103 protein-coding genes and 1 riboswitch (2 of these 104 cut by a window edge) are annotated in these 114,505 nt (G+C 73.1%); of the genes, 66 read left to right on the forward strand and 37 right to left on the reverse strand.

Going from position 1 to position 114,505, the window contains the following annotated elements; genetic code table 11:
* Both HD595_RS43535 and HD595_RS43540 read right to left on the reverse strand, forming a co-directional pair.
* A protein-coding gene (locus HD595_RS43535) for a siderophore-interacting protein (RefSeq protein ID WP_253780166.1) crosses the window boundary here: on the reverse strand, positions 1-509 show its 5' portion. It extends 325 nt beyond the left edge of the window; only the first 509 of its 834 coding nucleotides appear in the window; the start codon lies at positions 507-509; its stop codon lies off the left edge, out of view.
* Between the two features lie 81 nt (positions 510-590).
* Complete coding sequence (locus HD595_RS43540) at positions 591-1,571, reverse strand: alpha/beta hydrolase fold domain-containing protein (RefSeq protein WP_253780168.1); 981 nt, start codon at positions 1,569-1,571, stop codon at positions 591-593.
* A gap of 128 nt (positions 1,572-1,699) precedes the next feature.
* Between HD595_RS43540 and HD595_RS43545 the strand changes: the two genes are divergently transcribed.
* From HD595_RS43545 to HD595_RS43555, 3 genes are read left to right on the forward strand one after another with little or no spacing between them, the layout of a single operon-like run.
* A complete protein-coding gene (locus HD595_RS43545; RefSeq protein ID WP_253780170.1) occupies positions 1,700-2,596 on the forward strand; it encodes an ABC transporter permease in 897 nt (298 codons plus the stop codon).
* A complete protein-coding gene (locus tag HD595_RS43550) occupies positions 2,589-3,377 on the forward strand; it encodes an ABC transporter permease (protein ID WP_253780172.1) in 789 nt (262 codons plus the stop codon). Before HD595_RS43545 ends, HD595_RS43550 begins: the two co-directional genes overlap by 8 nt.
* A 2-nt stretch (positions 3,378-3,379) precedes the next feature.
* On the forward strand, positions 3,380-4,150 hold the full coding sequence (locus HD595_RS43555; protein ID WP_253780174.1) for an ABC transporter ATP-binding protein: 771 nt from the start codon (positions 3,380-3,382) through the stop codon (positions 4,148-4,150).
* A gap of 65 nt (positions 4,151-4,215) precedes the next feature.
* Here the strand turns inward: HD595_RS43555 and HD595_RS43560 are convergent, their stop codons facing one another.
* Positions 4,216-4,677, reverse strand: coding sequence for a hypothetical protein (locus HD595_RS43560; protein WP_253780175.1), 462 nt, complete (start codon positions 4,675-4,677; stop codon positions 4,216-4,218).
* Positions 4,678-4,833: 156 nt separating this feature from the next.
* Here HD595_RS43560 and HD595_RS43565 point away from each other — a divergent pair, with 156 nt between their 5' ends.
* The 4 genes from HD595_RS43565 (at position 4,834) to HD595_RS43580 (ending at position 7,749) form a co-directional block, all read left to right on the forward strand.
* The gene (locus HD595_RS43565; RefSeq protein WP_253780176.1) at positions 4,834-5,760 is read left to right on the forward strand and encodes a rhamnogalacturonan acetylesterase; all 927 of its coding nucleotides are present in this window, start codon (positions 4,834-4,836) and stop codon (positions 5,758-5,760) included.
* 205 nt (positions 5,761-5,965) lie between these two features.
* Positions 5,966-6,583: an MFS transporter gene (locus HD595_RS43570; RefSeq protein WP_253780178.1), complete on the forward strand. Its 618-nt coding sequence runs from the start codon at positions 5,966-5,968 to the stop codon at positions 6,581-6,583.
* 49 nt (positions 6,584-6,632) lie between these two features.
* Entirely contained in the window at positions 6,633-7,379 is a 747-nt protein-coding gene (locus tag HD595_RS43575; protein ID WP_253780180.1) for a YcnI family copper-binding membrane protein, read from the forward strand.
* Positions 7,380-7,536: 157 nt separating this feature from the next.
* On the forward strand, positions 7,537-7,749 hold the full coding sequence (locus HD595_RS43580) for an EF-hand domain-containing protein (RefSeq protein WP_175598715.1): 213 nt from the start codon (positions 7,537-7,539) through the stop codon (positions 7,747-7,749).
* 188 nt (positions 7,750-7,937) lie between these two features.
* Here the strand turns inward: HD595_RS43580 and HD595_RS43585 are convergent, their stop codons facing one another.
* The 4 genes from HD595_RS43585 to HD595_RS43600 form a co-directional block, all read right to left on the reverse strand.
* The gene (locus HD595_RS43585) at positions 7,938-8,132 is read right to left on the reverse strand and encodes a CsbD family protein (RefSeq protein ID WP_253780182.1); all 195 of its coding nucleotides are present in this window, start codon (positions 8,130-8,132) and stop codon (positions 7,938-7,940) included.
* Between the two features lie 291 nt (positions 8,133-8,423).
* The gene (locus tag HD595_RS43590) at positions 8,424-9,524 is read right to left on the reverse strand and encodes an ABC transporter permease (protein WP_253780184.1); all 1,101 of its coding nucleotides are present in this window, start codon (positions 9,522-9,524) and stop codon (positions 8,424-8,426) included.
* Positions 9,511-10,497: an ABC transporter ATP-binding protein gene (locus HD595_RS43595; RefSeq protein ID WP_253780186.1), complete on the reverse strand. Its 987-nt coding sequence runs from the start codon at positions 10,495-10,497 to the stop codon at positions 9,511-9,513. Before HD595_RS43595 ends, HD595_RS43590 begins: the two co-directional genes overlap by 14 nt.
* The gene (locus HD595_RS43600; protein ID WP_253780188.1) at positions 10,494-11,744 is read right to left on the reverse strand and encodes a LolA family protein; all 1,251 of its coding nucleotides are present in this window, start codon (positions 11,742-11,744) and stop codon (positions 10,494-10,496) included. Before HD595_RS43600 ends, HD595_RS43595 begins: the two co-directional genes overlap by 4 nt.
* 140 nt (positions 11,745-11,884) lie before the next feature.
* On the opposite strand from HD595_RS43600, the gene HD595_RS43605 reads away from it, so the two are divergent.
* Both HD595_RS43605 and HD595_RS43610 read left to right on the forward strand, forming a co-directional pair.
* Positions 11,885-12,559: a response regulator transcription factor gene (locus HD595_RS43605; protein ID WP_253780190.1), complete on the forward strand. Its 675-nt coding sequence runs from the start codon at positions 11,885-11,887 to the stop codon at positions 12,557-12,559.
* The gene (locus tag HD595_RS43610) at positions 12,552-13,898 is read left to right on the forward strand and encodes a sensor histidine kinase (RefSeq protein WP_253780193.1); all 1,347 of its coding nucleotides are present in this window, start codon (positions 12,552-12,554) and stop codon (positions 13,896-13,898) included. Before HD595_RS43605 ends, HD595_RS43610 begins: the two co-directional genes overlap by 8 nt.
* On the opposite strand, the gene folP is transcribed toward HD595_RS43610, so the two are convergent.
* Both folP and HD595_RS43620 read right to left on the reverse strand, forming a co-directional pair.
* The gene (gene folP, locus HD595_RS43615) at positions 13,895-14,818 is read right to left on the reverse strand and encodes a dihydropteroate synthase (RefSeq protein WP_253780196.1); all 924 of its coding nucleotides are present in this window, start codon (positions 14,816-14,818) and stop codon (positions 13,895-13,897) included. The genes HD595_RS43610 and folP overlap by 4 nt on opposite strands.
* 460 nt (positions 14,819-15,278) lie before the next feature.
* Positions 15,279-16,148: a LysR family transcriptional regulator gene (locus HD595_RS43620; RefSeq protein ID WP_253780199.1), complete on the reverse strand. Its 870-nt coding sequence runs from the start codon at positions 16,146-16,148 to the stop codon at positions 15,279-15,281.
* 513 nt (positions 16,149-16,661) lie between these two features.
* Here HD595_RS43620 and HD595_RS43625 point away from each other — a divergent pair.
* On the forward strand, positions 16,662-17,930 hold the full coding sequence (locus HD595_RS43625; RefSeq protein WP_253780202.1) for a neutral zinc metallopeptidase: 1,269 nt from the start codon (positions 16,662-16,664) through the stop codon (positions 17,928-17,930).
* Between the two features lie 130 nt (positions 17,931-18,060).
* Positions 18,061-19,860, forward strand: coding sequence for an LCP family protein (locus HD595_RS43630; protein WP_253780204.1), 1,800 nt, complete (start codon positions 18,061-18,063; stop codon positions 19,858-19,860).
* Positions 19,861-19,903: 43 nt separating this feature from the next.
* Here HD595_RS43630 and HD595_RS43635 read toward each other — a convergent pair whose 3' ends face one another.
* Positions 19,904-21,934, reverse strand: coding sequence for a spermidine synthase (locus HD595_RS43635; RefSeq protein WP_253780206.1), 2,031 nt, complete (start codon positions 21,932-21,934; stop codon positions 19,904-19,906).
* Positions 21,935-22,257: 323 nt separating this feature from the next.
* Between HD595_RS43635 and HD595_RS43640 the strand changes: the two genes are divergently transcribed.
* Positions 22,258-23,610, forward strand: a complete 1,353-nt coding sequence (locus tag HD595_RS43640) for a S8 family peptidase (protein ID WP_253780208.1) — start codon at positions 22,258-22,260, stop codon at positions 23,608-23,610.
* A 24-nt stretch (positions 23,611-23,634) separates the two neighbouring features.
* Here HD595_RS43640 and HD595_RS43645 read toward each other — a convergent pair whose 3' ends face one another.
* Positions 23,635-24,372 (reverse strand): ABC transporter permease, encoded by a 738-nt coding sequence (locus HD595_RS43645; protein WP_253780210.1) that lies wholly within the window; start codon positions 24,370-24,372, stop codon positions 23,635-23,637.
* Positions 24,369-25,115 carry an ABC transporter ATP-binding protein gene (locus HD595_RS43650; protein ID WP_253780212.1) on the reverse strand — a complete coding sequence of 249 codons (747 nt, stop codon included), beginning with the start codon at positions 25,113-25,115 and terminating at the stop codon, positions 24,369-24,371. Before HD595_RS43650 ends, HD595_RS43645 begins: the two co-directional genes overlap by 4 nt.
* A gap of 61 nt (positions 25,116-25,176) precedes the next feature.
* Here HD595_RS43650 and HD595_RS43655 point away from each other — a divergent pair, with 61 nt between their 5' ends.
* Entirely contained in the window at positions 25,177-25,887 is a 711-nt protein-coding gene (locus tag HD595_RS43655; protein WP_253780215.1) for a TetR/AcrR family transcriptional regulator, read from the forward strand.
* On the opposite strand, the gene HD595_RS43660 is transcribed toward HD595_RS43655, so the two are convergent.
* Entirely contained in the window at positions 25,810-26,121 is a 312-nt protein-coding gene (locus HD595_RS43660) for a DUF4190 domain-containing protein (protein ID WP_253780217.1), read from the reverse strand. The genes HD595_RS43655 and HD595_RS43660 overlap by 78 nt on opposite strands.
* A gap of 102 nt (positions 26,122-26,223) precedes the next feature.
* On the opposite strand from HD595_RS43660, the gene HD595_RS43665 reads away from it, so the two are divergent.
* Both HD595_RS43665 and HD595_RS43670 read left to right on the forward strand, forming a co-directional pair.
* The gene (locus tag HD595_RS43665; RefSeq protein ID WP_253780219.1) at positions 26,224-26,700 is read left to right on the forward strand and encodes a nitroreductase family deazaflavin-dependent oxidoreductase; all 477 of its coding nucleotides are present in this window, start codon (positions 26,224-26,226) and stop codon (positions 26,698-26,700) included.
* Between the two features lie 77 nt (positions 26,701-26,777).
* On the forward strand, positions 26,778-27,650 hold the full coding sequence (locus tag HD595_RS43670) for an ion transporter (RefSeq protein ID WP_253780221.1): 873 nt from the start codon (positions 26,778-26,780) through the stop codon (positions 27,648-27,650).
* Here HD595_RS43670 and rpsD read toward each other — a convergent pair.
* The gene (rpsD, locus tag HD595_RS43675; RefSeq protein WP_253781463.1) at positions 27,638-28,252 is read right to left on the reverse strand and encodes a 30S ribosomal protein S4; all 615 of its coding nucleotides are present in this window, start codon (positions 28,250-28,252) and stop codon (positions 27,638-27,640) included. The genes HD595_RS43670 and rpsD overlap by 13 nt on opposite strands.
* 76 nt (positions 28,253-28,328) lie before the next feature.
* Here rpsD and HD595_RS43680 point away from each other — a divergent pair, with 76 nt between their 5' ends.
* The gene (locus HD595_RS43680) at positions 28,329-29,180 is read left to right on the forward strand and encodes a DUF2470 domain-containing protein (protein WP_253780223.1); all 852 of its coding nucleotides are present in this window, start codon (positions 28,329-28,331) and stop codon (positions 29,178-29,180) included.
* A gap of 109 nt (positions 29,181-29,289) precedes the next feature.
* On the forward strand, positions 29,290-29,850 hold the full coding sequence (locus tag HD595_RS43685) for a hypothetical protein (RefSeq protein WP_253780225.1): 561 nt from the start codon (positions 29,290-29,292) through the stop codon (positions 29,848-29,850).
* A 281-nt stretch (positions 29,851-30,131) separates the two neighbouring features.
* Here the strand turns inward: HD595_RS43685 and HD595_RS43690 are convergent, their stop codons facing one another.
* A complete protein-coding gene (locus HD595_RS43690; RefSeq protein WP_253780227.1) occupies positions 30,132-31,313 on the reverse strand; it encodes an ROK family transcriptional regulator in 1,182 nt (393 codons plus the stop codon).
* A gap of 148 nt (positions 31,314-31,461) precedes the next feature.
* Between HD595_RS43690 and zwf the strand changes: the two genes are divergently transcribed.
* The 6 genes from zwf to HD595_RS43720 all read left to right on the forward strand — a co-directional run bounded on the left by zwf (position 31,462) and on the right by HD595_RS43720 (position 39,451).
* A complete protein-coding gene (zwf, locus tag HD595_RS43695; RefSeq protein WP_301311419.1) occupies positions 31,462-32,973 on the forward strand; it encodes a glucose-6-phosphate dehydrogenase in 1,512 nt (503 codons plus the stop codon).
* Positions 32,970-33,131 (forward strand): hypothetical protein, encoded by a 162-nt coding sequence (locus tag HD595_RS43700; RefSeq protein WP_253780229.1) that lies wholly within the window; start codon positions 32,970-32,972, stop codon positions 33,129-33,131. The genes zwf and HD595_RS43700 overlap by 4 nt, the downstream gene beginning before the upstream one ends.
* Positions 33,128-35,068 carry a phosphogluconate dehydratase gene (gene edd / locus HD595_RS43705; protein ID WP_253780231.1) on the forward strand — a complete coding sequence of 647 codons (1,941 nt, stop codon included), beginning with the start codon at positions 33,128-33,130 and terminating at the stop codon, positions 35,066-35,068. The genes HD595_RS43700 and edd overlap by 4 nt, the downstream gene beginning before the upstream one ends.
* Positions 35,065-36,045: a glucokinase gene (gene glk, locus HD595_RS43710; RefSeq protein ID WP_253780234.1), complete on the forward strand. Its 981-nt coding sequence runs from the start codon at positions 35,065-35,067 to the stop codon at positions 36,043-36,045. Before edd ends, glk begins: the two co-directional genes overlap by 4 nt.
* A 276-nt stretch (positions 36,046-36,321) precedes the next feature.
* Positions 36,322-36,936, forward strand: coding sequence for a bifunctional 4-hydroxy-2-oxoglutarate aldolase/2-dehydro-3-deoxy-phosphogluconate aldolase (gene eda, locus HD595_RS43715; RefSeq protein WP_253780237.1), 615 nt, complete (start codon positions 36,322-36,324; stop codon positions 36,934-36,936).
* 169 nt (positions 36,937-37,105) lie between these two features.
* Positions 37,106-39,451, forward strand: a complete 2,346-nt coding sequence (locus HD595_RS43720) for a serine/threonine-protein kinase (RefSeq protein ID WP_253780245.1) — start codon at positions 37,106-37,108, stop codon at positions 39,449-39,451.
* 257 nt (positions 39,452-39,708) lie between these two features.
* On the opposite strand, the gene HD595_RS43725 is transcribed toward HD595_RS43720, so the two are convergent.
* A complete protein-coding gene (locus tag HD595_RS43725; protein ID WP_253780248.1) occupies positions 39,709-40,506 on the reverse strand; it encodes a maleylpyruvate isomerase family mycothiol-dependent enzyme in 798 nt (265 codons plus the stop codon).
* A 188-nt stretch (positions 40,507-40,694) separates the two neighbouring features.
* Here HD595_RS43725 and HD595_RS43730 point away from each other — a divergent pair, with 188 nt between their 5' ends.
* Positions 40,695-40,892 carry a hypothetical protein gene (locus tag HD595_RS43730; protein ID WP_253780250.1) on the forward strand — a complete coding sequence of 66 codons (198 nt, stop codon included), beginning with the start codon at positions 40,695-40,697 and terminating at the stop codon, positions 40,890-40,892.
* A 608-nt stretch (positions 40,893-41,500) separates the two neighbouring features.
* Positions 41,501-43,096, forward strand: coding sequence for a murein biosynthesis integral membrane protein MurJ (murJ, locus tag HD595_RS43735; protein ID WP_301309753.1), 1,596 nt, complete (start codon positions 41,501-41,503; stop codon positions 43,094-43,096).
* 38 nt (positions 43,097-43,134) lie between these two features.
* On the opposite strand, the gene HD595_RS43740 is transcribed toward murJ, so the two are convergent.
* Positions 43,135-44,070: an NADP-dependent oxidoreductase gene (locus HD595_RS43740; RefSeq protein WP_253780255.1), complete on the reverse strand. Its 936-nt coding sequence runs from the start codon at positions 44,068-44,070 to the stop codon at positions 43,135-43,137.
* Between the two features lie 132 nt (positions 44,071-44,202).
* On the opposite strand from HD595_RS43740, the gene HD595_RS43745 reads away from it, so the two are divergent.
* The 4 genes from HD595_RS43745 (at position 44,203) to HD595_RS43760 (ending at position 47,305) form a co-directional block, all read left to right on the forward strand.
* A complete protein-coding gene (locus tag HD595_RS43745) occupies positions 44,203-44,598 on the forward strand; it encodes a winged helix-turn-helix transcriptional regulator (RefSeq protein ID WP_253780257.1) in 396 nt (131 codons plus the stop codon).
* A 182-nt stretch (positions 44,599-44,780) separates the two neighbouring features.
* Positions 44,781-45,248 (forward strand): GbsR/MarR family transcriptional regulator, encoded by a 468-nt coding sequence (locus HD595_RS43750; protein WP_253780259.1) that lies wholly within the window; start codon positions 44,781-44,783, stop codon positions 45,246-45,248.
* 13 nt (positions 45,249-45,261) lie between these two features.
* Positions 45,262-46,071 carry a class I SAM-dependent methyltransferase gene (locus HD595_RS43755; protein ID WP_253780261.1) on the forward strand — a complete coding sequence of 270 codons (810 nt, stop codon included), beginning with the start codon at positions 45,262-45,264 and terminating at the stop codon, positions 46,069-46,071.
* A gap of 37 nt (positions 46,072-46,108) precedes the next feature.
* The gene (locus tag HD595_RS43760; RefSeq protein WP_253780263.1) at positions 46,109-47,305 is read left to right on the forward strand and encodes a cytochrome P450; all 1,197 of its coding nucleotides are present in this window, start codon (positions 46,109-46,111) and stop codon (positions 47,303-47,305) included.
* Between the two features lie 132 nt (positions 47,306-47,437).
* Here the strand turns inward: HD595_RS43760 and HD595_RS43765 are convergent, their stop codons facing one another.
* Positions 47,438-48,325, reverse strand: coding sequence for a carbohydrate kinase family protein (locus HD595_RS43765; protein WP_253780266.1), 888 nt, complete (start codon positions 48,323-48,325; stop codon positions 47,438-47,440).
* 38 nt (positions 48,326-48,363) lie between these two features.
* Positions 48,364-49,389, reverse strand: a complete 1,026-nt coding sequence (locus HD595_RS43770; RefSeq protein WP_253780269.1) for a LacI family DNA-binding transcriptional regulator — start codon at positions 49,387-49,389, stop codon at positions 48,364-48,366.
* 248 nt (positions 49,390-49,637) lie between these two features.
* On the opposite strand from HD595_RS43770, the gene HD595_RS43775 reads away from it, so the two are divergent.
* Genes HD595_RS43775 through HD595_RS43785 form a run of 3 tightly spaced genes read left to right on the forward strand, consistent with a single transcriptional unit; the run spans position 49,638 to position 53,168 of the window.
* Positions 49,638-50,918: an ABC transporter ATP-binding protein gene (locus HD595_RS43775; RefSeq protein ID WP_253780273.1), complete on the forward strand. Its 1,281-nt coding sequence runs from the start codon at positions 49,638-49,640 to the stop codon at positions 50,916-50,918.
* A 19-nt stretch (positions 50,919-50,937) separates the two neighbouring features.
* Positions 50,938-51,738: a cyclase family protein gene (locus HD595_RS43780; RefSeq protein ID WP_253780276.1), complete on the forward strand. Its 801-nt coding sequence runs from the start codon at positions 50,938-50,940 to the stop codon at positions 51,736-51,738.
* A 26-nt stretch (positions 51,739-51,764) separates the two neighbouring features.
* Entirely contained in the window at positions 51,765-53,168 is a 1,404-nt protein-coding gene (locus tag HD595_RS43785; protein ID WP_253780279.1) for an MmgE/PrpD family protein, read from the forward strand.
* Positions 53,169-53,174: 6 nt separating this feature from the next.
* On the opposite strand, the gene HD595_RS43790 is transcribed toward HD595_RS43785, so the two are convergent.
* The gene (locus HD595_RS43790) at positions 53,175-54,326 is read right to left on the reverse strand and encodes a hypothetical protein (RefSeq protein ID WP_253780282.1); all 1,152 of its coding nucleotides are present in this window, start codon (positions 54,324-54,326) and stop codon (positions 53,175-53,177) included.
* Positions 54,323-54,823: a hypothetical protein gene (locus HD595_RS43795; RefSeq protein ID WP_253780286.1), complete on the reverse strand. Its 501-nt coding sequence runs from the start codon at positions 54,821-54,823 to the stop codon at positions 54,323-54,325. The genes HD595_RS43790 and HD595_RS43795 overlap by 4 nt, the downstream gene beginning before the upstream one ends.
* Before the next feature lie 172 nt (positions 54,824-54,995).
* Between HD595_RS43795 and HD595_RS43800 the strand changes: the two genes are divergently transcribed.
* Positions 54,996-55,985: a sporulation protein gene (locus tag HD595_RS43800; RefSeq protein WP_253780288.1), complete on the forward strand. Its 990-nt coding sequence runs from the start codon at positions 54,996-54,998 to the stop codon at positions 55,983-55,985.
* Positions 55,986-56,204: 219 nt separating this feature from the next.
* Here the strand turns inward: HD595_RS43800 and HD595_RS43805 are convergent, their stop codons facing one another.
* Complete coding sequence (locus HD595_RS43805) at positions 56,205-57,422, reverse strand: hypothetical protein (protein WP_253780290.1); 1,218 nt, start codon at positions 57,420-57,422, stop codon at positions 56,205-56,207.
* Positions 57,423-57,477: 55 nt separating this feature from the next.
* Here HD595_RS43805 and HD595_RS43810 point away from each other — a divergent pair, with 55 nt between their 5' ends.
* Positions 57,478-57,993 (forward strand): hypothetical protein, encoded by a 516-nt coding sequence (locus HD595_RS43810; protein WP_253780292.1) that lies wholly within the window; start codon positions 57,478-57,480, stop codon positions 57,991-57,993.
* Between the two features lie 25 nt (positions 57,994-58,018).
* Here the strand turns inward: HD595_RS43810 and HD595_RS43815 are convergent, their stop codons facing one another.
* The 4 genes from HD595_RS43815 to HD595_RS43830 form a co-directional block, all read right to left on the reverse strand.
* On the reverse strand, positions 58,019-59,221 hold the full coding sequence (locus HD595_RS43815) for an acyltransferase family protein (protein WP_253780294.1): 1,203 nt from the start codon (positions 59,219-59,221) through the stop codon (positions 58,019-58,021).
* A 61-nt stretch (positions 59,222-59,282) separates the two neighbouring features.
* Positions 59,283-60,446 (reverse strand): acyl-CoA dehydrogenase family protein, encoded by a 1,164-nt coding sequence (locus HD595_RS43820; RefSeq protein ID WP_253780296.1) that lies wholly within the window; start codon positions 60,444-60,446, stop codon positions 59,283-59,285.
* A 141-nt stretch (positions 60,447-60,587) separates the two neighbouring features.
* Entirely contained in the window at positions 60,588-61,187 is a 600-nt protein-coding gene (locus HD595_RS43825; RefSeq protein WP_253780298.1) for an ACT domain-containing protein, read from the reverse strand.
* A gap of 179 nt (positions 61,188-61,366) precedes the next feature.
* Positions 61,367-64,486, reverse strand: coding sequence for a bifunctional cytochrome P450/NADPH--P450 reductase (locus HD595_RS43830; protein ID WP_253780301.1), 3,120 nt, complete (start codon positions 64,484-64,486; stop codon positions 61,367-61,369).
* Between the two features lie 88 nt (positions 64,487-64,574).
* On the opposite strand from HD595_RS43830, the gene HD595_RS43835 reads away from it, so the two are divergent.
* Positions 64,575-65,135 (forward strand): TetR/AcrR family transcriptional regulator, encoded by a 561-nt coding sequence (locus tag HD595_RS43835; RefSeq protein WP_253780304.1) that lies wholly within the window; start codon positions 64,575-64,577, stop codon positions 65,133-65,135.
* Positions 65,136-65,138: 3 nt separating this feature from the next.
* Here HD595_RS43835 and HD595_RS43840 read toward each other — a convergent pair whose 3' ends face one another.
* From HD595_RS43840 to HD595_RS43860, 5 genes are read right to left on the reverse strand one after another with little or no spacing between them, the layout of a single operon-like run.
* Positions 65,139-66,395, reverse strand: a complete 1,257-nt coding sequence (locus HD595_RS43840) for a right-handed parallel beta-helix repeat-containing protein (RefSeq protein ID WP_253780308.1) — start codon at positions 66,393-66,395, stop codon at positions 65,139-65,141.
* A gap of 54 nt (positions 66,396-66,449) precedes the next feature.
* On the reverse strand, positions 66,450-68,237 hold the full coding sequence (locus HD595_RS43845) for a glycoside hydrolase family 13 protein (protein WP_253780310.1): 1,788 nt from the start codon (positions 68,235-68,237) through the stop codon (positions 66,450-66,452).
* 5 nt (positions 68,238-68,242) lie between these two features.
* Positions 68,243-69,046, reverse strand: a complete 804-nt coding sequence (locus HD595_RS43850; protein ID WP_253781465.1) for a sugar ABC transporter permease — start codon at positions 69,044-69,046, stop codon at positions 68,243-68,245.
* Between the two features lie 32 nt (positions 69,047-69,078).
* Positions 69,079-70,647, reverse strand: a complete 1,569-nt coding sequence (locus HD595_RS43855; RefSeq protein ID WP_253780315.1) for an ABC transporter permease subunit — start codon at positions 70,645-70,647, stop codon at positions 69,079-69,081.
* A 4-nt stretch (positions 70,648-70,651) separates the two neighbouring features.
* Complete coding sequence (locus HD595_RS43860) at positions 70,652-71,938, reverse strand: sugar ABC transporter substrate-binding protein (RefSeq protein WP_253780318.1); 1,287 nt, start codon at positions 71,936-71,938, stop codon at positions 70,652-70,654.
* Between the two features lie 309 nt (positions 71,939-72,247).
* Here HD595_RS43860 and HD595_RS43865 point away from each other — a divergent pair, with 309 nt between their 5' ends.
* The 4 genes from HD595_RS43865 (at position 72,248) to HD595_RS43880 (ending at position 76,687) form a co-directional block, all read left to right on the forward strand.
* Positions 72,248-73,801: a glycoside hydrolase family 13 protein gene (locus HD595_RS43865; protein WP_253780320.1), complete on the forward strand. Its 1,554-nt coding sequence runs from the start codon at positions 72,248-72,250 to the stop codon at positions 73,799-73,801.
* A gap of 373 nt (positions 73,802-74,174) precedes the next feature.
* Positions 74,175-74,384: a hypothetical protein gene (locus HD595_RS43870; RefSeq protein ID WP_253780322.1), complete on the forward strand. Its 210-nt coding sequence runs from the start codon at positions 74,175-74,177 to the stop codon at positions 74,382-74,384.
* 67 nt (positions 74,385-74,451) lie between these two features.
* On the forward strand, positions 74,452-75,813 hold the full coding sequence (locus HD595_RS43875) for a sensor histidine kinase (protein WP_253780324.1): 1,362 nt from the start codon (positions 74,452-74,454) through the stop codon (positions 75,811-75,813).
* Between the two features lie 52 nt (positions 75,814-75,865).
* Positions 75,866-76,687: an SAM-dependent methyltransferase gene (locus tag HD595_RS43880; RefSeq protein WP_253780326.1), complete on the forward strand. Its 822-nt coding sequence runs from the start codon at positions 75,866-75,868 to the stop codon at positions 76,685-76,687.
* Positions 76,688-76,865: 178 nt separating this feature from the next.
* Here the strand turns inward: HD595_RS43880 and HD595_RS43885 are convergent, their stop codons facing one another.
* Positions 76,866-78,203 carry a cation:dicarboxylate symporter family transporter gene (locus HD595_RS43885; protein WP_253780329.1) on the reverse strand — a complete coding sequence of 446 codons (1,338 nt, stop codon included), beginning with the start codon at positions 78,201-78,203 and terminating at the stop codon, positions 76,866-76,868.
* 145 nt (positions 78,204-78,348) lie between these two features.
* Between HD595_RS43885 and HD595_RS43890 the strand changes: the two genes are divergently transcribed.
* The 6 genes from HD595_RS43890 to HD595_RS43915 all read left to right on the forward strand — a co-directional run bounded on the left by HD595_RS43890 (position 78,349) and on the right by HD595_RS43915 (position 86,943).
* Positions 78,349-79,842 carry an ATP-binding protein gene (locus HD595_RS43890; protein WP_253780330.1) on the forward strand — a complete coding sequence of 498 codons (1,494 nt, stop codon included), beginning with the start codon at positions 78,349-78,351 and terminating at the stop codon, positions 79,840-79,842.
* Positions 79,839-80,507: a response regulator gene (locus tag HD595_RS43895; protein ID WP_253780332.1), complete on the forward strand. Its 669-nt coding sequence runs from the start codon at positions 79,839-79,841 to the stop codon at positions 80,505-80,507. Before HD595_RS43890 ends, HD595_RS43895 begins: the two co-directional genes overlap by 4 nt.
* A gap of 71 nt (positions 80,508-80,578) precedes the next feature.
* Positions 80,579-82,699, forward strand: a complete 2,121-nt coding sequence (locus HD595_RS43900) for an N-acetylneuraminate synthase family protein (protein ID WP_253780335.1) — start codon at positions 80,579-80,581, stop codon at positions 82,697-82,699.
* A gap of 32 nt (positions 82,700-82,731) precedes the next feature.
* Positions 82,732-83,712 (forward strand): glycosyltransferase family 2 protein, encoded by a 981-nt coding sequence (locus HD595_RS43905; RefSeq protein WP_253780337.1) that lies wholly within the window; start codon positions 82,732-82,734, stop codon positions 83,710-83,712.
* A complete protein-coding gene (locus HD595_RS43910; RefSeq protein WP_253780339.1) occupies positions 83,709-84,962 on the forward strand; it encodes a polysialyltransferase family glycosyltransferase in 1,254 nt (417 codons plus the stop codon). Before HD595_RS43905 ends, HD595_RS43910 begins: the two co-directional genes overlap by 4 nt.
* Before the next feature lie 205 nt (positions 84,963-85,167).
* Complete coding sequence (locus tag HD595_RS43915) at positions 85,168-86,943, forward strand: tannase/feruloyl esterase family alpha/beta hydrolase (protein WP_253780341.1); 1,776 nt, start codon at positions 85,168-85,170, stop codon at positions 86,941-86,943.
* Between the two features lie 85 nt (positions 86,944-87,028).
* On the opposite strand, the gene HD595_RS43920 is transcribed toward HD595_RS43915, so the two are convergent.
* Both HD595_RS43920 and HD595_RS43925 read right to left on the reverse strand, forming a co-directional pair.
* Positions 87,029-88,192 carry a DUF6716 putative glycosyltransferase gene (locus HD595_RS43920; RefSeq protein WP_253780343.1) on the reverse strand — a complete coding sequence of 388 codons (1,164 nt, stop codon included), beginning with the start codon at positions 88,190-88,192 and terminating at the stop codon, positions 87,029-87,031.
* The gene (locus HD595_RS43925) at positions 88,189-89,133 is read right to left on the reverse strand and encodes a hypothetical protein (RefSeq protein WP_253780345.1); all 945 of its coding nucleotides are present in this window, start codon (positions 89,131-89,133) and stop codon (positions 88,189-88,191) included. The genes HD595_RS43920 and HD595_RS43925 overlap by 4 nt, the downstream gene beginning before the upstream one ends.
* A gap of 123 nt (positions 89,134-89,256) precedes the next feature.
* On the opposite strand from HD595_RS43925, the gene HD595_RS43930 reads away from it, so the two are divergent.
* From HD595_RS43930 to HD595_RS43955, 6 genes are all read left to right on the forward strand, one after another.
* On the forward strand, positions 89,257-90,072 hold the full coding sequence (locus tag HD595_RS43930; protein WP_253780347.1) for an aldo/keto reductase: 816 nt from the start codon (positions 89,257-89,259) through the stop codon (positions 90,070-90,072).
* 19 nt (positions 90,073-90,091) lie between these two features.
* Entirely contained in the window at positions 90,092-91,045 is a 954-nt protein-coding gene (locus HD595_RS43935) for a Gfo/Idh/MocA family protein (RefSeq protein WP_253780349.1), read from the forward strand.
* A gap of 117 nt (positions 91,046-91,162) precedes the next feature.
* A riboswitch (cyclic di-AMP (ydaO/yuaA leader) is annotated at positions 91,163-91,302 on the forward strand.
* Positions 91,303-91,315: 13 nt separating this feature from the next.
* Positions 91,316-92,002, forward strand: coding sequence for a CHAP domain-containing protein (locus HD595_RS43940; protein ID WP_253780351.1), 687 nt, complete (start codon positions 91,316-91,318; stop codon positions 92,000-92,002).
* Between the two features lie 106 nt (positions 92,003-92,108).
* A complete protein-coding gene (locus HD595_RS43945) occupies positions 92,109-92,624 on the forward strand; it encodes a GNAT family N-acetyltransferase (RefSeq protein ID WP_253780353.1) in 516 nt (171 codons plus the stop codon).
* Positions 92,625-92,723: 99 nt separating this feature from the next.
* Positions 92,724-93,155 carry a YciI family protein gene (locus HD595_RS43950; protein WP_253781466.1) on the forward strand — a complete coding sequence of 144 codons (432 nt, stop codon included), beginning with the start codon at positions 92,724-92,726 and terminating at the stop codon, positions 93,153-93,155.
* A gap of 66 nt (positions 93,156-93,221) precedes the next feature.
* Positions 93,222-93,827, forward strand: coding sequence for a response regulator transcription factor (locus tag HD595_RS43955; RefSeq protein WP_253780355.1), 606 nt, complete (start codon positions 93,222-93,224; stop codon positions 93,825-93,827).
* Between the two features lie 121 nt (positions 93,828-93,948).
* On the opposite strand, the gene HD595_RS47080 is transcribed toward HD595_RS43955, so the two are convergent.
* A complete protein-coding gene (locus HD595_RS47080; protein WP_253780357.1) occupies positions 93,949-96,465 on the reverse strand; it encodes a sensor histidine kinase in 2,517 nt (838 codons plus the stop codon).
* A 203-nt stretch (positions 96,466-96,668) separates the two neighbouring features.
* Here HD595_RS47080 and HD595_RS43965 point away from each other — a divergent pair, with 203 nt between their 5' ends.
* The 8 genes from HD595_RS43965 (at position 96,669) to HD595_RS44000 (ending at position 106,531) form a co-directional block, all read left to right on the forward strand.
* Positions 96,669-97,820 (forward strand): epoxide hydrolase family protein, encoded by a 1,152-nt coding sequence (locus HD595_RS43965; protein WP_253780359.1) that lies wholly within the window; start codon positions 96,669-96,671, stop codon positions 97,818-97,820.
* Positions 97,821-98,246: 426 nt separating this feature from the next.
* Positions 98,247-99,521 (forward strand): RNA polymerase sigma factor, encoded by a 1,275-nt coding sequence (locus tag HD595_RS43970; protein WP_253780361.1) that lies wholly within the window; start codon positions 98,247-98,249, stop codon positions 99,519-99,521.
* A gap of 353 nt (positions 99,522-99,874) precedes the next feature.
* Positions 99,875-101,206: an ABC transporter substrate-binding protein gene (locus tag HD595_RS43975; RefSeq protein ID WP_253780362.1), complete on the forward strand. Its 1,332-nt coding sequence runs from the start codon at positions 99,875-99,877 to the stop codon at positions 101,204-101,206.
* 124 nt (positions 101,207-101,330) lie between these two features.
* Positions 101,331-102,281 carry a carbohydrate ABC transporter permease gene (locus HD595_RS43980; RefSeq protein ID WP_253780364.1) on the forward strand — a complete coding sequence of 317 codons (951 nt, stop codon included), beginning with the start codon at positions 101,331-101,333 and terminating at the stop codon, positions 102,279-102,281.
* Positions 102,278-103,114 (forward strand): carbohydrate ABC transporter permease, encoded by an 837-nt coding sequence (locus HD595_RS43985; protein WP_253780365.1) that lies wholly within the window; start codon positions 102,278-102,280, stop codon positions 103,112-103,114. Before HD595_RS43980 ends, HD595_RS43985 begins: the two co-directional genes overlap by 4 nt.
* Positions 103,111-104,520 carry a GH1 family beta-glucosidase gene (locus HD595_RS43990; RefSeq protein ID WP_253780367.1) on the forward strand — a complete coding sequence of 470 codons (1,410 nt, stop codon included), beginning with the start codon at positions 103,111-103,113 and terminating at the stop codon, positions 104,518-104,520. The genes HD595_RS43985 and HD595_RS43990 overlap by 4 nt, the downstream gene beginning before the upstream one ends.
* The gene (locus HD595_RS43995; protein WP_253780369.1) at positions 104,501-105,499 is read left to right on the forward strand and encodes a LacI family DNA-binding transcriptional regulator; all 999 of its coding nucleotides are present in this window, start codon (positions 104,501-104,503) and stop codon (positions 105,497-105,499) included. The genes HD595_RS43990 and HD595_RS43995 overlap by 20 nt, the downstream gene beginning before the upstream one ends.
* Positions 105,500-105,523: 24 nt before the next feature.
* Complete coding sequence (locus tag HD595_RS44000; RefSeq protein ID WP_253780370.1) at positions 105,524-106,531, forward strand: phosphotransferase family protein; 1,008 nt, start codon at positions 105,524-105,526, stop codon at positions 106,529-106,531.
* A gap of 17 nt (positions 106,532-106,548) precedes the next feature.
* Here the strand turns inward: HD595_RS44000 and HD595_RS44005 are convergent, their stop codons facing one another.
* Positions 106,549-107,277 (reverse strand): anti-sigma factor, encoded by a 729-nt coding sequence (locus tag HD595_RS44005; protein WP_253780371.1) that lies wholly within the window; start codon positions 107,275-107,277, stop codon positions 106,549-106,551.
* Positions 107,278-107,407: 130 nt separating this feature from the next.
* Here HD595_RS44005 and HD595_RS44010 point away from each other — a divergent pair, with 130 nt between their 5' ends.
* The gene (locus HD595_RS44010; RefSeq protein ID WP_253780372.1) at positions 107,408-108,607 is read left to right on the forward strand and encodes an FAD-dependent oxidoreductase; all 1,200 of its coding nucleotides are present in this window, start codon (positions 107,408-107,410) and stop codon (positions 108,605-108,607) included.
* A 67-nt stretch (positions 108,608-108,674) separates the two neighbouring features.
* Entirely contained in the window at positions 108,675-110,012 is a 1,338-nt protein-coding gene (locus HD595_RS44015) for a class II 3-deoxy-7-phosphoheptulonate synthase (RefSeq protein ID WP_253780373.1), read from the forward strand.
* Positions 110,013-110,070: 58 nt separating this feature from the next.
* Here HD595_RS44015 and trxA read toward each other — a convergent pair whose 3' ends face one another.
* A complete protein-coding gene (gene trxA, locus HD595_RS44020; RefSeq protein WP_253780374.1) occupies positions 110,071-110,448 on the reverse strand; it encodes a thioredoxin in 378 nt (125 codons plus the stop codon).
* A gap of 349 nt (positions 110,449-110,797) precedes the next feature.
* Between trxA and HD595_RS44025 the strand changes: the two genes are divergently transcribed.
* The 5 genes from HD595_RS44025 to HD595_RS44040 all read left to right on the forward strand — a co-directional run.
* On the forward strand, positions 110,798-112,327 hold the full coding sequence (locus tag HD595_RS44025; RefSeq protein ID WP_253780375.1) for a recombinase family protein: 1,530 nt from the start codon (positions 110,798-110,800) through the stop codon (positions 112,325-112,327).
* A 72-nt stretch (positions 112,328-112,399) separates the two neighbouring features.
* Complete coding sequence (locus tag HD595_RS44030; RefSeq protein ID WP_253780376.1) at positions 112,400-113,032, forward strand: hypothetical protein; 633 nt, start codon at positions 112,400-112,402, stop codon at positions 113,030-113,032.
* 229 nt (positions 113,033-113,261) lie between these two features.
* A complete protein-coding gene (locus HD595_RS47340) occupies positions 113,262-113,594 on the forward strand; it encodes an HNH endonuclease (protein ID WP_420540740.1) in 333 nt (110 codons plus the stop codon).
* 668 nt (positions 113,595-114,262) lie between these two features.
* Positions 114,263-114,430 (forward strand): hypothetical protein, encoded by a 168-nt coding sequence (locus tag HD595_RS44035; RefSeq protein WP_253780378.1) that lies wholly within the window; start codon positions 114,263-114,265, stop codon positions 114,428-114,430.
* Positions 114,431-114,480: 50 nt separating this feature from the next.
* Positions 114,481-114,505, forward strand: the 5' portion of a protein-coding gene (locus HD595_RS44040; RefSeq protein ID WP_253780379.1) for a hypothetical protein. The gene runs 467 nt beyond the window's last position; the window shows 25 of its 492 coding nt (coding positions 1-25); the start codon lies at positions 114,481-114,483; the stop codon falls past the right edge of the window.

A 114,505-nucleotide genomic window follows, 5' to 3' on the forward strand; every position in this document is an offset into this window, starting at 1 on the left:
CCCTCCACCTCGACCAGCACGTACGCCAGAGCTCCGGCGGGCAGCACCTCCACCGAGGCGAGGATCGCGGGCAGCGCGCTCTCGTCGCCCACCAGCAGGTGCCAGCCGGCCGCCGCGTCGGGCGCGTAACCGCCGCCCGGCCCCAGCATGAGCAGCTCGTCGCCGGGCACGGCGCGGGCCGCCCACGGCCCGGCCAGGCCCTTGTCGCCGTGGTGGACGAAGTCGATGGTCAGCTGGCCCGCGTCCGGGTCCCAGGCGCGCACGGTGTAGCTGCGCAGCCGGGGCCACAGCTCGCGGGGCATGCTCGCGCGCACGTTCTGGACGCTGAAAGGCTCGGGATACTCGACGCCCTCGTGCGGGAAGACCAGCTTGACGTAGTGGTCGGTGAGCCCGGAGGTGGCGAAGTCGCGCAGGTCGTCACCGCCCACCACGACGCGGATCATGTGCGGGGTGAGCCGCTCCGTGCGCAGGACGACGCCGCGATGGTGGTCTCTCGGCTTGCCGGACATACACCTACCCTTCCGCTCTTACTTAGGTAACCCTAACCCATACCCGGGCGCGGACGGCCCACTCCGCGTTCCGGGAAGGGGTCAGGCGGCGGCGCCCTCGGCCGGCGGGTCCTCGTCCAGGGCGGCCACCGCCGCCAGGAACTCGCCCATGTGCCGGAACGCCGTCCGCGCCTCCGGCACCACGTCCGCCAGGATCGGGAAGCAGTGCGGCATCCGCCGCCACTCCTCGTACCGCACCGGCACCCCGTCCCGCCGCGCCCGGACGGCCACCCGGCGGGCCTCGTCCCGCAGCACCTCCGTCGAACCCGTCAGGATCATCAGCGGCGGCAGCCCCGAGAAGTCGCCCAGCACCGGCGACACCAGCGGGTCGCGCGGGTCCAGGCCGGCGGTCCAGCGGCGGGCGAGCCAGCGCACCCGGCCCGCCGGCAGCATCGGGTCCTGCCAGCGGTTGGCGCGCCGCGGGAAGTCGGTCAGGTCGGCCCAGGGCGACAGGCACACGGCCGCGCCGGGCAGCGGCAGCTCCCGGTCGCGCAGCGCGAGGAGGGTGGCCAGCGTGAGGTGCCCGCCGGCGGAGTCGCCCGCGAGCAGGACGTCCTCGGCGGCGTACCCCTGGTCGAGCAGGCATCGGTACGCGTCGAGCGCGTCGGACAGGGAGTCGGCGAGCGTGTGCACCGGGCCCTGGCGGTAGTCGAGGGCGAGCACCGGCCGCCTGGCCACGCGCGACAGCCGCCAGGTGATCGGCCGGTGCGTCGCGGGCGAGCAGGAGAAGTAGCCGCCGCCGTGGAAGTACAGCACGACCTTGCGCTCGTCCAGCCCCTCGCCGGCCCGCACCCACTCGCCGCCGCAGGCCGAGAAGCCCGCCGGGGTGATCGTGACGTGGCCGGGCAGGCGCAGCGGGAGCAGGTTGACGACGTCGCCGAGGCGGGCGGCGCAGTCCAGGGCCAGCGCGTGCCGCATGAACAGGATGGACGCCGGCTTCAGCGTGCCGTGCATGAGGCCGATGACCGCGCGCGCCTGCCAGCTGAGGGGATAGTCCGGAGTGACGTCCCTGTCGATGTGCATGTTCGGTCCTCCAAGGAGATCCCTTCCCCCCGGAACACCGATCTACCAACGAGTAAGCAACTCGTCCCCGGACGAGAGCCCGCGCAGGATCGCTCGCGCCCGGCGAGCCTTGCCCGCGGGTAAATGCGTTGCCCGCCCGGCGGCGTCCGGACCATAATCCAGGGCTCCCACTGGCCGGCCCGCGCGCGGGCCCGGGCACGGCATGTCACCGTGCCATCACCCTCCGGAGGTGCGTCTCCTTCTCCCTCTACGCCCGGCTCGCCCGGTACGGCTTCCGCAAGCACGCCACCTACGTCGCAGCCGCCCTGGCCGGGGCCTTCACCAACAGCGTCTTCGGCGTGCTGCGCGCCTCCATCCTCATCGCGCTCTGGCAGGCCCGGCCCGGCCTGGCCGGCTACGACGTCACCGCCGCCGTCACGTTCTGCTTCGTCACCCAGGCCTTCATCGGGCCGATGCAGCTCCTCGGCGGCGGCCTCACCCTGCCCGAACGCATCCGCACCGGCGACATCGCGCTCGACCTCGTCCGCCCCGCGCCGCTCCAGCTCTGGCTGCTGGCCGAGGACCTCGGCCGGGCCGCGTACCAGCTCCTCGTGCGCGGCCTGCCGCCGATGCTCGCCGGGGCCGCCGTGTTCGGCATCACCACGCCACGGGACCCGGAGCGATGGCTCGGCGTCCTCGCCTGCGTCACGGCCGGGGTGGTCGTCAGCTTCGCCTGGCGCTACCTCGTGTGCCTGTCGGTGTGCTGGCTGGCCGACGACCGGGGCGTCATGGTGTGCTCGATGCTGCTGACCACGCTGCTCAGCGGCATGATGGTGCCCCTCACGCTGTTCCCCGGCGCGCTGGGCGAGCTGGTGCGGGCGCTGCCGTGGGCCGCCATGGCGCAGGCGCCCGCCGACGTCTACCTCGGCACCGCCTCCGCCGGTTCCGCCCTCGCCTTCCAGGCGGCGTGGGGCGCCGCGCTGCTCGCGCTCGGCGCCCTGGCCACGCGCGCCGTGCGCCACCGGGTGGTGATCCAGGGTGGTTAGGACGTACGCGCTGCTCGCCTGGACGTGGACCCGCGCCGCCATGGCCTACCGCGCCTCGTTCGCGCTCATGGTGGTGCTCGGCGTGTTCGTCACCGCCACCGACGTGGCCGTCATCCTCGTCCTCTTCTCGCACACCACGGCGCTGGCCGGCTTCACCCGCGACGAGGTCCTCTTCCTGTACGGCAGCGCCGGCCTGCCGTTCGCCCTGTGCGACCTGCTCGTCAGCAACGTGGACCGGGTCAGCCAGCACATCAGGGCGGGCACCCTCGACACGATGCTGGTCCGGCCGGTGAGCACCTGGATCCAGCTCGCCGCCGACCGCTTCGCCCCCACCCGCGCCGGTCGGGTGCTCCAGGCCGCCGCCGTCCTCGGCTACGCGCTCGCCGTCCTCGACCTGGACGCGCGGAGGCTGTGGATGCTCCCCGTCATGCTGGCCACCGGCACCGTCATCTTCGCCGCGATCTGGACGCTCGGCGGGGCCGCCCAGTTCCTCCTCACCGACGCCCCGGAGGTGGTCAACTCCTTCACGTACGGCGGCGGCCAGCTCACCCAGTACCCGCTCAGCGTGTACGGCCGCGACCTCGTGCGCGGGGTCACGTACGTGCTGCCGCTGGCGTTCGTCAACTGGCAGCCCGCCCTGTACGTGCTGGACCGGGACGACCCGTTCGGCACGCCCGGCTTCGTCCGGTTCCTCGGCCCGGTCGCGGCCGGCGTCCTCGCACTGCTGGCCGGGCTCGCCTGGCGGCAGGGCATCAGGCACTACCGATCCACGGGGAGTTGACCATGATCGAGACTGAGCGGGCCGGGCGCTCCTTCAAGGTGCGGGGCGCCGTCGTCCACGCCGTGCGCGACCTGTCGTTCCGGATCGAGCCGGGCGAGTTCGTCGGCTGCCTCGGCCCGAACGGCGCCGGCAAGTCCACCACGATCAAGATGCTGTGTGGCATCCTCACCCCGACCTCCGGCCGGGTGCGGGTGGCCGGGCTCGACCCGTCGCGGGCGCGGACGGCGCTGGCGCGGCGGATCGGCGTGGTGTTCGGGCAGCGGACGACGCTGTGGTGGGACCTTCCGCTGCGGGACAGCTTCGAGCTGGTCCGGCTCCTTTACAAAGTAGATCGCAAGCTGTTCGCGGCGCGGCTGGACGAGCTGACCGAGGCCCTGGACCTCGGCGGGTTCACGCGCACGCCGGTGCGGCAGCTCAGCCTGGGCCAGCGGATGCGCGGCGACCTGGCCGCCGCGCTGCTGCACGACCCCGAGGTGCTGGTGCTCGACGAGCCCACCATCGGCCTCGACGTGGTGAGCAAGGCCGGCATCCGGTCGTTCCTGCTGCGGGTCAACGCCGAGCGGGGCACCACCGTGCTGCTGACCACGCACGACCTCGGCGACGTCGAGCGGCTGTGCCGCCGGGTGCTGCTCATCGACCACGGCCGGCTGGCCTTCGACGGCAGCGTCGGCGACCTCATGGCCACGGCTCCGGGGACGGCGACGATCGAGGAGGTCGTCACCCGCCTCTACACGCGCGGGCGGGCCGCCCCGCCCCCGGTCGAGCCCGTGTGAGCGTACGGAGGGCCGGCCGCGAGCATCCGGGGGCCGGTGCGCGACCGGCCCTCCGGACCGCCCTGTCAGTAGTAGCCGCCCTGCCGGCTCTCCTCGTACTCGTCGTCGTCGTCATCGTCATAGCGGCGCGCCCAGCGCGACGGGATCAGCACCGGGATGAACAGCGCCACGCCCAGCAGCGCGAACACCCCCGAGGTGAGCAGCATCCTGGCGCCCTGCCCGGCCTCGCGCACGATCTCGTTCACCGACGGCTCCGCCGGGATGTACGACAGGGCGCGGTTCATGTCGAGCGCGTACACGACCGTCCAGGCCAGCAGCGCCATCGACGGCACGAACGTCGCCATCGGCGAGACCCGCCCCGCCACCACCAGCCCCGTCACCAGGCCCACGGCGGCCATCGCGCCGAGCGCGATCCAGAGCTTCTGGCCGGCGGGCGGCTGCGCGGCGCCCAGCGCCTGCTGGATCGCCCATCCTCCGCCCACGACCAGGGCCGCCGTCACGATCAGGCCGAGAAATAAACCACCCACATGCCGCAACGTTCTCACCTCATGTCGACGCGGTCGGGATGACCCTAGCGACATCGGACGCGAATCGGCCACGCATTGCCCAGCATCGCACGGCATAATCCGACATCAAGCCGGAAAGCGCTTACCCAGCTTCCCGGCCGGAAGGGAGTCCGCCGCATGCCCGAACCCGCGAACCAGGCGACCGTCCGCACCTACGACGTGCCGCCCGGCCACTACGACGTGTCCGTGGTCGTCAGAGGCGGCACCGAGGTGCTGGCCGAGGCGCGGCGGCTCATGGCCCGCGCCTCCCCCGGCGACGGCTGGCACCGCCGCACGTTCACCGTCAACGTCCGCACCCCGGAGGCGCAGCAGAACGGCTGGGACGGCCCCGGGACGCCCGGCCTGACGCTGACCTTCGCCGGGGCGGCCCCCGGGGTGCGGTCCGTCGAGGTGGTCCCGGCCCGTCCGGCGGCGCTCTTCCTGGCGGGCGACTCGACCGTCACCGACCAGGCGCACGCGCCGTACACGGGCTGGGGGCAGCGGCTGCCCGCCCACTTCCGGCACGGCCTGTCCGTGGTCAACCACTCGGGCTCCAGCGAGAGCGCGGCGTCATTCCTGGCCAAGCCGGAGCTGTGGGCCGCGATGGAGCCCCAGGTACGGCCCGGGGATGTGGCGCTGGTCCAGTTCGGGCACAACGACAAGCAGGCCACCGCCGCCGCGTACCGGGACAACCTCGCCCGGATCACGCGCGGGATCGCCGCCAGAGGCGCGACGCCGGTTCTCGTCACCCCGATCGTGCGGCGGCGGTTCGACGGCGCGGCGCTCGGCCCCACCGGGCTGATCGTGAACGAACGCGGCGTGGACCTGCCGGCCGAGATGCGCGCCGTGGCCGCCGCCGAGGGGGTGGCGCTGATCGACCTCACCGACGACAGCCGCCGGCTCGTCGAGACGCTCGGCCCGGAGGCGGCCGAGGAGCTCTACCTCACCCGGGACAAGCAGGACGACACCCACACCTCCGAGCACGGCGCCACGATCTTCGCCGGCCTGGTCGCGACCGGCCTCCGCCGCCTCGGCCTCATCGCCGACCGCTTCTGGGCATCCTGAGCCACGGTGTCCCTGGTCCAAGGCCCTCGCCCCGCTCCGACGCGGACAGTGAACCGAACCCACGCATGAGCGGTTCGATGAGCGCCGCGAAGATCTGCGGACACAGAGAGCACGCCAAGGCGGCGGAAGCCCCCTATGTCATGACCGGCTCCCGTTCGCGGTTAGGGGGTGCGGCGGGCACGCTCCGTGAGAGCATGGAGGCCGCATGCGCGCTCGCCTCCCCCTCAGACTCGCGCGGACGGCCGTCTTCTCCGCCGTCTGCGTCGTTCTGGCGTCGCTGGCGCACGTGGCGGGCGGCGGGTCGGCGCCCGCGCCCGGCACGGCCGCCCTCGGGCTCGGCGCGGCCTGTGTGCTGGCGCTCGCGCTGGGCGGCAGGGAGCGGCACCCGCTGACCATCAACCTCGCGCTGGTCGCCGCGCAGGCGGTCCTGCACGAGTGGTTCAGCGCCGGCGGGCCCACCGGCTACGTCTCCGTCTCCGTCCACCTGCACGGCTCCCCCGCCGACGGGATGAGCCTGGCCGTCGGCTCGGGCGAGCCCGCCGGCCGGGGCCTCGCGGTCGGCGCCGGCATGCTGGCCGCGCACCTGACGGCCACGCTCCTCACCGGCTGGTGGCTGGCGCGCGGCGAGGCCGCGCTGTGGTCGCTGCTGCGCCGCCTGCACGACGGCCTGGGACGCCGTCTCGGGCGCGTGCTGTCCGCCGGGGTGTTCCCGGCGCTGCCGTCGGCGCGGCAGGCGCCTCCCGTGGTGCGGGTGCGCGCCGTTCCCCCCGATCCGGCCCTGCGGCACTGCCTGGCCAGGCGCGGTCCTCCACGTACCGCCTGACCTCTGACACCCCTTTTCCCATCCCCCTTTTCTCACGTGGAGCCTCATCATGTCCTTCGCCATGCCCTCCGGGCGGTCCTTCGGCCGCCGCGCCGCGACCGTGCTCGCCGCCGTGGCGGCCGTCACCGTGGCCACCGCGCTGCCCGCGCTCGCGCACGTCACGATCAACCCCGCCAGCGCCGAGCAGGGCGGCTTCACCAAGGTCGCGTTCCGGGTGCCGAACGAGCGCGACGACGCCTCGACCGTGCGCGTCGAGGTCACCTTCCCCACCGACCACCCGCTGGCGTTCGTGTCGGTCAAGCCCGTGCCGGGCTGGACGGTCAAGGTCACCGAGAGCAAGCTGCCCACCCCGGTCAAGACCGAGTACGGCGACCTGACCGAGGCCGTGTCCACGGTCGTCTGGTCCGGCGGGAAGATCTCCAAGGGCGAGTTCCAGGAGTTCGAGGTGTCCATGGGCAAGCTGCCCGAGGGCGTCGACCAGCTCGCGTTCCCGACCAAGCAGACGTACTCCGGCGGCGAGGTCGTGAACTGGGCCGACGCGCCCAAGAGCGACGGCACGGAGGCGGAGCACCCGGCCCCGGTGCTCAAGCTCACCCCGGCCGCCGCCAAGGACGGTGCTCCGATGTCCGGCCACGCGGCCGCGTCGACCGCCGCCGCCCCCTCGGACGCGCCCCGGGTGGTCGCGGCGTCGTCCGCCTCCGACGGCACGGCGCGCCTGCTGGGCGGGGCGGGGCTGCTGGTGGGCGTGATCGGGGTCGTGGTCGCGGTCCTGGCCCTGCGCCGCCGCCCCTCCTGACCGCCCTCTCCCGCTGCCGCCGTCCCTCCGGACCCGCTCACGCGGTCGTCCGTCCCTGAGCCCCCTTCGGGCCGCCCGGCTGCCCTCGTGGCGGCTGGGCGCGGCGGGGTCGCTAGGTTGTCCGGAAAGGCGGCCCCCGACCGAAAGGTGATGGACCATGTCCGAGGACGTGACGGATGAGCGGCTGGCCCGGCTGAAGAGGGAGTTCGCCTCGCTCGACGGCGACGGCGACGGCTACATCACCGAGGCGGAGTTCCGGGCGCACTTCCCCGAGCTGCCGGCCGAGGCGATGCCCGCCCTGCGCGACACCGGCGACGCGGACGGCGACGGGCGGTTCTCGCTGGAGGAGTTCATCCGGCTGATGCCCTAGCCGGACGAGCGGGCCGGGCGGCGTCGGCGCTCACGATGATCGCCGACACGGGACCGGTCTGCCGGGCTCACGCGTGACCGGCCCGCGCGACGCGGGCCGGCTCACCGGAGTCATGCGTAACCGGCCCGCGCGGCGCTTGGTCCCCCTCTTCCGGGGACCGGCGCCGCGCGGGCCGGCCGCAGGGCGGATCACTTCTTGAAGGCGTCCTTCACCTTCCCCGCCGCGTCCTTCACCTTCTCGCCGGCCTGCTTGAGGCCACCCTCGGCCTGGTCGGCACGGCCTTCGGCCTGGAGATCCTCGTCGTCGGTCAGATCGCCGATGTTCTCCTTGGCGCGGCCCTTCAGCTCCTCCGCCTTGTTGGAGATCTTGTCGTCGGTTCCCATGTCGATGCCTTCCTCAAGGTCCGTCCGGGTCCGGCGGGGCGTCACCGCGGCCCCGCGCGCTTTCCCGGGTACGCCTCCTCTATCCGACACAGAGCGCCGGAAACGCCCCGCACGCGCCGCGTCGCCGCTGTGACGTCTCCCACATCGGGGCGTGAGCCGCCATACACGCACCGTCGCCGGGCATCGACACCTCGCGCCCGGACCGCGCGTGAGCTGCGCGGACACCGGGCCGGGCGGGCCGGAGAGCCGCGCGGGGGCGGGCTCTCCGGCCCCGCCGCGCGTCACACCCCCTCAGGAGGTGATGTCCTTGCCCGTGAAGCGCGCCCACGCCACCGAGCCGAACAGCAGGATGTACGCGCCGAACGCCAGCAGCCCGTCGCGCATCGCCCCGAAGTCGACCGGGGCGCGCAGCGCTCCGTCGAAGCGCGTCAGCCAGGTCGGCAGCAGGTAGGGGCTGATCGGTTCGAGCTGCGGCACGGCCCGCAGCACCTGCGCGACGATGACGAGGACCACGGTGCCCGCGATGGCCCCGATCGGCACCTCGGTGAACGTGGACAGCGCCAGCGCCACGGCCGCCAGCGCGGCCATCCCGGCCCCGACGTACCCGACGCTGATGAGGACGCGCAGCAGCCCGTCGGCCACGGACACCGTGGTGCCCGACAGCAGCGTCACCGGCCCGACCGGGAACAGCGCCAGGCCCGTCACCAGGGCCGACCCCGCCACGACGGCGGCGGTCGCGAAGGAGAAGACGACCGCGTTCAGGTACTTGACCGTCAGCAGCCGGGTGCGCCCGGCCGGGGCCGCCAGCAGGTAGCGCAGGGTGCCGCCGCCCGCCTCGCCGGCGATCGCGTCGCCCGCCACCACGCTCACGGCGACCGGCATGAGCAGCACCACGAGGAACGACAGCGACGCGAAGGCCAGCATGAGGCTGTTGCCGGCGACGGACGCGACGAGGCCGCCCATCCCGCCGCCCCGCCCCTCGGCGTCCATGTCGTCGGTGACCAGGCGCAGCGCGACGCCCAGGATGACGGGCACACTGGCCAGCACGGCGAGCATCACGAGGTTGCGCGGGCGGCGGAAGGTCAGGCCCAGCTCGGAGCCGAGCAGCCGCCAGAACGACCCGAACCGGCGCGCCGGCGCCCCGGAGACCTCGCCGACGCCGGCGGCTCCGGCCGCGTGAGCGGTCGGAGCCCCGTCCGCAATCGGAGCCGCGCCCGCGAGCGGAGCCCCGTCGGCGGACGGAGCCGCGTCGGCGGCGTCACCAGCAGGGCCAGCGGCCGTGCCCGCCGCGTCGGAGGCGACCGGCCGGCCGGTGGTGCGCAGCGTCTCGGAGACCGGGACGAGGCCCGGGGTCCGCCGGGCGCGCGCCTCGCGCGTCTCAGCCGTCGACATCGAAACCCTCTCCCGTCAGTCTCACGAACACGTCCTCCAGGCTCGGCCGTTCGACCGCGAACCCCCGCACGGCCACGCCCTCGCCCACCAGGGCGGCGTTGACCCGCTCGGGCGCGTGCCCGCCGAGCTCGGCGCTCACCCCGTCGCCGGGCTCCGGGCCGTCGGCGCGCACGTCCGCCAGGCCGAGCGAGCGCAGGACGCGCAGCGCGTCGGCCGTGTCGGGCGTCCGCACGCGGACGCGCGGGACCTGGCCGCCGCCCAGCGAGGCCATCGACCCCTGGGCGACGAGCCGGCCGGCCCGCATGACGGCGGCGTGGGTGCACATCTGCTCCACCTCGGCCAGCAGGTGCGACGAGACGAACACCGTGGTGCCGCCGGCCGCGATCTCCTTGACCAGGGAGCGCACCTCGCGGGTGCCCTGCGGGTCGAGCCCGTTCGTCGGCTCGTCCAGGATGAGCAGCTCGCGCGGCCCGAGCAGGGCGGCGGCGATGGCCAGCCGCTGGCGCATGCCGAGCGAGTAGGTGCGGTAGCGCTTGCCCGCCGCGGCCGCCAGGCCGACCCGGTCCAGCGCCTCGGCGACGCGCCGCCGCGCGGTGGCGGGCGGCGCGGTCGGGTCGGCCGCGTCGAAGCGGCGCAGGTTGGCCTCGCCCGACAGGTACGGGTAGAAGGCGGGCCCCTCGACCAGTGCCCCCACCCGGGGCAGCGCCTCGCCCAGCGGCAGCCCCAGCAGCTCGTGCTCCCCGGAGGTGGGCGCGACGAGGCCGAGCAGCATGCGGATGGTCGTGGTCTTGCCGGAGCCGTTCGGCCCGAGGAACCCGTAGACCGATCCGCGCGGCACGCTCAGGTCGAGCGCGTCGACCGCGACCTGGCCGCCGCGGAACCGCTTGGTGAGCCCGCGCGTGACGATCGCGGGCCGGGCGGAGGGCGGGGCCGCCCCGAAGGGCGCCCCCGCGTCGAGCGTGACGGCTGTCACTTGACGCCCGCCGCCTTGATGATCTCCTCCGGGGTGACGGCGCCGACGAGCAGCCGGCCGTCGTCGGTGACCAGCGCGGTGACGAGCTTCGTCGTGATCAGCCGGCCGGAGCCCCACGGGCCGCTCACGGGCTTGGCCATCTTGAGCAGCCCGTCGGCGATCGCGCTCATCTCGCCGGCGTCGGGCCCCTTGCGGCCCTGGCTGTCCTGCCCGTCCTGCGTGGACGGGGTGGGCTGGGCGGACTGGTCGGACCGGGCGCCGTCGCCGGCGTCCCGGCCGGGCAGGACGCCGGTCTGGAGGGCCTTGAGGTCGTCGGCCGACAGCTTGACCACCGCGACGCTGGTCCAGCCCTTGCCGACGACGTCCAGCCGGTCGGCGGCGGCCTTGCGCGCCTCCTCGGCCTTCTCCCGCTCGGCCGTGCGGTCGCCGGCGCCGAACGTGGTCTCCTTCACCTTCGCCCCGGCGGGCGGGGTGAAGGTGAAGTTCTCGTCGGCCGGCGGGCTGAAGGTCACCTGGGTGAAGCCGAGCTGGAACGCCGGCTCGGGCGAGCCCTTGGCGAACACCTGCACCTGGAGCGGCACGTACGTCTCGCCGTCGAGCGAGAGCCGCACCTCCTTCACCAGCGAGGCCTCGTCCTTGGGCGCCACGACGAGCTGGTAGACCGGGCGGCCGGCCACCTTGTCGGTGTTGGCCACGCTGACCACGCTGTACTCGCCCACCCGCGCCAGCAGCTGCTCGGCCATGGCCTGCGGCGTCGTCGCCGCCGGCGTGGAGGCCGTCATGTCATGCGGCCTGGGCGCGGTCCGGCCGTCCTGGCCGGGCGCCAGCTTGACCCGGGTGGCGGTGTTGGCCGCGCTGTCCCAGTACCAGGTCTGGCCGCCGTTGACGATCAGGTCGGTCTCGTTCATCTGGGTCGGCATGGCCACGCGCAGCCGGTCCCTGGAGCCGTACCAGACCTTGATCTCGTGCGAGCCCGACAGCAGCGTCAGCGGCGACTCGCCACCGGTCTGCGGAAGGGCGGGCAGCCCGAGCGAGGCGGTCTGCTGGACGGTGCCGGACATCGGGGGCGGGCCGTCCTTGCCCCGGGACGCGGCCGCGGCGTCGGCGAGCAGCTGCTGCGCCGTCCGCTCCGGCAGCGCGGGCTCGCCGCTGACGGCGGCGATGACGGGTCCCGCGCCGAGCGCTCCCCCGATGACGGCCGCCACCGCGATCGGGACTCCCCACCTCACGAACGTGCCTCTACGCATGTCACTCCTCAACGGTATGCCGATGTTCAGGTCGTTGTTGGCAGCCTGCGTCATGCATCCTTTGAGGAGCCTGAGACCGGCTGAGACGGCTCTCAGGCTTCTCAGCTCCGTCACAGGACGGGCACGGGAGGATGGGGCGCATGAGAGTACTGGTCGTCGAGGACGAGCGGCGGATGGCGGCGGCGTTGCAGCGCGGGCTGCAGGCCGAGGGGTTCGCCGTCGACCTCGCCCACGACGGCGAGGAGGGGCTGCACCTGGCCCGGCACGGCGACTACGACGTGGTGGTGCTGGACATCATGCTGCCGCGCCTGTCGGGCTACAACGTGTGCAAGCAGCTGCGCGCCGAGGACAACTGGGTGCCGATCCTGATGTTGTCGGCCAAGGACGGCGAGTACGACATGGCCGACGGGCTCGACCTGGGCGCCGACGACTACCTGACCAAGCCGTTCTCGTACGTGGTGCTGGTGGCGCGGCTGCGCGCGCTGCTGCGGCGCGACGCGGGGCGGCGGCCGGCCGTGCTGACGGCCGGCGACCTGTCGCTCGACCCGGCGCGGCGCAAGGTCCACCGCGGCGAGACGCCGGTGGAGCTGACGCCGCGCGAGTTCGCGCTGCTGGAGTACCTGATGCGCCGGCGCGACGAGGTGGTGTCGAAGGCGGAGATCCTGGAGCACGTCTGGGACACCTTCGACACCGACCCCAACGTGGTCGAGGTGTACGTCGGCTACCTGCGCCGCAAGCTCGACGGCCCGTTCGGCCGCAACTCCCTGCAGACCGTGCGCGGCGCGGGCTACCGGCTGGCCGGCGACGGTGGCTGACAGCCCGCTGGCGTGGTGGCGGCGGCAGGGGCTGCGCTTCCGGCTGAGCGTCGTGGCGGCCGCGGTGCTCGCTGCGGCGCTCGCGCTGTCGGCGTCGGTGCTGCTGAACGTGCTGGACCGGGCGCTGGTCGACACCATCGACGAGACGACGTGGCAGCAGGCCCAGACGGTGCGCGTCCACGCCGACGCGGGCACCCTGACCAACCCGATCACCACCAACGACGGCACGATCGTGCAGGTCATCGACGCCTCGGGCCGCATCACGCACGCCACGTACGGCACCGACCGGCTGGTGCCGCTGCTCGGCGCCCGGGAGCGGGCGCGGGTGCTGGGCGAGGGCTCGGCCCGCTTCATGGACGGCCGGCCGTACGCGATACCGGGGCCGCTGCGGGTGGTGGCGGTCAGCGCCGACCACGGGCGCACGGTGCTGGCGGCCCGGCCCGTGGGCGAGATCCAGACGAGCGTCGGCACGGCGGGACGCGTGCTGCTCGTCGGCACGCCGCTGCTCGTCGTGGTGCTGGCGCTGGCGAGCTGGGTGATCATCGGGCGGACGCTGCGCCCGATCGCGGCGCTGCGCCGGGGCGCGGCCGAGATCACCCACACGGCCCGCTCACGGCGGCTGCCCGTGCCGGAGTCGCGCGACGAGGTCCACTCGCTGGCCGTCACGCTGAACGGCATGCTGGCCCGGCTGGAGGAGGCCGAGCAGCGCCAGCGGGCGCTGGTGTCGGACGCCGCGCACGAGCTGCGCAGCCCCCTGGCCAGCATCCGGCTGCAACTGGAGGTGGCGCTCGGCCATCCCGAGGGGCAGGACTGGCCGGAGACGGCCGAGGGGGTGCTGGAGGACGCGATGCGGCTGTCGCGGCTGGCCGAGGACCTGCTGGCGCTGGCCCGGCTGGACGAGCGCGGCGGGGTGCCCGCGCGCAGCGAGCCGGTCGACCTCGACGAGGTGGTGCGGCAGACCGTCGACCGGTACGGCGAGGCGCAGCTGACCGTCTGCGACCCGGTGGTGGTGCGCGGCGACGCCCTCGACCTGAGCCGCGTGCTGACGAACCTGGTGGACAACGCGGTCCGGCACACCTCCTCGAAGGTGGAGGTGGCGCTGACGCGCGACGGGGTGCTGACGGTGACCGACGACGGGCCGGGCATCCCGGAGGCCGACCGGGAGCGGGTGTTCAACCGGTTCACGCGGCTCGACTCGGGGCGCAGCCGCGACGAGGGCGGGGCCGGGCTGGGACTGGCGATCGTGCGGGAGACGGTGCGCGCCCACGGCGGCACGGTCCACCTGGAGGACGCGGGGCCGGGGCTGCGCGCGGTCGTGCGCCTGCCACCGGCCGTCTAGCCCCGGGTGCCGTCCCCGCTCCGGGTGCCGTGCCCGGCTCCGGGTCCGGCTGCGGGTCGGGTCTCGGCTTCGGCTTCGGCTTCGGCGGGCGGGACGAGCCGGGTGATCTCCTTCAGGGCCGTACGGGCGGAGGCGGCGTCGTGGACGCGGAACACGCGCGCCCCGAGCAGCGCCGACACCGCCAGGGTGGCGATGGTGCCGGCGTGCCGCTCCTCGACGGGCAGCCCGCCGAGCGTCTCGCCCACGAAGTCCTTGTTGGACACCGCCACCAGCACCGGCCAGCCGGTGGCCGTCATCTCGCCGAGCCGGCGGCTGACCTCCAGCGAGTGGTAGGTGTTCTTGCCGAAGTCGTGGGCCGGGTCGATGAGGATCGACTCGCGCGGCACCCCGGCGGCCACGGCGGCGCTCGCCAGCGAGACCGTGTGGGCGACGACGTCGGCCACCACGTCGGCGTAGGCGACCCGGTGCGGCCGGGTGCGCGGGGCGGCCGGGCCCGCGTGGGCGCACACCAGCCCGATGCCGTGCCGCGCCGCCACCTCGGCCAGGCCCGGGTCGGGGCCGCCCCAGGTGTCGTTGAGCAGGTCGGCGCCGGCGCGGGCGACGACGTCGCCCACCTCGGCCCGCCACGTGTCGACGCTGATGATCAGCTCGGGGTGCCGGTCGCGGACGGCCTCGACCAGCCCGGCGACCCGGCGGATCTCCTCGCGGGGGTCCACCTCGTCGCCCGGGCCCGCCTTGACGCCGCCGATGTCCACGATGTCCGCGCCGCCCTCGACGGCCCGGTCCACCGCCTCGACGGCCGCCCCGAAGCCGTAGGTGCGTCCCTTGTCGTAGAACGAGTCGGGCGTTCGGTTGACCACGGCCATCACCGCGTACTCCCCCGGCCCGAACGTCCGGTGGCGCAGCCGCAAAGTGCTCATCAGGGGCGAGCGTACCGCGCGCCGGGGCGTCGGCGTCCGACGCCGGCCGATCCCCCCGGGAGCCCCTCTCCCTCTCGCCGCCCGCCGCTCGCCCTCCCTCCCCGCCGCGGCCCCGCGGACCGTTCCAGAGGAGGCCGGCGCGGACGGAGGACGTCGCGGAGGCCGTGCTGGAGGGACCCTGCCCTCGGGAAGGACGGGACGGCCGAGGCGGCGGGCCGTCCGGTGGTGCGGAGGAAGGGCCGCGCGGGTCGGGCGGGGCCGTTCCGGAAGGCGCCGCACCCGTGGCGGCGGGTGGCCGGAGAAGGTGCCACACGTCCGGAGGTGCGAGGCCGGAGAGGCGCCGTACCGGGAGGGCACGGGGCCGGAGGAGAGGCGGCACCGGAGGAGGTCGGCGCCGGCGGCGGGGCCGGGGCCCCGCGGGGAGCGAGGGGTGAGGGGTGAGGGGAGCGGGCCGGTGCCGTCAGGCGGCGGAGCCCTTCTCGGCGGTGGACAGGAAGTCCTGGGCGATGAGCGGCAGGCGGCGGCGGGCGTGGACGACGGCGATGACGCGCCGGACGGCGGGTTCGAGCGAGCGCACCACGAGCCCGGCGCGGCTGGCCTGCTCGGCCATGCCCCGGTACCACAGCAGGGACGCCCGGCCGCTGCGCACGGCGTTGAGCCAGCCGTTGCGCTCGTCGGTCTCCAGGACCACCACCGGGTTGACGGCGTACTTGCCGAACATCGCGTCCAGCTCCCTGCGCCGGAGGCTCCCGCGGGCGGGCAGCGCGAGGCGCATGCCGTCGAGCCGGCCCATCGGCACCGGGTTCGGCAGCTCCATGCCGGGAGGCGAGATCAGCACGATCTCCTGGCGTTCCAGGGGATGGGTGATCAGGTCGGCCGGCACGGGCAGGTCGGTGAGCCCGAGGTCGGCGCGTTGCTCCCGGATGGCGTTGACCACGGCCTCACGTCCCTCGCAGCGGACGATCTGGACGCGGACGCCGGGATGCTCGGCCGTGTAGGCCGGCAGGAGGCGCCCGGCGAGGCCGGGTTCGAGCGTGGGGGTGGAGGCGATGCGCAGCTCCGTCTCTGCGGAGCCGGCGTGGCTGGCGAGACCTTCGATCTCGTGGACGGCGTCGAGCGCCTCCCTCGCCAGCTTCACCACCCGGCGGCCCTGGGCGGTGACCACGACACCGCGTCCGGACCGGGCGAAGAGCGTCAGGCCGAGTTCGCGTTCCAGGTCCCGTATCGCACGCGAAAGCGCAGGCTGTGCGATGTAGAGCGATCTGGCCGCATCGGTCATGGTGCGGTGCTCCGCAGTCGCGACCACATAGCGGAGCTGCTGGAGGTTCATGGCAAAGAAGCTAGGACACCACCCGGCGGCGAGTAGGGAACATGACGGAGATCACCTCGAATGATTTCGGACCGTAACCGAGTGCTGTCACATCCGTGACGGGTGAGAAATCAGTATGCTTCTGCCCCAAATTTGGCAAAGCTCCGGCATGTGACCTACCAAGTCACGCATTACGGACAACTGACCACTGGGGGACACAGCGTGACAGGCAACGGGCAGTATCCCCCCACGCCTCAGGAGCCCGGGCAGCCCCGGCGGCCGCCCTCGCTGCCGTGGCCGCCGCCCGGCCACCGCCGTCCGGACGGCCAGGCCCCTCCCCCGCCTCCGGGCGCGCCCTACGGGCCGCCGTCGCCGAGCGGTCCGCCGCACGGCCCGCAGCCGGGGACGCCGTACGGCCCGGGGTCCCAGCCGGGGACGCCCTACGGACAGCCGCCGGCGCCCCAACCCCCGTACGGGCAACCCACGGCCCCCGCCCAGTCGCCCTACGGGCAGCCCACGGCGCCGTCTCAGGGCATGCCGCCGTACGGAGGAGGGCCGCCCGCCCCTCCCCAGTCCCCCTACGGGCAACAGCCCACCGCGCCGCCCCCCGGCATGCCGCCGCACGGCGGGACGCCGTACCCGCCGCAGGGCCCCGCCCCCCAGGCGCCGCCTCCCGGCGGCCCGGCGTGGCCGGGACCCCGGCAGCCGTACCCGCAGGGCCCGCCCGGCGGGCACCTGCCTCCCCCTCCCCCGCACGCGTGGCCGCAGCAGCCGCGCCGGAAGCGGGGCATATCGGCGGCCGGCGTCGTGGGCCTGGTGTTCGGGTCGGTGGCGGCGATGTTCGTGCTGCTCGTCATCGGCACCGTGGCGCTCAGGAGCTCGTCCGGCGCCGACACGACCACGCCCGTCGCCATCCCCACGTACGAGCCGCCGACGCGCGCCAGGGACCCCTTCCCGACGACCTCCGACGGCCGGCCCACGCAGACCAGGGCGACGGAGACGAGCACCCCCGAGGAGACCGAGACGAGCACCCCGGAGGAGACGGCCGAGCCGCCCGCCCAGGTCAAGCTGGACCGAAGCCTGAGGACGAACACGCTCTACCGCGGCGGCTCGCTGCCCCGGCTGAGCTGCCCGGCCGGCAACGCGAACGTCTTCGACCACGCCCAGCTCAAGGCGCTCATCCTGAAGACCGGCGCGTGCATGAACCGGGCGTGGAAGCCGGTCCTGGAGAAGCAGGGCATCCCGTTCAGCCCGCCGAACTACGCGATCGCCGCCAGGCGCGGCCGGGGCGCGTGCGGCGACTACCCGCAGCCGGGCGGCATGGTCCCGTACTACTGCCCCCGCAACAACACGATCTACGCCTCGACGTCGGCGATGGCGCGGGGCAACGGCAGGTCCCGCGGGTACGGGCAGATCCTGGCGTGGAACGGCGGGATCATCAGCATGATGGCCCACGAGTACGGCCACCACGTCCAGAACCTCACAGGGCTGATGGACTCCTGGTGGGCCAAGACCGTGGACACCGGGGCCAGGAGCGGCAAGCTGGCGCTCAGCCGCAGGCTGGAGCTGCAGGCCACCTGCTTCGCGGGCATGTGGATGCGCTCGGTCGCCACGTCGTACCCGGTGAACACCTCCAACCGCGCCCGCCTGTTCTGGCTCTACAGCCAGGTCGGCGACTACCCGGGCTACCCGCGCGACCACGGCTCGCCGCCGAACAACAACCGGTGGTTCCGGCAGGGCTGGGAGCGCGGTGAGACGTACCAGTGCAACACGTGGATGGCCGCGTCCTCGACGACGTCCTGACGTCATGCGGCGTTCATCTCAGCTTGAGCACATGTCTCGGTTGTCCCTATATGGGGACTAGAATCCTGGCAATCTTGTGCCCAACGGGGGGCAAAACCGAGTTTTGCCTGGTAGGCGTGAAGGAGCCGGTGTGAGCAAGCGCGATGGGGTGGACACCGCTGCGGGGGGCGGGAAACGGCGCCCCCGCCGTCCTCGCGCGGCGTCCGGCGCCCGGCCGGGCCCCTCCGCTCAGGAGGGCCCCGAAGCCCTGGACGGGCCGCCGGACGGCCCAGCGGCGGACGAGCCGCGCGAGGCCGCCGAGCAGGCCGCACCGGGCCCGGAGGGGTCGTCCCGCGCGGGCCGCCCGTCCGGTGCCGGCGCCCCCGCCGCGGGCGGGAACGGCGGGAAGGGTGGCAACGGCGGCAAGGGCGGGCCGAAGGGCGGCGGCAAGGGGAGCCGGGGCCCGGGACGTCCGGGCGGCGCGGCGCCGCGTTTCGCCAGGCCGCTGAGCGCCGCCTCGATCCTCGGCTGGACCGCGCTGTCCGCGGTCGTGCCGGGCGTCGCGCACCTGCGCGCGGGGCACCGCCGCACGGGTCTGGCGCTGGTCGGTGTGTACGCGGCTCTGCTGCTCGCCGCCCTGGCGTACTACCTCGTGAACGGCCTTGAGGGCCTCACGGGCCTGGTCAGCACCGACGCGATGCTCAAGGTCGTCATCGTCGCGTCGCTGGGGGCGCTGAGCTGGTTCGCCCTGATCGTGACCTCGTACGTGACGCTGCGTCCCAACCGGCTGAACCAGCAGGGCCAGATCGTCTCCGGTATCGCGGTGGGCATGTTGTGCGTGGCGGTCATGGCGCCGTTCGCGCTGACCGCGCAGACCGTGCTGTCGGCCAGGGACGCCGTCCAGACCATCTTCCGCAGCACCCCCGACGACCCCGCCATCGCGCCGATCAAGCAGTCGGATCCGTGGAACGGGGCGGAGCGGGTCAACTTCCTGCTCATCGGCGGTGACGCGGCCGGCAACCGGACGGGCGTGCGCACCGACAGCATGACGGTGGCCAGCATCGACATCAGGACCGGCAACACGGTGCTGTTCAGCCTGCCGCGCAACCTCCAGCACGTGCGCTTCCCACCGACGTCCCCGCTGCACAAGCAGTTCCCGAACGGCTACATGGCCGAGCTGCCGAACGGCGGCCTGCTCAACGAGGTCTGGCAGTACGCCAACGAGCACCCGCAGCTCATGGGCGGCCACAACAAGGGCCCCCGGGCGCTGATGGACGCCATCGGCTACACGCTCAACCTCAAGATCGACTACTACATGCTGATGAACATGTTCGGCTTCGCGGACCTGGTGGACGCCATCGGCGGCCTGAAGATCCGCGTCGAGCAGGACGTCAAGTGGGGCGGCCACTTCGGCACCGCCGGCACGATCAAGGCGGGCTACCGGAAACTGACCGGCGAGCAGGCCCTGTGGTACGGCCGGTCCCGGGTGAACAGCGACGACTTCTCCCGCATGGGCCGCCAGCGCTGCGTCATCGGCGCCTTCGCCAAGCAGGCCACCCCCGACAAGATCCTGACCAACTTCAGCAAGATCATGGCGGGGGCGAAGCGCCTGGCGCAGACCAACATCCCCGAACCGCTGCTCAAGCCGCTGGTCGATCTGGCGCTGAAGGTCAAGAGCGCCAAGATCACCAGCATGCAGTTCGTGCCGCCGGACTTCTGGCCGGGCTCCGCCGACTGGGTCAAGATCCGCCGGTACGCCGCCAAGGCGATCTCCGACTCCGTCAAGCCGCGTCGCGCCCAGGCGGCGAACGTCACCGCCTCGCCCGACGCGCCCTCGACGGGGGCGCCGACCTCGTCGAGCCCGGTGACCGCCGCGCGGCCGAGCCAGACGCCGACCCGCAACGGCTCCCAGAAGTCGGCCAAGACGCTCGAAGAACTCTGCGGCCTCTGACATCGACCGGCCTCCCCTCCATGAGGGGAGGCCGGTCCCGTCTTCAGGCGGAGACCGCGCCCCGCCGGGGCAGCAGCGCGAACGCGCCCAGATAGAGCAGGGCCGCCACGATGAGCAGTCCCTTGTAGCCGATCACCAGCGCGAGGTACTCCAGGCAGCCGCCCACCATCGCGCCCAGCAGGTTGGCCCCGAACGAGGTCGCCGCGTCGGCCGCGTCGGAGAACCGCTTGGCGAAGACCACGTTCGCCGCGAAGATCGGCAGGAACGCCACCGTGACCGCGGCGAGCGCCCGTAGCGGCAGCGGCAGGGACAGCAGCCACGCGTTGGGCACCAGCCAGGCCAGCAGCAGGCCGGCGAGCAGCACGCCGTACATGACGGGCAGCGGCGGGGTGCGGAAGCGGCGCGTCACCTCGACGGCGGCGAGCACCGCCACGAGCACCCCGGCGAAGACCACGGCGTTGACCACCCACGTCGTGCCGAACAGCAGCGCGAACCCGGTCACGCTCTTGGTCTCCAGCAGCAGGAACGCCACGCCGAGCAGGAACAGGTCGGCGTACGGGCGCATCCGCCGGTACGGGCCGGCCACGGCGCGCACGGCGACGAGGCTGACCGCGAGGATCAGGCCCAGCGTGATGAGGTAGATCGGCGGGATCGTGCGGTCCTTGAGGTAGAGGAACGGCCGGTCGTCGCCCGCGGGGGGCGGGGTGGCGGCCGTGGCCCCGGCCCAGGGGGCGGCGCAGCGCTGCGCGGCCGGAGTCAGGCCGGCGGTGATGACCGCCTGCTGCCCGGCGGTGCTGACGACGTCGACGCACGGGTCGTGCCCGAAGGCCGCCTTGACCGTCGAGGCCAGCCGGTCGACCAGCCAGCTCTCGCGGTAGTAGTTGTACATCGAGAAGGCGCCGCCCGGTTTGAGGTGGTCGCGGGCGGCCCGCATGGCCTCCTCGGTGAACAGGTAGCTCTCCAGGCGCAGCGAGCTGGCCCCCGACACGAGCGTGAGCGAGTCGGGCAGGGCGAACAGGATCAGGTCGTACTTGGTGGAGGTGCGCTCCAGGAAGGCGCGGCCGTCGGTGATGTGCGTGGTCACGCGCGGGTCGTCGTAGGGGTGGTCGGGGTGCTTGGAGCCGCCCAGCTCGCGCAGCTTCGGGTCGATCTCGACGGCGTCGACCCGGGCGACCCCCTTCGACAGGGCGATGGCCACGTCGGTGCCGCTGCCCGCGCCGACGATGAGCACGTCGCGGGGCGGCGTGGCGGCCCGCTCGTACGGCAGGCCGTACTGGCGCTCCCACTGGAGCCGGGCGGCGGCGGGCACGGCCTGCTGGTGCGGGATGCCGTTGACGGAGATGTCGGTCACCGGCACGCCGAGCACGTTCTTCTGCTGGAAGGTGACCTTGTAGTACGGCGACCACAGCGCGCCGGCGGTCAGCGTCTCGGCCAGCAGCAGCGCGACGACGGCCAGCGACGGCACGGTGACGAGCCCGAGGTAGGAGACGAGCGGGCGCGGGGTCAGCAGTACCCCGTAGGCCAGGGCCGCGACGACGCCCCAGAAGACGGGCGGCGCGCTGAGGAAGGACAGCGCGGTGAACGCGGCGATGCCGGTGAGGCTGCCGATGAGGTCGTAGCGGTAGGCCTCCAGGCGCGGCAGCTCGGGGAAGCACCGGCCGACCAGCTCGGCGGGCCCCATGAGGACGAGGGCCGCCGCGCAGAAGATCACCGGCAGGATGAGCCAGGCGGGCGGGCCCTTGGTGGCCAGGCTCGTCCAGTACAGGACGCCCTCGGTGTCGCGGTCGACCGTGACCGGGAACATGATGACCAGGACGACCAGCCCGAACAGCACGACGGGCGAGTAGTAGGGCTGGCCCTTGGCCCGGCCCACGCGCAGGAAGCCGAGCCCGATGCCGAGGAACGAGCCGAGCAGCACGAAGTTCGTGAAGTAGCTCAGGTGGACGATGTTCGAGCCGGTCCAGCGGATCAGGGCCAGCTCCAGGAAGAGCATGAAGGCGCTGGCGAGGACGAGTCTCGGCCGCACCGTCAGCCAGTGGTCGCCGGTGCGCGCCTGGGGGGCCTGGAGCGTCATGCCGCCTCACCGTAGTGAACTGATCGCCCGCGCGGAAGCCCACCGGACCGAACCGGTCGGCCGCGTGAGAAGCCCACCGGACGGAACCGATCGGCCGCGCGAAAACCCCTTCGGAGGGGACTGATCGGCCGCGCGGAGGCCGGCCGGAGGGGGCCGATCGGCGGGGCCGAAGCCCGCGGATCGGGCGGGCCGGAACCGGCCGCGGCCGGTTCGCCCGGTTCGCGATGTTTCAGCAGGTCAGACGTTTGTGAACCGCTGGACGCGCTCCCGCGGATGCAGGAATGTGGGGGCGTCCGTTCCTTCATCCCCCGGGTGGTGACCCCATGCGCGTGCTCATCCAGCTCCGCCCCTCCCCTGACGTCGTCGAGGCCGTCGTCGACCCCGGTCAGAGCGCCACCGTGGCCGACGTGGCCGACGGCCTGCCCGGCGTCGCGCTCGACCACGCGTACACGCCGGTCGCGCTGCCGCGCCCGGTCCCGCCGCCCGGCGGCGACCCGTTGTCGCTCAACCAGCCGCTCGGCTTCTCGATGGCCGCCGAGGACGCCTCGGTGCTGGTGCGCGGCGTCATCGCCGACGACGAGGTGGCCGCCCGCGTCGCCATGCTGTCGTCGCTGCGGCCCGACGTCACCGGCGTCTTCGCCGACCCGGTCATCCACACCACGCTGACCTGCGGCGGCGATCCGCCCGTCGGCACCTGGCACGACGTGGAGCGGCTGCTCGGCGCCGACGCGCTGCGCGCCGAGGGGCTCGACGGGGCCGGCGTGGCGCTGGCCGTGCTCGACACCGGGATCAACCTCGCCCACACCCAGCGGCAGCTCGGCCGCGACGTCCTCCTCGACCCGGCGCGAAGCTGGGTGCCGCCGGGGGTCGACGGGCGGCCGGGCCAGTTCGAGGTGGACCACGGCACGATGTGCGCCTTCGACACGCTCATCGGCGCGCCCCGGGCCACGCTCGTGGACGTGCCGGTGCTGCTGTCGCGCCGTCCCGGCGGCTCGGCGCTCGACGGGCTACTGTCGGACGCGGTGGCCGCGTTCGCGCACCTGCGCGGGGTGCTGGAGGCGCAGCCCGCCGAGACGCGCGCGCTGGTGGTCTCCAACTCGTGGGGGTCGTTCTCCCCCGAGTGGGACTTCCCGGTCGGCCATCCGGGCAACTACTCCGACAACCCGGCCCACCCGTTCAACCTCATGGTCACCGCTCTGGACGAGGCGGGCGCCGACGTGCTGTTCGCGGCGGGCAACTGCGGCCGCCAGTGCCGCGACGGCCGCTGCGCCTACCCCGACCGGCCGATCGTCGGGGCCAACTCCCACGCCAAGGCGCTGTCCATCGGCGGCGTCGACATCAGCGGCGAGCGGGTCGGCTACTCCTCGCAGGGACCCGGCCGGCTGACCGCCCGCAAGCCGGACGTGTGCGCCTACACGCACTTCTCCGGCTCGCGGGCGTTCGGTGACGCCGAGCCCGACTCGGGCACCTCGGCGGCCACGCCGGTCGCCGCCGGGCTCGTCGCGGCGATCCGCACCCGCTGGCCCTGCACCCGGCTGTCGCCGTCGCAGCTGCGGGCTCTGCTGCGCCGCACCGCCGACGACCGCAGCGAGGTGGGCTTCGACTACGACTACGGGTACGGGGTCATCGACCCGGAAGGGATCGTGGCGGCGCTGCGACGCCGCTCCGCCGCCTGACCCCGTGCGGGACCGCCCGCGTGTTCAGGCGTTCTCGCGGCTGAACACGCGGGTGCCGACGGCGACGCTCACCACGGCCAGCGCCGCGGTCACCGCCACGCCGAGGCCCACCGTGCCGGTGGCGTAGTGCCCGGCGAACAGCTCGCGCAGCGCCTCCAGCACGTACCGGAACGGGCTGATCCGCGAGAGCACGTCGAGCCAGCCGGGCGCCATCGACATCGGCAGGAACGAGCCCGACAGCAGCGCCAGCGGCATGACGATCGTGCTCATCACGGGCGCGAACAGGTTCTCGTCGATGGTGAGCGCCACCGCGTACGACAGCGAGGCGAGGCTCGCGCCCAGCACGACCACCAGCGCGAGCCCCGCCAGCAGGCCGGCCGCCGGCGCCCGCAGCCCGAAGGCGTAGCCGACGGCGACGAGCACCACGGTCTGCACGACGAGCGCGACGACGTTGTTGAGCACCCGGCCGAGCAGCAGCGCCAGGCGGCTGGCCGGGGTGACGCGCAGCCGCTCCAGCACCCCGAAGCGCCGCTCGAAGACGACGCCGAACCCGGCCATGCCGGTGCTCACGAGCCCGAGCTGCACGATCAGGCCGGGCACGAGCGTCTCCCAGGTGCCGATCGTGGCGAAGATGGGCCCGAACAGGACGAGGAACACCATCGGCTGGATCGCGCCGAAGACGAGGCCGAACTTCTGCTGGAGCGTGACGGCGAGGCCGTGGCGGAACAGCAGCCACGTGTCGCGAGCCGCGGACCCGATCACGCGGGCACCTCCTCGCGCAGCGAGCGGCCGGTGATGTCGAGGAAGACGTCGTCGAGGGTCCGGCCGCCGGCCTTCAGCTCGGCCGGGCTGCCCTCGGCGACGATCCGGCCGCCGTCGATGATCAGGAGGCGGTCGCAGAGCGCGTCGGCCTCGTCGAGGTAGTGCGTGGTGAGGAACACCGTCATCCCGTGGTCGGCGCGCAGCGCGCGGATGTGGTCCCAGAGGTGGGCGCGGCTCTGGGGGTCGAGCCCCGTGGTGGGCTCGTCGAGGAAGAGCAACGGCGGGCGGTGCAGCAGCCCGAACGCCAGGTCGAAGCGGCGGCGCTGGCCGCCCGACAGCGCTCCGCCGGGCAGGTGCTCCATGCCGGTCAGCTCCAGCAGGGCCAGCACCTCGGCGACGCGTTCGCGCGCCCGCCCGCGGTCCATGCCGTACAGCATGGCCTGCAGCACCAGGTCGCCGGCCGGTGGCGCGGCGAGGTTGACGCCGCCGGACTGCGAGACGTAGCCGATGCGCCGCCGCACGCCCGCCGGGTCGGCGAGCAGGTCGCGGCCGGCGACCTTCGCGCTCCCCGAGGTCGGGGCCAGGAGCGTGGTGAGCATGCGCATGGTCGTGCTCTTGCCGGCGCCGTTCGGGCCGAGGAAGCCCACGATCTGGCCGGGCTCCACCGTGATGTCCACGCCTTTGACGGCTTCCACGCCGCTCTTGAAGGTCTTCGTCAGACCTTGTGTTTCGATCAAGTTCATCGCCTCCAAAATTACAGTAGCCACAATTTTGGAGTGACTGCAAGTTGGGTACCATGGCCCCATGGAGGAAGGACTGCGCGAGCGCAAGAAGCGGGAGACCCGCCGCCGGATCTCCGACATGGCGACGGGCCTGTTCCTGATGCGCGGCTTCGACCAGGTCACGGTGGCGGAGGTGGCGCGCGCGGCCGACGTGTCGGTCAACACCGTCTTCAACTACTTCGGCACCAAGGAGGACCTGTTCCTCGACCGGCAGGCCGACCTGGAGGAGATCTACCGGGGGATCGTCCGCGACCGGCGGCCCGGCGAGAGCGTGGTGGACGCCTTCCGGCGCGACTTCCTCGACGCGCTCGACACCGGCGACTGGCGCTACGGCTTCCACGAGGGGGCCGAGGTGTGGGGGCGCGTGGTGGCCGAGAGCACCGCGCTGCGGGCGCGGACGCTGGAGATCGAGCGTCAGGTGATGGCGTGCGTGGCCGCCGCGATCGCGGAGGAAGTCGACGCCGATCCCGAGGACGTGCGGCCGGAACTGGTCGCGGAGCAGATCCTCAGCACCACGCGGCTGCTGTCACGGCACGCGCTGCGCCGCCGGGCCGCGGGCGAGAGCCCGCGCGAGACCGAGGCGTGGCTGCGCGAGCAGGCCGGGGTTCTCTTCGGCCTGCTGGAGTCGGGGGTCGGCGGCTACGGCCGGCGCCCGCTAGTGGTTGCTGAAGACGGCGAGGCCGCCGGCGACGAGGAAGATGACGACGTAGAGGGCGATCATGGCCGCCCATAGGCAGGTGCTCACGATGCCGCAGATGCGGCCGGCCTGCACCATGCCGCGGTTCTCGAAGTAGTAGCCGCTGCCGTCGATCTCGCGCAGCGCCTTGTTGCCCATCACCCAGGCGAACGGGCCGAGCAGACCGCACACGACCAGGCTGAGGATGCCCAGCACGAGGATCGTCGTGCCGTTGGGGTGGGTCTGCGGCGGCGGCCCGTAGGGGGAAGGGCCGTAGTTCGGATAGGACATCTGCGCTCGCCCCTCGTCGGTCGCCTGACAGCCGGTTTTTTATACCACGAAGACCGCCGCCCAGGCACTTGACCTAGCGCTTGCTACGGCTACACTCGCGGCATGATCCAGGTCCTCAAGCCCTTCGCCCAGTGGATGGCCTCGACCGACTGGTTCCTCAGGGTCGGCCCCCGGTTCGTCCCCAAGCTGGACCGCGCCCTCTACCGGCTGACCCGCGGCCGGATGATCAGCAGCGACCGCGTGGTGCCCTCGCTCGTGCTCACCACCACGGGCGCCAGGACCGGTCAGCCGCGCCAGTCGCCGCTCGCCTGCCGGCCCGAGCCCGGCGGCGGCTTCCTCGTCGTCGGCAGCAACTTCGGCCGCGAGAAGCACCCTGCCTGGACCGGCAACCTGATGAAGACGCCGCAGGCCGCCGTCACCTACAAGGGCCGCGAGATCCCCGTCACGGCGAAACTGCTGACCGGCGAGGAGCGCGAGACGGCCTGGCGCGGGCTGGTGGAGCAGTGGCCGCTCTACGAGCGGTACGTGGAGACGGCGGGCGGCAGGGAGCTGCGGGTCTTCCGCCTCACCCCGAGGTGATCGACCGGAAGATCGTCCGGGTGATCGTCTGCGCGATGATGGTGGGGTACCCACGAGATCCATAGGAGCCCCCTCCCGTGCGCGAACGCGTCCACGCCGTCGTCACGAGCCGCCGTTTCCAGCAGCTCATCGTCGTCGTCATCCTGGTCAACGCCGCCACCCTCGGCCTCGAGACCGTGCCCGCGATCGCCGCGGGGCACGAGGCGACGCTCAAGGTGATCGACCACGCCGCGCTCTACGTCTTCGTCGCCGAGCTGCTCGCCAAGATCTACGCCGAACGGTCCCGGTTCCTGCGCGACCCCTGGAACATCTTCGACGCGCTGATCGTCGCCATCGCGCTGGTCCCCTCGACCGGCGGCCTGTCGGTGCTGCGGTCGCTGCGGATCCTGCGGGCGCTGCGCCTGCTGTCGGTGGTGCCCAGCCTGCGCCGCGTGGTGTCGGCGCTGCTGCGCGCCATGCCGGGGATGAGCTCCATCGTGGTGCTGCTCGGCCTGGTGCTGTACGTGGCCGGGGTGATGGCCACCAAGCTGTACGGCGGGGCCGCGCCCGAACGCTTCGGCAGCCTGCCCGCCTCGCTGTTCACGCTCTTCCAGACCATGACGGGCGACGACTGGGGCAACATCGCCCGGCAGGTGATGACCCTGCACCCGTCGGCCTGGATCTTCTTCACCGCGTTCATCCTCATCTCGACGTTCATCGTGCTCAACCTGTTCATGGCGGTGGTGGTGAGCGCGATGGACGAGGAGTCGGCCGGCGAGCGCGCCGAGCTGCGCGGGCTCGGCGACGAGTCGGCGGCCTCGACCCGCGCCATCCTGGACGAGTCGGCCGCCTCCACCCGCGCCATCCTGGAGGAGCTGGCGGCGCTGCGCCGCGAGGTCGCCGCCCTGCGGCGCGACGGCGTCCTCGACGGGCCCCGCCAGGGCCTTTCGACGGGGGCTCAGCGGGAGTAGAACTCCACGACCAGCTGCTCGTCCACCGGCACTGTGATCTGCTCGCGCTCGGGCCGGGCGGTCAGCGTGAAGCGCAGCTCCGCGTGGTCGACCGCCAGGTAGGGCGCGATCCGCTCGTCGGCGTGGACGCCCTCGGCCGCGGCCACGAACGGCTGCATGCGCCGCGACCGCTCCCGGACCGAGACGACCTGGCCGGGCTTGACGAGGTAGCTGGGGATGTCCACCTTGCGGCCGTCCACGGCGATGTGGCCGTGGGTGACGTACTGGCGGGCGGCGTAGATGGACGGCGCGAGGCCGGCGCGCAGCACGAGGGAGGCCAGGCGGCTCTCCAGCAGCGCGACCAGCTCCGCGCCCGACGCGCCGGGCTTGCGCACGGCCAGGTCCCAGTAGCGGCGAAGCTGCCGCTCGGACACGTCGTAGTACCAGCGCAGCTTCTGCTTCTCCATCAGGCGCAGGCCGTAGTCGCCGGTGGTGCGGCGGTTGGTCTTGCGGCCGTGCTCGCCCGGCGGGTAGGGGCGCTGCTCGAAGTAACGCAGGGCCTTCCTGGTCAGCGGCACGCCCGCGCGGCGGGACAGCCGCACCTTGGGACCGGTGTAGCGCACGTTCACCTCATGTGATTAGGTAATCCTTACTTAGGTAAGGCTAACCTAGTCTTCGCGTTGATCTCAAGGAGCCGCCATGCCGCCCATCGCCGAACGCGTCCGCACGCTCGCCGCGACCTCCTCCGTCGCCCGGGTGTCCGTCGACGGCGTCCCCTCCCCCGCGACCGGCGGCGTGGACGAGCGCGGCCGGCCCGTGCTGCTGGTGCGGCCGGGCGAGCCGCTGCACCGCCTGCTCGACGACGCCGTGGTGGCGGTCAACCTGACCGCGACGCGCCGCCTGGGCGCGGCCGAGCACCCGCGCGGGCTGCTGGAGGTGCAGGGCTGGGCGCTCGCCGTCCCGGCGGAGGAGGCGCGGGCGGCGGCCGTCGCGGTCGCGGCGCGCAGCGCGGACGAGGCGCTGTTCACGGCGCTGGAGCGGTACGGCGAGCCGTCCGCGCCCCGGCTGCTGCGGCTGGACGTGGCGCAGGTCGTGTACCTGACCGGGCACGAGTCGGGCGTCCTGGACGCCGGCGAGTACCTCGACGCCGTCGCCGACCCGCTGGCGGAGACGGCCGAGCGGGTCCTCGCCCACGTCAACGAGGCGCACCGGGCGCAGCTCGCGAACGGCGTGGCGGCCCTGCTCGGCGAGCCCGCCCTGGCGGGTGAGGGCCCGCGCGGCGGCGCCCTCCACGACGACAGGCCCGGCGGGGGTGGTGCGGGCGGGTTCGATGCGCGCGACCCCCGTGCGGGCGGGCCCGGTGCGGGCGGCTGCGGCGGGGCCGGTCGCTCCGAGGGCTCCTGGTGCGGTGACGTGTGGCTGTGGGAGCTCGACAGGTACGGGGCGACGGTCCGCGTGGAGGAGTCGCTGGTCCGCTTCCCGTGGCCGGAGACGGTGGCGACGGGCCAGGACCTGGAGGCCGCTCTGCGCGGCCTCTTGTGCACCTGCTGACGGCGGGCCCGCGCCGGCGCCGGAGCGCGGCCCGCGCCGGCCACCATCTTGATCACGATTGTCGCCGGGCGGCCCATCCGGCTCCCGGCACTCACTATCATCGGCGGCTGTGACCGAGACCGAGCCGCGCAGACGTGTCCTGATGGCCGCCGGTGTGCTGACCGGCGTGGTGATGCTGAGCGCGGCGGCGATCCTCGGCCTCGGCGAGCTGGGCGGCGCGTCGCTGTCCCCGGCCAGCCTCCCCGACGGCGGCGGACGGCCTCCGGCGCCGGTCACGGCCGCGGCCACGCGGGTCAGCACGGCCAGCGCCCCGGTGACCCGCCCCGCCCACCACGGCCCCGCTCCCACGTCCCTGCCGTCGCCCCGTCTCACCCGTACGGCCCGGCCCACCGTCGCCCCGCCGCCCCGCACCGCGCGCCTCACCCCGGCCCCGCGCCGTCACACCACGACCGCGCCGCCCGTGACGCCCGGCGAGGCGGCGGTCACCCCGACGCGCTCCCGGAGGCCGGCCGGCGTCCAGCCGACGCCCGCGCCCACGCTCCCGGACACCGTCACGGCATCCGCCACCAACCCCGCCGGCCACACGCCGCCGGGCCACACCAGGCACCCGGACAACGGCCACGGCAACGGCAACGGCAACGGCAACGGCAACGGCAACGCCACGGACTGAGCTCCGCCCGCGGCTCTCCCCGAGTCCCCGCCCCTCGGCGCGCGCACCGCTCGCGCCCCGGCGGCGTGCCCGGCGCGCCGCGGCGGCGGCCCGGTGTAGCGCCGGCAGGCCGAAGCGCGGGACCGGTCCGCGCCACGCCAGGCGCGTTCGACTGCTCCCAGGAGCCCGGCTGGCGCCGTGAGCCCGGACGCGGGCGGACGTGTGGTGCCGCCGGGATGAGCGGAGTGGCGGCGCGGCAGAGGTACGGTGCGGTGCGAGGGGGGAACGGAGGCGAGGCGGGATCAGGGGGTGCCGAGGGCGAGGCTCTCGTCGACGGCCTCCGGTGACAGGACGCTGTCCAGCACCATCACCGCGCACCCGCTGATCCCCGCGCCCGCGCCCAGGCGGCTCGGCTCGATGCGCAGGCGGCGCGTGGCCAGGGCCGTCGAGCGGCGGTAGACGACCTCCCGGATGCTCGACACGAGCGGGCCGAACGCCTCGGCCACGTCTCCCCCGAGCACCACCACCGACGGGTTGAGGATGTTGACCGCGCCGGCCAGCACCTCGCCGATGCGCCGCCCCGCCTCGCGTACGGTGGCCATCGTCTCGGCGTCGCCGGCCCGCACGAGCGCCGTCACGTCGGCGATCGTCTTGACGTCCTTGCCGGCCGCGCGCAGCTCGCGCAGCAGCGCGGTGCCGCTCGCCACCGAGTCGACGCAGTCGACGTTGCCGCAGCGGCACAGGACGCCGCCGCCGTCGCGGACCGGGATGTGCCCGATCTCGCCGGCCGCGCCGAGCGCGCCGCGCAGGATGCCGCCGCCCGCGATGACGCCGGCGCCGATGCGGGTGGAGACCTTGACGAACATGAGGTCGTCGAGGTCGGGGTAGACGCCGCGGTGCTCGCCGATGGCCAGCGCGTTCACGTCGTTGTCGACGAGCACGGGCACGGGGAACCGCTCGCGGACGATCGGCGGGATGAGCACGCCGGTCCACGACGCCATCACCCGCACGCTCTCGGTGCGGCCCCGCGCGAACTCGACCGTGGCGGGCACGCCCATGCCGACGCCCTTGACGTCCTCGCGCGGGCGCTCGCCGAGCAGGTCGTCCCAGGTGTCGAGGAGCAGCGGCAGCACCACGTCGGGGCCCTGCTCGACGTCTATGGCGAAGTCGCGGCCGGCCAGCTCGCGGCCGGCGAGGTCGCACACCGCGACCCGGGTGCGGCTCGCGCCCAGCGCGGCCACCAGCACCACCCCGCCCGCGGCGTTGAACTCCAGCCGCACGGGCGGGCGCCCGCCGGTGGAGGGCGCGTCGGTCCGCTCCACGACGAGGCCCCGCTCGATCAGCTCGCCGACGCGCAACTGCACCGCGGGACGCGACAGGCCGGTCACCCGGCCCAGGTCGGCCCGCGTGACGGCCTCACCGGAGCGGATGAGGCGCAGCACCTCGCCACTCGTGGCGAGGGTCGCGGCGGTACGTCGAGGCATCGGCCAAGTGAATCACAGGACATTAGGTAATGAAAAGTCGCGACTTTTTTATCTCACATGTCAAAACTCTGCTTGTCTGCGACCCGAACTCTGGCTAGTGTCCGTTCTGTCCTTCTTGATAGATCAACGGAGCCTCGTCGTGTCCCCCCTGAGCTCGTCACCCGGCATCACCGCACCCGCCGCCCCCGAGACCGCGCACACCGCCGACCTCGTCGTCTTCGGCGGCACCGGCGACCTGTCCATGCGCAAACTGCTGCCGGCGCTGTACCACGGCGACCGTGAGGGGCGGCTCGCGCCCGGCACGCGGGTGATCGCGATGTCCCGCGGCGGCCTGACCGACGAGGACTTCCGCGGCAAGGTGGACGCCGAGGTACGCGACCGGATCCCCGGCGGCGACCCCGCGGTGTGGCGGCGTTTCCTGGACCGGCTGCACCACGTGTCGATCGACGTGGGCGGCCGCGCGGCCGACGGCGGCGCCGACCGCTCCGGCTGGGACGCGCTGTCGGCCCTGCTGGCCGGGCACGAGGACCGTGACCGGGTGTTCTACCTGGCCAGCCCGCCCCGCACGTTCGGCGCGTTCTGCCGCGAGCTGGCCGCCGCGGGCCTGGTGACGCCCCGCTCCCGCGTGGTGCTGGAGAAGCCCCTCGGCCACGACCTGGTCAGCGCGCAGCGCATCAACGACGAGGTCGGCGCCATCTTCGACGAGCGGCAGATCTTCCGCATCGACCACTACCTGGGCAAGGAGACCGTGCAGAACCTGCTCGTGCTCCGCTTCGCCAACGCGTTCCTGGAGCCGATCTGGAACTCGCTGTGGATCGACCACGTCCAGATCACCGCCGCCGAGACCGTCGGCACGCCCGGCCGGCGCGGCTACTACGACCACGCGGGCGCCCTGCGCGACATGGTGCAGAACCACCTGCTCCAGCTCCTCTGCCTGACCGCGATGGAGCCGCCGGCGCGCAATGACCGCGAGGCCATCCGCGACGAGAAGGTCAAGGTGCTGCAGGCGCTGCGGCCGATCACCGGCGGTGAGGTCGAGCGGTTCACCGTGCGCGGCCAGTACGTCGAGAGCGGCGACATGCCCGGCTACCTGGACGAGCCCGCCTCCACCCCGCCCACCGACGAGTCGCGCCGGGTGGAGACCTTCACCGCGATCCGCGCCGAGATCCGCAACTGGCGCTGGGCCGGGGTGCCGTTCTACCTGCGCACCGGCAAGCGGCTGCCGCGCCGCGTCTCGGAGATCGTGGTGCAGTTCAAGGACGTGCCCCACTCCATCTTCCCGGGCGGCACGCCCAACCGTCTCGTCCTGCGGCTCCAGCCCGAGGAGGGCATCCGGCTGCACATCATGGCCAAGGAGCCGGGCGCGGGCGAGGTCACGCTCAAGCCGGTGCCGCTGACCCTCAGCTTCGGCGAGACGTTCACCGCGCGGGTGCCGGAGGCGTACGAGCGGCTGCTCATGGACGTGCTGGCCGGCAACCCGACCCTGTTCATGCGCCGCGACGAGGTCGAGGCCGCCTGGCGGTGGATCGACCCGATCCTCGCCACCTGGGAGGCGTCGGAGCAGTTGCCCGAGCCGTACCCGGCGGGCTCGGCCGGGCCCGCCGGCGCCCACGAGCTGCTCGCCCGCAGCGGCCGGGCCTGGCACGAGGACCTCTCATGACCGCCCGCGACCGCCGCCGTCCCGTGACGGCCGCCGACCACCGCCGTCCCATGACGGCCTCCGACCACCGCCAGACCTTGAAGCCGAACGCGACCGTGAAGCCGAACGCGACCGAGAACCCGAACGCGGCCGTGTGCCCGACGAAGGAGCGTCCATGAACCCCGTCATCCAGGAGATCACGGACAGGATCGCCGAGCGCAGCCGCGCCAGCCGGACCGTCTATCTCGACCGCATCCGCCGCGCCGGCGAGGCCGCCCGCGCCAAGGGCCCGGCCCGCGCCCACCTGGGCTGCGCCAACCTGGCCCACGGCTTCGCCGCCGCGCCGGCCGAGGACAAGCCCGCCCTCATGGGCTCCGCCAAGCCCGGCGTGGCCATCGTGACCAGCTACAACGACATGCTGTCCGCGCACCAGCCGTACGAGACGTACCCGCCGGAGCTGAAGGCGGCCGTGCGGCGGGCCGGCGGCGTGGCGCAGGTGGCGGGCGGGGTGCCGGCCATGTGCGACGGCATCACGCAGGGCCGGCCCGGCATGGAGCTGTCGCTCTACAGCCGCGACGTGATCGCCATGGCGACCGCGATCGCCCTGTCGCACGACATGTTCGACGCGACGCTGCTGCTGGGCGTCTGCGACAAGATCGTGCCGGGGCTGTTCATCGGCGCGCTGCACTTCGGGCACCTGCCAGCGATCTTCGTGCCGGCCGGCCCCATGACGTCCGGGCTGCCGAACAAGGTCAAGGCCCGCACCCGGCAGCTGTTCGCCGAGGGCAAGGTGGGCCGCGGCGAGCTGCTGGAGGCCGAGGCCAAGTCGTACCACTCCCCCGGCACCTGCACCTTCTACGGCACCGCCAACTCCAACCAGGCGCTCATGGAGGTCATGGGCCTGCACCTGCCGGGCTCGACGTTCGTCAACCCGCACACCGAGCTGCGCCACGCGCTCACCGAGGCGGCCGGCCGCCGCGCCGTGGAGATCACCGCGCACGGCTCCGAGTACACGCCGCTCGGCGAGCTGGTGGACGAGAAGTCCATCGTGAACGCGTGCGTCGCGCTGCTGGCCACCGGCGGCTCGACCAACCACACGCTGCACCTCGTGGCCATGGCCGCCGCCGCGGGCATCGTCCTGACCTGGGACGACCTGGCGTGCCTGTCGAAGGTCGTGCCGTCGCTCACCCGCATCTACCCCAACGGCCAGGCGGACGTGAACCACTTCCGCGACGCCGGCGGCATGCAGGTGCTCATCGGCGACCTGCTCGACGCGGGCCTGCTGCACGAGGACGTGCTGACCGTCGCCGGGCGCGGCCTGAGCCGCTACCGCTCGGCCCCGGCGCTGGAGGACGGCGCGCTGGTGTGGTCGGAGGTCGAGGGCGGCAGCACGGACCTCGACGTGCTGCGTCCCGTCGCCGACCCGTTCTCCGCCGACGGCGGCATCCACATGGTCGACGGGAACCTCGGCCGGGCCGTGAGCAAGGTGTCGGCCGTCAAGGCGGAGCACCTGGTGATCGAGGCGCCGGCCAAGGTGTTCGACGACCAGCTCGACCTGCTGCGCGCGTTCGAGGCCGGCGAGCTGGACGGGCAGGACTTCGTCGCCGTCATCCGCTACCAGGGGCCGAGCGCCAACGGCATGCCGGAGCTGCACAAGCTCACCCCGCCGCTGGCCGTGCTGCTCGACCGGGGCCAGCGGGTGGCGATCGTCACCGACGGCCGCATGTCCGGCGCGTCCGGCAAGGTCCCCGCTGCCATCCACCTCTCGCCCGAGGCGGCCGACGGCGGCCCGATCGCGCTCGTCCGCGAGGGCGACGTGATCAGGCTGGACTCGGCGGCCGGGACGCTGGAGCTGCTGGTGCCGGCCGAGGAGCTGGCCCGGCGCACGCCCGGCGGCCGGCCGCTCAGCGACGCGGAGTGGGTGGGCACGGGCCGGGAGCTGTTCGCGGCGTTCCGCCGCATGGCCGGGCACGCCGAGCAGGGCGCGGGCGTCTTCGGCGTCAGCGGCGCCGAGTCGCCGCACCACGGGCCGGGGCTCGGTTTCCCGGCGGAGGCGGGCTCCTCCCACCTGGAGACCGGTCTCGCCGACGCGGTCCGCGCCGGAGTCACCGGGTGAGCTCCTTCGCCTATCCGTGGCTGGTCGCCGACATCGGCGGCACCAACGCCAGGTTCGGCCTGGTGACCTCGCCGGGCGCGCGGCCGTCGCACGTCGCGGTCCTGGCCGGGGCCGAGCACCGCGGCCTGCCGGAGGCCGTGGCCGCCTACCTCGCCGACCACGCCGGCGGCGCCCGGCCCGGGGCGGCGTGCCTGGCCCTGGCCGGGCCCGTGGACGGCGACCGTTACGCGCTGACGAACCTGCCCTGGACCGGCTCGGCGCGCGACCTCGGCCTGCCGGAGGTGGCGCTGCTCAACGACTTCGAGGCGCTGGCGGTGTCGCTGCCGCACCTGGAGGGCGACGACCTCGCCCCGCTGGGCGGCCCCGCCCCGTCGTACGGGGTGAAGGCGGTGCTCGGCCCCGGCACCGGGCTCGGCGTGGCCGGGCTGGTGCCGGTGGACGGCGGCTGGGTTCCGGTCCCCGGCGAGGGCGGGCACGTGACGCTGCCCGTCCAGGACGAGCGGGAGCTGGAGGTGCTGGGGGCGCTCCGGCACGCGCGGCTCCCGGGCGGGCCGGGCGGCCAGGTGGTGGCCGAGCACGTGCTGTCGGGTCCGGGGCTGGCGCGGCTGCACCGGGCGCTGGCGGAGGTCCGGGGCGTGCCGCCGGTCGAGGACACGGCGTCGGGGATCGTTTCGCGGGCCGACGACGGGTTGTGCGCGGAGACCGTCGAGGTGTTCTGCGGGCTGCTGGGGTCGTTCGCGGGGAACGTCGCGCTGACGCTGGGCGCGCGGGGCGGCGTCTACCTGGGCGGCGGGGTGCTGCCGCGGATCGCGGAACGGGTCCGTACGGGGCCGTTCCGCGCGCGGTTCGCCACGAACCCGGACATGGCGGAGTACCTGTCGGCCATCGCGACGTCGCTGATCGTCGCCCCGCAGCCCGCGCTCACGGGGGCGGCGGCGTGGCTGGCTCATCTCGCCTCGCGCGCGGACCGCGCGTGACGACACCCGCTCCGAGCGGGTTCCGGGGCCGGGACTCCGGGCGGCACGGGCCGCGTTCCCGGGCCGGGGCCTCGGGCTGTGGCGCGAGCCGTGACCCGTGGCGCGAGCCGTGACCCGTGGCGCGGGCCAGTAGCCTGGGCGCGCCGACCCGCTCCGGGGACCTGCTCCGGCCGGACGGCGCGAAGCTCCGGCCCGCGACGTGAAGACGTGGAAAGGCCTCCGGGCCGACGAGACAGAAATGACGGCCCCGAGGGCCGGCAAGGAGAAGAACCGCAGATGACGAGCCTGCTCGACCTCGCCCCCGTGATCCCCGTCGTGGTGATCGAGGATGTGGAGACCGCCGTGCCGATGGCGCGGGCGCTGGTGTCCGGCGGCCTGCCGGTCATCGAGGTGACGCTCCGTACGAGCGCGGCGCTGGAGGCGATCGGCCGGATCGCCGCCGAGGTGCCCGGCGCCGTGGTCGGCGCGGGCACGGTGCGCACGGGCGCCGACGTCGAGGCGTCTCTCAAGGCGGGCGCGTCGTTCCTGGTGTCGCCCGGCGCCACCCCGTCGCTGGTGGACGCGATGCTCGCGGGCGGCGCGCCGTTCCTGGCCGGCGCGGCCACGGCGTCGGAGGTCATGGCGCTGGCCGAGCGGGGGCTGAAGGAGCTGAAGTTCTTCCCGGCCGAGGCGGCGGGCGGCAGGCCGTACCTGAAGTCGCTGGCGGGGCCGCTGCCGGACGTGCGGTTCTGCCCGACGGGCGGGATCCGGCCGGACACGGCGGCGGACTACCTCGCGCTGCCCAACGTCGGCTGCGTGGGCGGGACGTGGCTCACCCCGGCCGACGCGCTCGCGGCGGGCGACTGGGCCCGCGTGGAGGCCCTCGCCGCCGAGGCCGCCGCCCTGCGCTGACCCCGCGCCTCAGCCGTACCGGACCATACGGGGGCGAGCCGGGCCGAGCGGGCCGGGTCGCCACCGAAGACCGCCGTTTACCGTTAGAGTCTGGGGTGGAAAAGGGCATGCCGGGCGAACGCCCGGCCGGTTGATGCGACGGGATGACGACGGCGAGAGGACAGCGACGTTGGGGCTGCAGGGCCGCTCCGCGGGCACTCCGCTGACACCCGAGGACCCCCAGTCGATCGGCCCCTACGAGCTGTACGGCCGGCTGGGGTCGGGCGGGATGGGCACGGTCTACCTGGCCAGGGCCGCCGACGGCCCCCGGGTGGCGCTCAAGGCGATCCGCCGCGACTACGCCGCCGACCCCGTCTACCGGGCGCGCTTCCACGAAGAGGTGTCCAACGCGCGCAAGGTCGCCTCGTTCTGCACCGCCCGGGTGCTCGACCACGGCGAGGACGGCGGCGTCCTCTACCTCGTCACCGAGTACATCGACGGCATCTCCCTCGAGGACCACCTGATCGAGCACGGGGCGCTGTCGCCGTCCGTGCTGCACTCGGCGGCCGTGGGCGTCGCGGCGGCGCTGACCGCCATCCACGCGGCGGGCCTCGTCCACCGCGACCTCAAGCCGGCGAACGTGATGCTGACGCTGGCCGGGCCCCGGGTGATCGACTTCGGGCTGGCCCGCTCGGCCCACCTGTCCTCCCGCCACACCAACGCCGGGATGGTCATGGGCACGCCGGGCTGGATCGCCCCGGAGCAGGTGTTCGAGGGCAGGACGAGCCCGGCGGGCGACGTGTTCGCGTGGGGGTCGCTCATCGCGTACGCGGGGCTCGGCGGGCATCCGTTCGGTGAGGGCGACGCGTACGTCATGGCCGCCCGCGCCCGCACCGCGCCGCCCGACCTGCGAGGGCTGCCCGCGCCGCTCGACCGGCTGGTGGCGGCGGCCATCCACCCCGACCCGGCGCGCCGCCCGGCGGCCCGGCAGTTGCTGCTGGAGCTGGTGGGGGCGGCGGACGAGCCGGCGGCGCAGCTCGCGGCGACGCGCCACCTCACGACCACGTGGGACCCGGCGGAGTTCCCGCCGCTGGCGGGCGCACCCACCGGCGCCCCGGGCGCACCCGCCGGTGCCCCGAGCCACCCTGCCGGCGCTCCAGGCCACCCCGGCCCGCCCCCGAGCCCCCAACCGTCCCCCGGCCCGCCCCCGAGTTCCCAGCCGTCCCCCGGCCCGTCCCTCGGCCCGCAGCAGTCCCCAGGTCCGCAGGCGCCTCCGTCCCCCGGTGCTCAAGCGTCTCCGCCGCCCGGCCTTCAGGTGCCTCCGCCTCCTGGCTCTCAGGTGTCTTCGCCTCCCGGCTCCCAAGCACCTCCGCCTCCTGGCTCTCAGATGTCTTCGGGCGCGGCCCCTCACGGACCCTCGGCGCCGCCGCCCGGCCCCCAGGGCGCGCCCGGGCCGCAGATGCCCGCCGCCGGGTCGCCGCACGCCCCGTCAGCGGCGCCTCCGGGCTCCCAGCCATCCCCTGCCGCCTCCCCAGGCCCTCAGCCCGGACCGCACCCGTCCGCCGGGCCGCAGGCGGCTCCCCACGCGTCCCCCGGACCTCAGCCTGGGCCGCACGCGGGGCCCTCCATGCCCCCGGGCCCGGCCCCGTCCGCGGACGGCCCGTCCCTGACGGGGATGCGGCTGCCGTCCGCGGACGGTCCGTCGCTCACGGGCATGCGGCTGCCGTCGTCGGCCGGTCCGCCGGCGGACGGCCCGTCGCTCACGAACATCCCCATGCCTTCGGGCGGCCCTCCACCACAGGGTCATCCCGGACACCAACAGCAGCCGCCCCACCACCACACCGGCCAGGGTCCCCTACCGGGCCGGCCGTCGCCGGGCACCCAAGGGCCGCCACCGCAGGGCCCCACGTCTCACAACCCGTCCCCGCACGGCCCGTCGGCACCCGGTCTCTCACCGCACAGCCGTACCGCGCAGGGCCCGGTGCCCGGCCCCGGGCCCTCGTCGCGGCTCACGGGTCAGGGGCCGCTGCCGCGCACCACGATGCCGCCGCCCGGCGGGGCGCGCCGCGCCACGTTCACCGGCTGCCTGACCGCCGTGGTGATCGCCGTGGTGCTGCTCGTGCTGCTGGTGGCGTTGGTTGCCTGGCTCGGCCGCTCCCCCGCCGTCGGCGGCGCGGAACGTCCGGCCCAGGACGGCAGGCTGCGGTTCGCGGTGACCGGCACCACCTGCCCCAAACCGGCCAAGTCCGCCGCGCAGCGCACCTGCACGGTGTCGCTGAAGGTGGACAACGTCGGCAAGGAGGGACGCGTCCTCTACCCGGGCCAGCAGAAGCTGTGCGACGAGGACGACGTCCCGCACGCTGCCACGCGGCTGCTGGACAAGGCGGGCAAGGAGACCACGCCGGTGCGCATCGGACCGGGCCAGTCGTTCAGCGGGTCGCTGGTGTTCGAGTTCCCGAAGCAGGCCCGGCCGGCGGAGCTGGAGCTGCACGACTCCAGCCTGAGCCACGGCGTCCGCGTCGCCCTGGAGGACTGACCTCCGTTCACTGGTCGCGCCGGTGCCGGCGAGCTCCGGCCGGAACGCCGGGCCCAGGGATTCCCCGGCCGCAGGGAGATGCCGGAGCCGCCCGGCACGATGAGCGCATGATCGACGCCCCTCCCCACGCCGAGCTCTCCGGCCAAGCCGCCTGCACCGGGGCCATGCAGCGCGCGGCGTAGGCGGCGCGGCCCGAACTACGGCCAGGGCGACTCGCCCCTGCGGCTCCAGGCGCGGCCAACCGTCCTCGCTACGTCCTACTCCTCCGGCTCCCAGGCGCGGAGCAGGTCGAGCAGCCCCGCGTCTCCGTCGACGTGCAAGGAGCCGGCCTGGATACGGTCGTACAAGTAGAGGACCAACTCACTGGCCGTGCCATGGACGGAGGCCCCGGCCGCGTCCGGGTCCTCGCCGGACGCGGCAGTGGGCGCGGGGACTCGGGTGGAGCGTGCGCCGTCGCCGTCGACCGTGAGGCGCCAGGAGCGGCCCTCGGCGGCGTGGAAGTCGAAGGTCGTGGGCTTGTGCGGCCAGGCACTGGCCGTCGCGACGCAGGTGAACAGGAACTCCTCGACACCGTCGAGGGCGACCTCGACCGGCAGCGGCTGCGGGGCGCCCGCGGCGAGCTGGGCGTCGTAGGTGTGCACCGCGCTCTCCTGGACCCGGTGCCGGGCGACTCCGCCAGAGGTCCGCGGCGTCTGCAGGGCACTCCACCACGCCCAGCAGCCGGCGTCCGGGCCCGCCTCCCGCAGGGCGCTCAGCAGAAGCTGCGTCGAAGCGGCCAGCCAGTCCAGCAGGGCCTCACGTTCCCGCGGCACTTCCAGAGCGGCGCGCGCAGCGGCGGCCTCGGCCGGGGGCGCGTCGGCAGGCCCCGCGCCGACGATGGCGGCCCAGAAACGGTCTCCCCCACCCAGGTGCTTCACCAGATCGAACAGCGTCCACTCGGGGCAGCTCGGCACCGGTGCGTCGAGACTGGGCGCGGCGGCGACCGCGGCGCGGAAGGCGGTCGACCGTTCGTCGATCAGTCGCAGCAGGTCAGGGAACTCGGGACTCTTTTCCACGCCGAATGTCTATCACCGTGCTCGGCTGATCGGACAGCCGCGTTCCGCGCCCTCGGCGTCACGAGGCACCGGCCGGTCCATGAGCCGCCGCATCGCCCGCCGTCTCGGCACCATGCGGACCAGCCGCGACGCCGACGCCGAAGCTCCGCAGGAGGCCGGCGGCATCGGCCCCGAGAAGGCCCCCGCTCGTGGTGGTCGACGGCGCGGAGTTCGGCGACCTCGTCGACAAGCTGATCGCGGCAGGGGTGAACATGACCGAGCCCGCAGCGGTGACGACGACACCCGGCACCGCGGAGCCCGCCACCGCCGAGCCGCCGCTGGCCGGCATGTCGATCGTCGTCACCGGCGCGATGACCGGCCCGTTGGAGGCCCTGTCACGCAACTAGGTCAACGAGCTGGCCGAACGCGCCGGCGGCAAGTCAACTGAATTAGCTCTGAGGTGGTTCCCTGAATTCTCTGTTAGCGTCCGCCACATGATCAACGGGGATGGCGGGCTTCGGGATCTGGCAGCTTCGACGGTGCTTGATGGTGGAAGGCTCGAGTCGACGGGTGACCCGTGGACGCCGTACCGGTTGCTTGACGGCGATGGCCTCGTGGTCGAGCCGGTCGCGGTGTTCTTGGCGGAGCTGCAGGCCTCGGGGCGGTCGACGTCGACACTCCATTCCTACGATCTGCGTCCGGTGGGATCAGGCGGTACAGGCCGACGCCCGGGACCACGCCCGGTGGATGCAGATCGCCGACAAGCCGACCCGGGTCCACCGGCGGCTCCAGGAGGACGTCCTCCCTACGAGGCGCTCCGGCGGGCAGGTGCCGGGACGGTCAGCCGTCCTCGCCCGCATGCTCGGCATCCACATCCAGGTCGCTGTCCCATGGCAACGCGCCTCAGCCGGCGATCGGATGACCTACGCCGCCGACGTCGGCCGTCGTTTCCGCACTGACACGCAGACGAAGGCAGGGCCGGCCCGCCACTTCCCAGACGAAGGAGAGATCACGCATGGCGGATCAACCAAGGCTCGTACGGACGGGCCGGGCGATGGCGATCGCCACCATCGTCTCGAGGGTCACTGGCTTCGTCCGCACGTTGGCGCTGGTCGCCGCTCTCGGGCTGGGCAGCCGGCTGCTGGACGCCTACACCGCGGCGAACGTCACCCCCAATACCATCTATGAGCTTGTCTTCGGCGGTGCGCTGGCGAGCGTGCTCGTTCCACTGCTGGTTCGTACGGCCGATGACGGTGACGTCGACGACGACCTGTTCGCCCAGCGGCTGCTGTCGTTGGTGGTCTATGGCCTCGGCGCCGTGGTGATCATTACAATCATCGCCGCGCCGTTCATCGTGGACCTCTACGTTCCTGGGTTCAGTCCTGACCAGCGGCATCTGGCGGTCGTCTTCACCCGGTACTTCATGCCGCAGATCCTGTTCTACGGAGTGAGCGCGACCTTGGCCGCGATCCTCAACGCACGCAGTCGCTTCGTTTCGCCCATGTGGGCACCGGTGGCCAACAACCTTGTCGTCATCGCCACCGCGTCGGTCTTTCTGCTGATCGGCGGCACCGGGAAGCTGGAGTCGCTGACTCACGTTCAGATGCTGCTGCTGTCGATCGGCACCAGCGCCGGGGTCGCCGCCCAGATGATCGTTCTCGCAGCGGTCAGCCGGCGAACCGGATTCCCGTTGCGGCTGCGCGCCGATCCGCGAGGCATCGGAGTCCGGCGCATCGTCGTCCTGGCCGGCTGGACGATCGCATCCGTCGCCGCGGCCCAGGCGGTGTTCATCGTGATCACCCGGATCGCCTCGCAGGCCGGGTCCGGCGCCGTCAGCGTCTACTCCAACGCCTACACCCTGTTCCAGCTGCCCTACGCCGTGATCGCGGTCACCGTCATCACCGCGGTCCTGCCGCGGATGAGCCGGGCAGCGGCCGACCGTGACCTCGCCCGAGTCACCGCCGATCTATCCCGGAGCCTGCGGCTCACCAGCGTGGTCCTGGTGCCCATCGCCGCCGCGCTCATCGTACTCGGCCCGCAGCTGACCACCGTGCTGTTCGCCCACGGCAACGCCTCACCCGCCGCTGCCCATCTCACCGGCGCGGTGCTCGCCGCCTACGGCCTCGCACTCGTCCCCTTCGCCGGTTACCAGATCATGTTGCGGGTCTTCTACGCCCTCGGCGACACCCGCACCCCAGCGTTACTGAGCGTCGGCGTCTCCGCGGTCACCATCGCCACCTGCCTGGCCGCCGCACAACTCGCGCTCGGCCCGAACCTGGTCATCGCCATCGCGGCCTGCTCCGCCATCGCCTACACCGCCGGGCTGCTCGTCACGGCCCAGTTGCTGCGCCGTCGGATCGGCAGAGTCGACGGACACCGCCTCCTCAGCACCCACACGCGGATACTCGCCGCAGCGATCGTCGCGGGACTCGCCGCATTCCTTGTCAACCGCGTCCTCGGCACCACGGTCGGGACGAGTTGGACCGGCTCGCTCATCACCGTCTGCACCGCAGCCGCGATCGGAGCCGCCCTCTACGCCCTGGCCGCGCGAGTCCTCCGCATAACCGAGCTCAGAGCCCTCACCACCGCCCTGCGGATCAACAACACGTGACCCACACGACTACCCAGTGACCGCGATCTGCGGTGTCGTCACGGGACGAGGACGAGCCGACCGCGGAGTCCGCCCTTGGCCAGGCGGCGGTGGGCCTCCGCGACCTCCTCCAGCGGCAGGGTGGCGGCGACCCTCAGGGTGAGCTTGCCCTGTTCGACCAGCGTCACGAGGTCGGCCAGCCGTGCCCCGTCCGCGCTGATCCAGTGGGTGAACACGCGCGTCCCCCGCAGCGGCAGGGGCGCGCCGCCCGCGACCACGGCGGCGAAGGAGCCGCCGTTGCGCACCGCGTCCAGGGCCGCCGCGCCCGTCACGGCGGCGTCCAGGGCTCCGTGGACGCCGCCCGGCACCAGCGCCCGCACGGCCTCCCCGAGGCGGGCCGTACGGGGCACGAACAGCTCCGCGCCCAGCTCGCGGACCAGCGCCTCGTCCGCGGCGCCGGCCACCGCCACGACCCGCAGCCCGCGCGCCACGGCGAGCTGGACGGCGTAGCCGCCCACCGCGCCGGCCGCGCCCGTCACCAGCAGGGTCTCGCCCGGGCGCAGGCCGAGCCGGTCGAGGGCCTGGACGGCGGTCAGCCCGTTGAGCGGCAGCGTCGCCGCCTCCACCGCGCCCACCCCGGACGGCGCGCGGGTCACCGCGTCCGCGTCGAGCACGACCTGGTCGGCATGCGTCCCGTACGGCACGTCGAGCCGGTCGGACAGCCCCACCACGCGGTCGCCCACCGCGAGCCCGGCGACTCCGGGGCCGGTCTCCTCGACGGTTCCCGCCACGTCCCAGCCGATGCCGATCAGGTCGCGGGCGGGCAGCAGCCCCGCCTCGGTCAGGGCGCCGGAGCGGGTTGCCAGGTCCACCGGGTTGACGGCCGCGGCCTCGACCCTGATCCGCACCTGGCCCTCGCCCGCGGACGGCGCCGGCACGTCGGCGACCTCCAGCACCTCAGGGCCGCCGAAGCCGCGGATGACGACAGCACGCATGGTCTTCTTCCTCTCGCTCGGGTGGTGGCGTCCTCGCGCCGCCACGCCTTACCGTAGGAGAGGTACTCTCCGCCAGGAAGTACGTACCTGAGAGTGCGTAACACACGCAGACGTGCGGCGAACAGGAGACCCATGACCACGCGGACGGCCGCCGAGCGGCGCGAGGAGGCGCGCGCCGCCTACGACGCCTACCTGGAGGAGTGCCCGGCCCGGCAGCTCCTCGACCGGATCAGCGACAAGTGGGTCAGCCTGCTGCTCAACGCGCTGGCCGACGGCCCCCGCCGCTACAGCGACCTGTCGCGCACGGTCGCCGGGGTCAGCCAGAAGATGCTCACCCAGACGCTGCGCGCGCTGGAGCGCGACGGGCTGGTCGCGCGCTCGGTCACGCCGTCGGTGCCGGTCCGGGTCGACTACGAGCTGACCCCGCTGGGCCACAGCCTACAGCCCGTCATGCGGGCGATCAAGGACTGGGCCGAGAGCAACATCGAGCAGGTCATCGCCGCCCGCGACACCTACGACGCGCGCTGACCGCACCGCCGGGCCGCACCGGGCCGCGCCGCCGGGCCGCTCCGCGCCGCCGCGCCGCTCGCGCGCCGCTCGCCGGCCGGACGCGACGGCTCGGCCGATCCGGCGCACACTCCGTCACCGCCGGTGGCTTTCCGTGCGTAAACTACGTAAAGTACGTACTTGACGTAGTTGGTGGAGGTGGCATGATGGATCCACGGGAGGGCGAGTTCGTCGACCGTATGGGGCTGGTCATGGAGCGCTTCGGACGCACGCGCACGATGGGGCGCCTGTACGCGTGGCTGATGGTCTGCGATCCGCCGCACCAGTCGCTCACCGAGTTGGCCGCGCGCCTCGGCGTCAGCAAGACGGCCGTCAGCACGATCGCCCGGCAGCTGGAGCTGAGCGGCATGATCGAGCGGGTCCCCACGGCGGGCCGCGAGCACCGCTACCAGGTCGCCGCCGGCGGCTGGGAGCACGTCATGAAGGTCCAGTTCGCCGCGCTGCGGCAGGCCGTCGAGGCGCTCGACCTGGGTCTTTCGGCCGTCGGCGGCGACCGGCCCGAGCAGCGGGCGCGGCTTGAGGAGACCCGCGACTTCTTCGCCTGGACCGAGCGTGACGCGGACGACATGCTCCGGCGCTGGCGCGACTCCCGCGCGGAACCGGATCGATGACGATCGGAGTGACATGAACGGGGCGAAGGTCGACGTCAGGAGGATCGCCGGGGAGGGGGTGACCTGGACGCTCCTGGCCACCCTGTACCTGAGGGCGTGGGAGAGCCGATTACCCGAGCCGATCCTCGGTGACCGCTACGCGGCCGAGGTCGTCGAGCGCATCGACTACGACTTCGCCGCGCTGCGGCGGCGCGTGCGGCCCGAGGGCAACCAGTTCCTGGTGGCGTTGCGGGCCAGGCAGCTCGACGACTGGAGCCGCGCCTTCCTGGCCCGGCATCCGAACGCCGTCGTGCTCCAGCTCGGCTGCGGCATGGACAGCCGCATGCTCCGGCTCGACCCGCTGGGCAAGCGGCGCTGGTTCGACGTGGACCTCCCCCACGTCATCGAGCTGCGCCGGCGGCTCTACCCCGAACGCGGCCGGTACACGATGGTCGGCGCGTCGGTGACCGACGACGGCTGGCTGGAGGGCGTCCCCGCCGACCGTCCCGTCCTGATCGTCGCGGAGGGGCTGCTGCCCTACCTGACCCCGGACGAGGTGCGCACGCTGCTGTCGCGGCTGACCGGTCACTTCACCGGGGGCGGCGAGCTGATCTTCGACGCGCTCGCCCCCTGGGCGGCCCGCCTGGGAAGGGCCTTCCGCTGGGCTCCCCGCGACGCGCGGGAGATCGAACGGTGGAACCCGCGTCTGCGGTGCGCCGAGCAGACGCCGTTCACCACGCACCACCGCAGGATCCCGGTATGGCGCTACCGCGCCCTCTACCGGCTCATGCACGCCGTGCCCGCGCTGCGGAACGCGCACCGGGAATTCCGGTTCACGTTCTGACGGGCTCCACTCTTTCGGGAACCGAAAAGGAGAGGCGATGACCGGCATCGTCGAACGGTACGACATCCCCGAACAGCTCTTCTGGCTGCGCGGCACGCGCTCGGGGCCGCCGGTGGAGTACGACTCCGCCACCGGCCTGTGGAACGTCTACGGCTACCAGGAGGCCCACCAGATCCTCGGCGACCCCGCGACGTTCTCCTCCGACACCATGCGGGTGGTCCCCAAGGGCGTGATCCCGGAGGACGAGTTCTCGCTGGAGGGGTTCATCACCCAGCTCGACCCCCCGGAACACGGCAAGCTGCGCAAGCTGGTCAGCAGCGCCTTCACCCGCAAGGTCGTCGCCGACCTGGAGCCGCGGATCGCCGCCATCACCCACGAGCTGCTCGACGCGGCGCGCGAGCGCGGCGGGCTGGAGCTGGTGACCGACCTGGCCTACCCGCTGCCGGTCATCGTGATCGCCGAGCTGCTGGGGGTGCCCGCCGGTGACCGCGCCCTGTTCAAGCGGTGGGCCGACGCGCTGTTCCAGCGCGACGCCAAGATCTCGCTCAACGAGCCGTCCGAGGCGCGGAAGCAGGAGATGCAGGCCACGCTCAAGCCGTGGAAGGAGATGAGCGCCTACCTCGCCGACCACGCCGAGGAGCGCCGGCGGCAGCCGCGGGCCGACCTGCTCACCCGGCTGGTCGAGGCCGAGGTGGACGGCGAGCGGCTGCCCGCCCGGCAGGTGGTCAACTTCGCGATCGTGCTGCTGCTCGCCGGGCACATCACCACGACGATGCTGCTCGGCAACACGGTGCTCTGCCTGGACGCCTTCCCCGAGCAGCAGGAGAAGGTACGGGCCGACCGCACCCTGGTACCGGCCGCCATCGAGGAGTCGTTGCGGCTGTTCACCCCGTTCGCCGCGCTCGGCCGCTCCACCATGCGCGAGGCCGAGCTGGGCGGCGTCACCATCCCGGCCGACAAGCTGGTCATGGTCTGGCTCGGGGCGGCCAACCGGGACCCGCGGCAGTTCCCCGACCCGGACGCCTTCAGCCCGGGCCGCGACCCGAACCCGCACCTGGCCTTCGGGCGCGGCATCCACTTCTGCCTGGGCGCCCCGCTGGCCCGGCTGGAGGGGCGGGTCGCGATGAACATCCTGCTCGACCGGTTCGACCCGCTGCGCGTCGACCCGGCGGACCCCGTGAAGTTCATCCCGACCCCCACCATGGCGGGGGTCCGCCGCCTCAGCCTGGCCTGACCCGCGCCGTCAGCCGCCCCGGTCCGGCCGACCAGCGCCGTCAGCCTGCTCGGCGCCGCCGTCAGTCTCCTTGGCGCCGCCGTCAGTCTCCTTGGCGCCGCCGTCGGCCTCCTCGTCGCCGCCGCCGGGACGTCACGCGCCCGCCGCGATCCGGTCGCGGCGGGCGAGCAGGGTCGCCTCGGTGATCGGCGCCTCGTGGGTGCCGGCCACCGTGCAGGCGTGGGCCCCGGCCAGCGCGCCGAGCCGTACGCACTCCTCCAGCGGCCGGCCGCGCAGCCGGCCGTACAGGAAGCCGGAGACGAACGCGTCGCCGGCGCCGTTGGTGTCGGCGACCGGACCGGGCAGCGGGGCGGCGGGGAAGGCGCGCAGGTCGCCGCCGCGCGGCAGCACGAGGCAGCCCTCGGCGCCGCGCATGCAGACGACCGCCTCCGCGCGGCCCCGGTCGAGGATGTGGCGCATCACCCGCTCGGGCGACCCCAGCGCGGCGGCCGACAGGAACACCAGGTCCGAGCGGTAGGCGAAGTCGCGGTGGTGGTCGTTGACGCCGTCCCAGTCGTGCAGGTCGGTTGAGGTCGGGATGCCGTCGAGGTCGTCGTACACGTCGCGGCAGTAGCCGGTGATCGAGACGTGCGCGTGGCGGGCGCGGACGCCGGCGTACAGCTCGCGCGGCAGGCGCTCCCCCGGCGTGTCGCGCGGGTCGTGCAGCGACGTGCGGCGGCCGTCGGGGCCGACGAGCAGGACGCTGCGCCGGGTGCCGGCCGCGGCCCGGCCCCAGCGGGCGTCGACGCCGCTCAGCGCCTCACGGATGATCGCGCCCTGCGGGTCGTCGCCGACGAGGTCGGCGAAGGCCACCGACAGGCCGAGCGCGGCGCAGCCGAGCGCCACGCCGGCGCCGGTGTTGCCGACCCGCTCCTGGATGGGCGGCACGCCGTACGTGTCGGCGTACGGCAGGGGCAGCTCGGGGACGTGGACGGTGGCGTCCACCCCGGAGCCGCCGAGCACGAGCACGTCATGAACCATCGGCGGGACCTCCTCGGTCCCGCCCGGCGCGGGACTCGTCACCGGTTGACCAGGGGACCGGAGCCGGTGGAGCCGCGCACCACCAGCTCGGGACGGAAGATGAGCTCGACGTGCTTGGCCGGCGCGCCGTTGACCTCTTCGAGCAGCGTCTGCACGGCAGCCGAGGCCATCGCGCCGATGGGCTTGCGCACGGTGGTGAGCGGCGGGTCGGTGAACGCGATGAGCGGCGAGTCGTCGAAGCCGACCACCGACACCTCGCCCGGCACGGCCAGCCCCTTCTCGCGGCAGGCGCGGATGGCGCCGAGCGCCATGAGGTCGCTGGCGCACACGATGCCGGTGCAGCCGCGCGCGAGGAGCTGGGTGGCCGCGGCCTGCCCGCCCTCGACGGAGAACAGCGAGTCGGCGACGAGGTCGTCGACGTCGGTCGCGCCGAGGAGCTGGGCCATGGCCTGACGGAAGCCCTCGATCTTGCGGATCACGGGCACGAACCGGCGCGGCCCGAGGGCCAGCCCGATCCGCTCGTGCCCGAGGTCGACGAGGTGCCGCACGGCCAGGCGGGCGGCCAGCCGGTCGTCGGGCGAGATGAACGGGGCCTCGATGCGCTCGCTGTAGCCGTCGACCAGCACGATCGGCAGGCCCCGGTCGGTGAGCCGGGTGTAGCGGTCCATGCGGGCGGTGGTGTCGGCGTGCAGCCCGGACACGAACACGATGCCGCTCACGCCCCGGTCGACCAGCAGCTCGGTGAACTCGTCCTCGGGCGCCCCGCCGGGAAGCTGCGTGCACAGCACCGGCGTGTAGCCGTGCTGGGTGAGCGCCTTCTCCACGGCCTGGGCGAACGCGGGGAAGATCGGGTTGTCGAGCTCGGGCGTGACCAGGCCGACCAGGCCGTTGCTGCGCTGCCGCAGCCGGGGCGGGCGCTCGTAGCCCATGAGGTCGAGCGCCGTCATCACGGCCTGGCGGGTGGCCGCCGAGACGCCGGGCTTGCCGTTGAGCACCCGGCTGACCGTGGCCTCGCTCACGCCGGCCTGGGCGGCGATGTCGGCGAGACGGGCGTGACCGTTCATGGCAGCCACTTTACCTCCGCCTGCCCCCCACTTTGAAAGGCTTGCCGAAAATTTCCGCAAGCTCTTCCAGAGTTTCCGTTCCCATGGCGTCCAGAATTGGGGACTCCAGCCCTGTTATGCCGAAACACATCCCTAAATCACGATTATGAGAGATCTTTGATGCAAGGGTGGACATCACGGTTAAGGCGCGATGTACTACCTCTTCCATCAGCCCCGTCACAGGTGACACGTGCGCAAGGTGTGGGCCCATGAGCTCGGTCGTTCTCGACAAAGTGACCAAGGTTTACCCCGGTGACCACCTTGCGGTGGACCGATTGAGCTTGCGGGCCGAAAACGGTGAGTTCCTCGTCCTGCTCGGGCCTTCCGGGTGCGGCAAGTCCACGTTGTTACGGATGATCGCGGGACTTGAGGAGATCACCGAGGGCGACCTGTGGCTCGACGGCCAGCTCGCCAACCACCTCGCCCCGCGCGAGCGCGACGTGGCCATGGTGTTCCAGAACGGCGCCCTGTACCCCCACCGCACGGTCCGCGGCAACATCTCGTTCCCGCTGGAGATCGCCAAGGCCGACCCCGAGCTCGTCCGGCAGCGCGTCACCGAGCTGTCCAAGGCGCTGCACATCGACGAGACCCTCGAGCGCCGGCCCGGCACCCTGTCCGGCGGCCAGCGCCAGCGGGTCGCGATGGGCCGGGCCATCGTCCGCCAGCCCAAGCTGTTCCTCATGGACGAGCCGCTGTCGAACCTCGACGCGGGCATGCGCACCGAGCTGCGCATGGAGATCTCGGCGCTGGTCAGGTCGCTCGGCGTCACCACCATCTACGTCACCCACGACCAGGTCGAGGCGCTGACGCTGGCCGACCGCATCGCCATCATGAACCGCGGGGTCCTGCAGGACGTCGGCACCCCCTCGCAGATCTACAACGACCCCGCGACGGCGTTCGTGGCGGCGTTCCTCAACTCCCAGCAGCTCAACCTGCTCGCCGCGACGGTCCGCACCCCGCAGAACCAGTACGTCATGCTCGACTTCGGGCCGCACCGGCTGATCATCCCTTGGAGCGATCCCAGGGCGTACGCCATCTCCCAGCACACCGGCGGGCAGGTGCTGGTCGGCATGCGCCCCGACGGCCTCGCGCCGGTGCCCGAGTCGTACGAGGGGCCGTCGTTCTTCGGGCGGGTGCGGGCGCTGGAGTACCACGGCCACGAATGGCTCGCCTACATCGAGTGCGGCGCCCCCGCCGTGCCCGTGCCCGAACCGCCGGACCCGAGGGCGCGCGCGAACGGCCGCCAGAACGCCTCGGGCCGGATCGGCGCGTTCGTCAAGCGGATGTTCGGGCACGAGGAGGAGCGCCAGGACCAGGAGCAGCTCGGGCAGCACCCCGGCAGCGGCCACCACCGGCGCGCCGACCTCATCGTCCGCCTCGGCGGCCGCCCGGCCTGGCGCGCGGGCGACGCCGCCAAGGTCGGCGTGGACACCACCCGCCTGATGATCTTCACGTTGGACGGCGCCCGCATCGACCCCCCTCGCCGCTGACGACCACCCGGAGCCGCCGATGCCGCCGTGGAAGGCCCTCGAAGGGGCGCGCGTGCTCGACCTCGCGCAGCCGATGCGCAAGGGCATGCCGCAGTCCCCGAACCACCCGCCGTTCCGGATGACGCTGGAGCGCCGGCACGGCGACGTCGTGCGGCCCGGCGGCGGCTCGGCCGCCAACGAGATCATCGTGACCGGCGGCCACGTCGGCACCCACGTGGACGCGCTCGCGCACGTCTCGCAGGACGGCCTGCTGCACGGCGGGCGGCCGGCGGCCGGGATCATGTCCCAGGACGGGTTCGCCGAGCTGGGCATCGACGCGTTCGAGCCGTACGTCGGGCGGTGCGTGCTGCTCGACGTGGCCGCGGCGCACGGGGTGCCGGCGCTGCCGCCCGGGTACGAGGTCACGGCGGACGACCTGGAACGGGCCGCGGCCGGGCTGGAGATCCGCGAGGGCGACGCGGTGCTGGTCGGGACGGGCTGGTCACGGCACTGGTCCGCCGCCCCTGAGGAGGTGGACTTCGCGGGGGCGCGCGGCGGCGCGCCGGGGCCGGGGGTCGGCGCGGCGCGCTGGCTGGCCGCGCGCCGGCCGCGGCTGGTCGGCGGCGAGACCATCGCCTTCGAGCACGTGCCGCCGGGGCGCGGGCACGCCACGCTGCCGGTCCACCGGATCATGCTGGTGGAGTCGGGGATCAACATCGTGGAGACCATGCGGCTGGACGAGCTGCTGGACTCGGGGGCGCGCGAGTTCCTGCTCGTGCTCAACCCGTTGCCGATCGTGGGGGCCACGGGGGCGCCGGTGCGGCCGCTGGCCGTCCTCTGATCGATGTCCGGCCGGGAGGCGGTGCGGTGACGACGTACATGGAGCGGCTGGCGGCCTTCGCGGCGGACTGCCGGGAGCGGGGCGCGCCGGACGCGGTGCGCGAGGACGTGACGGGACGGGTGCTGGACGTCCTCGGCAACTGCCTGGCCGCCCACGCCGACCCGGCGGCCGACGCGGGACCGGCGGTGCTGCGGGCGGCGCGCCGGTGGGGCGGCACCGGCGAGGCGACCGCGATCGGCGCCGGCGACCGGCTGCCCGCCCCGTCGGCGGCGCTGGTCAACGGCACGCTGGCGCACGCCCTCGACTACGACGACACGCACCTGCCGTCGGTGCTGCACCCGAGCGCGTCCGTGGTGCCGGCCGCGCTGGCCGCCGCCGAGGCCGCGGGCGCCGGCGGCTCCGCGCTGGTCGACGCCGTGGCCGCGGGGATCGAGGTGTGCGCGCGTCTCGGCATGGCCTCGTACCTGCCGGAGACCCGCACCTCGCTGTTCTTCGAGCGGGGCCAGCACGCCACGTCGATCTGCGGCACGCTGGGTGCGGCCGTGGCCGCGGCGCTGCTGTTCGGGCTGCCGGCGGAGGGGGTGGCGCACGCGGCCGGGGTGGCGGCCAGCATGGGGTCCGGGCTCATCGAGGCCAACCGGACGGGCGGCACGGTCAAACGGGCGCACTGCGGGTGGGCGGCGCACGCCGGGGTGTCGGCCGCGGTGCTCGCGCTCGAAGGCGTGACCGGGCCGCCGACCGTGCTGGAGGGACGGTTCGGGTTCTTCCGGGCGTGGCTGGACGGCCGGTACGACGCCGAGGCGCTGCTGTCGGGTCTCGGCGAGCGGTGGGAGCTGCCGCGCACGGTGTACAAGCCGTATCCGGCCAACCATTTCACCCATCCGGCCGTGGACTGCGCGCTGGCGCTGCGGGCCGCCGGGCTCGCGCCGGGCAGCGTGGCGGAGGCCGAGCTGGGGGTGGCGGCCCCGGTGCTGGCCACCATCGCCGAGCCGCCGGAGGAGAAGGCCCGGCCGCGCTCGCCGTACCACGCGAAGTTCTCCGGCCCGTACGTCGTGGCGGCCGCGCTGCTCGGCGGCGGCGGCCTCGGGCTGGACCTCGACGACTTCGCCGCCCTCGACGAGGACGCGCTCGCGCTGGCGGCGCGGGTGCGGTGCGTGGCCGACGAGCGGGCCTCGGAGCTGTTCCCGCGGGCGTTCGCGGCGGTGCTCCGGGTACGGCTGCACGACGGCTCCACGCGGGAGCACCGGGTGGACTCCTCGCGGGGCGGCCCGGAACGGCCGCTGACGCGGGAGGAGCTGGAGGTCAAGTTCCGCTCGAACGCGGGGCGGGCGTTGCGGGCGGAGGCGGTGGAGGAACTGCTGGCGGCGGCCCGCGCCCTGCCGTCCGCCCCGTCGGCCGGCGCGCTGCTGCGCCTGACCCGCGCGGGGTGAGGTTCCTCAGCCGGGCCGCTCCTGGCGGGTGCCCGGGATGAGCTCGACGCGGAGGTCGTCGTTCTCCTTCAGCACGAACGTCCGCCCGTCCCCCGCCTTCCACTGCGCCGGCGTGATGACCGGGACGAGGTAGTAGCGCTCGCCGCGGGCCAGGAGCAGCCGCAGGCCGGTGTAGCGGTGCCGGAAGGCGCCCGTGGGGAAGTGCTCGGGCGTCACGCCGGGGGCGTTGAGCGCGAGGGTGCCGGCCGAGTAGATCGCCACCTGGGTGCGGCCGGCCAGCGTCGCGGCCACCTGCTCGGCGTTGCGGCCGCCGCGCTCCTGGGCGTACAGGCCGCCCGTCCACAGCAGGCAGAGGATCGCGATCCCGGCGCTCGTGGCGAAGGCCACCCTGCTGTACGGCCGGCCGGGCAGGGGCCAGGTGAGCAGGAGCGGGCCGAAGACCAGCGGCACGATCACGTGGTAGGTGCTGACGCCTCCGGCGCTCACCCCCACCAGCGCGAGCACCAGGGCGAGCGTGGTCAGCACGGCCCCGGCGAAGCGCAGGTCCACGACCAGGCGGACCGCCTTGCGTGCTGCCAGACGCCGGCCCGCGGCGAGCAGCCGTACCGGGACGAACCCAGCCAGACGCGCCCGGTGCGCCACCGCCGCGAGGGCCAGCGGAACGGCGGCCAGCCAGGGGGCGATGCCGGGCGAGAGCAGGTTGACGCCGTAGAGGGCGTACTCGTGGACGCCGAACCCCATGTCGGTGGGCCGCAGGCTGAACAGCCGCAGGTAGCCGTCGAGGTAGGCCCAGCCCATGTAGAGCAGGACGGCCGCCGCCACGCTGACCAGCACGGTGATCAGCCCGATCGCGTCGAACGGCCCTTTCCCCTCGCGGGCGGCCGGCGCGCCTGCTCCCGCCTTCCGCGCCTGCGCCGTCTGCCCTGTTCGCGCGCTCTTTCCTCCCGGCTTGCCCTTCGCCTTCCCCTTCCCCGGCCCCTTGGGTGCGGCCGGTGAAGGGGGCACGGAGGAGGACGGCGTCGCGGGCCCCGGCGGCGTCGCGGGCCCGGGCGGCGTCGCGGGCCCGGGCGGGGTCGCGGGCGCGGGCGGGGTCGCCGGCGCGGGCGAGGTGGAGGCCGGGTCGGGTGGGGGTGTGGGCGCGGGTCCGGCCGCCGTCATGGTGTCGGGGTGGGGACGGGGGACGCCTGGATTGCGGGCGAGGAGTCCTCCTGCGGCGACGGCGTGGAGGCGTCCGGGGTGCCCGTGGGTTGCGCGGCGCTGATGGTCGTCGCCGGTGTGCCGGGCGGCGCCAGGGACGGGCAGGGCCCCGGAACGGGGTCGCCGCCCCCGCTCGGGCAGGGCCGGTGCGTCCGGGTGCGGCTGGGCGAGGGGCTCGGCGTGACGTGATCCAGGGAGATCTCCGACGACGCGGTGGGCGACGGTCGCGTGCTCAAGGAGCCGGTCTCCGCAGGAGCGGCGGACCCACCGCCGGGCTCGGCGCTGACGGTGTACCCCGGCCCGGTGTTCGGCGGCCCGGTGTTCGGCGGCCCGGTGAGGTCGGCGGGGCCGGCGGGCTCGCTCCCGCAGGCGCCGAGCGCGACGGCCAGCACCGCGACGACCGGCACCCTGAAGAGCGTACGGACGAACCCGGACACGTCCACCCCCTCAGTGATCAACCGAACACCGCCAGTGGTTCATCCGCCCGGATCGGCCCGGCGTTACCGCCCGACCGGCCCTCCCACGAGGGCGCCGGCTGATAATCTCGCCGCGCGTTCCGGAACCACAGCCCAGCGGTGATCGTTTGCCGTTCGACATCAGTCATCGGTCTGATCGACAGGAGTGCAACCCGTGGTCTTCAAACGCATGCTCGGCGCTCTCGGCGTGGGCGCGCCCTCGGTGGACACCGTCCTCGCGACGCCGCTCGTCCGGCCGGGCGGTGCGCTGAGCGGCGAGGTTCGCCTCGCCGGCGGCGACTTCGACGCCGACATCGAGCACATCACGCTCGGTCTGGTCGCCGGGGTCGAGATCGAGGGCGGCGAGGGCGAGGCGAGCGGCCTCGCGGAGTTCTACCGCGTCCAGGTGTCCGGCCCGTTCCGGCTGGCGGAGAAGGAGCAGCGGGCGATCCCGTTCCAGATCACGCTGCCGTGGGAGACGCCGCTCAACGAGGTCGAGGGACAGCCCCTGGCGGGCATGGCCGTGGGCGTGCGCACCGAGCTGGCCATCGCCAAGGCCGTCGACAAGGGCGACCTCGATCCGGTCTCGGTCGAGCCGCTGCCGTCGCAGCTGCGGGTGCTGCGGTCGTTCCTGGAGCTGGGCTTCCAGTTCCGCTCCGCCGACGTGGAGGTCGGGCAGATCTACGGGGTGCGGCAGGAGCTGCCGTTCTTCCAGGAGATCGAGTTCTACCCGCCGCCCCGGTACGCCGGTCAGGTCGGCGAGGTGGAGCTGACGTTCGTCGCCGACCCGCACGGGCTGGAGGTGATCCTGGAGGCCGACAAGCGCAGCGGCCGGTTCGGCGGTTCGAACGACGCGATCGGCCGCTTCCGGGTGAGCCACGACGAGGCGCAGGCCATGGACTGGGCGGGTGAGATCGACCGCTGGCTCGGCGGCCTGGCGCACTTCGGCGGCCACGGTTACGGGCACGGCGGCCACGATGCCGGTCACGGCTTCGGCCACGGCGGCCACTACGCCGACCACCACGGCGGTCACCACGGCGGCGGTGCGGGTCTCGGCGCGGTGGCGGCGGCGGGCGCGGCCGGCCTCGTGGGCGGCTACCTCGCGGGCGAGGCGATCGAGGAGATCTTCGAGAGCGACGACGAGGGCGGCGGCGACGACTGGTGACCCCATCCGGCCCCCTTCCGCTTCCCGCAGGTAGGCCCGCCCGGGCAAGGCCGCAGGTGGGGGACTCCCGGCAAGGTCCCGCGCGGACAAGCCACCATACGGGCGAGCCTGCGTGCAGCAAGGTCCCACGCGGGCAGGCGCCGCAGGTGGCCGGGGCCCCGCGAGGTGCCTGCGGGGCGGCACGGCCTCGACGTGGGCGCGTGCGGCGCGCGATGAGTCTCAGTCGGGGCAGGTCGTCCAGCGGGGGCCGTCAGGGGTGTCCTCGACCAGGACGCCGCCCCGGCCCATCGCGTCCCTGAGCGCGTCGGCGTCGGCGTAGCGGCCGGCCCGGCGCAGCTCGTCGCGCAGTGCCAGCAGCGGCCCGGCGAGGCGGCGGACCCCGGCGTCGGACGTCGCCTCGCCCAGCCGGGCGATGAGCAGCCGCATGAGGTCGCGGGCCTGGTCGACGCCGCCCTCGTCCTCCTCGGTGTCGGCCGACCACCTGACCAGCTCGGCCTCCAGGTCGAGCACGGCACGGGCGGCGGCCGACGGGTCGCCTCCGGCCACCGCGGCCTGGAAGCGGCACTCGCAGGCGCGGATCGTCTCCTCCAGCGTCACCTGGCGCGCCGCCTCGCCAGGCGGCGGGGACGGCGGCACGACGGCCGCGCCGCCGCCCTCGGCCAGGCGGCGCAGCTCCCCCAGGGTGAGCCGGCTGCCCGCGGGCAGCACCGCCCTCGTGTCCGGCCGGCGGATCGTCAGCCCGCCGCGGCCGGTCACCTCCACCTCCTCGGCGGCGAGGTCCACCAGGAGCGCGGTGTGCTCGTCGAGGCCGAGGACCGCGGTGCCCGGCGGCAGCTCCCGCTCCATGCGCGACAGCCGCCGCTCCCCCAGGTAGCAGTAGCGGGTGTCGTGGGTGCCGCCCTCGGCGTTGTCGAAGTGGGGGATCACGACGACCCGCAGCCCGAGCGGCTCCAGCAGGTCGAGCCCCGGCCGCCAGTGCGGCTCCGCGCCCACCTTGTAGATCTCGTACACGGGCACCGTCGCCACCCCGGCGGTGCAGGCCGCCGCCGAGGCGAGGACCGTCACGCCCTGCCGGGCCCGGACGCGGGCCCGCAGGTCGCCGCCCACGGGCCCCTCGCTCCAGCGGTCCAGCGCGTACGTGGGACTGCCCGGCCCCGAGAACACCCAGTCGGCGCCCGCCACGCCCTCGGCCACCCGCACCTGGAGGCCGACGCTGCGCGCGAAGTAGCGGCGGGCGCGGGCGCTGATGTCGGCGCGGTTCTCCTGGAACGCGTACGGCGTGTCGAGGAGGACGGCCCGCGCGCCCGCCGGGAGCCGCCGGGCCACGGAGCGGTGGACCTCCACCATGGTCGGGCTCGTCTCGCCCGACCCCATCAGCACCAGCACCCCGGGCATCGGCCTGCCGCCTCTCTCTCCCGCCGGCACCTCTTTCGCCATGAGAACGCACCTGCACATCGATGGCAGTAAGTTGGTGGCGGTGACGGGAGGACACGTGGTCTCGGTTGAGACGCTCATGCTACGGGCGGACGCCGACGGACGCTGGGCCTACCGGCGTGCCGCGACCGTCCCGGCGCCGGGAGAGACGCCCGACGAGGCGGCCCGGCGGATCAGCGGCGTCGCGGCCGGCGACCCGGGCACGGTCGTCCACTCCACGAGCTGGCGCTACCTGCCGGCGGGCGAGGTGGTGCTCACGTACGCCGTGTGCCCCGATCCGGCGCCGTGGCCGCCGGCGGCCGAGCCGGCGGAGCTCACGGAGCTCGCGGAACTCGCGGGCCTCGCGGAACTGGAGATCGCGCGGGGAGCCGCGCCCGCCACGCCGTCTCCCGAACGGGTCGAGGTCGCGCACGTCGCCGCCCACGCGGTGCGGCACCTGGCGTTCCTGCTGGACAACGACCCGGTCGTGCGCGCGGCGCTCCTGCCGCACCCGGAGATCGCCGCCGCCCTGACCGCACGCCCCGGACCCGGGCAGCGGGCGTCGTACGGCCCCGTGCCCGCCGCTCCGCCGTAGTCAGCTCGCGGCCGGACGGCCGTGGTCAGCTCGCGGCGAGGCGGGCCGCGCGGCGGCCGAGGCGCTGCATCGGCCGCTCCACGAACCGGTACGCCAGCGCGCTGACCAGCACCACCAGCGCCAGCGCGGCGGCCGCCATGGACAGCTGCACCGGCAGCGGCGCCCACCGCAGATCCCCCGTGACCTGGACGAAGTACTTCAGCAGCGGATGATGCACCAGGTAGAGCGAGTAACTGATGAGCCCGATCCAGGTCAGCGCCCGCGGCAGGCGGCGGCCGCGCAGCGCCATCGCGCCCGCGAACGTGGCCGCGGCCAGCGCGACGGTGGTGATCCACACGTCCGGCTGGACCCACCACCATCCCGACTCGATCGCCCCCAGAGGCGCCGCCGCCACCAGCGCTCCCGTGAGCGCCACCGGCCACAACGGGGCGCTGCCGCGCTCCCAGCGGTGGACGGCGGTGCCCGCGAACATCACGCCGAGCACCGCGACCCCGAGCCACGGCACCCTGCCGCCCAGCACCGGCAGCGCCAGCGCCATCACGCCCAGCAGGCAGGCGCCGGCCGCGCGGAACCGGCCCGAGACGACGGCGGCCAGCCCGGCGGCGAACACGGCGCCCGAGGCGTACGCGAGCCAGCCGGCCGTCACCACCGCCCCCGCCAGCGCCAGCCCCACGACGATCGACAGGCCGGCGAACAGCACGCTCAGCGCCCCGCTGCGCTCGTGCGCCCGCATCACGAACAGCGCGGTCACGAGCAGGTAGAACACCATCTCGTACGACAGCGTCCACATCGTGTCGGCGACACCGCCCACGCCGACGACGTCGAGCAGCATGGTCGCGTGCGCCGCCACCGCCGACCCGTCGCGCGGCACCTCCTCGCGCACCGGCACCCACCAGGCCAGCCCGATCACCAGCGCGGCGACCGCCAGGTACAGCGGGTAAAGGCGGAAGGCCCGGCTGACCCAGAAGCGCCGCAGGTCGCCGTGCCGTTCCAGCGAGGCCGGGATGATGTACCCGCTGACCAGGAAGAACACGAGGATGCCGTAGACGCCGAGGCTGAACCAGTACGGGCGCAGCGACGGCAGGAACCACGGGAGCAGGTGCTCGGCGACCACGGCCATCGCGCCGACGCCGCGCAGCGCGTCCAGCCAGGCCAGTCTGCGCTCCTCGCGCTGACCGGCCGCCGGAGCGGGACGAGCGCCGGAAGGAAGGGTGGGGGCGGAAGACACCCGCCCCAACCTACCCGGAGTACCTCAGGTGATGCGATGCGTAGGCAAAAGGGCATGGCTCCTACCAGCCGATCCGGCCCTTGCCCGCGACGAGGGCCCGGGCGATGACCAGCCGCTGGATGTCGTTCGTGCCCTCGCCGATGGCCATCAGCGGCGCGTCCCGGTACAGCCGCTCCACCACGAACTCCTGGGAGTAGCCGTAGCCGCCGTGGATCCGCATCGCCTCCAGCGACGCCTTCAGCGCCACCTCGGAGGCGAAGTACTTGGCCATGCCCGCCTCCATGTCGATCCGCCCGCCGCCGTCGGCCCGGGAGGCGGCCCAGTAGGTGAGCAGGCGGGCCGCCTGGATCTCGGTGGCCAGGTCGGCGAGCTTGAGCTGGACGGCCTGGAAGTCGGCGATCGGCTGCCCGAACGCGGTGCGCTCGCGGGCGTAGGACAGGGCGGCGTCGTAGGCGGCCTGGGCGACGCCGACCGCGCGGGCGGCGATGTTGACCCGGCCCGTCTCCAGCCCGCCGAGCACCTGCTGCATGCCGCGCCCCTCGACGCCGCCGAGCAGCGCCGAGGCCGGCACGCGCACGCCGTCGAGCACGACCTCGCACGTCTCGGTGCCCTTGTACCCCAGTTTGGGCAGGTCGCGGCTGACCGTGAAGCCCTCGGCCGACGGGTCGACCAGCAGCACGGACATGCCCTTGTGCGCGGGCTCGGTGACGGCGGTCTTGACGAGCACGGGCAGCGGGTCGGCGTGGCGGGCGTTGGTGATCCACGTCTTGGTGCCGGTGACGACGTAGTGGTCGCCGTCGCGCACGGCCCGCGTCCGGATGCCCTGCAGGTCGGTGCCCGCGGCCGGCTCGGTGAGCGCGATGCCGGTGCGGCGGGCCCCGGCGGCGAGGTCGGGCAGGTGGAGGCGTTTCTGCTCGTCGGTGCCGTGGCGGGCGATCATCCAGCAGGCGATCGAGTGGGAGCCCAGGATGCCCGCGACGCCCATCCAGCCGCGCGCGATCTCCTCGAAGACGAGCGCGAACGACACCATGTCGGCGCCCAGCCCGCCGTACTCCTCCGGGACGGACAGGCCGAACAGCCCCATCCGCCGCATCGTGTCGACGATCTCGGCGGGGTAGCGGCCGGAGTGCTCCCACTCGGTCGCGACCGGCACGATCTCCTTGTCCACGAACGCCCGGAGCGTCTCCCGGAAGGCCCGCTGCTCGTCGGTCAGCTCGAAGTCCATCTGCCGCTCCTCCGTCGCGCCGCGCGGGGGCGGATCCGCGCACGGCTCCGCCGATCACGCTAGTGATCCGCCGTTTCCCGGGTCAACGCCCGGACCGCGGATCCGCTCAGCGCCGGGAGACGCCTCGGACCGCGGATCCGCTCAGCGCCGGGACAGCGCGGAGACGACGTCCACGATGCGCGCGGCCCGTTCCACCTCGGCGCGGTGGAAGCCGGGGCCCTCGGAGCGGGCGACCACCACGTGCAGGTCGTGGGCGGCGACCGGCAGCAGCATGAGCCGCAGCTTCTCGGAGACCCGCGTCGTGGCGCGCAGGGGCGGCTCGTCCAGGTCGAACACGGCAGGGGCGGACAGGCTGGCGTGCCGGACCGCGCCGCCGGAAAGGGTCAGCGACCACTCGGCCCAGCACAGCCCCGGCAGGGCGTCCACCAGCGTCGAGAAGGCCCGCCCGGGATCGGCGGCGACGTGCATCAGCAGGTCGTAGTCGGGCGCCGAGCCCGGCACCTCCCTGGTGGTCCAGACGCCCTCGATCCGGACGCCGGGCACCGCCGACAGCCGGTCACGGACCTCGTCGGTCGTGGCGGCGCCGGGCCAGGACACGGTGAAGTCGTCCACGGCCCGGCCCGACTCGCGTTCGAGCACGGTGACCTGCAGAATGTCGGCGCCCAGCGCGCCGAGCGCCCGGGCGACCTGGCCGAGCCCGCCCGGCCGGTCCGGCAGCGACACCCTCATGCGCAACAGCATCGGCGCCCTCCTTTCGAGGGCTCCCACAGTGCCGCCACAACGTTTCGAGAATGTTTTAGGCATATGTCGCACATGCTGCGGTTATATCCCAATATCTGATCGCGCAGCAGGTCCCTCGCAGAGCCTTTGCCGCCTCCGGCCTGCGCCTTTCCGCACCGGCCGGAGGCGGGCGCGGACGGTCAGGCGAAGACGTCCTGCTGGTAGCGCCCCTGCTCCTCCAGGGACGCCAGCCACGCCTCCCCGTCGCCGCCCGTACGGTCCCGGTGGAGGTCGGCGAGCGCCGCCCGGACGGCGGGGGCCATGCGCAGCCCGTCGCCGCACACGTACACGTGCGCCCCGGCCTCCAGCAGCTCCCCGACGCGCTCGGCCTCGGCCGCAACCGCGTCCTGGACGAACCGGTACGGGTGCCCCGGCACCGCCGAGAACGCCTCGTGCACCCGGACGTGCGGCGCCTCGGCCCAGCGCGCCAGCTCCTCCCGGTACAGGAAGTCGTGTCCGGGGTGGCGGCACCCGGTGAACACCTCGACCGGCCCGGTCGCCCCGCTCAGCGCGCGCTCCTCCAGGAACCCGCGCAGCGGCGCGAACCCCGTGCCCGGCCCCACGAGGATCACCGGCGTCTCCGGGTCGTCCGGCAGCCGGAACGGCGGCGCGGGCACCCGGACGTAGCCGTAGAACGTCTCGCCGGGCGCGAGGTCGGCCAGGTAGGCCGAGCACATGCCCTGGTAGCGCCCGCTGCCGGACCAGGCCGGGCCCTCGACGAGCCCGACGGTGATCCGCACCCGGCCCGGCTCGGCCAGCGGCGAGGACGACACGGAGTAGTAGCGCGGCTTGATCGGGCCGGCCATCTCCAGGAACGCCGCCAGCGGCAGCTCCACGGCCGGGAACCGCTCCAGCAGCGCCAGCGGCGAGACCCGCTTGGCGAGGATCTCGTCGGCGTAGTCCGCGGACAGGGCGGCGAGCTGCTGCCGGGTCCACGGGCAGCCGGTGTGGGCGGCCAGCGCCTCCAGGTCGGCGCGGGTGGCGACCTCCTGCAGCTCGGCGAACTCGGTCAGCAGCAGCCCCGCCGTGACGGGCCGGTCCACCGGCAGGTGCGTGCCGCCCCGGGCGCGCAGCCGCACGACCTGGTCGCGCGGCACGCGCAGGCAGCGCAGCGCCCACTCCACCAGCTCGGGGTCGTTCTTGGCGAAGACGGCCAGGTGGTCGCCGGCGGAGTAGGTGACGCCCTCAGGCAGCTCGGCCACGATCGAGCGGACGCCGGGCCGGGGCGCCTCCACGGAGAAGTCCCAGAGCCCGGCCGGGTCGGAGGTCAGCTCCTCGTTGGACACGACGGTCAGCGGGAAGGCGCGCTCGGAGACCACGGCGGGCCGCACCTCGGCCTCGGTCAGCACCTCCACCTCGTAGCGGGGGCCGGCGTCGGCGGCGGAGGCGCTGTACTCCTCGGCCAGGGCCGCCCACAGCTTCGCGGTCCAGCCGGACACGTCGCCGTCGAAGTCGCCGTCGGCGTCGGCCTCGCCCCGCTCGACCAGCGGGACGGCGCCGGCGGCGGTCAGCTTCTCGTACGCGCGGCGCGGGAAGTCCTGGTAGGTGGGCCACTGGGTGTTGCCGCAGCCGAGGACGGCGAGCCGCACCCCGGACAGGTCCGGCAGCGCGTCGAGGGCGTCGAAGCGCTGGGCGTTGTCGGGGGCCTTGCCGTTGTAGGAGGAGGCGACGACGACGAGCAGGCCCTCGCGGGGCGGTTCGAGGTCGTCGAGCGTGGTGAGCGTGGTGGCGAACCCGGAGCGGCCGGCCCGCTCAGCGAAGCGCTCCGCGATGTCGGAGCTGGTGCCGAGGTTGGAGCCGTAGGCCACGGTCAGCGGCACGCCGGTCACCGCGATCTCCTGCCCGTCGCCGCGCTCCTCGTCCTCGGTCACGGCGGCGGCGGTGGTGAAGCGCTCGTGCGGGCGCCGCTCGCGCACCTTGAGGGTGAATCCCTCCGGCTTGAGGGTGAGCGTCTGCTTGATCTGCATCCGGTACGCCGAGGGGTCGGAGAGCGCGAAGCGGCGCAGGAGCATGGCCAGCGTCAGCCGGGCCTCGGTGAGCGCGAACTGCCGGCCGATGCAGGCCCGCTCGCCGTTGCCGAACGGCTTGTAGGCGGCCGGGTGATGGTCCTTCCGGTTCTCGGGCAGCCAGCGGTCGATGTCGAACTCCTCGGGCCGCTCCCACGCCTTCGGGTGGCGGTGCAGGGCGGGCAGGACGAAGACCGCGGGCGTGCCCGCCGGGAACGGGTAGCCGCCGACGGTGGTGTCCTCCAGGGCGGTGACGGAGAAGGCGGGGATCGGCGACCAGGTGCGCAGCGTCTCGTCGAGGACGCGCGGGATCACGTCCAGCTTCATGATCGTCTCGTACGTGGGCGGCTCGTCGCCGGGCAGCAGCCGGTCCACCTCGTCGTAGGCCTGGGCCAGGGCGTGGGGGTGGCGCAGGAGGTTGTACAGGGCGAAGGAGAGCAGCCCGCTGGTCGTCTCGTGACCGGCGATGAGGAAGGTGAGGACCTGGTCGCGGATGTTGGCGTCGGGCAGGCGCTCGCCGGTGAGCGGGTCGGACGCCTCCAGCATCAGCCCGAGCAGGTCCTTGGCGCCGCCGGACGGCTCGGCCCGGCGCCGCTTGATGACGTCGTCCACCAGCTCCCGCATGGTGGCGATGTCCTGCCGGTAGGTCTCCTCGCTCTTGCGCTTGAGCCTGGTGACCACGGGGAGCTGCTGGTTGCGGACCATGGCCTCGGTCAGCGCGCCGCCCATGGCCTTGAGGAAGGGGTGCAGCTCGGGCGAGCGGAACGACTCGAAGCGGTAGCCGAAGCCGGTCAGGGAGATGACGTCGAGGGTGAGCCGGGTCATGTCGTCCGAGACGGGCAGGTCCTCGCCCTGGCGGGAGGCCCAGGAGGCGACCAGCCGGTCGGCGATCTCCAGCATCTGCGGGTAGTACGCCTTCATCGAGCGCTGGCTGAAGGCCGGCATGAGGATGCGGTGGGCCTGGCCCCAGACCGGCTCGTCCAGCTCGGCGGTGAACAGACCGTCACCGGAGAAGTCGCGCACGATCGACAGGGGCGGCTCGATCCGCTTGCGGAACCTGGTCTCGTCGCACAGCTCGGCCACCAGGTCGGGGTCGTAGACGAAGACCACCTTGCGGCCGAGGAGGTCGAGCTGGAACAGGCCCTCGTCGTACCTGCCGGCGAGCTCGGTGAAGTGCGCCATGGGCGAGTGCGCCGGGATCTGCAGGGTGTTGCCGAGGATCGGCAACCCGGACGGAGAGGGGATCTGCTTCATGAACGCTCCCTGGTATCGCCTCTCGAGCAGCCATAACGATGGCCCGTACGTAGCCATACACCGTATGGCTATCGCTAGCATACGCTGTATGGCTGTCAGTGCGCGCAGGGGTGCCCCCCTCACTCCCGAGGAGATCTACTCGACGGCGCTGCGCCTGGTGGAGGAGGGCGGCGTGGAGGCGCTCTCCATGCGCAAGCTCGCCGCGGCCCTCGACGTGAACCCCATGTCGCTCTACCACCACGTCGAGAACAAGACGGCGCTGCTCAGCCAGATCTGCCGGACCATGGCCGGGCGCCTGGCGCTGCCGACCGACGAGAGCCTGCCCTGGCAGGAGAGGCTGCGCCTGCTGGCCCACGCCTATCGGCGGCTGGTGAAGACCTACCCGTCGCTGTGGGTGTACATCCACACCCACCCGGAGATCGTCGGCGGCTACCGGGGCGGGCTGTGGGACGTCCTGTTCCCGATCCTGGCCGACGCCGGGGTGCCGGAGGCCGAGCGGAGGCGCACGGCCGACGTGCTCAACGGATTCGTGAGCGGGCTGATGATGACCGAGCGCCGCGGCCACGTCGGCCGCGACGACCCGGAGGAGGCGGACCGCGCCTTCGAGACGGCCATCGACATGATCATCCGCGGTCTCCCCCGCCCCTGACCGTCAGGGCTGGTAGGCGCCCGCCGACGGCGGCGACGACAGCGGCTTGCCCGCGATGTCCGAGGTCAGGGCGGTGCCGCCGAACCAGGCCGCCGACAGCGGCAGCCCGTTGCGCAGCGCCGGGGAGCCGGGCCGCAGCCGCAGGTCGGTGCGCGAGACGAAGCGCGGGTCGGCCATGGCGGTCCGCGGGCCGGGCCGGAAGCGGGCCGAGCGGCCCTTGTAGACGCCGCCCGCCTCGTCGGCGCCCCTGCCGTCCTCGTAGCCGGTCTGGCCGCCGACCTCGACGGCGTTGTTGCGCAGCCGCAGGACCGACGGCGAGCAGCCGCCGTGGCAGGACCAGCCGACGGTGCGCCGCCCGGCCAGGTACACCGAGTTGTGCACCGCGATCGTGCCGAGCACCGGCCCCACGACGTGCCGCGGGCCGCGGGTGACGAGGAACGAGCTCTGCTGCAGCGAGGAGGTGACGACGTTGAAGGCGAACACGTTGCCCGTGGCGGTTCTGCCCTTCATCGCCCCGAGCTCGGTGAACGTCTCGTTGTCGTGGGCGCGGTTGTAGGTGACGACGTTGCGGTCGCCGTCGAAGATCTCGACGGCCGCGCCGTCGCGGCCGTAGTCGCGGCTCGCCGCGTCGCTGCCGGTGATCGCGTTGCGGGTGACGAGGTTGTCGTCGCCGTTGAGCAGGATGCCGAACGCCCCGGAGTCGTTGTCGGGGGTGTCGTCGTTGACGCTCATCTTGTCGTTGTCGGCCAGGACGCTGTCGCGCACGACGTTGCGCGAGCCGGTCGGGGTGATCCAGACGCCGGCGACGTTGTGGTCGGCCCGCACCCCCGCCAGGTGGTTGCCGTCGCCGGCGACCTCGAAGCCCGCCCACAGGCATCCGGAGGCGCGCAGGCCGCTGACGCGCCAGTGGTCGCCGCTGACGACCACGCAGTTGCCCTCCTCGCCGCTGATCGTGGCGAGGGGGCCCTTGCCGTACGGCTGGACGACGATGGGCCGGGCGGCCGTGCCCTTGGCGGACAGGGTGAGCGTGCCGGTCCACCGGCTGCCGCGCTTGAGGCTGACCGCGTCACCGGGCTTCAGGTCGGCGGCGTTGACCTTGTCCAGCGAGCGCCACGGGGCGGTGGCGCTGGTGCCGGCGGCCGAGTCGTCGCCCTTGCGGGAGTCGACGTAGTACGTCGTGCCGGCGTTCAGCGTGGCACCCGCGTTGAACGGAAGCAGGGACGACGCCAGGACGGCCGCTGACAGAAGGTTCACGCTCACCACGCCCGGTTATCAAGTTGAACGCTCAAGGAGGCAGGGCGTCAACGTATCGGCTCACCGCGTCAGACGCCAGATCCGCAGCGCGGGTCCGTCGCCCGGGATCGTGTTCGTGTCCGAAGTGTTGTAGACGGGCGTGGCCGGCCCGGGCAGCGGCAGCGGGTCTCCGGGCGCGCGGCGGGCGCTCACGAGCAGCGTCTCGGCCTCGCTCTCGCGGGCGAACACCAGGTGGTCGGCGTCGGCGTGCAGCCAGCGCAGCCCGCCGTGGCGCAGCGCCGGCTCGGCGCGCCGCAGCCCGAACAGCTCCCGGTAGGCCGCCAGCGTGGCGAGGTCCTGGTCGGCCGGCCGCTCCCACGGCATGGGGGTGCGCGCGTGCTCGCCGTTCACGCCGGTGAGGCCGAACTCGCTGCCCGCGAACACCATCGGCGTGCCCGGCAGCGTGGCCTGCAGGCCCAGCGCCACCAGGTGGAGGGCGCGCGAGCCGGTGACGGTGCGGATGCGCGGCGTGTCGTGGGAGTCGAGGAGCTGCCAGGAGTGGACGAGCGAGCGCCACGACATGCGCGCGGCGAACGACCGGACCGCGGCCAGGGCCGCCGTGCCGTCGCGGGCGGGCACCCCGCCGGGCACGCCGAGGAACTGGGGCAGGTCCAGGCCGGGGCCGCGCAGCCAGGTCCAGACGGGCCGGGTGAAGCCGCCGTAGTTCATGGTGCCGTGCCAGCCGCCGCGGTCGAGGTCGCCGGTGGCGTCGTGGGAGTGCTCGGCGACGAGCGCCACGCCGGGCCCCAGCTCGCGCCGCAGCAGCGCCGCGACCTCGTGCGTGAGGTCGTCCGCGCCATGGCGCCCGGTCATGTTGGCCACGTCCACGCGCCAGCCGTCGAGCGGCCCCAGCCACCGCCTGAGCACGGCCGGCACGCGGGAGCGCACGAGGTCGCTGCGCCAGTTGAGCTTGGGCAGCGTCTTGACCCCGAACCACGCCTCGTAGTCGCCGGTGTCGGGGTCGAAGAAGAACATCTCGCGCTCGGGGGCGTTCACGTCCGACACGGCGGCGGTGAACCACGGGTGGGTGTCGCCGCAGTGGTTGGTGGTGATGTCGCCGAGCAGCCGCATGCCGCGCTCGTGCACCGCGTCCCCGAGCCGCCGCAGCGCCTCCTCGCCGCCGAGCAGCGGGTCGATCCGGTCGAACGCGGCGGCGTCGTAGCGGTGGTTGGAGCGGGCCGGGAAGATCGGCGTGAGGTAGACGGTGTCGGCGCCGAGGGCCTGGACGTGGTCGAGGTGGCGGACGACGCCGTCGAGGTCGCCACCGTAGAACTGCTGTGAGGTGCCGGGACCGCTCGGGATGACCGGGTCGCGGTCCCAGTCGCGCGGCAGCGCCCAGTCCGGCAGCGGCCGGGAGGCGCCGGGGCGGCCGAAACGGTCGGGGAAGATCTGGTAGACGATCGCGTCGGCCATCCAGGACGGCGGCGGTTCGTCGGCGACGAGCCGGAAGTCCGTGTCGTCCGTCAGGTCGTGCGCGACCAGCCCGCCGGCGGTGAGCCACGCCTGGCCGCGCGCCGTGAGCAGCAGGAAGCGGTAGCGGGTCACCGGGTTGACGACCGTGATCTCGGCCTGCCACCACACGTCGTCGGGGCCGTACCCGGTGACGTCCGAGGACGTCCTGAGCTCGTCCACGGCGGCCTCCGTGTAGCGGGGCTCGCCGTCCTCCACCGTGCGCACGTGCACGGCGGTGACGCCGGCGGCGCGGGGCGCGCGCAGCCGGACCGTCACCCGCGAGCCGAGCGACGGCGCGAGCTCGGACACGTAGAGCGCGGAACCGTCGTGGTGCGGCTCCCCGGCGAACAGCAGCATGCGTCCTATCCCTTCACGGCCCCGGCGGTGAGGCCGGAGACGATGAACTTCTGCAGCCAGAAGAACACGCCGACCGTCGGGATCGCGGTGATGAGGGTGCCCGCGGCGAACATGCCGAAGTTGGCGTTGCGCTGGTCCCCGGCGATCATGCCGAACATGCCGACGGCGAGCGTCTTGCTCTCGGGGTCGCGCAGGAACACGCTGGCCATGATGAACTCGCTCATGATCCCGATGAAGGCGAGCAGCCCGGTCACCGCCAGGATGGGGGTGACCAGCGGCAGGATGACCCGCCAGAAGATCTGCGCGTGGGTGGCGCCGTCCACGGTGGCCGCCTCGTCCAGCTCCTTCGGCACGGTGTCGAGGAAGCCCTTCATCAGCCACGTGTTCGCGCCCAGCGCCCCGCCCAGGTAGAGCAGCATGAGGCCCCACACGGTGTCGAAGCCGATCGCCGGGTACAGCTCCGTGACCCGCGTGAAGATCATGAAGATCGTCACGATGGCCAGGAACTGCGGGAACATCTGGATGAGCAGCAGCGCCAGCAGCCCGACCCGGCGCCCGCGAAAGCGCATCCGGCTGAAGGCGTAGGCGGCCATCATCGACAGCAGCAGGCTGGCGAACGACGCGGTCAGCGCGATGACCACCGAGTTGAGGAACCAGCGGGCGAACGGGTAGCGGTCGCTGGTGAACAGGTCGGCGAAGTTGCCGAGGCTCGCCCCGTTCGGCACGAGGTCGGTGGAGGCGAGCGTGCCGAGCGGGTTGATCGCCGCCGATACCACGAACAGGATCGGCACCAGGGCGAACACGCACATCAGCAGCACGAAGCCGTGCCGCAGCGCGAGCTTCACGCGTAGACCTCCTCCTGCTTGCGGGTGCGGCGGAAGGCCACCGCCGAGATGACGGCCACGAGGGCGAAGATGAACACCGAGATCGCCGCCGCGAAGCCGAACTGCGCGCCGCCCGCGCCGAAGGCCAGGCGGAAGGTGTAGGTGATGAGCAGGTCGGTCGCGCCCACCTGCGGGCTCTCGGCCGGGAACGGGCCGCCCTCGCTGGTGAGCTGGATGGCGTTGAAGTTGTTGAAGTTGAACGCGAACGACGAGATCAGCAGCGGCGTGAGCGCCACCAGCAGCAGCGGCAGCGTCACCTTGCGGAACCCGTACCAGGGCGAGGCCCCGTCGATGGAGGCCGCCTCGGTCAGCTCGCGCGGGATCGCCTGCAGCGCGCCGGTCGTCACGAGGAACATGTACGGGAAGCCGAGCCAGAGGTTCACCAGGATGACCGCGGCGCGGGCCGTGCCGCTCTGGCCGAGCCAGTCGACGTTCGTCCCGAAAAGCTGGTTGATCAGGCCGAAGTCGCGGTTGAACATGTCGCGCCACACCAGCAGCATGGCGAAGGACGGCATCGCGTACGGCAGGATCAGCGCGATCCGGTAGACCTTGGTGCCGCGCATGCGGGGGTGGTGCAGGGCCAGGGCCACGGCCATGCCGAGCACGAACGTGCCGCCGGCCGAGGCCAGCGCGAAGAACAGGTTCCAGCCGAAGACGCCGAGGAAGTACCCGGAGATCGTCGGATCGGTGACGACCCGGGTGAAGTTGCCGAAGCCGACGTTCACCTGCCAGCCCTGCGCCAGGTGGTCGCCCCGGGCGTTGACGAAGTAGCCGCGCGTCTCGTCGGCCGCCCAGGGACCGCCCTCGCCGTTGACGCAGTCACAGGAGGAGTCGTAGACGAGGGCGGCGCGGCCCTCGACGGCGCGGCTCAGCCCGTTGGCCTTGATCACCCCGCCGCGGGTGGGCACGGCGAGCTTGGAGATCTCCTGCCCGCGGGCGGCGGCCTCGGGCGCCTTGAGCACGGTGAAGCCGGGGGCCCGCAGGACCTTGCCGGTGACGCCGACCTGGGCGCCGCTCACCGGGGCAAGCCCCTGGCCGGAGCCGGCCTGCACCTGCTTGGTCTTCGGGTCCACGAGCAGGAACACCAGCTCGCCGTCGCGCACCGCCGCGGTCAGCGCGTACTCGGGCGAGCCGGGGGCCTGCCGGACGGAGCCGGTCTCGATGGCGGTGACGGCCGCCGGCTTGTCGCCGCGGTGCCCGTCGCCGAAGTTGGTGAACGCGGTGCTCACCGTGTACAGGACGGGGAACACCTGGAAGGCGAGCAGGCAGACGGTGCCCGGGATGAGGTACTTCGCCGGGACGAAGCGCCGGGTCAGGTACAGGTAGGCGATGCCCGCGCTCGCCGCGCAGAGCAGCGTGAGCGACACCCACGACCCGTCGGCGGCCAGCGGCGGGGCGGCGTAGAGCAGGAGCGCGGCGGCCACGGCCAGCACCGCGACCCTGCTCACCACGAACGCCGTGGTGACCTCCCGGCGCGGCCGCGGGCCCCTGCGGGTGTCCGCGGCCGCGTGCGCGTCGTGCGCCATGGCGTCAGTTCTTGAGCGAGGAGTCGATGGCCTTCTGCGCCGCCGCGGCGGACTTGGCGGCGTCGCCGCCCTTGACGACCGCGGCCTCGGCGATGCCGAACGGCTCCCAGATGGCCGCCATCTCGGGGATGGCCGGCATGGGGAAGCCGCTCTTGCCGGCCTCCATGAACTTGCCGGCGTCGGCGTCGGACGCCTGGACCTCCTGGAGCGCGGCGGTCAGCGCCGGCGGGCGGGGGTCGGCCTCGTACAGGGCCTTGGCGACGTCCTTGTTGGTGACGTAGTTGGCGACGAACTCCTGCGCCAGCGTCTTGTTCTTGCCCTTGGCGGCGACGAAGAACGACTGCACGCCGACGAACGGGGTGGCCGGCTTGCCGCCCTTGAACGACGGGACGGCCGTGATGTCGTAGGGGAAGCCGCCCTTCTTCACATCGCCCATGGCCCACGGGCCGGAGATGAGGAAGGCGCACTTCTTCGCGGCGAAGGTGGCGATGTAGTTCTCGTTGGTGATGGAGGTCTTGAGCGCCCCGTCACCCTTCTCGCCGAGCTCCTTGAGCCGGTCGAACGCCTTGACCGAGTCGGCCGAGCCGACCAGCACCTTCTTGGGGTCGGGGTCGCCCGTGGACGTGGTGCCGAACAGGGCGCCGCCGCCGGAGGCGAAGATCGGGTAGACGTGGAAGGCGTCGCCCTTCTGCGCGACCGGCAGGCAGAGCACCTCCTTGACCTTGCCCGCCGCCTTGAGCGCCTTGCCCTTGGCGACGAGGTCCTCGATCGTGGCGGGCGCGTCGGGCGCGAGGTCGGTGTTGCGGATCAGCGCGATGTTCTCCACCGCGTACGGCGCCGCGTAGACCTGGCCGTTGAAGGTGACGGCCTTCATGGCGATCTCGGGGAAGGCGGCTTTCTGCTCCTCGGTGAGGTTGACCGGGTCGATGGCGCCGTTCTGCACGAGGTTGCCGATCCAGTCGTGCGCGCCGACCATGATGTCGGGGCCGCTGCCCTGCTGCGAGGCGGTCAGGAAGACCTGCTGGTTGTCCTTGCTGATCTCCTTCACCTCGACGGTCACACCGTTCTCGGTGCCGAACTGCTCGGCGAAGGGCTTGAGGGCCTTGACCCGGTTGGGGTCGGCCCAGATCACGAGCTTGCCGCCCTGGGCGGCGGGCGCGGTGGCGCTGCTCGACCCGGTGGGCGCCGCCGAGGGCGCGGTCTTGTCGCCGCCGCCGCAGGCCGTCACGGCGACCGCCAGTGCGGAAAGGGCCGCCAGGTGTGCCGCCGTACCCATGGCTCGCTTGCGCATCGGACCTCCTGAGGTCACGGAGGGAGCGGCGACGCGGGAGAGGCGCCGCCGCTGGAAGATCCATATGGCCGCCTGGGCAGGCGGCTTGTGTTTCCGCGACGTTAGCGAGACTTTGCAAGAATTGGAAGAACTTGCAGAAAGCGTTACCTGATTCAGACCCGGCATGACCCCTGGTTGACCCGCGGACCTGGGCTCTGACCGGCCCGAGGGACGTCCATGCAAGTTTCCGCAACTTGCGCTTGACCTCCGGCGAGCGCACGGGTCATCCTGCATCGGAACGTGAACCACCCCCGGGGGAAGAAGGACGACATGGCCAGCTTCGCGACCGACGACGACTGGTGGCGCGACGCCGTCGTGTACCAGGTGTATCCGCGCAGCTTCGCCGACACCGACGGCGACGGCATGGGCGACCTGCCCGGCGTGCGCGCCCGGCTCGGCTACCTCGCCGAGCTCGGGGTCGACGCCCTCTGGCTCAGCCCCTTCTACACCTCGCCGCAGGCCGACGCCGGCTACGACGTGGCCGACTACCGCGACGTCGACCCCATGTTCGGCACGCTGGCCGACTTCGACGCGCTGGTCGCCGACGCGCACGCGCTCGGCATCCGGGTCATCGTCGACCTGGTGCCCAACCACTCCTCCGACCGGCACCCCTGGTTCCAGGAGGCGCTGCGCGGCGAGCGCCGCGACCGCTACATCTTCCGCGACGCCCCCAACGACTGGGAGTCCGTCTTCGGCGGCCCGGCCTGGACGCAGACGCCGGACGGGCAGTGGTACCTCCACCTGTTCGCGCCCGAGCAGCCGGACCTCAACTGGGAGAACCCCGAGGTGCGCGCCGAGTTCCGCGACATCCTGCGCTTCTGGCTCGACCGGGGCGTCGACGGCTTCCGCGTCGACGTGGCCCACGGCATGATCAAGGACGCCGGGCTGCCGGACGTCGGGCCGAAGGAGGGCCGCCAGGTCGAGCTGCTCGGCGACGAGCGGGTGCCGTACTTCGACCAGGACGGCGTGCACGACATCTACCGCGAGTGGCGGCCGATCCTCGACTCCTACCCCGGCGGCCGGATGGCCGTGGCCGAGGCGTGGGTGGCCTCGCCCGAGCGGCTCGCCCGCTACGTGCAGCCCGACGAGCTGCACCAGGCGTTCTCGTTCGACTTCATGATGGCCGACTACCACGCCAAGTCGTTCCGCACGGTCATCGAGAAGTCGCTGGCCGAGGCCGAGCTGGTCGGCGCGCCCACCACGTGGGTGCTGTCCAACCACGACAAGCCGCGCCACGTCACCCGCCACGGCGGCCTGGCCCGCGCCCGCGCCGCCACGCTGCTCATGCTGGCGCTGCCCGGCTCCGCCTACCTCTACAACGGCGAGGAGCTGGGCCTGCCCGAGGTCCTCGACCTGCCCGACGAGCTGCGCCAGGACCCGGCGTTCAAGCGCAGCGGCGAGAGCCGCGACGGCTGCCGCGTGCCCCTGCCGTGGACCACCGAGCCCGGCTGCGGCTGGCGCGAGCCCTGGCTGCCGATCCCCGAGGAATGGCGGGAGCTGTCGGCCGAGGCGCAGCAGGACGACCCCGGCTCGACGCTGAACCTCTACCGGGCGGCGCTGCGGCTGCGCAAGGAGCACCCGGCGCTGGGCGGCGGCACCCTGCGCTGGCTGGAGGTCCCCGCTCCGGAGCTGCGCGAGGACGTGCTGGCGCTGGAACGCTCCCCCGGGCTGGCCGTCGTGCTCAACACGGGCGACGAGCCGGTATCCCTGGCCGGGCTGGGGCTGTCCGGCGAGGTCCTGCTGTCGAGCGGCCCGCAGCCCGACCCCGGCGCGGTGGCCCCCGACACCACGATCTGGCTCCAGCTCGGCTCCGCGACCTCCTGACCCGGCCGTCCCGGTTCGCCGGTCGTCCCTCGTTACTGCCCGGCCCCGCCCGACGCCGGCACCCGCACTGCCCGGCCCCGCCCGACGCCGGCACCCGCCACGCCGCGCGCGGACGCTCAGTCCGGGCGCGCTCAGTCCGGGCGCGCGCTCAGTCCAGGCTCAGTCCGGGCTCAGTCCGGGCGCGCGCTCGGTCGGGCCGGCACTCGGGCGGGCGCCCGCGCGGTCGGGCGGGCAGGCGTTCGGTAGGGCGGGCGTTCGGTAGGGCGGGCGTTCGGTAGGGCGGGCGTTCGGACCGGTGGGCAGGGCGCCCAGTCGCAGGGCGCGCCAGGACGCCCCGCCACCCGCCGGCGCGTCACGTCAGAGGACGGCCCACGTGCGGCCCTTCCCTGCCCGCGCCCGGGACGAGCACCCGCCGCACCACGGGCGGCGCTCGGCCCGGGCGGACGTTGCAGCGGGGAGTGGGGAGCGAGCGGTGCGGGCGGCCGGCGCGGGCGAGGAGTGCGAGCGCTCGGCGCGGGCCGGGGTGGGTGGGTGGCGCGGCGAGGAGTGCGAGCGCTCGGCGCGGGCCGGGATGGGTGGGTAGCGGGCGTTGGGCGAATCTTTCCCTGCACGCGACTAACGGCGAATGTCACGGTTAGTAACCTCGGGTCGTGTCCCGCAATTGGGCACGCTCCCTGCGCGGGCGTGTCACGCTCGTCACGACGCTCGTCGCGGCGGTGCTGCTGATCCCGTTCGGGGTCGGGGCGGTCACCGTGACGCGCGCCTGGGTCGCGGCCAGCGTGTCGCGTGACACGCGGAACACCGCCGAGCGGATCGCCGCCGAGACCCGTACCGGAGCGTTGTGGCGGGGCGGCCGGATCCCGGTGCTCGACCCCACCGTGCCGCTCATCCAGGTCGTCAACCCGCAGGGCACGATCAGCGCGGCCAGTGACGGGGCCGCCTCCATGCCCCGCCTGAGCGACGTGTGGCCGACCCCCGACGACCGCGTCGTCACCTCACGGCCCTGCGTGCCGGGGATGTGCCTGTTCATGACCGCCGTCCGCGTGTCCCTCGAACCGGACTCCAGCGTCGTGTACGCCGGGCGCCGGACCCCCGCCGTGCTGGCCGACCACACGCTGGAGACCGTGGCCGCGATCGAGATCGCGATCCTCATCGGCATCACCGGCTGGGCCACCTGGATGATCATGGGACGGGCGCTGCGTCCGGTGGCGGCCATGCGCGCCCAGCTCGACGAGATCAACGCCAGCGACCTGAGCCGCCGGGTGATGCAGCCGGGCGGGGACGACGAGCTGTCCGGGCTGGCCGCCTCCATCAACGGGACGCTCGCTCGCCTGGAGCGCTCGGCCCGCCAGCAGCGCCAGTTCGCCTCGGACGCCTCCCACGAGCTGCGCACCCCCATCGCCGGGCTGCGCGCCCAGTTGGAGAGCGCCCAGCTCTACCCGGACGACACCGACCTTGACGCGCTCGTGACCGGCGCGCTGCGCGACACCGACCGGCTGGAGGCGATCATCACCGACCTCCTCCTGCTGGCCCGGATCGGCTCGCGCGTGGACGACGCGGCGAAGGAGTGGGTGGACCTCGGCGCGCTGGTCCGCGAGGAGCTGACCGTCCGCAAGGACCGGGTCCCGATCCGGCTGGCGGTCGAGGACGGCGTGGTCGTCCTGGGCGTACGGCTGCAGCTCGCCCGGCTGCTGACGAACCTGCTCGACAACGCCGAGCGGCACGCCGACCGGTACGTCAGGGTCTCGGTGGGGTCGGAGGACGGCACGGCCGTGCTGGCCGTGGAGAACGACGGCGCGGAGATCGCCGAGGAGGACCGGGAGCGGATCTTCGAGCGGTTCACCCGCCTGGACGCGGCGCGCAGCCGCGACGCGGGCGGCACCGGGCTGGGCCTCGCGATCGCGCGGGACGTGGCGGTGGCCCACGGCGGCGAGCTGACCGTCGAGGACTGCCAGGGCGGCGCCCGCTTCGTGCTGCGCCTGCCGTCGGCGGCCTTGCCGAAAAGCCCCTGACATCAGCGGATTCAGTGGCTACAAGTCCGTCATATCCGCAATCATGGGCGCCATGATGGAGCAGGCGCCGGTGGGCATCGATCCGCACGTTCCCAACGCGGCGCGGATGTACGACTACTTCCTCGGCGGCAAGGACAACTTCCAGGCCGACAGGGACCTGGCGGAGCTGGTGCTCAAGGTGATGCCCGACATCCGCGTCGGCACCCAGGAGAACCGCGCCCTGATCGGCCGGGTGGTGAAATACCTGTGCGACCAGGGGATCACCCAGTTCCTCGACCTGGGGTCGGGGCTGCCCGCGCGGGAGAACGTCCACGAGGCCGCCCTGCGGCACGTCCCGGACGCCCGGGTGGTGTACGTGGACAACGACCCGGTGGTCGCCACCCACGGTCGCGCGCTGCTGGCCGCCCCCGACCGGGTGGCGATGGTGCAGGCCGACGCGCGGCGGCCCGAGGAGGTTCTGAACCACCCCTCGGTGCGCGCCCTGATCGACTTCGAGCGGCCCGTGGCGCTGCTCATGATGTTCTTCCTGCACCTGGTGCCGGACGAGGACGACCCTCAGGGGTTCGTGGCCCGCTACCGCGACGCGCTGGCGCCGGGCAGCTACCTCGCGATCTCGCACGTGGGCAGCGACAGCGCGCCGGAGCAGGTGCGCCGGGTCAGCGACTTCTACAAGCAGGCCAACGCGCCGTTCTGCCCGCGTCCCGGGGCCGAGATCGCCGCGTTCTTCGGCGACTTCGCGCTCATCCCGCCCGGCCTGGCGACCGGGCTGGGCGAGGAGACCGGCTGGCCGTTCATCGACCCGGCCCACCCGCCGGTGATCGACGAGGAGATCGCCCGCATGGGATACGCGGGCATCGGCCGCAAGCCGTCCTGACCCGCACGGGGCACGCCGCCATCGGCCGCGAGCCGTCCTGACGCGCCAGGGGCACGCCGGCATCGGGCGCGAGCCGTCCTGATCCGCCAGGGGCACGCCGGCATCGGCCGCGAGCCGTCCCGACGTGCACGGGCCGGGCGCCCGCCGCGGGCGCCCGGCCTCGTCCCGCCGCCGCGGCTCAGACCGGCGACATCTCGCGGTCGGCCGGGGCCGTCGGCGGCTCCGGCTCCCGCTCGTCCTCGTCCAGCAGCGTGGCCTCGTCGAACGGGTCCTGCCCGGCCAGCACCTGAAGGGCCCGCTCCCGGTCGAACCCGCCCGTCCACGTGCCGACCAGCACGGTCGCCACGGCGTTGCCGGCGAAGTTGGTCAGCGCCCGCGCCTCGGACATGAACCGGTCGATGCCGACGATGAGGCCCACGCCGTCCACCAGCTCGGGGCGGTGCGACTGGAGCCCGCCCGCCAGCGTGGCGAGCCCGGCCCCGGTCACGCCGGCCGCGCCCTTGGAGGCGATCATCATGAACAGCAGCAGCCCGAGCTGCTCGCCGAACCGCAGCGGGTCGCCCGTCGCCGAGGCGATGAACAGCGTGGCCATGGTCAGGTAGATGGCGGTGCCGTCGAGGTTGAAGGAGTAGCCGGTCGGCACGGTGATGCCGGCCACGGTACGGCTGACGCCCATGTGCTCCATCTTGGCGATGAGCCGCGGCAGCGCCGACTCCGACGACGAGGTGGACAGGATGAGCAGGAACTCCCGGCCCAGGTAGCGCAGCAGCGACCACAGGTTGATCCGGGCGACCAGCCACAGCAGCGCGCCGAGCACGACGCCGACGAACAGGGCGCAGGTGAGGTAGAAGGCGGCCATGATGACGGCCAGGCTCTTGAGCGCGTCGACGCCGGTGGCGCCGACGACGGCCGCGATCGCGCCGAACGCGCCGACCGGCGCCGCCCACATGATCATGGCGAGGATGCGGAACACCAGCCGCTGGATGTGGCCGATGGCGGTGAGGACGGGCGCGCCCTTGGGCCCCATCGCCTGGAGGGCGAAGCCGGTGAGCAGCGCCACCAGCAGCGTCTGGAGCACCTGGCCCTCGGTGAACGCCGACACGAGCGTGGTCGGGATGATGCCGAGCAGGAAGTCGACGGTGTTCGTCGCCTCACCCTTCGCCGCCTCGGCCGCCGCCGCCTCCTTGGCCGCCGCGGTCAGGTGCAGGCCGCTGCCCGGGTCGATGAGGTTGCCGACGACCAGGCCGATGACCAGGGCTACAGTCGACATGACGAGGAAGTAACCGAGTGCGAGCCCGCCGACCTTGCCCACGCTGGCGGCCTTGGTGACGGAGCCGACGCCGAGCACGATCGTGCAGAAGATGATCGGGCTGATCATCATCTTGATCAGCGCCACGAATCCCGTGCCGAGCGGCTTGAGCGCCTGCCCCACGTCCGGCCAGACGAATCCGACCACGATTCCGGCCAGCACGGCCACGATGACGGCCAGGTAGAGGTAACGGGTGCGGTCACGCATGGGGGTGCTCTCCAAGGGTGTGGGCGACTGTTCTCACTGCGTGACTATGCGGCCGGTGGTGACGCACGTCACCATTGCGTAAGTTTCGTTCACCGGATCCGCGACGGACGAGGTGGTGAGCGACGGAGAGGTCAGAGAGGTCCGGATGCGACGGTGGAGCCTGGCGGGGCAGATGCTGCTCCTGCAACTGGTCGTGGTCGCCGTGGCCGTGGCGGGCGGCGCCGTGCTGGAGTCGGTGCTGGCGCGCGAGGTGGTCGGCGGGCAGGCCGCCGCCACCTCCCAGGCCGTGGCGCTCAGCGTCGCCGCCTCCCCCGACGTGCGGGCGGCCCTGGCCGGTCCGTCGCCGACGGCCAGGCTCCAGCCGTACGCCGAGCGGGTGCGCCTGGACACCGGCGTCGACTTCGTCACCATCATGAAGCCGGACGGCACCCGCTACACCCACCCCAACCCCGCCGAGATCGGGCGGCGCTTCCTCGGCCACACCGAGCAGGCGCTGCGGGGCCACGCGTTCACCGAGACCTACACCGGCACGCTCGGCCCGTCGGTGCGCGCCGTCGTGCCGGTCCGCGCCGGCGGCTCCGTCACGGCGCTGGTCAGCGTGGGCATCAAGGTGGAGAAGGTCAGCGCCAAGCTGTTCGTGATCCTGGTGTGGACGGGCCTCATCACGGCGCTCGCCCTCGGGCTGGGCGCCGGCGGCACGTGGCTGGTGACCTCGCGGCTGCGCCGCCAGACCCACGGGCTGGGGCCGCTGGAGCTGAGCCGCATCCACGAGCACCACGACGCCGTCCTGCACGCCGTACGGGAGGGACTGCTGCTCGTCGGCCGGGACGGCACGCTGACGCTGTGCAACGACGCGGCCCGCCAGCTCCTGGACCTGCCGGAGGACGCCGAGGGGCGGCACGTGGCCGACCTCGGCCTGGCAGATGTGCTGACCACCCGGGAGGAGCGCGTCCACCTGGTCGGCGAGCGCGTGCTCGCGGTCAACAGCGCGGCCAGCCGCCTCGGCACGGTCGTCACCGTGCGCGACCACACGGAGCTGCAGGCGCTGGCCGGGCAGCTCGACGCCGAACGCGGCTTCGCCGAGGCGCTGCGCTCGGCGGCGCACGAGGCGGCCAACCGGCTGCACACCGTCATCACGCTGGTCGAGCTGGGCCGCACGGAGCAGGCGGTGGCGTTCGGCACGGCCGAGCTGCGGGCCGCGCAGGAGCTGACCGACCAGGTGATGGCCGCGGTGCGCGAGCCGGTGCTGGCGGCGCTGCTGCTCGGCAAGAGCGCGGAGGCGGCCGAGCGCGGCGTCGAGCTGGTCATCAGCCCGGACAGCGACCTCGACGACCTCGGCGTCGACCCGCGGGAGCTGGTCACCATCCTCGGCAACCTCATCGACAACGCCGTCGACGCGGCCTCGCGGGTGGAGGTGTGCCTGCGCGCCGACGAGGGCGAGCTGCTGATCCGGGTGGCCGACGACGGGCCGGGGCTCACCTCCGCCGAGGCGTTCCGGCGCGGCTGGACGACCAAGGGCGACGGCCACGGGCTGGGCCTGGCGCTGGTGGGCCAGGCGGTGCGGCGGCTGGGCGGCGCGATCGACGTGGAAGGCTCGGTGTTCACCGTGCGGCTCCCGGTGCCGGAGCGGGTCCGATGATCACCGTGCTGGTCGTCGAGGACGAGGAGATCACGGCCGAGGCCAACCGCATCTACGTGGAGCGGGTGCCCGGCTTCCGGGTGGCCGGGGTGGCCCGCTCGGGCGGCGACGCGCTGCGCTTCCTGCGGCACACGCCCGTGGACCTCATCCTGCTCGACCTGTACCTGCCGGACATGCACGGGCTGGAGGTGTGCCGGGCCGCGCGGGCCGGCGGGCTGCTGTGCGACGTCATCGCGATCACCTCGGCGCGCGACCTGGCGATGGTGCGCTCGGCGGTGTCGCTGGGCGTCTCGCAGTACCTGCTCAAGCCGTTCGCGTTCGCGGCCCTGCGCGACAAGCTGACCCGCTACGCCGCCTTCCGCGGGGAGGCCGGCGAGATCGTCGGCCAGGGCGACGTGGACCGGGTGCTGGGCACGCTGCGCGGCACCGGCGGCGAGCTGCCCAAGGGCATGACGCAGGACACCCTCGACACGGTCGCGGCCGAGCTGCGCAGCCGGCCCGAGGGCGTGTCGGCGCAGGCCGTGGGGGCGGCGGCCGGGGTGTCGCGGGTGACGGCCCGCCGCTACCTGGAGTACCTGGTGGAGCGGGGCGTCGCGGTGCGCTTCCCCCAGTACGGCGGCGTCGGCCGTCCAGAGTTGCTCTACCGGATACCCACGGAACGTTAATGGCGCTGACGCTGGTCGTTCAATCCGGGCCTCTAGCTTCTGGGTGCATCCCACAGCACTGAGGAGACACCTTGCGAGTCCTGGCCGTAGTTCCCGCCCGCGGAGGTTCGGCGGGCGTCCCCCTGAAGAACCTCGCCACGGTCGGCGGGGTGCCGCTGGTGGCCCGCGCGGTGCGCGCCTGCCTGCGCGCCGACCTGATCGACCAGGTCGTGGTCAGCACCGACCACGCCGGCATCGCGGAGACCGCCAGGCAGGCGGGGGCGCTCGTGGTGGACCGCCCGGAGGAGCTGAGCGGCGCCACCGCCTCCAGCGAGTCGGCGGTGCTGCACGCGCTGGACGCGCTCGGCGAGGACCCCGAGGTGGTCGTGCTCGTGCAGTGCACCAGCGCCTTCATCGACCCGGCCGACCTGTCCGCCGCCGTGCGGCGGGTCCTCGACGGCGAGGCCGACTCGGTCGTGTCGGGGCTGCCGACGCACGAGTTCCTGTGGACGGCCGCCGGCGCCGGCGTCAACCACGACCCGGCGGTACGTCCGCGCCGGCAGGACCGCGAGCCGCAGTTCCGCGAGAACGGCGCCTTCTACGCCATGCGCACCGCCGGTCTGCGCGAGCACGGCCACCGCTTCTTCGGCACCGTCGGCGTCCAGCCCGTCCCGGCCCGGCACGGCATCGAGATCGACGACCCCGAGGACCTGGAGCTGGTCCGGGCGCTCGCCCCGTTCGTGGACCAGCCGGAGCCGATCGACGTCGACGCCGTCATCACCGACTTCGACGGCGTCCACACCGACGACCGGGCCTACGTCGACTCCGAGGGCCGCGAGATGGTCCTCGTCAGCCGCTCCGACGGCATGGGCGTCTCGCTGCTGCGCAGGGCCGGGGTGAAGGTGCTCGTCATGTCCACCGAGCACAACCCGGTCGTCGCCGCGCGGGCGCGCAAGCTCGGCGTGCCCGTCCTGCAGGGGCTCGCCGACAAGCGGACCGTGCTGCGCGACTGGCTGGCCATCGAGGGCCTCGACCCGGCCCGCGTCGCCTACGTCGGCAACGACGTCAACGACCTCGGCCCGATGGGCGAGGTGGGCTGGCCCGTGGCGGTGCCGGACGCCAACCCGAAGGTGCGGGCCGCCGCCCGCGTCGTGCTGACCCGCGTCGGCGGGGCCGGCGCGGTGCGCGAGCTGTGCGACCGGGTGCTGGCCGCCCGCCCCGCCCCGGCGCCGGCCGCGCCCGTGGCCCCGCTGGTGCCGGGCACGCCCGCCCCCTCCGCCGCGCCCACCCTGTCCTCCGCGGCCCCCGGCGGGCCCGTCCAGGCGCGGCCCAGGACCGCCCCGGCGCCGGTCGCCATCGGTGACGTGCTCGTCGGCGACGGCATGCCGGTGTACGTGATCGGCGAGATCGGCATCAACCACAACGGCGACCTCGACATCGCCCGCCGCCTCATCGACGTCGCGGCCGACGCGGGGTGCCAGGCCGTCAAGTTCCAGAAGCGCACCCCCGCGATCTGCGTGCCCGAGGAGCAGAGGGGCCAGATCCGGCAGACGCCGTGGGGCGAGATGACGTACCTGGAGTACAAGGAGCGCACCGAGTTCGGCCTCGACGAGTACCGGCAGATCGCCAAGTACTGCGACGAGCGCGGCCTGCACTGGTTCGCCTCGCCGTGGGACGTGCCCTCCGTGGAGTTCCTGGAGGAGATGGACGTCCTGGTGCACAAGGTGGCCTCGGCCGGCGTCGCCGACCACGAGCTGCTGCGCGCCCTGGCCGCCACCGGCAAACCGGTCATCCTGTCCACGGGCATGTCGACGCTGACCGAGATCGACAAGGCCGTCGAGATCCTCGGCACCAGCAAGCTGATCATGATGCACGCCACCTCCACGTACCCGCTGCCGCCGGAGGAGGCGAACCTGCGCACGATCACCACGCTCAAGGACCGCTACGGCGTGCCGGTCGGCTACTCCGGTCACGAGCGCGGGCTGCAGATCTCGCTGGCCGCCGTCACGCTCGGCGCGGTGTGCGTGGAGCGGCACATCACGCTCGACCGCACCATGTGGGGCTCCGACCACGCCGCCTCGCTGGAGCCGGCCGGGCTGGAGCACCTGGTGCGCGACATCCGGATCATCGAGCAGGCCATGGGCGACGGCGTCAAGCGGGTCTTCCCCGGCGAGGAGGCCCCGAAGGCCCGCCTGCGCCGCGTCACCGCCTGACCCGTCCCCCCTCGTTCCCCGCAAGGAAAGACTTGATCACTCTCTCGGTCGTCGTGCCGGTGCGGGACGGCGAGCGCTTCATCGCCGACGCGCTCGCCTCCCTGCGCCGCAACGCCCGGCGCGACTTCGAGTTCATCGTGGTGGACGACGGGTCGGTGGACGCCACCGCCGACGTCGTCGAGGACTTCCGCGGCGACCTGCCCGGCCTGTCCGTGATCCGCAACCCCGTGCCGCTGGGGCTCGCGGACGCGCGCAACGCCGGGCTGTCGGCCGCGTCGGGCCGCTACGTCACGTTCATGGACGGCGACGACTGGCTCGCCCCTGGCTACCTGGACCAGCTCGTCGCGGCGATCGACGGGCTCGGCTGCGACTTCGTGCGGGCCGACCACGTCCAGGCCGAGGGCCGCAAACGGGTCGTGCACCGCGCTCCGCTGGCGCGGCGGGGCGTGGTGCTCGATCCCAGGAGCGCGATCCTGCCCGCGAACGTGCGCACCATGGTCGACTACCCGTACGCGTGGGCCGGGGTCTACCGCCGCTCGCTGCGGGACCTGCTGCACTTCCCCGGGTCGCTGCACACCGCCGAGGACCGGCCGTGGATCTGGCGGCTGCACCGCGAGGCGGCCACGTTCGCCGTGGTGTCGATCGCGGGCGTCTTCTACCGGCGGCAGGTGACGGGGTCGCTGACGCAGGTCGGCGACGAGCGGCAACTGCACTTCTTCGACGCCTTCGAGCTGGTCTTCAAGGACCTGGAGGAGGAGTTCCTGCCCAAGGCGGTGCGCAACTTCTGCGCGCTGCTCGCCCACCACCTGGAGCTGGCCGGCCGGTTCACGCCGCGGCTGCGGGCCCGCTTCGAGGAGCGCGGCGCGCAGGCGGTGCGGGCGCTGCCCGCCGGCCTGGTCGTGGACGCGGTCTCGCGGATGTCGCTCCAGCGGGAGACGGCGCTGCGGGCGCTGCTGCCGGACCTGCCCCCCAGCCCCCTCGTCCGGCCACGCCGGGATCGGGAGGATTCATGACGACGGTCTGCTACGCCTCGACGCTGTTCGGGGCCATGTCGCTGGCGGCCGCCATCGACGCCGGCCACATCGGAGGCGGCGGCTCCGGCGACGGCCGCCGGGTGCTCATCGTGTCGACGAACGCGGCGATCCCGGAGATCGCCGTGCCGCTGGACCGGGCGCCCGGCTTCGCCGCGCTGCGCTCCCGCTTCGACGAGATCCACTCCTGGAACGACCTCATCGCGCCGCTGCACCCGTCGGACTGGAAGGCCCGGGTGATCGAGGTGCCGATGATGGAGCGGCTGATCCGCGCCCATCTGGGGCTCGGCGAGGTGGACGAGCTGGTGCTGGAGTCGATCGCGGTGGCGCCGGCCCGGACGATCGCCGGGCTGGTGCGCGACTGCCCGATCACCGTCTACTCCGACGGGCTGATGAGCTACGGCCCGACCCGCGACCCGCTGCCGGCCGACATCTTCCGCCGGATCACCCGCCTGCTCCACCTGGACCTGGTGCCGGGGCTGGAGCCGCTGCTGCTGAGCGAGTACGGGGTGCCCGCCGAGGTGCTGCCGGACGCGGCGTTCCTGTCGGTGGTGCGGGAGGTGACGGCCACCGCGCCCGACATGATGGACGCCCGGGCGATGATCCTCGGGCAGTACCTGTCGGCGCTCGACATCGTCACGCCCGAGGAGGAGGCGGCGCTGCACGAGGCGATGCTGCGCGCGCTGGCCGCCCGGGGCCACGAGACCGTGGTGTTCAAGCCGCACCCGTCGGCGGGCCGGGCCCACGCCCGGCTGCTGCGCCCGGCGGCCGAGCGGCTCGGGGTGCGGCTGGTGGTGGCCGACGAGAGCACCCCGGCCGAGGCGTTCTTCGCGGCGCTGCGGCCGGAGCTGGTCGCCGGCTGCTTCTCGACCGGGCTGGTCACGGCGCAGCGGTACTTCAGCCTGCCGGTCGCCTCGTACGGCACGGGCCTGGTGCTTGACCGGCTGGCCCCGTACGAGAACAGCAACCGCGTGCCGGTCACGCTCGTGGACGCGCTGCTGCCCCGGCTGTCGGACGACGGCTCGGCGACGGCGCCCCCGGCCGTGGACCTGCCAGCGCTGGTGCGGGCGGTGGGCTACTGCATGCAGGCCGAGGCGTACCCGGAACTGCGGCCGTCGGCGATGACGTTCGACCCGCGCTACTTCAAGCGCAAGCGGCTGGAGACGCTGGGGCTGGCCGGGCGGCCGACGGCCCTGGCCCGGCTGCGCCGCAAACTCGGCGCCACCCGCTGACCCCCGCCCGGCCCCACCCCCTCACCCGCCTCTCCCCCGCTCGGCGCCCTCCAGGACGCCCCCTCCCGGGAGGACCGGGCGTACGAGGCACGTGAGGTGAGGCGCGGTCGGTGAAGCGGGCTTCGTGCGGCGCTCGCCGGGTCGGCTCCCCGGAGCATCGAAGCCTTCCGCCGATCCCCGCCTTCGGTCATGATCAGGTATGGCGATGACACGAGAACTGCTCGCTTGTGTACGGGGGCGGATGCCGCGCCGCACCGCCGGAGTCCGGGCGCTACCGGTGGTGCTCGCCGTCCTCGCCGTCCTCGTGACGGCCGGCGGCGGCCAGGCCGCGGCCCGCACGGCCGGGGCCGGGGTGCCCGCCGAGGCGCGCGGTCCGTCCTCCGGCCCGCCCGTGGTGCTGCCGAGGATCGACTGCGCGGCCCTCGCCGGGCAGGACCTGTCGGGGACGCCCGACGCTCCGGCGGTCATCGGGTCCGCGACCGCGACGACCTCGCCGGACGGCTGGGCGGCCTGCGAGGTCAAGGGGACCGCGGCGCCGCAGATCCAGTTCGACGTGCTCCTCCCCACCGAGACGTGGCGGCAGCGGTATCTGCAGACCGGGTGCGGGGCGTTCTGCGGGAGCGTCGACATCTTCGCCGACGCGACGGACGGGTGCGTGCCGCTGACCCGCGGCGACTTCGCCGTGGCCACCGGCAACGGCGGGCACGTCGGCGTCTCCGGCTTCGACGGCACGTTCGGCGCCGATCCGCAGCTCCGGGTCGACTTCGGCTACCGGTCCGACCACGTCGTCGCGCTCGTCGCCAAGCGGCTCATCGCGCTCTACTACGGGCAGGGCCCGCGCTACTCCTACTTCGACGGCTGCTCGCAGGGCGGCCACGAGGGGATGACCGAGGCGCAACGCTACCCGCGCGACTTCGACGGCGTCATCGCCGGCGCCCCGGCGTCGTTGCTGACGTCGCTCATCCTGTGGTCCACGGGCTGGCACGCCACGGCCAACACCGACGCGCGGGGCCGGCCCGTCATGACCGCCGCCAAGCTCCCCGCGCTGCACGCCGCCGTCATGCGCGAGTGCGACGCGCGGGACGGCCTGGCCGACGGCCAGATCGACGACCCGCGTGCCTGCACGTTCGATCCGCGGACCCTGCGCTGCGCGACGGGGACCGACGGCGCGGACTGCCTCACCGACGCGCAGGTCGATGCCGTGCGCAAGCTGTACGACGGGCCGCGCGACGAGCGGGGCCGGCGGATGTACCCGGGGGGCGAGCCCGTGGGCTCGGAGGCCAACTGGGCCCGCTATGTCACCCCGACCGCCGCCGGCGCGCCGGCCGTGGCCGAGGGCAACGCGACGAACGCGCTGAAGTACCTCGTCCACCCGTCCGTCCGGCCGTCGGCGACCCTGCGCGACCTGCGCTACGACTCGGCGACGTTCCGCGAGATCCACCGGCAGGCCGGCATCTACGACGCGAGCGACCCGGACCTGACGGCCTTCCGCGCCGCGGGCGGGAAGCTCCTCCTCTGGCACGGCTGGGCGGACCAGGCGATCTCGCCGTACGGGACGATCGCCTACTACCACGCCCTCACCGAGCGCATGGGCGGGACGGACGCCACGCTGCGGTTCGCCCGCCTGTTCATGCTGCCGGGCGTCGCCCACTGCGGTGACGGTCAGGGGCCGGACGCGATCGACGCGCTGACCCCCACCGTCGCCTGGGTCGAGAACGGCGTCGCACCCGACCGGCTCGTCGCCACCAAGCGCCAGGACGACACCGTCGTACGGACCCGGCCGGTCTACCCCTATCCGACCGTCGCCCGCTACGACGGGAGCGGCAGCACCGACGACGCGGCGAACTTCGCCCCGGCACCGCCGCCCACGCGCTACGAGGACGACATCCCCTGGCTCGGGTCGTTCCGATCCGGATACGAGCAGACCTGCGGCTGGCACGACGGCCGCTGGTCCTGCACCCTGGCGCAACGGCCGAGCTAGCCGGGCGGCTCGGCGGGCAGGCGCGGCACGGAGAAGAGGCGGCGCGTGAGAAGGGAGCGCTCAGGACCGGGGCGGACGCGGCAGGTCAGGTGATGGCGCGCAGGTAGCGGCGGACGCGGCGCTTGGCGCGGTAGCCGTAACGCAGCATGGTCGGCGGCACCTCCAGCCGCAGCCGGGCCCGCCGGCGGGCGGCGGCGTGCTCGGCGCCGTCCAGCAGCGACCGGGCCGGTGTCCTGCGCCCGGCGGCCAGCCCCGCCAGCAGGCCCGTCCAGTCGTCGAGCTCCGCCGGGTGGAAGTAGTTGGCCGCGCACCACCCCGGGTCGGCGGTGCGGAAGTCGCCCTCGGCGAGCCGGTCGAGGGTCCCGAGCAGCCCGCTGCCCTCGAACACCACGTTGATCATCTCGGCGCTGACCCCGAAGTCGGCGAGCACCAGCGACGGCACGCCCTGGGCGATGGCCTCCAGCGCGGCGGTGGAGCTGACCGTCACGAAGCCGGCGGCCCGCTCCAGGTGCTCGTCCATGGGCCCGGCCGCGAAGCTCAGCCGACCGGGTTCGCCCAGCTCGCGCCAGAGCCGCTGGTAGGGGTGGCGCTCGCGGTGGGTCTGCCGTTCGCCCTCGAAGGCGCGCAGCTTGACCACGACGTCGAGGTCCGGCCGCAGTTCGGCGAGCCGCCCGAGCGCGAGCAGCACCCGCTCGCGCTCCTCCCGCTCCACCGGCACCTTGGCCTGGGTGGCGAACACCACCCGGTTGCCGCCGGCCGCGGCCCGGCCGGGGCGCAGGAACGGCAGCCGGGCCAGCCCGATCGCCCCTCCCCCGCCGAGCCGGGCGGCGATCTCCCCGAACTCGGCCACCTCACGGCGGCTGTGCAGCACGAACAGGTCGCAGCCGCTGCGGAACAGCCACGCCTTCTCGGTGGCGGGCACCGAGATGCCGGGCAGGCCGGTCGCGAACACCGGCCGGGGCCGCAGCCCGTCCAGCACCTCGGCGACCAGCACGTCCACGACCGGGCCGGTGCAGGCGACGAGGATCACGTCCGGCCGGCTCCGCTCGGCCTCGCGCCGCAGCGCGCGGGCCGACAGCACGGGCGGCGCGGGACGCCCGCCCACGGCCGCGGCGATCTGCTGCGGCGAGGGCGCGATGGGCGTGCGCACCACCACGAGGTCCGTCTCGCAGCCGGCCGGCAGGTCGCCGAGCAGGCAGGCCGCCCATTTCAGGTACGAGTCGGAGTCGGCGACCGCCAGCACTCTCACCCGGTCACTCCCGTCAGATGCGATCGCAGCGCGGGGGCGGCCCCGCTGGTCCACCAGTCGTCCGGTACGGCCACCGGCTCCACCGCGACGCCGCGCGGGCCGAGCAGCACCCGCAGCGAGGCGATGGCGGTGGAGGGCAGGCTGAGCACGCGCTGCCCGGCGGCAAGGCCGCGCAGGGTCAGCTCGGCCGGCGCTCCGCCGTCGTGCACGGTGATGCCGGGCCGTTCGCGGATGAGGGCGACGTCCACGGGGTCCTCGCGCCGGTGCGGGTAGTAGGCGAGCGGCTCCTCGCCGGCCAGGTCGGTCAGCCAGCGCAGGTAGCGGTCGCGGTGGACGAGCCCGTTGCGGACCAGGGACGTGCCGAGCACGACGGTCCGCTCGGCCGGGCCGGGCTCGGTCGGCGGCTGGGAGCGCAGCCAGGCGAAGTCATGGCGGACGAGGCCGAACCCGGCGGCGCGGACGGCCCGGTCGAGGTCGCCGGGCACCGGCAGGGCGGTGAAGACGGTCACGCGCCCGGCCCGCAGCCGGATCGCGGCGGCCAGCCCGAGCGCGGCGCGCAGCCGTCCCGGATGGGCGCGGGCCCGCAGCAGCGGCCGGAACGGCCCCGCCGCCAGCAGCTCCAGCAGCCGCAGCGTGGCCAGGCCGTCGTCCACGACGACGAGCCGGCCGGGCAGGGAGGTGAGCCAGCGCATCTGCACCTTGCCGGAGAAGGCGTCGCCGGCGGCGTTCACGCGGCGCGGCAGGTCCTCGGACGGCTGGGCCAGCTCCAGCCCGTCGGGCAGCGCCAGGCGGCGCAGCTCGCGGCGGGTCGCCTTGAGGGCGCGCTGACCGGCGCGGGGCACGACGACGGTGGCGGGGCCGAGCAGCCCGGCGTGGTGCGCCTCCACGGCGCAGAGCATCTGGAGGGGAGATTCCACCCAGGCCGACGCCCGTTCCGCCACCCCTGCTCTCCCCACTCCGGGCTCACACCGGCGTCGCTGTTCGGTGCTCTGACATCGAACGACGGGGTCACGGTAGTCCGGGCGCCTGACGGCGCGAAGAACGCGACGTGAACAATGGAGGCCATGAACTCGCTCAATCTCACCACTGACGGCGTCACGATCCCCCAGCTGGGTTACGGCGTCTGGCAGGTTCCCGCCGACGAGGCCGAGCGGGCCGTCACGACGGCCTTCGAGGCCGGTTACCGGCATGTCGACACCGCGAAGATCTACGACAACGAGGAGGGGGTGGGCCGGGCGGTCCGCGCGTCCGGGCTGCCGCGCGAGGAGGTGTTCGTCACCACGAAGCTGTGGAACGACGACCACCGGCGCGCCGGGCAGGCCCTCGACGAGAGCCTGGCGCGGCTCGGCCTCGACCACGTCGACCTCTACCTCATCCACTGGCCGGCGCCGAAGCAGGACGCTTACGTCGGCGCCTGGCGGGCGATGGAGAAGGCGCACCGCGACGGCCGCGTCCGGGCCATCGGTGTGTCGAACTTCACCGTCGAGGCGCTCACCCGGCTGATGGACGAGACCGGGGTCACGCCGTCGATCAACCAGATCGAGCTGCACCCGTGGCTCCAGCAGCACGAGCTGCGGGCCTTCCACGAGGCCAACGGCATCCTCACGGAGGCGTGGAGCCCGCTCGGCCAGGGCAAGGGCCTGCTGGAGGAGCCGGCGCTGGCGACGCTGGCCGCCAAGCACGGGCGCACCCCCGCCCAGATCGTGCTGCGCTGGCACCTCCAGCTCGGCAACGTGGTGATCCCCAAGTCGGTCACGCCCGCCCGTATCCGGGAGAACTTCGACGTGTTCGGGTTCGTCCTGGACGACGAGGACCTGGCGGCCATCGGGGCGCTCAACGCCGACCGCCGGCTTGGCCCGGATCCCACCACATTCGGGTAAAAAGCTAAGATCCCTCGCCATGAGGGATCTGGCATGGGGCATCGCGGCCACAGGCGGCATCGCGCGGACCGTGGGCGCCGTCATCGCGGCGGAGCCCGGCATGCGGGTGGCCGCGGTCGGGTCGCGTGACCTCGGCCGCGCCGCCGCGCTGGCCGCGGAGCTCGGCGCCGAGTCGGCTCACGGCTCCTACGCGGAGCTGTGCGCCGACCCGGCGGTCGACGCCGTGTACGTGGCCACGCCCCACGCCCAGCACCTGGCGGTGGCCGAGGCGGCCATCGCGGCGGGCAAGGCCGTGCTGTGCGAGAAGCCGCTGGCCGCCTCGCTCGCCGACGCCGAGCGCATGGTGCGCCTGGCCCGCGAGGCCGGGGTGTTCCTCATGGAAGCGATGTGGATGCGCTTCAACCCGCTCATCCGGCGCATGGCCGCCGACCCGCGCTTCGGCGAGATCCGCTCGGTTCACGCCAGCTTTGGCTTCGCTTTGCCGTTCGACCCCGAACACCGCTTGTGGGCGCCGGAGCTGGGCGGCGGGGCCCTGCTCGACCTCGGGATCTACCCGTTCGGGCTGGCGCAGTTGCTGCTGGGGGCGCCGTCCGAGGTGCGGATGACGGGCAGCCTCGCGCCGTCGGGCGTGGACGCGGAGGCGGGCGGCGTGCTCGTCTACCCCGGCGGGCGGCGGGCGATCGTGGAGACGTCTTTACTCGCGCCGTACCCGAACAGCGCGTACGTGGTGGGCACGGGGATGCGGGCCGACATCCAGGCGCCGTTCTGGGCGCCGAGCCGCCTGGTGCTGAGCGGACCGTCGATGGAGACGGAGGTCCACGAGCTCGACCCGGCCGACAACGGCTATGCCGGGGAGCTGCGCGAGGTGCGGGACGCGCTGGCGGAGGGACGGACTGAGAGCCATGTCATGCCGCTGGACGAAAGCCTCGCCATGATGGGCCTTCTGGAGGCCGCGCGGGCCCAGCTCTCCTGACTGGGGATTTATCCACTTGTAATCCTCTTGCCGGATGTATTACCTTAAGTCCTGTTCGTCGGCTTACGTCCGGTTTGCCCGTTCGTTGCCGACCCCTCTGAAATCACTCACAGGACCCCCCTGTGACCGCTGAATCCGCCTGAGCGCGGAACCGGGGACCCACTTCCCTTGGGGTGAATCGGCACGTCCGCGTGCCGTAGGGCAGCTTCCACGCCCGAACCCGTCAGCTAACCCGGTAAGCGGCATGGAAGCAAGGAGCATCCCTTCTCGATGGCCAAGCACCGTCTCATCCGTGCCCTCACGCCCGGTACGATCCGCGCCGCCCTCGGCGCGACCGTCCTCGCCTCGGCCGCCTTCGGCGCCGTCGCGCCGGCCCATGCGGACACCCCCGAGCAGGTCGGGCCCGCCTCCCAGTCCTCCGTCGTCCAGACGGCCCAGCACGCCGCCGCCAACCAGCGGGTCAACGTGACCGCGCAGCAGGTCCTCAACGTGGCCCGCGCCCAGATCGGCACGTCCGAGAACGCCGCCGGCGGCGGCACCAAGTTCCAGAAGTGGTACGCCACCTCGCAGCGCGCGATGGAGACCGTCAAGCGTGACGGCGGCGCGCCGACCGAGTACCTCAACGCCGCCTGGTGCTCGATGTTCGTCTCCTGGGTCGGCGAGCAGACCGGCGCCCGCCCGCAGGTCGGCTGGGACGCCTACACCGTGGAGCACGCCCGCTGGTTCGCCGCCAACCACCGCTGGGGCAGCACGCCCAAGCCGGGCGCCGTGGTCTTCTTCTCCTGGAGCGGCAGCAAGAGCATCGACGACATCAACCACGTCGGCTTCGTCGTCAAGGACAACGGCGACGGCACCATCTCCACGATCGAGGGCAACACCGGCAACGGCCGCGTCGAGGCCCGGGTCCGGCCGACCTCCCAGGTCGTCGGCTACGGCTACCCCAACTACAAGGCCTGACCTCCCCCGGTCCCCCTCCCCCCTTCTCCCCCCTCCCTCTCCCCACGAGCGAGCGCGCGCCATCCCCCCGGGCGCGCGCTCGCTCGTGTTTTGTAGGGTCGGCACCATGCCTGACGTGATCACCGTCCACCCCGCGCAAACCGGCGACGGGGACGTCCTTGGCGAGATCCACGCCCTGTCGTGGGGCGTCTCGCACGGCCCGCTCTGCACGCCGCGGGTCGCCGCGGCCGGGATCGAGGAGCGGCGTACCAAGTGGCACGGCGTTCTGGCCGAGGGCGTGGACACGATCCTGATGGCGCGCCTGAACGAGCGGCCGGGGGCCTTCGCCCGGTTCGGGGCCTCCACGTCCCGCCCCGGCGCCGCGGAGATCCACGCCTTCTTCGCCCATCCGGACGTCTGGGGCAGCGGCGTCGCGATGGTCCTGCTGGCGGCCGTCCTGGACCGCGTGCGCGACGCCGGGTACGACGACGTGCATCTGTGGACGCTCCGGGACTCCGCCCAGGCGCGCCGCTTCTACGCCAAGAACGGCTTCGCCGAGACCGGCCGCACCCACGACCACGACTTCGGCGACGGCCCTCCGCTGGCGCTGATCGAGCTGGAGCGGGCCGTGCCCGGCCGCTGAGCCGCTGAGACGGGGCCGCCGGTCCGACGCGAGGATGGGTGCGGGGCCCGGCCGGGTCCCGGCCGAGCGCCGCGCGAAGGAGACGGTGTCGTGAAGTTCATGATCGTGGGCAAGGGGAACGCCGAGACCGAGGCGGGAGCCCTGCCCGACCGCGCGTACGTCGAGGCGATGGTCGAGTACAACGAGTCGCTGGCCGAGGCCGGCGTGCTGGTCGCCGCCGAGGGGCTGCACCCCAGCTCGAAGGGGGCACGCATCGCCTACCGCGGCGGCCGGCCGACCGTGCTCGACGGCCCGTTCACCGAGTCCAAGGAGCTCATCGCGGGATTCTGGCTCATCCAGGTGCGCTCCCGCGAGGAGGCCGTCGAGTGGGCCCTGCGGGTGCCCGTCCCGCCCGGCTGCCCGGACGGGGTCGCGCTGGAGCTGTGGCAGGTGTTCGACGTGGCGGACCTGCCGGCGGAGTCGCTGCCCCCGGAGACGGCGGCCCGCCAGCAGGCCGTGCTCGAGTCCCTGGAACGCGACCCCGGCGCCTGACCCGCGCCCCGCGGCCGCGACCTTCTATGCTGCCGGGCGAGAGGTCGTGAGGGGCGGGGGTTACCTGTGATCAGGGTGCTGTTGGCGGAGGACATGCGCATCCTGCGGGAGGCGCTGGCCGGGCTGCTGGACCTGGAGGACGGCATCGAGGTCGTCGCCCAGGTCGAGGCCGGGGACACGATCGTCGCGGCGGCGCTCGCCACCCGCCCGGACGTCGCGGTGATCGACATCGAGCTGCCCGGCATGGACGGGCTGACCGCCGCGGCCCTGCTGCACGAGCGCCTGCCCGAATGCCGGACGCTCGTCCTCACCGGCGTCGGACGGCCCGGCACGCTGCGCCGGGCGCTGTCGGCGCACGTCGCGGGCTTCATGGTCAAGGACACCGGGCCCGCCGAGCTGGCCGGGGCGATCCGCACCGTCGCGGCCGGGGGACGGGTCGTGGATCCGCAGCTCGCGTTCGCCGCGCTGGACGTCCAGGGCAGCCCGCTGACCGACCGGGAGACCGAGGTGCTGCGGCTGACCGCGTCCGGCGCCGAACCGGCCGAGATCGCCACGCAGGTCGGCCTGTCCTACGGGACCGTGCGCAACTACCTCGCCTCGGCCGTCACCAAGCTGAACGCCCGCAACCGGGTGGACGCCATCCGGATCGCCACCGAGGCCGGCTGGCTCTGAGCCGCCCGCGCTGTCCGGGGCCGACCCGTTCAGGCCGCGGTCGAGACGCCGGCCCCGCGCCCGCGACTCCCGCGCTCAGGCCGCGGTCGAGACGCCGGCCGCGCGCCCGCGACTCGCGCGCTCAGGCCGCGGTCGGGGCGCCGGCCCGTTCGACGCCGACCGCCGCGGGCACCTCGACGGTGAGGCCGAACTCGTCCGTCCCGTCGCGGACCAGGAGGCGCCCGCCCACCTCCTCGGCCCGCGCTCGCAGGTTGGCCAGCCCCGTGCCGGAACGCTCGCCGTCCCGGCAGCCGTGCGCCGAACCGGAACGCCACCGGACGCCACCGGGCTCACCGTCCTGAGAGTCCTGCGCCGAGCCGGAGCGCCACCCGGCGCCGCCGGCCTCTTCGTCCCCGGCGCGCACGCCGTCGTTGGTGACCCGCAGCCGGTAGGTGTCGCCGTCGCGCGACGCCTCGATGGAGCAGACGCCGGCGCGCGAATGCCGCACCACGTTCGTGACCGCCTCACGCAGCACGACCGCCAGGACGCCACCGAGGCCGGGCGGCACGGGCACGGCGAGGTCGACGCGCGCCTCGATCCCTGCGGCGGCGAGCATCGAGCGGGCCGCCGCCACCTCCTCGTCGAGCCGGAGACCGGCCGGCTCCCGGGTGATCGACCGCAGCGACGCCAGCGCGCGCTCGGCGAGCGTCGCCAGCTCGGCGAGCTGGGCGCGGCCCTTTCCCGGGTCGACGGCCAGCAGGCGTCCGGCCAGCTCGCCCTTCAGGACCAGCGCCGACAGCTGGAAGCCCAGCAGGTCGTGCACGTCCCGCGCGATGCGCAGCCGCTCCTTCACCACCGCCAGCCGGGTCGTCTCCTGGCGCGCCTCCTCCAGCCGCGCCACGACGACGGGCAGGCCGCAGAGCGCGTAGACCGGGCCGATGAACATGGCGCCGCCCACGAGCGCGTTGACCTGGGAATCCCAGGGCTTGGACGACCAGGCGATCGCCACCGGGGCGACGAGGACGGACGCCGCCGTGATCCACGACCACGGCGGCCGGACATGGTAGAGGACGACGGCCCCGACCAGCGCGGCGTAGGACGGAGGGATGGCCTGCCCGACGACGACCAGCGCCGTGAGCAGCAGAGCGACCTGCAACGGCACCGTCACCTTCCACGCGCGCGGCGGCTCCCCGCCCGGCCGGGGGAAGACGTGCCGGAGCTGGAGGAGGGCGAGCGACGGGAGCAGCACGGCGGCCGCCCAGACCTGCGCGAGCGTCAAAGATCCGATGCCGTAGTACGCGCTGTACCTCAGGTCCAGGGCAGCCGAGCCGAGATGGTCGAGCTCGATCAGCAGCAGCACGGCGAAGGCCAGCCAGGGGGCCGCCTCGGCCGGACGGGGCGAGCGCGCCCTGCCGCGCCCCTGCCTGACCGGGATCCGCGCCTCGATCTCCGAGCCGACGTCGAGCCGCCCGCCCAGGTCGCCGACCTCGGCGGCGGCCTCACGCAGCGCCTCCGCCATCCCCTCGGTCCACGCCCCGGGCGACCCGCCCGCCCCCCCGCCGGAGGCCCCCGCGAGTCCGCCGGTGGACCCGCCCGGATTCCCGCCGGACGACCCACCTGTGACCCCACCCACAGACCCGGCCAAGTCCCCGTCGGACGACCCCGGGGTCCCTCCGGTGGACCCGCTCCTGAGTTCGCCGAGAGGCGCGGCCGGTGGCGGCCCGGAGAAGGTCACCCGCAGACGGGCAGACCCGTCGGCCTGGATCCGGCAGTGCTCGGGCGTGCCCCGCCGCAGGACGGCGACGACCGTGCGGCGCAGCACCGCCGCGAGGGCCGCGTCGATCGCGCTGGGCAGGGCGAGCGGCGCGGCGCGGACCGTGACGCGGGTCCCGGCCGCGCCGAGGACCGTCCGCGCCGCCTCGATCTCCGCGGCGAGCGACCGGTCCCTGAAGTCGTCGGCGACCGACCGGACCTCGGCCAGTGCCGCGCGGGCGGTCCGCGTCGCGTGGGCGAGGCGTTCCCCGTCCAGGTCGGCGGCGGAGCGGCGCAGCGCCACGAGGACCTCCGCGAGGCTGCCGCCCAGGGCCGCGCCGAGCCCGCGGGCGATCCGTAAGCGTTCCCTGGCGACCTCCAGTCCCGCCGCCTCGGCGCGGGCGCGCTGGAGGTCCTGAGCGAGCTGTGTCAACCGCGCCACGGCGAAGAAGGCGCACCCCGTGGTGCCGCTCGCGATCACGGTCCACGCCGACAGCTGCCAGCCCAGGCCGAGCAGCATCTTGATCAGGCCTTCACCGAGCGCCAGGCCCGCCGCGAGCAGCCAGGACGTCCGGCCGGTGAGGACGAGCAGCGCCGAGGCCACGGACAGCGCCGCGTACGGCCCCCATTGGGCTCCGAGCATGACGGGCAGGCCGTAGGCCAGGAGCGCCTGGGTCAGGACGGCGTAGAGGCTCGTGTGCCGGGGCAGGCGGCGCAGCACGATCGCGACCATGAGAGCGCCCATCAGAAGGATCGCGGCCGTTCCGAGCGCTATCTGGCCGACGGGCGGCCATTGGGTCAGCGGCTTTCCGGGCGCGGCGCCGGTGATCTTGTACAGGCACCACACGCCGATGCTGCCGAGCAGCGGCACCGTGAAACGCCGCGGCGGCAAGAGGTCACGGGCCACGCACACGCTCCTTTACCGAACACCCGGAATCCGAATTATGCAGATTCCATAAGGTCCGCGTGCATTTTGCATGCCGACGACCGTGCGAAAGGGCGCCCGACGGCCACCGAACCGCATCCCGGCCGGTGCGCCAGGCACTACTGCCGGCGCGCCGCCCCCTGCCACGCTTGGGCACGTCAAACGCACCATCCCAAGGAGATCCCATGACCCGTGAGGCGATCACGCCGTTCGTCATCGACGTCCCGCAGGCCGACCTGGACGACCTGGCCGCCCGCCTGGCCGGCACCCGCTTCGCCGAGGAGCTGCCGCCCGAGGAGGTGAGCGACGGCGTGCCGCGCGGCCCGGTCCAGCCCGGCTGGGAGTACGGCGTGCCGGGGTCGTTCGTCCGCGACCTGGTCGCCCGCTGGCGCGACTTCGACTGGCGGGCGCAGGAGGCGAGGCTCAACGCGTTCCCGCAGTTCACCACCGAGATCGACGGCCAGTTGATCCACTTCGTCCACGTGCGCTCCCCGCACGAGGACGCCACGCCGCTGATCCTCACCCACGGCTGGCCCAACACCTTCGTGGAGTACCTCGACCTGGTCGGGCCGCTCACCGACCCGGCCGCGCACGGCGGCGACCCCGCCGACGCCTTCCACGTGGTGATCCCGTCCCTGCCCGGGTTCGGCTTCTCCGGCCACACCCGGGCCAAGGGCTGGGACGCCGCCCGCACCGCCGACGCGTGGGCCGAGCTGATGACCAGGCTCGGCTACGAGCGGTTCGGCGCGCACGGCAACGACGCGGGCGCCATCGTCAGCCCCGAGCTGGGCCGCCGCCACGCCGGCCGCGTGCTGGGCGTCCACGTCAACCAGATCTTCTCGTTCCCCTCCGGCGACCCCGCCGAGCTGACCGGCCTCACTCCGGAGGAGCAGGGGTACCTGGCGTTCCTCGGCGGCTTCGTCGAGCACGCGATCCACGACCGCGCCCAGCAGGCCCAGCCGCAGACCCTCGCCCACGCCCTGGCCGACTCCCCCGCCGGGCAGCTCGCCTGGATCGGCCAGCTCCTCGCCGGAGTCCCCGACCAGGACGTCATCCTGACCAACGCGACCATCTACTGGCTGACCAACACCGCGGCGTCCTCGGCGCGCTTCTACTACGAGAACCACCACGCCGAGCGGGTGGCCGAGCCGACGACCTTCCCGCTCGGCCTGGCGTCGTTCGCCTACGACTTCCGCCCGCTGCGGCGCTTCGCCGACCGCGACCACAAGAACATCGTGTCCTGGAACGAGTACGACCGCGGCAGCCACTGGTCCGCCCACGACGCCCCTGACCTGCTCGTGGACGACCTGCGCGGCTTCTTCCGCCGCTTCCGCTGACGCCGGCACCACGTCGGTCCGCCGCGCGCCGCGAACCGCCGGGACGTGGCGGCTCCTGCGCGACGGCGGGACGGGCCCGGCCCAGGAGAAGGCCGTGGTCCCGGCGGCGGGCGGGCCGGGCACGGCTGAAGGTGGGCTGCGCGCTCGGCCCGATCGAGGGCGGTCGAGGTTCCCGCCCGCCGGCCGGCGGGCCACGGCTACGGGCGCGGCGGGGCGGGCCGGTCAGTCGGAGAGGACAGGCCGGTCGGGGGGCCGGTCAGAAGCGGGCCGCTCGGAGGGCCGCTCCAGGGCGGGGAGTCGGCCGGTCGGGACGGCCGTGGGAGCGACCGGGGTTGCGACCCATGGCCGAGGCGAGCCAGTCGGTTGGGGCGGTTGGTTGGAGTGGTTGAGGTTGCGGGGGCGGCGGGGGGCTGGTCTCATGGGCCGGTGACGGGGACGGACGCGCATCGGGCGGTCGAGGCGGTGTGGCGGGGCGAGGCGGCCAGGCTCATCGCCGGGCTGGCCGGGATGGTCCGTGACGTCGGGCTGGCCGAGGAGCTGGCCCAGGACGCGCTCGTCGCCGCCCTGGAGCAGTGGCCCGCCTCAGGGGTACCGCGCAACCCGGGCGCCTGGTTGATGACGGTCGCCAAGCGGCGCGCGGTCGACCTGCTGCGCCGCGGGGAGACCTACCGGCGCAAGCTCGCCGAGGTCGGACGCGACCTCGCCCAGGGGCCGGACGCCGACCCGGCCGCGGCCCAGGCAGCGGCCGAGGCGGAGGAGGCCGACGGGGAGATCGAGGACGACCTGCTGCGGCTGGTGTTCACGGCCTGCCATCCCGTGCTGCCGCGGGAGGCGCGGGTGGCGATGGCGCTGCGGGTGCTGGGCGGGCTGACCACGGCCGAGATCGCCCGCGCCTTCCTCGTGCCCGAGCCGACCGTGGCGCAGCGGATCGTCCGGGCCAAGCGCACGCTGGCCGGGCGGCGGATCCCGTTCGAGGTGCCCCGGGGCGCCGAGCTGGCCGAACGGCTGGCGGCGGTGCTGGAGGTGATCTACCTCGTCTTCAACGAGGGTTACGCCGCCACGGCCGGCGACGACTGGATGCGGCCCGCGCTGTGCGAGGAGGCGCTGCGGCTGGGCCGGGTGCTGGCCGGGCTGATGCCCGCGGAGCCGGAGGTCCACGGGCTGGTCGCGCTCATGGAGGTCCAGCAGTCGCGCGCCGCGGCCCGGGTGGGGCCGGACGGGGAGCCGGTCCTGTTGCTGGAGCAGGACCGTTCGCGCTGGGACCGGGTGCTCATCGGCCGCGGTCTCGCCGCGCTCGGGCGGGCCGAGGGGCTCGGCGGGGCGCGCGGGCCGTACACGCTGCAGGCGGCCATCGCCGCGTGCCACGCGCGAGCGCTCACCCCGGAGGAGACCGACTGGGAGCGCATCACCGCCCTGTACGGCGAGCTGGCCCGGCTCGTGCCCACGCCCGTCGTCGAGCTGAACCGGGCCGTGGCGCTGTCCATGGCCCGGGGTCCGGCGGCGGGGCTGGAGCTGGTGGACCGCATCGCCGGCGAGCCGGCCCTGAGGGGCTACCACCTGCTGCCGAGCGTGCGCGGCGACCTGCTGGCCCGGCTCGGCCGGCGAGCCGAGGCGCGCGAGGAGTTCGAGCGGGCGGCCGCGCTGACCCGCAACGAGCGGGAGCGAGCGCTGCTGCTGGCCCGCGCGGCCGACTGCGACTGAAGGCTCGCCGACCGCGGCTGCAGGGGGTCGGCTCCGTCCCAAGGCGGCCGCGGCTCAACGATCCGGTCCGGCTTGAGACTGGTGGCTCCCGTTGCAGACTCGGCTTGTCCGGTCCTGTGGCGTTAATGGTGCGGATGGCATGGGAGCGCTCCCAGCGGGCTTATCGCGCCGTTTGCAACGCCATGTCCCCTTTCAGGGCGGCCAATCGCCCGCGAGGTAACGGTTGCGTTTCGGGGCGTTGACGGCCCGCACGCCATGAGGGCACTCTTTGTGGGAGCGCTCCCAAGACCTTCCCATCGCGGCGAGCGGGCCGCGGTGCACCTCCCACATTCACCACCCAAGAGGGGTACGGAATGAAGAACCACAAGCGCTTCGTCGTGACCGGAGCCGCGATGACGGCGCTGCTGGCCATCGCGGCGTGCAGCGGCGGCGGTGGCGGCACCACGCCCTCCGGCTCCAAGAGCAGCGCGGCGGCCGAGCCGGTCACGATCAACGTGCACACCTTCGGCGGCGGCGAGAACTTCGGCTACGACGAGGCCGTCAAGAAGTGGAACGCCGAGCACCCGAACATCCAGATCAAGTACACCAACCTCACGGACCGGTTCGAGGACGTGTACCTGCCGCAACTCCTCCAGCGCCTCCAGGCGGGGGCAGGCGCCGGGGACGTCGTCGGCATCGACGAGGGCGCGATGGGCCTCATGGCGGCCCGCCCGCAGTTCTTCACCGACCTCGGCCAGTACGGCCTGGAGAGCCGCAAGGCGGACTTCCCCGCCGCCAAGTGGGAGGCGGGCCTGAACGCGGACGGCAAGCTGTTCGCGCTCGGCACCGACATGGGCGGCATGACCATGTGCTACCGCAAGGACCTGTTCAAGAAGGCCGGCCTGCCCACGGACCGCGAGGAGGTCGGCAAGCTCTGGCCCGACTGGAACGCGTTCCTGGAGACCGGCAAGAAGTTCGAGGCCGCCAAGACGGGCGCGAAGTTCATGGACGGCCCCAACACGATCTACAACGTGATCCTCTTCCAGGAGGCGCCGAAGAACGGCAACCTCTCCTACTTCGACAAGAACAACCAGCTCGTCATCGAGTCCAACCCGGCCGTCAAGACCTCCTTCGACTGGGTGACCACCTTCAGCAAGGCCGGCCTGACCGCCAAACTGCAGGCGTGGAGCCCGGCGTGGGACAAGGCCATCAAGGGCGGCGGCTTCGCCACCATGGGCTGCCCGTCGTGGATGCTCGGCGTGATCGAGGGCAAGGCCGGCCCGTCCAACAAGGGCAACTGGGACGTCGCGGCGGTGCCCGGCGGCACGGGCAACTGGGGTGGCTCCTGGCTGGCGGTGCCCAAGCAGACCAAGCACCCCAAGGAGGCCGCCGAGGTCGTGAACTACCTCACCGGCAAGGAGGGCCACATCGCGGCCTTCAAGGAGGCCGGCGCGTTCCCGAGCTCGCTGCCCGCGCAGCAGGACCCCGAGGTGGCGAACCTGAAGAACGCCTACTTCAACGACGCGCCGACCGGCAAGATCTTCAGCGAGTCGGTCAAGAACCTCCAGCCGGTGTTCTTCGGCGAGAAGCACGCCCAGGTCAAGACCGCGGTCGAGAAGGTCATCGAGGGCATGGACCAGGGCGCGGTCAAGTACGACGAGGCCTGGTCGAAGTTCGTCGCGGCGGGTGTGAAGGCGGCGGGCTGACCCCCCGCCAAGGCGGCGGACCGATCCCCGTCACGGCGGCGGGCTGACCCCGCCCCCAAGACCGGGTGGCGCCCCTTCCCCTCTGCGGGCGCCACCCCTCCCCGCCCCGGCTCGAAAGGCTTCCATGACTCTCCAACTCGCGCCGCCCCGCAAGGTGCCGGGCAGGCGGACCGCCCCGTCCCGGCGGATGGCCCGCTTCGACCTCAAGGGCGTGCCGTACCTGCTGGTGTCGCCCTACTACCTGCTGTTCGCGGTCTTCGGCGTGTTCCCGCTCGGCTACACGCTCTGGGTCTCGCTCCACGACTGGGAGCTGGCCGGCGACACCAAGTTCACCGGCCTGGCAAACTACGGCGAGCTGATCACGGACGAATCGTTCTGGAACGCCGTCGTCAACACGCTCGGCATGTTCGTCGTGGCCACCGTCCCCCAGATCGTGCTCGCGCTGCTGCTGGCCAACGCCCTCAACAAGAGGCTGCGCGGCCGGCTGCTGCTGCGTCTCGGCGTGCTGCTGCCGCTCGTCACCTCGGTCGTCGCCGTCGCCGTCGTCTTCAGCCAGCTCTACAGCCGCGACTACGGCCTGTTCAACTGGATCCTGTCCTGGTTCGGCGTCGACCCGATCACCTGGCAGAACGAGAAGTGGTCGTCCTGGATCGCGATCTCCACGATGATCGACTGGCGCTGGACGGGCTACAACGCGATCATTCTGCTCGCCGCGATGCAGACGATCCCGCGCGACCTGTACGAGGCCGCCGCCATCGACGGCGCCACGGCCCGCACCCAGTTCTGGCGCATCACGGTGCCGATGCTGCGGCCGACGATCGTGTTCGTCGTGTTCATCTCGACGATCGGCGGGCTGACCCTGTTCGCCGAGCCGGTCATGTTCGAGGGCAACCCGATGATGACGGGCGGCACCACCGGCCAGTACCAGACGGTGGCCATGTTCATCGTCAAGTCCGCCTTCCGCGACTTCGAGATGGGCTACGCCGCGGCGGCCGCCTGGCTGCTGTTCGTGCTCATCCTGCTCGGCACCATGATCAACTACTGGTTCACCCGGCGCATCGGAGGGGCCAAGTGAACAACCGCCTCTGGGACGCCGGCCTCCTCACCAAGGTCGTGCTCGGGTTCGCGCTGCTGCTGTCCGCGTTCCCGATCTACTACATGTTCATCATGGCGACGCGCACCAACGACGACGCCGTCGAGACGCCGCCGCCGCTGCTGCCCGGCGGCCACCTCGGCGAGAACATCCAGCGGCTGCTCGCCACCGAGGACGCCAACTTCGTCACCGGCCTGGTCAACTCCGCGATCGTCGCCGTCACGGTGACGGCGTCGGTGGTGCTCATCTCGACGCTGGCCGGCTTCGCGTTCGCCAAGCTCCGCTTCCCCGGCTCCAAGGCCCTGCTCGGGCTGATCCTGGTCACGATGATGGTGCCGCTCCAGCAGATGGGCATGGTGCCGCTGTACGAGATGATGGTCAAGCTCGAATGGACCGGCCAGCTCAAGGCGGTCATCCTGCCGTTCCTCGTCAACGGGTTCGGCGTGTTCATGATGACCCAGTACACCTCCCAGGCGGTGCCCGACGAGCTGGTCGAGGCGGCCCGGGTGGACGGGGCGACCACCCTCGGGATCTACGGCCGGGTCGTCCTGCCGGCGCTGCGGCCCGGGATGGCGGTGCTGGCGCTGCTCGTGTTCATGCAGACCTGGAACGAGTTCATGTGGCCGCTCATCGTGCTGAACCCGGACAACCCGGTGGTTCAGACGTCGATCGCGGCGCTCAACTCCGCCCACGGCACGGACTACGTGATGCTGTTCACCGGCACCGCCGCCTCCGTCCTCCCTCTCTTCGTGGTTTTCGTGCTGTTCGGCCGGCAGATCGTCGGCGGACTGATGGAAGGTGCGGTCAAGGCGTGACGACTCAAGAGGAGCAGATGAGCTCCCACCTGCGGTTCCCACCGGGATTCGCGTGGGGCGCGGCCACCTCGGCGTACCAGATCGAGGGCGGGGTGAGCGACGACGGGCGCGGCGTCTCCATCTGGGACACCTTCACCAAGCGGCCCGGACGGGTGGTGGGCGGCCACCACGCGGACGTGGCCATCGACCACTACCACCGCTACAAGGACGACGTCGCCGTCATGGCGGACCTCGGCCTGAGCGCCTACCGGTTCTCGGTGTCGTGGCCGCGGATCCAGCCGGAGGGCTCGGGCGCGTTCAACCACAAGGGGCTCGACTTCTACAAGCGGCTCTGCGATGAGCTGCTCGCCCGCGGCATCGACCCGTGGCTGACCCTCTACCACTGGGACCTGCCGCAGGCGCTGGAGGACGCGGGCGGCTGGCCCGAGCGCGACACCGCCTACCGCTTCGCCGAGTACGCCTTGTGCGTCCACGACGCGCTCAAGGACCACGTGCACACCTTCGGCACGGTCAACGAGCCGTGGTGCGCCGCCTTCCTCGGCTACGCCTCGGGCGAGCACGCCCCGGGCCGGCGGGAGCCGGACAACGCCATCAGGGCCGCCCACCACCTCAACCTCGCCCACGGGCTGGCCGTACGGGCCATGAACGCCCGGCGCGCGGGCGGCTGCGTCAACCTGTACGCGATCACCCCGGCCACCGGCAGCGACGCCGACCTCGACGCGGCGCGGCGCATCGACGGGCTGCAGAACCGCTTCTTCCTCGACGCGCTGCTGCTCGGCCGCTACCCCGAGGACGTCCTGGCCGACCTCGGCATGGACACCGGCTTCATCCACGACGGCGACCTGGCCACCATCAACGCGCCGCTCGACGTGCTGCTCGTCAACTACTACAGCCGCTTCACCGTTTCGGGAGCCGGAGGCGGCAAGGCGTCGGCGGCGGCGGCCCCGACGGAGACGGGTTCGCCGTGGGTCGGCAGCGAGCACGTGTCGTTCGTCAACGGCGGGCGGCCGGTCACCGCGATGGGCTGGGAGATCGACGACGCCGGCCTGCTGGAGGTGCTGCAGCGGGTGGCGCGCGAGTACCCGCCGATCCCGCTGGTGGTCTCCGAGAACGGCGCCGCGTTCGACGACGTGCTGAAGGACGGGCGCGTCCACGACGCCGAGCGCACCGCCTACCTCGACTGCCACCTGCGCGCCTGCCGGGAGGCGATCGACGCGGGCGTGCCGCTGCAGGGCTACTTCGCCTGGTCGCTGATGGACAATTTCGAGTGGGCGTGGGGCTACGGCAAGCGGTTCGGGCTGGTCCACGTGGACTTCGAGACCCAGGAACGGGTGCTGAAGGACAGCGCACGCTGGTACAGCCAGATCATCCGGCAGAATAGGCGCCATGAACCGACCGACTCTTGAGGCAGTCGCGGCCCGGGCCGGGGTCGGCCGGGGCACGGTGTCCAGGGTCATCAACGGGTCCCCCAACGTCAGCGAGAAGGCGCGCGAGGCGGTCCGCCAGGCCATCGAGGAGCTGGGCTACGTGCCCAACCGGGCCGCGCGCGCCCTCGTCACCCGGCGCACCGACACGGTGGCCCTGGTGGTGTCCGAGAGCGAGCTGCGGGTCTTCGACGAGCCGTACTTCGCGGGCACGATCAGGGGCATCGGCTCGGCGCTGTCCGAGACCGGGCTCCAGCTCATCCTCGCGATGGCGCAGTCGGCCGAGGAGCACGAGCGGCTGGAGCACTACCTGACGGGGCAGCACGTCGACGGCGTGCTGCTCCTGTCGCTGCACGGCGACGACCCGCTGCCCGGCCGGCTGGAGGCGATGGGCGTGCCCACCGTGCTCGGCGGCCGGCCGGTGGGCCCGGCCCCCTACAGCTACGTCGACATGGACAACCGGGCGGGCGCCCGGCAGGCGGTCAAGCACCTGCTGGGCCTCGGCCGGGCCTCGATCGCCACCATCGCCGGCCCCCAGGACATGGGGGTGGGCGTCGACCGGCTGGCCGGCTACCGCGACGCGCTGCTCAGCTCCGGCATGCCGGAGCTGGTGGCCTACGGCGACTTCTCCGAGGAGAGCGGCGCCTCGGCGATGCGCGAGCTGCTGGCGGAGCATCCGGGGCTCGACGCGGTGTTCACCGCCTCCGACCTCATGGCGGTGGGCGCGATGCGGGTGCTGAAGGCCGCGGGCCGCGCCATCCCGGACGACGTGGCGGTGGTCGGCTTCGAGGACTCGAAGGCGGCCGCGCACACCGACCCGCCGCTGACCACGGTCCACCAGCCGACCGAGGCCATGGGCCGGCAGATGGCGCAGCTCCTGGTGGCCCGCATCAACGGCGAGGAGGTGCGCCAGCCGGTGGTCATCCTCGACACCCACCTGGTGCTGCGCGCGTCGGCCTGACCCCGGATCCGGAGGACCCCCGCGATGGACAGCAGGACGAAGCGGCGCCTGTCCCCCGCCGAGCTGGACGCCCTGGCCCGGCGCGCGCTCGGCACGGGCGTGGCCGCCGCGGCGGAGCTGACCGACGGCTACGCCAACGCCGTGTGGCGGCTGACGCTCGACGACGGCCGCGCCGTGGTGCTCAAGGTGGCGCCGCCGCCCGAGCTGGAGCAGCTCAGCTACGAGCGCCACCTGCTGCGCATGGAGGCGGCGGTGTGCGAGCTGGCCGTCTCGGCGGGGGTGCCGGTGGCGGCGCTGGTGGCCGCCGGGTTCGACGACCCGGTGCTGGGCGGCGACTACCTCGTGCTGGGCGCGCTCGACGGCGTCTCCTGGAACGCCGTACCCGCCTCCGGGGGCCCGCTCGCCGCCGGCGGGCACGACGAGCTGCGGCGCGAGCTCGGCCGGCACCTGGCCCGGTTCAACGCGGTGACCGGCGAGGTGTTCGGCTACCCGCACGCGGGCATCACCGGGGCCACCTGGCGGGAGGCGTACCTCGCCATGGCGGGGGCGCTGCTGGCCGACACCCTGCGCTACCCGACGCCGCTGCCGATGCCCGCCGAGCGGATCGCCGCCGTGCTGGCCGCCGCGGCGCCGGCGCTGGACGAGGTGACGACGCCGCACCTGGTCCACTTCGACGTGTGGCAGGGCAACGTGTTCCTGGACCTGACGGGCCCGCCGCGCATCCAGGCGATCATCGACCACGAGCGGGCGTTCTGGGGCGACCCGCTGGCGGAGTTCGTCACGCCGACCATCTTCGGCGAGCTGCGCGAGGACGACCCGCTGCTGGCGGGCTACCGCGAGGTGACGCCGCTGGAGCTGACGCCCCGGGCGCTGGTGCGGCTCGACCTGTACCGGGCGTACCTCTACCTGATCCTGCTGGTGGAGAACGGGCCGCGCCAGTACCCGGAGGACGAGTACCGCCGCATCCGCGACCTGGCCACGGCGGCGCTCACCGAGGTGCTGGACCGCCTCGCCGCCGCCCCGCGGGCCTGACGGGGAGCGCCGCGGGCTCAGGCCGGGGGGAGGTCGGCGAGGAGGAGAGGGCGGGTCGTGGGCCGCTCGGAGCCTCCGGCGGGCTCGACCGTGAGCCCCAGGCGCGCGTCGCCCTGGCGCACGCGGATCGGCACCGGCCCGCCCCCGGGGCCGGGGTCGATGAGGGCCGCCGGGCGGGCGCCGCCGGGGCCCGTCAGCCACAGCTCGTAGACGCGCGACGCGGGCAGCCGGGGCAGGCCCGCCGAGGCGAACACCACGCTCCCCCGCGCCCGGGAGACGACGAGCGTGCCCATGCCGCCCGAGGCGACGGGCCGCCGCACCGTGCGCGCGTCGGGGGCGGCCAGCACGGCGGCCACCTCGCGCTCCCGGGCGCGCGCCGCGTCGAGGTCGCCACGCGCGTCCCGGGCGGCCACCCCGAGCACGACGGCCACCACCGCGGCGGCGACCGACACCGCCGCCAGCGCCACCGTCGCCGCGCCCTGCCTTCGTCCTCGCCGCCCACGCCGGTGCGGGACGGGGCGGCGGGCGCGCAGGAGGCGGGCGGCGGACAGGACGCGGGGCCACAGGCGCGCCGGTGGCGGCTCGGCCAGCGGGAGCGCCAGCCGGGCGGCCGTCTCCCGCAGCCGCCGCACCTCCGCCGCGCACGCCGCGCACCCCGCCAGATGGCGCTCGAACAGCACCGCCTCCGCCTCCGGCAGCGCGTGCACCGCGTAGGCGCCGGACAGGGCGTGGAGCTCCTCGGTCACGGTCGGCTCCCCACGTCGATCGGCGGCTGTCGTCCAGTACTTCGGCTCCTCCGGCCCGCCGGATGTCCGCGTGTTCGGGTGCGCTCGTACGGGGAAAGACCCGGCCAGAAGCCGCACCTGGGGACGGACCATGACCTGTGTGATCGCCGGCGGCGGCCCCGCGGGCGCGATGCTCGCCCTGCTGCTCGCCCGGGCCGGTGTCGAGGTGACGCTGCTGGAGAAGCACGCCGACTTCCTGCGTGACTTCCGCGGCGACACCATCCACCCCTCGACGCTCCAGGTGCTCGGCGAGATCGGCCTGGCCGAGGAGTTCCTGCGGCTGCCGCACCGCAAGGCGTACGAGTTCAGCGTCGTCACCGACACCGGCCCGATCAGGCTGGCCGACCTGCACGGGCTGCCCTGCGCCTACGACTACATCGCCTTCGTCCCCCAGTGGGACTTCCTGGACCTCGTCACCACGGCCGCCGCCCGCTACCCGTCGTTCCGGCTGCTGATGAGCGCCGAGGCGTACGGGCTGATCGTGGAGGACGGCGCGGTGCGCGGCCTGCGCTACCGCGACGCGGACGGCGAGCACGAGCTGCGCGCGGCGCTGACCGTCGCCGCCGACGGCCGCGACTCGGTGCTGCGCCGGGCCGCCGGGCTGGTGCCGCGGGAGTTCGGGGCGCCGATGGACGTGCTGTGGTTCCGGCTGCCGCGCGAGCCCGGCGACCCCGGGCAGCCGTTCCTGCGGCTCTCGCGCGGCCACCTGATGGTGGCGATCGACCGCGGGACGTACTGGCAGCTCGCCTACGTCATCCCCAAGGGCGGCCACGACGAGCTGGTGAAGCGGGGCATCGGCGCGCTGCGGGAGCCGGTGGCGCGGCTGCTGCCGTTCCTGGCCGAGCGGGCGGAGCTGATCGAGGGCTACGACGACGTGAGCGTGCTGACCGTGGTGCTGAACCGGCTGCGCCGCTGGCACCGGCCCGGCTTCACGGCCATCGGCGACGCCGCCCACGCGATGTCGCCGGTGTTCGGCGTCGGCATCAACCTGGCCGTCCAGGACGCCGTGGCCGCGGCCAACCTGGTGGCCGCGCCGCTGCGGGCGTACGGGCGGGTGCCGGAGGAGGTGCTGCGGCGGCTCCAGCGGCGGCGCATGTGGCCGACCCGGGTCACCCAGGCCGCCCAGCGGGTGGTGCAGAATCTGCTGATCGGCCCGGCGCTGAGCGGCCGCGTCCCGGCCCCGCCGATCCGGCCCGACGTGACGCGGATCCCGCTGCTGAACCGGGTCCCGCGGCGCTTCATCGGCCTCGGCGTACGGCCCGAGCACGTCGAGGTGCCGTCGTCTCCGTGAAACGGCCTTCTCACAACGTGGACATCGGGTCCTGCCGGAGGGGGCCGGTGGCATACCCTCGTATGTCGTGAGCGCACACAGCAATCTGGATTCCTGGAGAGACCTCCCCGCGGCCCAGCAGCCCGACTGGCCCGACCGCGGCGAGCTCGACAAGGTCGTCGCCGAGCTCGGCGGCCTGCCTCCCCTCGTCTTCGCCGGCGAGTGCGACCAGCTCAAGGACGAGCTGGCCGCCGTGGCGCGCGGCGAGGCGTTCGTGCTGCAGGGCGGCGACTGCGCCGAGACGTTCGCCGGCGCGACCGCCGACAACGTCCGCAACAAGCTCAAGACGCTGCTGCAGATGGCGATCGTGCTCACGTACGCGGGCAAGGTGCCGGTCGTCAAGATCGGGCGGCTGGCCGGGCAGTTCGCCAAGCCGCGCTCCAAGGGCACCGAGACCCGCGAGGGCGTCGAGCTGCCCGCCTACCGGGGCGACATGGTCAACGGCTTCGACTTCACCCCCGAGGCGCGCAGGCCCGACCCGTGGCGGCTGCTGAAGGCGTACCACTCCTCCGCCGTGACGCTCAACCTGGCCCGCGCCTTCGCCAAGGGCGGCTACGCCGACCTGCGCCAGGTCCACGCCTGGAACCAGGACTTCGTCGCCGAGTCGCCGGCCGGCCGCCGCTACGAGCAGCTCGCCCGGGAGATCGACCAGGCGCTGGCGTTCATGCGCGCCTGCGGGGCCGACCCCGAGGAGTTCCACACGGTCGAGTTCTACTCCTCGCACGAGGCGCTGATCCTCGACTACGACCGGGCGCTGACCCGCATCGACTCCCGCACCGGCCTGCCGTACGACGTGTCGGCGCACATGGTGTGGATCGGCGAGCGCACCCGCCAGCTCGACGGCGCCCACGTCGACTTCTTCGCCCGCATCCGCAACCCGATCGGCGTCAAGCTGGGCCCGACCACGACGGCGTCCCAGGCGCTGGAGCTGGTCGAGAAGCTCAACCCCGACAACGAGCCGGGCCGGCTGACGTTCATCACCCGCATGGGCGCGCCGAAGATCCGTGAGCTGCTGCCCGGGCTGGTCAAGGAGGTCACCTCCGCCGGCGCCAAGGTGGCCTGGGTGTGCGACCCGATGCACGGCAACACGTTCGAGGCGCCGAGCGGCCACAAGACGCGGCGGCTCGACGACGTGCTCGACGAGGTGGCGGGCTTCTTCGAGGTCCACCGCTCGCTGGGCACCCACCCGGGCGGCATCCACATCGAGTTCACCGGCGACGACGTGACGGAGTGCGTGGGCGGCGGCCACGAGATCGCCGAGGGCGACCTCGCGACCCGCTACGAGACGGCCTGCGACCCGCGTCTCAACCGGGGCCAGTCGCTCGACCTCGCCTTCCGCGTCGCGGAGCTCTACCGCAACGCCTGAGCCGGCACTCCCCTGGCATGCGAAAAAGCCCCGCCGTCACGGGCGGGGCCTGCCGGGGTCAGTTGTTGTTCTCGGCCTGCTTGAGCTCCTCGCTCAGCTCGCTGCGGATGGCGTCCATGTCGAGCGCGCGGACCTGGCTGATGAGGTCCTCCAGGGCGGGCTCGGGGATGGCGCCGGGCTGGGCGTAGACGACGATGCCGTCGCGGATCGCCATCAGCGTCGGGATCGAGGTGATGTCGAAGCCCTGCGCGAGCGCCTGCTGCGCGTCCGTGTCGATCTTGCCGAAGGTGATGTCGCCGTGCTTCTGCGACGCCTTCTCGAAGATCGGCCCGAACATGCGGCACGGACCGCACCACTCAGCCCAGAAGTCGAGCAGGACGATCCCCTTGTCGGCGATGTCGTTGAAGTTGGTCTCGGTTACCTCGATGGTCGCCACAAGTGGCTCCTCGCTCGTCGTTGAAGCTGTCAACGGATAGGAACCCCTACCCGTCCTCCGTCATTCCAGCCTCGCACGCGCGCGGGCCCCGCCACGTCTCAGGTGGCGGGGCCCGCGTCCGTCGTACGCTGCCCCCTTTTCTACCCCTTGCCGCCGGGCAGGGTGAGGCCGATCACGACGGGGTCGTGGTCGGAGGAGCGGTAGGCGTCCGGCCGGTAGAGGTCCGGCGGGTTGAACTCGGTGTTGTAGTCGAGGATGCGCGGCTCGTCTGTGTTCCGGATTGCGATAGATCATCTATCGCGTACAGTCACCCCGATTCAGAGGAGTCGGGCCGAACACAGGAGCCGCATTGCCCCCGCGCAAGCAAGCCCCCCGATCCGCCGTGCCGAGCGCCACGGACGGCAAGCGCGCCTTGATCGTGATCCGTCTGTCCAACATGACGGACACGACCACGAGCCCTCAGCGGCAGCGTGCCATCTGTGAGGACTACTGCCGGACGAACGGCCTCACGATCGTCGGCTACGCCAAAGACCTGGACATCTCCGCCACGGAGTACGCACCGTGGGATCGCCCCGAGTTGGGCAAGTGGATGTCCGACCGCGCCAGTGAGTTCGATGCCATGGTGTTCTGGCGAGCGGACCGTCTGGTCCGCAACGCTGGCGATCTGACGAGCATGGCCGACTGGTCCCGCAAGCACGGGAAGCGCCTCGTCTCCGCAAGCGAACCGAACTTCGACGTCATCACGGCAACCGGCGAGGGCATCGCCACCATCCAGGCTGTGTTTGCTCGAATGGAGTCTGAAGCCACGCGGGCGCGTGTGATGAGCGCCAAGGAGGCCCGACGTAAGCAGGGCAAGTGGAACGGCTCCAGCGCGCCCTACGGCTTCTCCCCCGTCCCTGCGCCGGACGGCGGCTATCGCCTTGAGCCTGACGAGAACCATGTCCGCATCCTCGAATGGGCGGACGCGGTGATAGGGGGCAAGTCCCGCTTTGCCATCGTGGAGGAACTCAGGGCCGCCAAGGTGCCCACGCCTGCCGACGTCAACAACGCCCGCATGGGCAGGCCCGCCAGGGGCAACCCGTGGACCCTCCAAGCCGTTACGAAGATCCTCACTTCTCGCATCCTCATCGGCGAGACGGTGCACAACGGTGAAGTCTTACGCGACGACAAGGGCGCTCCCATCCTTCGGACGAGTCCGATCATGAGTCGTGAAAAATGGCAGCGCCTTCAGGAAGCGATCAACAACAACGTTCGCGGGCAGAAGAGCACTCAGCGCAAGAACGCCTCGATGCTGCTTCGCATCGCTTTCTGTAAGTGCGGAGAACCTCTCTACACCAAGAAGGCAACAAATAAGTACAACAAGACTGACTATTACGTCTGCTACGGACGACAGAAGGGTGCTTGTGACGCCCTCTACGCCAGGAAGGACCGGCTTGAGGAGTACGTGGAGGCTACTCTTCTTGACAGACTTGGAGATGAGGAGATCTCCAGAGCCGTCCACATCCCTGGCGAAGATCACACCGCAGAATTAGCAGACGTGGCCGAACTCATGCGGAAGACGCGCGAGGAGCGCCGCAAAGGGCACTACGGCTACCCGGGCGGCGATGAGGATTTTGAACATGAGATCCAGGCACTTATAAGCCGTCGGAAGTACCTGGCATCCCTTCCCCAGACGGAAGCACGCACGGACTATCTGCCGACCGGACAAACCTTCCGGGACTTCTGGTCCGGGCTCACACAAGAGGACAAGGGCGTATACCTGCGAGAGGTTGAGTTCAAAATTCATGTGACAGAAATGACCACCCGTTTCACGAACGTCGAAGTCACTTGGGGCTCAACCTTCGAGCACATGCTTCGACGAGTCGCGGAACACTCATAGCGGGTACAGGGCCTGAATGGGACGCCCCCTCCCCCAGAACAGATACACGCACAAAATCACTAGTGAGGTCAAGTGCCCGAGGTTACGCCACGCCGACTGCTTACGGCCAGATACGACGACAAGGTGTTCTTCGAGCGAATGCTATTTGACGAGTTCGGGCAAGAGATCATGAGCCACTTCCCGGGCAACGCTCAGAACGCACGCACAACACTACTCCTGGCGTTAGCCATCCTTCGTCACGTTAACGGATCAAGCCATGTTTCTTATGTTGGACTAAGCACGTTGGCCCAAGAGCTTGGCTACACCGGAAACGACCACAAGTTCCGAAACAAGTTGGATGTCCTGCTAAACGCAGGCTTCTACACACAGCAAGGAAAACAGGGAAGAGCTCCGATCCTGAGACCATCAATTCCCGAGCACCTTCGACAGAAGTATGCGGAGGATTTTCAGGACGGGATAGGCGAAGAGGTAATCCGAGTCACGGACACGGGCACCCAGAAGCGCCAGGCCGACAAAGCACCTGAGCGGCCAAACAAGGTTCAAGTAGGGACTACGGCAGTAGACCCCTTCGAGGGCATCGCCGACACCCCACACTTCCCTGAGTTCGGGCCAGGCGAGTCACAGTCGATCGTGCGGCGGCGGCCGGTAAGCACTCCTGCCGCCAGCTCGGCCAGGCGGAGACCGTTCGGCGGCGATCGGTACTGACATCGCCCGCCCCGGCGGGCACTAAGTATGGAGCTGCAAGTCAGAAGCTGAAAGCTTTGAGTTCCAAGGGTACTAATAACTACTCAGCCGAGAGCCCTGGCGATCTGCCAGGGCTCTTTATGTAGGTCAGGAGATTATTGGCCAACAAGATCTGTAATGAGACCGGCTGTCACGGCATCACTCTGCCGAGGCAAGGCAAGCGTTCCGCCCACCGCGTAAGCCGTGGGCGGTGACGTCCAAGAGAAACCTGTCCAGGCCGTCAGATTGGAACCGCCGTCGCAGGGCGGTTCCCAAGCGGGACATCGCCGTCTGCTACCTGTGCCGTCTACCGGGGGCGACGGAGGTCGATCACGTCACGGCCGTAGCCGATGGCGGCGGCTGGGAGTATGCCAATCTCCGCAGCGCCCACCGGGCATGCCATGCAGACAAGACACTCCGGGAGCGGGCCAGCAGAGGCCGCCGAACGAACCAAAGTGGACTCGTTAGTTCGTTAGTTGTGGTCGATGGTCAGGAAGGGTGTGTGAGTGTGTCGACCCTTCCGACCTCGAAATCTCCCTACTGATCAGGGTTGCCAAAGGGCCTCCAGAGTAAGGAGACCCTCAACCTGCCCGCCGCAAACTCTGAGCCTCGTGATCTGATGACGGGCATTTTGTCCGCCGTCCCCAACACCACATTCTCCGAAGGCTATGACACACGATTCGTGTGTCATACGCAGTTTTCGCAGCTCAGCCCGACTATCACTACTGATGATGGTCGTAAGACCGAGAGGAAGAGTTATGTCCTGGCATTCGCCAGATAGCTGTCTAATTCAGGTGTTCAAGTGCGGCCATTGCGACAAGCTATGCAGGGAGACCAGGAGGCCCGGCACAGGCCGCCGTGGTGCATGGCGTAGCTATTGCTCGGTTGAGTGCCGTCAGGCCGCCAAGCGGTTACGTGACCGAGAGTACTCTCAGCAACACTACCGGCTTCGTAAGGGCTTGTGCTTAGAGTGCGGAGTGGAGCCAGGCAACCGATGTTTCCGGCCGTACTGTTCCGGGGTTTGCGAAGGGACGGACTGGGACATCTGGACAGTGATATGAGATTGTTACTAGGATCTTGTCGCAACATTGACATCCTTACCCCTCTAACTACCTATGCCTACGGGAATCCCTCGCGTTCCCGAGACATCCAGAAGGCCCTCGGTGACCTCGTGCCGGGGGCCTTCACCATTCAAGAATCATTAGGAGAGACATGATCGCCGTAGAGCGGCTTTGGGGCATGACCGCGAAGGAGATCGTCGCCGCTTGGCGTGATGGACGGCTTGACCCGTCCATTCGCATCGTGAGCGTGGTCGGGGAACTCGATGACCCCCGCTCCCTCACCTACGCCTCACCCAAGGCAAGCGGCTGGAAGAGCTGACCGGACCGGATAAGCCCATTTGCGATCGACCATCACAGAGAGGAGCCGTAATGGATGACTCGCTGAACACCACAA

This window comes from Nonomuraea roseoviolacea subsp. carminata, from assembly GCF_024172185.1.
GTDB lineage: Bacteria > Actinomycetota > Actinomycetes > Streptosporangiales > Streptosporangiaceae > Nonomuraea > Nonomuraea roseoviolacea.

Bases quoted from the DNA above. Each gene is read 5' to 3' on its own strand.
- HD595_RS43540 (WP_253780168.1), bottom strand. From the start codon at position 1,571: ATGCACATCGACAGGGACGTCACTCCGGACTATCCCCTCAGCTGGCAG.
- HD595_RS43555 (WP_253780174.1), top strand. From the start codon at position 3,380: ATGATCGAGACTGAGCGGGCCGGGCGCTCCTTCAAGGTGCGGGGCGCC.
- HD595_RS43565 (WP_253780176.1), top strand. From the start codon at position 4,834: ATGCCCGAACCCGCGAACCAGGCGACCGTCCGCACCTACGACGTGCCG.
- HD595_RS43570 (WP_253780178.1), top strand. From the start codon at position 5,966: ATGCGCGCTCGCCTCCCCCTCAGACTCGCGCGGACGGCCGTCTTCTCC.
- HD595_RS43575 (WP_253780180.1), top strand. From the start codon at position 6,633: ATGTCCTTCGCCATGCCCTCCGGGCGGTCCTTCGGCCGCCGCGCCGCG.
- HD595_RS43580 (WP_175598715.1), top strand. From the start codon at position 7,537: ATGTCCGAGGACGTGACGGATGAGCGGCTGGCCCGGCTGAAGAGGGAG.
- HD595_RS43585 (WP_253780182.1), bottom strand. From the start codon at position 8,132: ATGGGAACCGACGACAAGATCTCCAACAAGGCGGAGGAGCTGAAGGGC.
- HD595_RS43590 (WP_253780184.1), bottom strand. From the start codon at position 9,524: ATGTCGACGGCTGAGACGCGCGAGGCGCGCGCCCGGCGGACCCCGGGC.
- HD595_RS43600 (WP_253780188.1), bottom strand. From the start codon at position 11,744: ATGCGTAGAGGCACGTTCGTGAGGTGGGGAGTCCCGATCGCGGTGGCG.
- HD595_RS43605 (WP_253780190.1), top strand. From the start codon at position 11,885: ATGAGAGTACTGGTCGTCGAGGACGAGCGGCGGATGGCGGCGGCGTTG.
- folP (WP_253780196.1), bottom strand. From the start codon at position 14,818: ATGAGCACTTTGCGGCTGCGCCACCGGACGTTCGGGCCGGGGGAGTAC.
- HD595_RS43620 (WP_253780199.1), bottom strand. From the start codon at position 16,148: ATGAACCTCCAGCAGCTCCGCTATGTGGTCGCGACTGCGGAGCACCGC.
- HD595_RS43625 (WP_253780202.1), top strand. From the start codon at position 16,662: ATGCCGCCGTACGGAGGAGGGCCGCCCGCCCCTCCCCAGTCCCCCTAC.
- HD595_RS43635 (WP_253780206.1), bottom strand. From the start codon at position 21,934: ATGACGCTCCAGGCCCCCCAGGCGCGCACCGGCGACCACTGGCTGACG.
- HD595_RS43640 (WP_253780208.1), top strand. From the start codon at position 22,258: ATGCGCGTGCTCATCCAGCTCCGCCCCTCCCCTGACGTCGTCGAGGCC.
- HD595_RS43650 (WP_253780212.1), bottom strand. From the start codon at position 25,115: ATGAACTTGATCGAAACACAAGGTCTGACGAAGACCTTCAAGAGCGGC.
- HD595_RS43655 (WP_253780215.1), top strand. From the start codon at position 25,177: ATGGAGGAAGGACTGCGCGAGCGCAAGAAGCGGGAGACCCGCCGCCGG.
- HD595_RS43660 (WP_253780217.1), bottom strand. From the start codon at position 26,121: ATGTCCTATCCGAACTACGGCCCTTCCCCCTACGGGCCGCCGCCGCAG.
- HD595_RS43665 (WP_253780219.1), top strand. From the start codon at position 26,224: ATGATCCAGGTCCTCAAGCCCTTCGCCCAGTGGATGGCCTCGACCGAC.
- HD595_RS43680 (WP_253780223.1), top strand. From the start codon at position 28,329: ATGCCGCCCATCGCCGAACGCGTCCGCACGCTCGCCGCGACCTCCTCC.
- HD595_RS43690 (WP_253780227.1), bottom strand. From the start codon at position 31,313: ATGCCTCGACGTACCGCCGCGACCCTCGCCACGAGTGGCGAGGTGCTG.
- HD595_RS43700 (WP_253780229.1), top strand. From the start codon at position 32,970: ATGACCGCCCGCGACCGCCGCCGTCCCGTGACGGCCGCCGACCACCGC.
- edd (WP_253780231.1), top strand. From the start codon at position 33,128: ATGAACCCCGTCATCCAGGAGATCACGGACAGGATCGCCGAGCGCAGC.
- eda (WP_253780237.1), top strand. From the start codon at position 36,322: ATGACGAGCCTGCTCGACCTCGCCCCCGTGATCCCCGTCGTGGTGATC.
- murJ (WP_301309753.1), top strand. From the start codon at position 41,501: ATGGCGGATCAACCAAGGCTCGTACGGACGGGCCGGGCGATGGCGATC.
- HD595_RS43740 (WP_253780255.1), bottom strand. From the start codon at position 44,070: ATGCGTGCTGTCGTCATCCGCGGCTTCGGCGGCCCTGAGGTGCTGGAG.
- HD595_RS43745 (WP_253780257.1), top strand. From the start codon at position 44,203: ATGACCACGCGGACGGCCGCCGAGCGGCGCGAGGAGGCGCGCGCCGCC.
- HD595_RS43750 (WP_253780259.1), top strand. From the start codon at position 44,781: ATGATGGATCCACGGGAGGGCGAGTTCGTCGACCGTATGGGGCTGGTC.
- HD595_RS43755 (WP_253780261.1), top strand. From the start codon at position 45,262: ATGAACGGGGCGAAGGTCGACGTCAGGAGGATCGCCGGGGAGGGGGTG.
- HD595_RS43760 (WP_253780263.1), top strand. From the start codon at position 46,109: ATGACCGGCATCGTCGAACGGTACGACATCCCCGAACAGCTCTTCTGG.
- HD595_RS43765 (WP_253780266.1), bottom strand. From the start codon at position 48,325: ATGGTTCATGACGTGCTCGTGCTCGGCGGCTCCGGGGTGGACGCCACC.
- HD595_RS43770 (WP_253780269.1), bottom strand. From the start codon at position 49,389: ATGAACGGTCACGCCCGTCTCGCCGACATCGCCGCCCAGGCCGGCGTG.
- HD595_RS43775 (WP_253780273.1), top strand. From the start codon at position 49,638: ATGAGCTCGGTCGTTCTCGACAAAGTGACCAAGGTTTACCCCGGTGAC.
- HD595_RS43780 (WP_253780276.1), top strand. From the start codon at position 50,938: ATGCCGCCGTGGAAGGCCCTCGAAGGGGCGCGCGTGCTCGACCTCGCG.
- HD595_RS43790 (WP_253780282.1), bottom strand. From the start codon at position 54,326: ATGACGGCGGCCGGACCCGCGCCCACACCCCCACCCGACCCGGCCTCC.
- HD595_RS43805 (WP_253780290.1), bottom strand. From the start codon at position 57,422: ATGGCGAAAGAGGTGCCGGCGGGAGAGAGAGGCGGCAGGCCGATGCCC.
- HD595_RS43820 (WP_253780296.1), bottom strand. From the start codon at position 60,446: ATGGACTTCGAGCTGACCGACGAGCAGCGGGCCTTCCGGGAGACGCTC.
- HD595_RS43825 (WP_253780298.1), bottom strand. From the start codon at position 61,187: ATGCTGTTGCGCATGAGGGTGTCGCTGCCGGACCGGCCGGGCGGGCTC.
- HD595_RS43830 (WP_253780301.1), bottom strand. From the start codon at position 64,486: ATGAAGCAGATCCCCTCTCCGTCCGGGTTGCCGATCCTCGGCAACACC.
- HD595_RS43835 (WP_253780304.1), top strand. From the start codon at position 64,575: ATGGCTGTCAGTGCGCGCAGGGGTGCCCCCCTCACTCCCGAGGAGATC.
- HD595_RS43845 (WP_253780310.1), bottom strand. From the start codon at position 68,237: ATGCTGCTGTTCGCCGGGGAGCCGCACCACGACGGTTCCGCGCTCTAC.
- HD595_RS43850 (WP_253781465.1), bottom strand. From the start codon at position 69,046: ATGTGCGTGTTCGCCCTGGTGCCGATCCTGTTCGTGGTATCGGCGGCG.
- HD595_RS43855 (WP_253780315.1), bottom strand. From the start codon at position 70,647: ATGGCGCACGACGCGCACGCGGCCGCGGACACCCGCAGGGGCCCGCGG.
- HD595_RS43860 (WP_253780318.1), bottom strand. From the start codon at position 71,938: ATGCGCAAGCGAGCCATGGGTACGGCGGCACACCTGGCGGCCCTTTCC.
- HD595_RS43865 (WP_253780320.1), top strand. From the start codon at position 72,248: ATGGCCAGCTTCGCGACCGACGACGACTGGTGGCGCGACGCCGTCGTG.
- HD595_RS43880 (WP_253780326.1), top strand. From the start codon at position 75,866: ATGATGGAGCAGGCGCCGGTGGGCATCGATCCGCACGTTCCCAACGCG.
- HD595_RS43885 (WP_253780329.1), bottom strand. From the start codon at position 78,203: ATGCGTGACCGCACCCGTTACCTCTACCTGGCCGTCATCGTGGCCGTG.
- HD595_RS43890 (WP_253780330.1), top strand. From the start codon at position 78,349: ATGCGACGGTGGAGCCTGGCGGGGCAGATGCTGCTCCTGCAACTGGTC.
- HD595_RS43895 (WP_253780332.1), top strand. From the start codon at position 79,839: ATGATCACCGTGCTGGTCGTCGAGGACGAGGAGATCACGGCCGAGGCC.
- HD595_RS43910 (WP_253780339.1), top strand. From the start codon at position 83,709: ATGACGACGGTCTGCTACGCCTCGACGCTGTTCGGGGCCATGTCGCTG.
- HD595_RS43915 (WP_253780341.1), top strand. From the start codon at position 85,168: ATGACACGAGAACTGCTCGCTTGTGTACGGGGGCGGATGCCGCGCCGC.
- HD595_RS43930 (WP_253780347.1), top strand. From the start codon at position 89,257: ATGAACTCGCTCAATCTCACCACTGACGGCGTCACGATCCCCCAGCTG.
- HD595_RS43935 (WP_253780349.1), top strand. From the start codon at position 90,092: ATGAGGGATCTGGCATGGGGCATCGCGGCCACAGGCGGCATCGCGCGG.
- HD595_RS43940 (WP_253780351.1), top strand. From the start codon at position 91,316: ATGGCCAAGCACCGTCTCATCCGTGCCCTCACGCCCGGTACGATCCGC.
- HD595_RS43945 (WP_253780353.1), top strand. From the start codon at position 92,109: ATGCCTGACGTGATCACCGTCCACCCCGCGCAAACCGGCGACGGGGAC.
- HD595_RS43950 (WP_253781466.1), top strand. From the start codon at position 92,724: ATGATCGTGGGCAAGGGGAACGCCGAGACCGAGGCGGGAGCCCTGCCC.
- HD595_RS43965 (WP_253780359.1), top strand. From the start codon at position 96,669: ATGACCCGTGAGGCGATCACGCCGTTCGTCATCGACGTCCCGCAGGCC.
- HD595_RS43975 (WP_253780362.1), top strand. From the start codon at position 99,875: ATGAAGAACCACAAGCGCTTCGTCGTGACCGGAGCCGCGATGACGGCG.
- HD595_RS43980 (WP_253780364.1), top strand. From the start codon at position 101,331: ATGACTCTCCAACTCGCGCCGCCCCGCAAGGTGCCGGGCAGGCGGACC.
- HD595_RS43995 (WP_253780369.1), top strand. From the start codon at position 104,501: ATGAACCGACCGACTCTTGAGGCAGTCGCGGCCCGGGCCGGGGTCGGC.
- HD595_RS44000 (WP_253780370.1), top strand. From the start codon at position 105,524: ATGGACAGCAGGACGAAGCGGCGCCTGTCCCCCGCCGAGCTGGACGCC.
- HD595_RS44010 (WP_253780372.1), top strand. From the start codon at position 107,408: ATGACCTGTGTGATCGCCGGCGGCGGCCCCGCGGGCGCGATGCTCGCC.
- HD595_RS44035 (WP_253780378.1), top strand. From the start codon at position 114,263: ATGATCGCCGTAGAGCGGCTTTGGGGCATGACCGCGAAGGAGATCGTC.